Origin of the sequence: Nannocystis pusilla (genome assembly GCF_020073745.1) — a bacterium.
Taxonomy (GTDB): Bacteria; Myxococcota_A; Polyangia; order Nannocystales; family Nannocystaceae; genus Nannocystis; species Nannocystis radixulma.
This window is the reverse complement of sequence record NZ_JAIRAU010000002.1, coordinates 230687-344578: the sequence shown is the minus strand read 5'-3', so window position 1 is coordinate 344578 and position 113892 is coordinate 230687. Positions and strand designations below refer to the sequence as shown.

Below are 113892 nucleotides of genomic sequence, written 5' to 3'. Positions count from 1 at the left end.
TGAGCAGCAGCTTGGCCAGGGCCACGCGGGCCCGCTCGCCGCCGGACAGCACGCGGATCGGCTTCTCGACGTCGTCGCCGCTGAACAGGAACGCCCCGAGGATCGTGCGCACGCGGGTCTGCCCGGCGCCGGGGTCGACCGCCGCGACCTCCTCGAACACCGTGCGCTCGCTGCGGAGCGCGTCGGCGTGGTGCTGGGCGTAGTAGCCGACCTTGATCTTGTTGCCGAACGTGATGGTGCCGCCGTCGGGCTGGAGCTCGCCGGCGATGGTGCGCAGCAGCGTCGTCTTGCCGGCGCCGTTGACCCCGATGATGCCGATCTTCTCGCCGCGGCGGACGCTGAGGTCGACGCCGTCGAGCACCACCCGCGGGCCGTAGGCCTTGCGCAGGCCGTCGACGCGCAGGCTCTCGTTGCCGGTGCGCTCGCACGGCGGGAAGCCGAAGCTCATCACCTGGCGGCGCTCGAACAGCCGCACCTCCTCCATCTTCTCGAGCATCTTGATCCGGCTCTGCACCGCCGCCGCCTTGTTGGCCTGGGCCCGGAAGCGCTCGATGAACTGCTCGGTCTTCTCGCGCTCGCGCGCGAGGTTCTTCGCCTTGTTCTCGAGCACCACCTCCTCCTCGGCGCGCTGGCGCTTGTAGCCCTCGTAGTCGCCGCTGAACTGGCGCACGCCCTCGGGCTCGAAGCTGACCACGCGATCGATCTGCTCGTTGAGGAACTCGCGGTCGTGCGACACCAGCACGAACGCCCGCCGGTAGCGCTTGAGGTAGGCCGCGAACCACGCCACCGACGGCAAGTCGAGGTGGTTGGTCGGCTCGTCGAGCAGCAGCAGGTCGGGCTGCTGGAACAGCAGCGACGCCAGCACCGCGCGCATCTTCCACCCGCCGCTGAACTCGTCGAGGTCGCGGGTCGCGTCCTCCGGCTGGAACCCGAGGCCGGCGAGGATCCGCAGCGCCTCGTGCTCGGTGTACTGCGTGTCGAAGTCGGCCGCCCGCGTGTGCGCGTCGGCCAGCCGCTCCGCCGCCGTCATCATGGCCTCCTCGTCGCCGCCCTGCTCCGCCGCCGCCATCTCGCGCTCGGCCTCGGCGAGCTGGCGCTCGAGCTCCGTCCGGCCCGGCACGCTGCCGACGACGAAGCTCGTCAGCGTCTGCCCGCCGCCGAGCTTCAGGTCCTGCGACAGGTAGCCGATCCGCACCCCGCGCGCGTAGCGGATCTGGCCGCGGTCGGTGCCCTGCTCGTTCGCCAGCATGCGCAGCAGCGTCGACTTGCCGGAGCCGTTGGGGCCGATCAGGCCGATCCGGTCCTCGCGCCCGATCCGCAGGTTCAGAGCCTCGACGATGGTCTTCTTGCCGAAGCCCAGCGACACGTTCTCGAACACGACGATGCTCACGGCCGCGGGTTATCGCCGAACTCGGCGGGCGTGCACGCGGCCGTGGCGCGCGTACACTCACGACCCGTGACGACCCTCGACCCGGACACGTTGGAGCGGCTGAGGCGCCAGGTCCCGCTGCGGCTCGACCGGCGCGGCCAGTTCTTCTTCGAAGACGACCCCGTCACCCACCCCGGCGTGCGCGCGCTGTTCCTCCGCGGCCTCGACCTCACCCCCGCCGGCGAGCCCAGCCTGCGGGTCGGCGAGCAGTGGTGTTACCTCCAGGTCGAGGACTGCCTCCTGCGCGTCCTCGGCGTCCGCGCCGACGCGAGCGGCGCCCCGCTCCTGCGCCTCGACGACGGCCGCGAGCTCGCGCTCGACCCCGCGACCCTGTGGGAGGAGCCCGACCACGGCCTGCGCTGCAGCGTCCCGTCCCAGCCCAGCGGCCGGCCCCTCAGCGTCCGCTTCACCAACCCCGGCCTCGCCGACCTCGCGCCCTGGCTCGGCGACGACGACCCCGTGACCCTGCGGCTCGGCGATCGCCGCCTGCCGATCCCGAGCCGGCCGCCGGACGCCTGAGCGCCCCACCTGGCCCATCGAGCATGCCCTGGGGGACATGCCCCTTCAGTCACCGTCGAAAGGACATGCCCTCGAGGTCATGTCCGAACCGGACCGCCGCGGCTCCCGGCAACCTGCTCAATCGGACATGTTCGCGCCGCCAGGCGACTCCTCGGCGTCTTCGCCCTGCTGGATCTTCTTGGTCGCCTCCTCGTAGGCCTCGGCCTCCTCCTTGGCCTTCTTCTGCGACGCCAGGATGAAGTCGGGCTCGCCGAGGATCTTCTGCTTGGCCTTGAACTGGTAGGCGTAGAACATCTCGACGTTGTCGTAGATGGCGCCGCACATCTGGTCGCGGGGCTCGCCCGCGAGCGGCTCCTTGGTCGTGGGGTCGACCAGCCGGGTCGCCAGCCAGGCGTCGACCGCCTTGCAGTAGTCGGCGTCGCCGCCGGCGCAGACGCCCGCGCTCAGGCGCTCGCACGGGTCGGCGCAGCCGCCGAGGCCGACCGCGAGCAGGACCGACATGGCCCCCAGGACAGGGCGCGACAACGAACGAACAAGGTAAGAAGCGCGAGTCAAAGGCATGGCGCGTGCCGGAGACGCTAGATCACCGACCTGGGGCGGTCAAGCGCAAGACTTTGCGGCGCTGCGGCGCTCTCTCGCGACGTCAGTAGCGCGGCACCCCGGAGTCGACCTCGCGCGACCAGGCGTCGATCCCGCCGCGCAGGTTGTAGACCTCGCGGAAGCCCTGGCTCACGAAGAACTCGGCCGCCGCCTGCGAGCGCACGCCGTGGTGGCAGTGGAACGCCAGCGGCGTCCCGCGATCGAGCTCCAGGATCTCCGCGCGCACCGCCTCGTCGAGCAGGCGCGCGCCGGCGATCGCCGCGATGGCCTGCTCCTGGGGCGTCCGCACGTCGAACAGGCGCACCGCCCCCTGCGCCAGCTTGCCCTGCAGCTCGCCGGCGGTGATGGGTTTGACCTGCGGCGGCGCGTTGGGGTTGTCGATGGCGAAGCCGGCCTCGCCGTCGCGGTCGATGAAGTCGATGCGCAGGCCCTCGGCCCGGGCCGCGCTCATGCGATCGAACACCATCGTCACGCCCTCGGCGATCACCTCGAGGTCGCCCTGCTCGCGGCCCTCGACCGCCAGGTCGTGCTCGAAGCGCGGGCTGATGCGCACGCGGATCACCTCGCCGGGGCCCGCCTCGGCCGTCACCTCGCGGAACACCGCCGCCGCGCGCGGGCTGACCTGGACCTGCGGCGCCTTCACCTCCGGCGCGCCGAGCAGCGTCGCCAGCTCGCCCGACGCGTGCATCTCGCGGACGATGTCGGCCCCGCCGACGAACTCGCCGCGCACGTACAGCTGCGGGATGGTCGGCCAGGCCGAGAACTCCTTGATGCCCTCGCGGACCTCCGGGTCGGCGAGCACGTCGACGCCGGTCCAGCGCGGCACCAGCGAGTCGAGCACCTCGACCACGCCGGCCGAGAAGCCGCACGCCGGGCGGAAGCGGGTGCCTTTCATGAAGAGCACCACCGCGTCGGCGGCGATGAGTCCGCGGATCCTGTCTCGCAGCGCGTCGTTGAGCGACATCCGGCCAGTGTACTACCGCTCCTGCGGGCGCTCGCGCGGGCGCGCGTGCGGCTTCTCAGGCGCCCCACCCCCGGCGCGGGCTTGCACCTGCTATCGTGGCGCGGCATGTCGCCTCGCGCGTCGCTCCTCGCCCTGGTCGTCGCATCCACGTCCGGCTTCGCCTGCAACAGCGACGACCTGCTCGGCGGCCTCGACGTCCCCGCCACCACCGGCACGAGCACGACCACCAGCACCTCGACGACGGAGCCGCCGACCACCGGCGACATCACCACCACGACCACCAGCACCGGCGCCGACCCCACCACCGGCGGCAGCAGCACCACGCTGGCGCCCGAGCCGCCGCCGACCTGCGACGAGCTGCTCGACTGCGTGCTCCCGTGCGCGCTCCAGTTCGACCTCGAGTGCGCCCAGATGTGCGCCGACGGCCTGTCCGCGGAGGAGGCCGGCAAGGCGTTTCAGCTCGGCCTCTGCGTCGGTCAGCAGTGCTTCGAGACCGAGGCGTGCAGCACCGACAACTTGATGGACCCCGTGTGTCTGGCCTGCATCGGCTTCCTCCTCATGGACGACAGCCCCGCCGGCTGCGAGGCCGAGGCCGAGGCCTGCGCCGGCGGCTCGCGCGAATGAAATTTCGTCCACGGTCGATCCGGCGCGCTCGCATCGACCATCCGGCCTGCCGGCCACTTGTCGGCGGGCATGGCCGCGGCGTATAGATCGCCCCCGTGTCGACCTCCGAGGCGATCACCAACGGCGTGCGCGTGCGCGTCGCGTCGCAATACCTCCCCGAACACTCGCACGCCAACCAGAGCGAGCGGCAGTGGTTCTTCGCTTACACCGTGAAGATCTCCAACGAGGGCATCGACACGGTGCAGCTCGTCAGTCGCCACTGGGTCATCACCGACGCCAACGGCCGGACCGAGGAGGTTCGCGGCGCCGGGGTCGTCGGCGCCCAGCCGGTGCTCGCCCCCGGCGAGTCGTTCGAGTACACCTCGGGATGCCCGCTGAAGACCGCCTACGGCACCATGCGCGGCACCTATCAGATGGTCACGGACGACGGCCAGCAGTTCGACGCCGAGATCGCGCCGTTCGCCCTCAACGTCCCTTACGCGGTGAACTGACATGATGCTCCGCTCGCGCGCCCTGGTCCTCGCCTCGCTCACCCTGTTCGCCTGCAGCGCCGGCGACGACCCGGCCGACACCGGCAGCAACAGCGGCATCACCAGCGCCAGCGCGGCCACCGACGCGTCGAGCACCGGCGCGTCGACCGGCAGCGCCGCGACCACCGACGTCCCGACCACCGGCGGCGACACTACCACGACCACCACCGGCGACGACCCGACGACGACCACGAGCGGCACCACCGACGACACCACCGGCACCACCGGCCCGATCTGCGACCCCGGCCAGGTCGGCTGCGTCTGCGACGGTGACACCTGCGCCGACGGCCTCGCCTGCGAGGACGGCGTCTGCGTGCCCGAGCTCGCCTGCGACGGCGACCTCGGCGAGCCCGACGACACCGAGCCGAACGCCCAGGACCTCGGCGAGATCGACGACGACGACGACAACGTCGTCACCGCCGACGGCGTCCTCGGCGGCGCGGGCGACGTCGACTGGTACACCTATCACGGCCTCGACACCTTCGGCCACGTCGCCGAGCCCACCGTCAAGGTCACCTCGTCGGCGGCCGTGCGCGTGTGTCAGTTCATCGAGTGCGACGAGGGCGGCGCCGTGGGCACCGAGATCACCTGCCCCGACGGCACCCAGACGGCCCTGTCCGGCGGCTTGCGGCCCGGCTGCTGCGGCGGCGCGACCTTCACGGTGTCCGACTTCAACTGCTCCGGCAGCTCCGACGACATCCGCGTCTACGTCCGCATCGACAAGCCGAGCCAGGACGAGTGCGTCGAGTACGGCCTCGTCGCCCACAACTGACGCGCTCGCCTACTGCGGCGCGTCGGCCGGCACCTGCGCCGACACGGTCAGCGGCCGCCCGCGCAGCACCGCGACGAACGCGACCAGCAGCGCGACTGTCCCATAGGACAGCCCGAGCACGACCCCGGCATCGACGATCCCGCGCCACGGCTGCGCCAGCCCGCGGACCAGCGTGACCAGGGCCGTCACGCCGATCACCAGGCCCCACGACAGGATCAGCCGCTTCCGCGTGGCGAAGAACAGCCCCATGGTGAACAGCGGCGCGAGCACCACGTGCAGCGGCCGCGGGTAGCGGGCCACGTAGAACGACCGCGCCACCGCCCGCGGCACGAACGCCTTCTGGAAGCCCTTGTAGCCCTCGGCGTAGAGGTTGAAGAGCGACCAGCCGATGTACAGCGCCCACTGCAGCGGCGTCATCCCCGTCGTCAGCGGCTCGATCGCCAGCGGCGACAGGCGGACGATCGCGCTGACGATCAGCGCCACCACCCCGGCGATGCCCCACACCGCGATCATCACGGCGGCGGGCGTGCGGGGCGGGAACAGGCGGACCATCTCGCTCGGCATGGGCGCGGGAATGTACCCCGCCGCGGCCGCCCTGACGACCCTGCGACCGCAGGGCGCGGGCCGTCCGACGCGTCTCGGCCGGAGTGCGAGATCGCTCGCCGCCCGCCGGGCGGAGATTGAACGCACATCCCGTGGTCACCTGTCTCTCAGGACATACGAACATGTCCTCAAGATCAGCCTCGCTCCCCCGCCCCCTGCGACATGTCCCCGAAGACAGCTGGGCCGCCGCGGACCACGGCCTCGCTCGCCGGCTACAACCGCTTGCGCATCGGCACGCACCGCTGCGCCGGCCGCTTGCCGCCGCGGGCGCTGTCGCGGCGCCAGCCGAGGCGCTCGTAGAAGCCGACGGCGTTGAGCGTGGCCGCCAGGCGGAGCTCGGCGATGCCGACGGCGCGCGCCACCCGTTCCACGCGCCGCATCAGCCGCAGGCCGAGCCCGCCGCCGGTCACGCCGGGGCTCACGTACATGGCCCGGACCTCGCGGGTCGCCAGGCGAACGGCCGCGAACGCGACCACCCGCCCGGCACGTTCGGCCACGTACACCGTCGACGAGCGCAGCATGCGGTCGTAGAGCCCCGGGCTGGGGGCGAGCCACTGCTCGATCGTCTGCGGCGAGTAGTGGCCGGCACACAACGCTCGCACCGACGCGGCGTGGACCATGGCGATCGCGGCGAGGTCAGCAGACCGCGCCAGTCGGATCGACGGCGCTCGCACCGCTCCAGTGTACACTGGTGACAGGAGTAATTCGCATGCACGACCCCCGCACCCCGGCGCTCGCCGTCGCCGGTCTGCTCATCCTCGCGTGCGGCCCCGAGGCCGCCACCAAGGGCCCGCCGGCGCCTTCTCCGACCACGCCGGCCGCGCCGGCTGCACCGGCCGAGGCCAAGCCCGCGCCGCCCCCCGCGGCCTCCGGCCCCGGGCAGCTCGACGCCGACCTCGTGCGCACCGCCGGCACGGCCCAGGGCGTCGAGAAGATCAAGCTCGAGGTCGAGGCCGACGGCTCGCTGCGCTACTTCTCCGTCTACCACCAGGACGCCGCGTCCCTGCCGGAGCCGGTGCGCAAGCAGGTCGAGGCCGTCTATCCCGGCGCCAGGGCGCTCCGCTACGAGACCGAGTTCGTGGCCCCGCACGGCCGCCTGTTCGAGGTCGAGGTCGAGACCGCCGACAAGCAGAGCTGCGAGCTGAGCGCCAAGGCCGACGGCGGCGTCCTCTACACCGAGTGTCACATCGACGCCAAGGCCCTGCCCGAGCCGGTGCGCGCCGCCTTCGACAAGGCTCACCCCGGCGCGGCGATCAAGGAGGTCGAGAAGAAGACCCTCACCGGCGCCGGCGACGAGTACGAGATCGAGTTCGAGGCCGGCGGGCGCCTGCACGAGCTCTACTTCAAGCCCGACGGCGCGGTCATCCGCCACGAGCTGGTGATCCCCGCGGTGATCGAGGTCCCGGCCTGACGCTCCCGACCGGTCGCTCGGGACAGGTCGGCCGCCCGCCGCGGCGGCGCGCCTCCCCCGCACCTCTGCGCCTGCCTGTCCTTTCAGCCAGCTTCGACGCCGAACTTCACGCCGGCTGAGCGCCTGCATCCGCACCGCTGGCGTGAAGAGCCTGTCTCTTCGGACATGCCCTTCGCGCCATTCGCCGCGCGGCTCGCAGGCTGTCTCTTCGGACAGCTCCACACGCATCGCACCGACCAAACAGGAGCGCCGCCGCGGGCCGGGGCCCGTGGCGGCGCACTGCTCAGGGTTCGACGCAGGATTCAGTCGCCGTAGTCGTCGTCGTCGCGCCGCCGGCCGCCACGACCGCCACGGCCGCCGCGACCACCGCCGCCGCCGCCGCCGCCGCGACCACCGCCGCCGCCGCCGCCGCCCCAGCCGCCGCCGCCGCCGCCACCGCCGCGACCACCGCCGCCGCCGCCCCAGTCACGACCGCCGCCGCCGCCGCCGCCACCGCGGGGACCGCCGCCACCGCCCTGGAAGCCGCCCGAGGGCGCACGCTCGACGAAGGGCCGCGAGGGCCGATCGCTGCGGGCGCGCTCGACCGCGGCGTCGCAGCGGATGGTCCGCCCGTCGAGCACCGCGCCGTTCATCGCCTCGAGCGCGGCACGACCGGCCGCCTCATCGGCGAACGTCACGAACCCGAAGCCACGGCTGCGCATGGTCTCCTTGTCCTTGACGACGATCGCCTCGTCGACCTTACCGAAGGGTTCAAAGGCCGCGCGCAGGCTCTCGTCGCCCGTCGCCCACGCCAGTCCACCGACGAAAATTTTCACTTCTGTCTCTCTCCTATTCTCTCTTCACTGCACGCCACGTCGGCCGTGGCTCGCGGCGCCCTGAGCGGGACCGCGTCGTTGCGTCGACACTCCACAAGCGACACGCCGGACGCACACGCGCGACGCGACCGGAGCGAGGCCGGCTGCGACCCGACGGGCTCCGTGAGTGCCGATTGAGGTCATGACCCGGAGCAGGATCCGCCCTCGCCCCGGGACCTGTCAACCTCCACCCGCCCCTCCGGCGGCGATTTCACCTCACGCGCCGGGGCGCCTGAAATTCACCTCACCCCCTGGAATCCGCCGGCCCGGGGGTGGCGGCCGCGGCGGCCTCGGCCCGGAGGATCGCATCCTTGCTCGGGGAGGCGGGCGCCGGCCGGGTGGGCGTGTCCTCCCCCACAATTGCCGCGCGGCGGACCCGGGCGAGGGTACAGTCCCGGGCCGTGCCCATCGCAAGCCTGCGCCAGGTCGAGAAGAGCTTCGGCGTGCGCCGCGTCCTCGACGGCGTCAACCTCACGCTGATGACCGGCGAACGCGTCGGGCTGGTCGGCAACAACGGCTCGGGAAAAACCACCCTGGCGCGGATTCTGGCCGGCCTGGACGCCCTTGACGCCGGCGAGGTCGTCCTCCGCCGCGACGCCGCGATCGCCTATCTCGAACAGGAGCCGCGGCTCCCACCCGGCCTCACCGCCCTCGAAGCGGTCCTCGCCGGCCTCGGCCAGTGGTCTGCCGCCCGCGCCCGCTACGACGCCGCCACGGCGGGTCTCGAGCAGGCCGCGGGATCGGCCGCGGTCGACGCTCTCGTGGCCGAGCAGGCGGCGGCCGCGGCGGAGATCGAGCGCTGCGGCGGGTGGGGGCGCGCGGCCGAGGCCGAGGCCTACCTCGCGCGCCTCGGCGTCCGCGATCCTTCTGCAGCGACCGAGCGGCTCAGCGGCGGCGAGCGCCGGCGCGTCGCCCTCGCCGCCCTGCTCGCGCGCCGCCCCGACCTCGCCGTCCTCGACGAGCCGACCAACCATCTCGACGTCGCCGCCATCGAGTGGCTCGAGCGTCACCTCGCCGAGGACTACAGCGGCGCCGTCCTCCTCATCACCCACGATCGCTACATCCTCGATCGCGTGTGCACGCGGACCTTCGAGGTCGACCGCGGCACCGTCTACGCCTACGACGGGGGCTTCGGCGCCTACCTCGAGGCCAAGGCCGAGCGCATGGCCCACGCCCAGCGCACCGAGGCCAACCGGCAGAACTTCCTCCGCCGCGAGCTCGAGTGGTTGCGGCGTCAACCCAAGGCGCGCACCACCAAGCAGACCGCGCGGGTCAACCGGGCCGAGGCCGAGCTGGCCAAGTCCGGGCCGCCGCGCGAGCGTCGGGTCGAGCTGTCTCTCGAGGCAGCTCGCAGCGGCAAGACGATCCTCGAGCTGCGCGGCGTCACCCTCGAGCTCGGCCGCGTGCTCGTCCGCGAATTCACCCTCGCGCTCAACCAGGGCGAGCGGATCGGCGTCGTCGGGCCCAACGGCAGCGGCAAGACCACGCTCCTGCGCTCGATCGCCGGCGAGCTCGCGCCCACCGCCGGCGAGGTCGTCCGGGGCAAGCACACCGCCATCGCCTACCTCGACCAGAACCGCTCCGGCCTCGACGACGGCCGCAGCGTCTACGACAACATCGCCGAGCGGCGCCGCGGCCTCGACCTCGGCGGCGGCCACCCGCTCGACATCGCGCGCTACCTCGAGCGCTTCCTGTTCGATCCGTCCGCCTACGCGCAGAAGGTCGGCTCGCTGTCCGGCGGCGAGCGGGCGCGGGTCGCCCTCGCCGTCCTGCTGTCCGGCGCCTCCAACCTCGTTCTCCTCGACGAGCCGACCAACGACCTCGACGTCGCCACGCTCGGCGCCGTCGAGGAGATGCTGCTCGAGTTCACCGGCGCGGCGATCATCGTCACCCACGATCGCTGGTTCCTCGATCGTGTCGCCACCTCGATCCTCGCCTTCGAGGGCGACGGCAAGGTCGTGCGGCACCACGGCAATTACAGCGATTACCTCGAGCGCCTGGCCGAGACCGAAGCGGCCGCCGAACCCCAGCCGAGCGCACGGCCGGCGCCGGCGCCGGCGAAGAGCGGCGCGCCGGTCGCCCGCAAGGGTCTCAGTTACGCCGAGCGGCGCGAGCTCGACGGGATCCTCGGCAAGATCGAGGCTGCCGAGGCCGAGGTCCAGGAGCTCGAGGCGCGGCTGGGCGATCCGGCCGTCTACAGCGGCGGCGGCGACAAGGTCACCGAGCTGGTGCGCAAGCTCGACGAGGCCCGTCGGCGCGCCGCCGCCCTCGTCGCGCGCTGGGAGGATCTCGAGCAGCGCAGCGCGGAAGCCGGGGCGTGACGTCGCGGCCCGGGGCCGGCGCCTCGGGCCTCGCGGGCGTTTATCCGCTTGGGGGTCCGCGCAACTGCTTCTATCCTGCGCTCGTGCCTCGCCTCGCCCTGGTCGCACCGTTCGCCCTCGTCCTCGGCCTCGACCTCCTCCTCCTCGACACGGCGCACGCCGGTCCGGTCCAGTTCGTCGAGCAGCGCAAGAACTTCATGGTGTTCGACGACGACGGCACCGTCGAGCACGCCAACTGGTTCTCGCGCACCGGCTTCTACGGCGGCTACTACCCGCTCGAGGACGGCTTCCTCGAGGTTCACCCCGACGACGGCCAGTTCATCGTCGTCTACTCCACCTTCGATCTCGTCGACGGCGTCGGCGCCTTCTATCAGTCGCTCGCCAACGACGTCGCCGGCATCGGCTATTCCCACGCCGCCGACTTCGATCCGGTGATCCCGGCCGAGTTCTTCGACGACACGCCGAACAGCCAGTTCATCGGCATGTTGCACATGAACAACTGGCGCAAGTTCATCCTCACCGGCACCACCGAGATCGACGACTGGTGGATCTCGCTCGTGTTCGGTCAGGAGCTCGGGCACGCCTGGCTGGCCTTCCCGCACGTCGCCGGCGGCGGCAACACCGAGCTGTTGCTCGGGCGCTCGCAGGCCCACTGGAGCTTCTACATGCACAGCGGCGGCTCGCCGGTCGAGGGTCACCGCTGGACCGACAACGGTGACGGCACCTTCACCGCCGCCAAGCTCGAGCAGTTCGAGTTCAGCGACCTCGACCTCTACCTCATGGGGCTCATGGATCCGTCCGAGGTGAAGCCGTGGTTCGTCATCGAGGATCCGCACGACTGCGTCGACTCCGCGCTGCCGAACCAGGAGTGTCCCCCGGCCAGTTCCTTCCTCTTCAAGGCCGACAGCTTCACCGTCGGCGGCACCCGCCGCGACGTCACCATCGACGACGTGATCATGGCCGAGGGCGAGCGCGTGCCCGCCTACCCCGACGCCCCCAACGAGTTCGGCATCTCCTTCCTCCTCGTCAAGCGCCCCGGCGAGGTCCTGTGCGAGGAGGAGTACGCCCTCATCGACGAGATCATCGATCGCTCGATCGCCATGTGGGTCGGCCAGACCCGCGGCCGGGCCAGCATCATCAACCGCACCTTCAGCGCCGGCCCGATCGCCCCCGGCGTCTTCTGCGAGGCCGGCACCAGCACCGGCGGCGACGACACCACCGGTGACCCGCCCGACAGCGCCTCCGACAGCGGCCCCGTCGACCCGCCCACCACCGGCACCGCCCCCACCACCGACGCCACCACCTCCTCCTCCGGCCCCACCACCGGCGACGGCGACGGCAGCAGCGGCGGCGTCGACACCGACGCCGGCTGCGGCTGCCGCTCCCCCGGCCCACCAGCCCCCCCGCTCGCGCTGCTCCTCACGCTCGCCGCCCTCTCCCGCCGCCGCCGCGCCCGCGCATGACTCGAAGCCCAGGTCCTCTCGGACCTGTCCCAAAGACCGTCTTCGGCGCGAGTAGCCTACTTCCGGGTACCCAGCAGAGACATGTCCCGGCGCACAGGCCGACATCTTCGGCGCGGGAGACGACCCGCCGGTATCGACGAGAGAAAGCGCCTGTTCGGCGCCCGCCTCCGCCTCCGCAGAGCCGGCGCGCAACCATGACTCGTCGCGGGAGATGACCCGCCGGTATTGACGAGAGAAAGCGCCTGTTCGGCGGCCGACCAGGCCGTCGAACAGGCAGCAAAGGACATGTCTCGGAGGACAGCCCCCCGTCGAAGCCGACGACGGCAGGTCGGCTTTTCACGGGTGAGCCGTGCTCGGGTCCGGGGATGCCTCGCCCGCGACTCGCCGCGGCAAGATGACCACGACGAAGTCGGGTCATGCGTCCGCTGAACTCGCTACACCGCAGAGCCCGCGCGGCCGCGACTCGTCGCGGGAGATGACCCGCCGGTATTGACGAGAGAAAGCGCCTGTTCGGCGGCCGACCAGGCCGTCGAACAGGCAGCAAAGGACATGTCCCGGAGGACAGCCAACATCGAAGCCGACGACGGCGGGTCGGCTTTTCACGAGTGAGCCGTGCTCGGGTCCGGGGATGCCTCGCCCGCGACTCGCCGCGGCAAGATGACCACGACGAAGTCGGGTCATGGGTCCGCTGAACTCGCTACACCGCAGAGCCCGCGCGGCCGCGACTCGTCGCGGGAGATGACCCGCCGGTATTGACGAGAGAAAGCGCCTGTTCGGCGGCCGACCAGGCCGTCGAACAGGCAGCAAAGGACATGTCCCAGAGGACAGCCGCCATCGAAGCCGACGACGGCGGGTCGGCTTTTCACGGGTGAGCCGTGCTCGGGGTCCGGGGATGCCTCGGACGCGAATACGAGGGCAAGATGACCACGACGAAGTCGGGGTCATCGGCCCGCTGAACTCGCGGCCGAGGCATCCCCGGACCCCATGCGAGGCGCATCCGGCAATCAGCGAAGCCCCTCCAGCCTATCTCCGCACCGCGAGCCCCCGAGTCCATCTCCGCGACGACAAGCGCCCCGAGCCAATCGACTCGAAGCGCCCCATGTTCGCCACGCGCTGCGAAGCGCACCCTGTCCCAAGAATCAGATCGCCATCAGCACCGGCACCGGGTGCATGTGGAACGCCCCCGGAACCGGACAAGCCCCGAGGCGAGCCGCGCGGCGCGCCGTGAAGTGCGTGATCGTGCTGCGCAGCTCGTCCTCGGACGGCCGGAACATCGTCGCCACGTACTGGTAGCCGATGTCCTCGAAATCGTCCTCCGGCTCCGCGTGGCACAGGTACCCGCGGCGATCGAGCCACAGCGTGCGATGGCCGTGGTACTGCGCGAGTTCATCGACGAGGCGGGCGACCTGCAGTTCGAGCGACACCATGGGCGCAGCCTTGTCACACCTCGATCCGCCGCGCAAAAAATCGACGCACTTCGTTTCACAAGCTGGCGATCGCGCGCGCCATGATGCGTGCTGCCTCGAGCATGTGCGGTCCAGGGCGTCCGGAGTAGCGTTCGTCGAGGCGGAGCACCCGACCGGCGCGGGCCGCTCGCAGCGACTCGAGGCCTGCGCGTGTGATCAAGTTCTCGGGGTCGAGCTTCTCGACCGCGACTCCGCACCACGACACGAAGCAGATATCCGGGTCGGCCGCGACCAACTCCTCCGCCGTGATCTCCACGCTCGCCCCTGGGCGGTCGGCGAACACGTTGACTCCCCCGGCCAGCTCGATGAGGTTGTTGCTGAAGCACGCCGCGCCCGGGGTGAACATCGGCCGCGGCCACCACTCGAGGTAGACCTTCGCCGGGCGCGGCGGCCGGCTCGCGCGCAGCGCCGCCGCCTCCGCCTCCAGCTGCGCCACCACTTCTTCTGCGCGTCCCGGCACCTCGAGGTCGGCCCCGGCCAGTCGGACCTCGGCCTGCACGTCGGCGATCGATCGCGGCGCCAGCACGCGCTGCGGCACCCCGCGTGCGCGCAGTCCCGTCACGATCCGCTCCATCCCCGGCACCGACAGCGAGCTGAACACAAGGTCAGGTCGCAGCTCGGCCACGCGATCCAGATCCGGCCCGAGGTCCGGCCCGAGGCGTTCGCGGTCGGCCGTCTCCGGCGGCCAGTCCGACGAGTCCTCGCACGCGATCACGCGGTCGAAGCAGCCCAGGCTGGCCACCAGCTCGGCATTCGACGGCGCCAGTGTGATGACCTTTCGGACAGGTTGCCCGGCGCTCGACCCGAGGTCCGACAACGTGAATTGTTCCGAGCAGATCGGCGCCACTTCCTCATCGACGGCACGAAGCTTGCGAGAGCCTCGCGCGGCGAGCCAGGCGCGGGCCGCATGGAGCAGGTCGGGGTCCTCGGCCACCGCCTCTCGGGGCAGCATCTGCCGACCCAGCGAGAACACCGCAGACAGTGCGTCACCTCCGCCGCGGCGTCGGAGCTCGAACGCCTGCACCGCCTCCTCGGCCGCGTGTGGCCGCGGCACCTCGGTCGCGCGGACGGCCACGAAACGGCGCGTCTCCCATTGATGCTCGGGTTTTCGCACCGGTGGAGACTGGCTGCTGGATCCAGAAACGGCAAGGGGCGCTGCCGCAACCGGCAAAGTTTCTGCCGATTTTGCGGCGCATGATCCGACTTCGGTTAGAGTGCGCGGCACACAGGAGGACCTCTATGGAGATCTCGATCAAGGACGCCGCCGACCTGCTCGGCAAGAGCGAGCGCACCGTGCGGCACATGGCCCAGACCGGCCGCCTGCCGGCCCGCCGCGTCGGCTCGCGCTGGCTCATCGACCGCGACGACCTCATGTCCGGCAAGTACAGCGGCCAGGGCGACGACGAGGTGCCGGCCGAGGGTCACGAGGCCGGGGCGTCGACGAGCGACAGCCAGGACATCCACGACGACGGCTTCGAGCACGACGACGCCGCGCTGTCGGCCGAGCGTCCGCGCCTCCGCTTCGACCGCGCCCTGCCCCCGGGCACCCCCTCGGTGCGCGCGCTCGACAGCTTCCACATCGCCGCCGATCTCCTGGCCGAGCTCGGCGAGCTCCGCCGCGACCTCCGCGACGCGACCCACCTCCGCGACGCCGAGCAGAACCTGCGCGGCTTCATCCAGGCGCTGGCCGACGGGATCCACGCCGATCTCGGTGATCAGCCCGAGCGCTTCCGGGCCGCCCGCACCCAGGTATGCGCCGCGCTGACCGACCTCATCCACTTCAACGTCGCCCACGACAAGCCCGACCTGACCCCGCTCGTCGACCGCATCGAGCACGAGCTGCTCGGCTCGTTGCAGGTCCTGATCGGCACCGCCGACGAGCGCTCGAGCTGGCGCTACCGCGTCCGCGGTCTGGCCGAGCGGACGGCCGCGCGCGTGTTCTCGCGCCTGCGCGGGATCGCCGGCGAGGGCCGCGTCGGCGCCCGCCTGGCCGCCATCGAGGAGCGCCTGTTCGGCGGCGCCGCCCCCGTCGCCGTCAACTGAACCTGCGTCCTCGTGGCGGCGCCGTCCCCGCCCCCGCCCGCTCGGACGCCGGCCGGGCTCATGTGCGATCCGACAGGTCCTCCGGGGCAGGTCCGATCGCACATGTTCTTTCGGGCTGGCGCGGGCGGTGCGCGCGCGATACGGCCTTTTGACTTGTTCCTCGGGCTGACCCGGACCAGAACTCCGGCGGAGGGACAACGATGCGAACCCCGCCTCCGCGCCTCATCTGTCTGATCTTCGCCGTCACCTGGCTGGCGGCCTGCACGCCGGGCCCCGGGCCCACCGATCCGGACGGTCCCATCATTCGCACGCCCGAGCCGGTCGCGGCCACGCAATTGCCGCCGCGCCGGCTCGCCGCGCTCGGCGACACGGCCGTGCTCCCTGCCCCGCAGTGTCACGCCTGCGGCGACGTCACCTGCGCTCGCAGCGAGCCCACCGACGTCTGCCTCGTCCAGTGCAGCAGCTCCGGCGTCCGCCGCTGGGACCTCGGCCTGCTCGACGACCACGAGTGCGACCCGGCCGCGCAGAACTTCTGCGAGGCCAACGGTCTCGGCCAGGTCACCGACTACTGCTGGGGCGGCTACACCTGATTCGCCCCGCGCGGCGGCGCGCCGAGCTCGCAGACCGCCGGGCGGTCTGCCGGGTTCGGCCGTCGCCGCGCCTTTCTTCCTCTCAGCTGATCTTCTCGCCCGGCAGGCTGCGCGGGTCGAGCTCGAGCACCGTGATCGCGTCGTCCTTCGCGCCGGCGGCCAGGACCATGCCCTCGCTGGTGCCGAACCGCATCTTCCGCGGCTTGAGGTTGGCGAACACCACCACGTGCTTGCCGACCAATTGCTCCGGCGCGTACGACGGACCGATCCCGCTGAAGATGTTGCGCTGGCCGAGCGGCCCGAGGTCGATCGTCAGCTGCAGCAGCTTGTCGGAGCCCTTCACGCGGGCGGCCGCGAGCACCTTGCCGACGCGCAGGTCCACCGGTGAAAACGCCTCGATGCCGGCCTCGGCCGCCAGCGGCTCGACCGTGTAGCTCGGCGCCTCCGGGGTCGGCGGCGCGCCCATCGTGTCCTTGCTCGCCTCGATGATCGCCTCGAGCACCTTCGGGTCGATGCGCTCGGCGAGGTTGACGTACGCGCCGATCGTCTGGCCCTCGGGCAGCGGCGCGGTCGCGTTGACGAAGTCGAGCGGCGCCTCGAGGCGCAGGCCCTCCTCCACCGTCGCCGCCCACTTCGGCAGCACCGGCTTGAAGATCGCCGCGATCACCTTGCTCGCCCACAGCCCCGCGGTGCAGACCGCCCGCGCGCGCTCGGGGTCCTTGGCGATCACCTTCCACGGCTCCTGCGCCGTGATGTAGGCGTCGAATTCGCCGCAGATCTCGAGCGCCAGGCGCAGCGCCTTGCCCGACTCGAAGTTGGCGTACAGCGCCGGCACCTGGGCCAGGGCCTCGCGGGCCTTCGCCATCAGCGGCTCGGCGTCGGCCGGCGCGGCCCCGAGCTTGCCCTCGAGGCGGCCGACGATGAACTTGTGGCAGCGGCTGGCGAGGTTGGCCGCCTTGCTGGCGAGGTCGGAATTGACGCGCGCCACGAAGTCGGCCATGTCGAGGTCGATGTCGTCCTGCTCCGGCCCGAGCTTGGCCGCGAAGTAGTAGCGGAGGTAATCGGCCGGCAGGTGGTCGAGGTACGTGCGGGCGAGGATGAACGTCCCGCGGGTCTTCGACATCTTCTCGCCGTTGACCGTCAGCCAGCCGTGCACGTGCACGCGCGACGGCGTGGTGTAGCCGGCGGACCGCAGCATCGCCGGCCAGAACAGCGTGTGGAAGTAGACGATGTCCTTGCCGATGACATGGACGATCTCGGTGTCCTGGCTCTGATCGGCGCGCCAGTACGACGCGAACGAGGCCCTGTCCGGGTGCTCGTCGCACCACTTCTGCGTCGCGCCGATGTAGCCGACCGGCGCGTCGAACCACACGTAGAAGAACTTCTTGCCCTCGTAGCCCGGGATCGAGAAGCCGAAGTAAGGCGCGTCGCGCGAGATGTCCCAGTCGCGCAGCCCGTCGTCGACCCACCGCATCACATAGTTGCGGACCGCGGGCTGCAGCCTGGCCGAGCCGAGCCACTCGCGCAGGAAGCCCTCGAAGCGGCCGAGCGACACGAACAGGTGCTCCGAGTCGCGCAGCTCCGGCGGCGTCCCGCAGATCGCACAGCGCGGCTCCTTCAGCTCGGTCGGGTTGTACGTGTGGCCGCACTTCTCGCAGACGTCGCCGTACTGGTCGGTCGCGCCGCAGAACGGGCACGTCCCCTTGACGAACCGGTCCGGCAGGAACATCTGGTCCTTGGGACAGTAGAGCTGCCGCGTCGTCCGCGTCTCGATCTGCCCCGCCTCGCGCATCTTCTCGTAGATGAACTCGGCGTGGCGGCGGGTCTCGTCGGAGTGCGTGGTGTAGAAGATGTCGGAGCCGACGCCGAAGTCGCGGTAGACCTCGGCGTGCTCGGCGTGCATGCGCGCGACCAGGTCGGCCGGGGCCACGCCCTCACGCCGGGCCCGCAGCTCGATCGGCGTGCCGTGGGTGTCGACCGCCCACATGAAGATCACGTCCTCGCCGGCGAGCTTGCGGGCGCGCACGTGGACATCGGTCTGGATGTACTCGAGCAGGTGCCCGAGGTGCGGCGAACCGTTGGCGTACGGGAGAGCGGCGGTGACGAGGACGCGGCGCGGCATCGCGGCGCCTATAGCACGCTTCGCCCCGCCGCGGGACGATCACCGCGCCAAACGGGCGTTCCGGCCGTCAGGGCGTGGTCTCACCGGACTTGAGCGACTCGCGGGCGGCCGAGATCTGCGCCTCGAGGCCCTCGAGCTGCTCGAGCAGCCCCTTCGCGGTGTTGCAGCGGCGCTCCATCTGCGCCACGAGGTCGCCCACCTGGTTCGACAGCACCTGGACCAGCTCGGGGAACAGGTCGACGGCGGCGTGCCGCAGCACTCGCGGCGCCTGCAGCAGCGGCGTCACGTTGCCCGGCGTCTCCGAGGCCAGCGCGACCTTCGACTCGAGGATCTTCACCGTCTTGATGACGAGGTGGTACTCGCCCTGGATCCGCAGGTAGCCGAGGAAGCACAGCTCGATGACCCGCTTGCCGTCGCGGCCGACCGACATCGTCTCCTGCAGCGGTCGCGGGTGGATGTAGTCCATGCCGATCATCAGGCGTCCGAGCGCCTTGTCGATCGCCGAGATCAGCGCGTTGAGCTGGTCGGATCCCTCGTTGAGCCGCTGCGCGGCCTGCCCGAGCTGGTTCAGCCTCTCGTTCATCACATCCCCTCGTGTCTGCCCGTCAGGGCGAAAGGTCCGGCTCCCGCCGGGGCGGCGTCTGCCACCACGGCGACGGTAACGCCGCGGCGGTCGCGTCCACAAGCCGCGGCCTGCCGGTGGCCCTCGGCTCGGCCTTGCGCGCGCTCGGCCGGTTCCGCGCTCGCGGGCCTGCGCCGCCGCCGCTGCGCGCTCGCCGGGCGCCGAGCGCGTCCGCCGGCACTGGCGGACCTCGGGAGCTCCGCCCGGCGGCAGAGCCCGGCGCACCGTCGGCGATCGTGCCACCTCGACGCACCTGACAATGACTCGGGAGACATGTCCCCTCGAACATGCCCCTTCGCCCAGGCACAATGCACCATGCCCCTGCGGGCATGTCCTCCAGGCCAGGCGAACAGACGACCGCTCAGAAGTCGATGTTGTCCTCGACGCGGAGGTCGACCGTGTTCGACCAGCGGGGCAGCGACCCGTCGTACATCAGCGAGTAGGCGGCCTGGACCTCGAGCACGCGGCGGGTGTAGTTGGCGGTCTCGCGGAACGGGATCTCGGCGATGAACACGTCGAGCTCGAGCGGGACTGCGCCCTGGCCCTTGGCGGCCAGCCAGCGGGCGACGTTGAACGGGCCGCCGTTGTAGCTGGCGTAGGCCAGCGCGGCCTGGCCGTGGAACTTGTGCAGCAGCTCGGCGAAGTAGTAGGCCGACAGGCGGACGTTGTGCTCCTCGTCGAACAGCGCGTCGACGTCGAACGATTCGCCGAGGCGGGCCGCCAACTGCTGCCCGGTCCACGGCATGATCTGGATGGCGCCGCGGGCCCCCGACGACGACACCACGTGCCGGCGGAAGCGCGACTCGGTGTACATCAGCGCCCAGAGGTGGGTCGGGTCGAAGGCGCGGACCTCGGCCTCGCGCTCGACGGTCGAGCGGAACGCCCGCGGGTGCCAGCGCGCCTTGTACGGCCCGGCCGAGCTCGGCATCAGGCGGCTGCGGCGGTACGGCTCGTCGAGCGCCCACGTCAATGCGAACAGGCCCTCGCGCAGGGTCTCGCCGGCCCCGCGCTCGCGCACCAGCTTGCGCGCGTCCTTCGGCAGGCCGAGGCGCGGCTGCTTCCACGTCGACTTCCAGCTGAGGCCCACCACCAGGTCTTCGTGGCGCGGCACCCAGCCGCCGCGGTCGAGGCCCCACAGCGTCTCGTAGGCGTCGACGCCGACCCGCAGCTCGCGCCGCGCCTCGTCGAGCAGGCCGGCGGCGTGCAGCGCCGCGCCGCGGGCCAGCGCCGGGAAGGCCCAGCCGTACTCGCTCGCCAGCGCGTCGAAGGTCGCCTGCGAGTCCGCGAAGTCGGGCGGCGGGTTCGACTCCGCCGCCACCGGCGCGAGCGTCGGCGCCGGGCCTGGATCGACGCCGATGTCGAGCAGTCGCTGGCGCGCCTGCAAGCCGTAGTAGCCGAGCGGCTCCTCGGCGACGACCTGCCGCAGCAGGCGCTCGGCCTCCTGGCGATCGCCCGCGACCGCCTCGCCGCCGTCGTCGCCGACCGCCGCGCTCTTGCCGGCCAGCAGCGCCCGCGCGCGGAAGTACCGGGCCGCCCGCGCCTGATCGCCGGGCAGCTTGCGCTCGGCGGCGGCGAACGCCGCGGCCGCCGCGTCGAATTCGCCGAGGCGGAAGTCGAGCCAGGCGTCGAGCCACAGCCCCTCGCCGCGCTGGCGCTCCTTCGCCGACGTGCGCCCGAGCAGCTCGCGCGCCCGCTCGTAGCGGCCGCCGCGGACCGCCTGACGGATCGCCTCCCACAGCGCCGCCCGGCCCGCCCCGCCCTTGCGCGCGGCCTGTTCGGTCCAGATCTCCAGCGCCTCGTCGTAGCGGCCGGCCTTGTCGAGGCAGCGCAGCAGGTCGCTGCGCAGGTCGGCCGAGGCTGACTTTTTGTACAGGACCGAAAGGTCATCCGCGCACGTGCCGTAGTCGTGGGCGCGCGAGGCCGTGTACGCGCGCGAGCGCAGCGCCGCCTCGCGGAGCTGCGCCGAGCTCTTGGAATCTTCGACCAGGTCGGTGAGGACCTGGCGCGACAGCGCCATGTCGCGCGAGCGTCGGGCCGCCGCGGCGCGATCCAGCTGTTCGGCCGCCGTGTAGCGGATCGGGCGCCCGAGCTCGGCCAGCGCCGCCTCGGCGCTGGTGGCCGCCGCCGTGCCGGCGCGCTCGATGGCCACCGCGCGCAGCGCCCGGACGCCGTCGGCCGTCTTGCCCTCGCGGACGATCGCCTGCGCCCGCAGCAGCTCGAGCCCGGCCGCGTCGGGGTGCTCGGGGTAGTCGCGCAGCACCTCGGTCAGCGCCTTCACGGCGCGTCGCGCCGCCTGTTGCCTGGCGCCGGTCGAGCCGTCGACGCCCAGCGCCGCCATCGCCCGCGCCCGCGCGACCCGCATCGGCGCCGCGTTGCGCACCGGCTCGTGGTCGATCGCCCGGTCCCAGGCCGCCACCGCCTGCTTGCGCAGCTCGTCGGCCTCGGCGCCCGCGGCCGTCGCCGCCGCCTCGATCAGCGCCTGGGCGTACTCGTGCAGCACCACCTCGTGCGGCCACGACTTCGCCGGTCGGCGCTCCGCTGCCAGCTCGGCCAGCGCCTCGACGGCGACCCGCGGACGTCCCAGCTGGCGCGCCGCGCGGGCCGTCGTCAGGCGCTGCACCGCGGCTTGCAGCGAACCGGCGGTGGCCGGCTCGGCAGCCACGCGGGCGAGCGCCGCCTCCGGCTCGCCGCGGGCCAGCAGCGCGCCCGCCGAGACCTCTGCGGGCGCGGTCGTCGACGCGACCTCGGCCCGAGCGGTCTCGGTGGGGGTGACCGGCGGACGAGCGCTGAGCGGGATCTGATTGATCCCCGGATGCACCTGTTCGGCCTCGGGGGTGAGCGCCGCGGGCCGACAGGCGAGCAGCGCCGCGGTCGCCGTGCACAGCGACAGGGCAGACATCCGCTTCCGGTGGCTCACCAGCGCCATGGTCTCCTCTCCTCCGAAACTAGCACAGCCGCGCGAGTGCGCCGAGAAACCAGACCCCTTCCGTCGATCGCATGGGGCCTGTCCCCAGAGACCGGTGGGCGCAGGACCGATCCCGGCGAACCTCCGCAACATCCGCAGTCCGTCGCGCCGGCGTGCCCGGTCCGCGCGGGCCACCCACGGCCTCCTTTGTCGGCGCTGGCGTGGACCGCCCGGCCGTCGACCTCTCCCTCGCCGCGGACCTCACCTGCTCGCGCGTGCATCCGGTTCACGAACGCGGCGGCCTCCCGTCCGCGCCGCGAAGCCTCGCTCGCAGGTCCGCTCGTGCGCCCGGCCGGCCCGCGCGGGGGGCGATCTCTCGGCTGCCCGTCGCCGGCGCCCGGGGTCGATCGAGCCCCGCCGGCATCCGCGGCGCCCTCCGCGTTCGCACGCGCGACGGCCGGCGCGGACGGCTGGCGCGTTTGCGGCCCGGCCTGCGCCGATCATGACCGCGCTGCCGGCAAAACAACTGACAGTGGCGCGCGCGCGACATGACCTGAGGGACATGTCCCGAGTCATCCGGCGGAGTCTGAGCAGACCCGGAGGGCGGCGGCGATTCGCTGTAGTTCGCCGCATTTCGCCGCATCCCTCTCGCTCCGCAGCAGGCGCCGCGAGGCCGCGCGCTTCTGTGTGTGCGCAAGTGTTGGCCGCATGAAAGTCCGCCCCGCGGCGAAACTGCACCGGGCGATAATGTTGCCACCGCTGTGCTCGCTTTTTCGGTTTGACAAGCACCGGCGACACGGACAAGAATGGAAGCGTCGGTCGGTCCTCCTCTCTGCACCACGGTGCGTTCCGCTGCCGGCCGCGGATTCAAGCCCGAGTATCTCGGTCTTGATGGGTCGACGGCGGCGAGCCGTGGTGAGAGGAGGTCCGGTCGATTCGAGGTGTGTGTTGTTGAGGCGTGAGCGGGCACGGATGAGGACCGTGCCCGCTTTTTTTGTCCTCGTCGTGTTTGTGCCTACACCGTGATCTCGCGATCCTGGCCGGGCTCGCTCGCGTGTCCTGTCCCTGGGGACAGGCCCGGACGGCCGGCGCACGAGCTCCGGCCGCCGCGGGCGGGCGCGCTCACGGGGCCGCGAGCTTCAGCTCGTAGCCGCCCTTGCCCTTGGCCGACACGACCTCCCAGGTGTAGTGGCCGGCGCCGCCCTCGTAGCTGATCGACTCCTTGTTGGTCGGGCCCTCGGACTTGGCGACCTTGACCCACTTCGAGCCGTTCCACTTGTAGAGGTAGAGGTCGAAGTCGACGCCGTCCGGCCCGGTGAGACAGCCGGTGTGCGTGCCGCTCGATTTGCTGGAGTAGTAGGTGCCGTTCGGCTCCTGCTTCGAGTCGCCGGTGGCGCTCAGGCTGCCGCTGAAGGGCGTGCCCGAGCAGCTCCCGCCGTCGCCGCCGCCGCCGTCGCCACCACCGTCTCCGCCACCGCCGGCGGGGGCACCGGGCACGCCGACGGCCGTCCACGCGGCGTGCACCGCGGTCGCCGCCTCGGCGCCGTACAGGTCGGTCGCCGCCTGAGCCGTCGCGTTGCGGGCGTCCTGGAACTTCGCGTTCGAATCGAGGTAGTTCGTCAGCGCGCGGTAGAAGATCTGCGCAGCCTTCTCCATGCCGAGCGCCGGCACCTCGATGTTCGTCTTGTTGCGCGGATGCTTGCCGCCCTGCACCAGCAGGTAGAACGCGAGGTTGGCGATGCCCGAATTGATGTGCACGCCGCCGTTGTCCTGCTGACCGGTGTAACGCTCGGGGTAGTAATCGCGCGACGACCCGTCCTTGGTCGGGTTGGACATGTAGCGCATCGCGTCATTGGCGACCCCCGGCGTCCAGCAGGTCTCGGCGAGCAGCCAGGTCTTGTTCGACACGCCGTTCTTGTAGGCGTCGACGGCCGCGGCCATGATGTCCGACATCGCCTCGTTGAGCGCCCCCGACTGGTTCTGATAGACGAGGCTGGCCTCGTGCTGCGTGACCGCGTGGGTCAGCTCGTGGGCCACCACGTCGAGGTCCTTGGCGAAGGGGCTGGCGTATTTGCCGTCGCCGTCGCCGTACACCATCTGCTGGCCGTTCCAGAACGCGTTGACGTAGTTCTTGTCGAAGTGGACCGTCGAGTGGATGGTCGCGCCGCTGCCGTTGAAGCTGTCGCGCCCGAAGGTGGCCGAGTAGAAGTCGTAGGTCACGCCCGACAGCTCGTAGGCGGCCTTGGCGACCGAATCGTTGGTGTCGCCGCCCTCGCTGATCTCCAGCTTGCCCGGCAGCTTCTTGCCGTTGTTGGCGTCGTAGACCTTGCGGTTGCGGGCGTGGTGGATCTGCGGGTGACGGGCCACCAGCTCGCCGCCGAGGGCGTCGACGAACACGATGTCGCGCTGCGGGCCCTCGGCGTCGGCGTACTCGACCACCGCCTGCCACGCCAGCCGCGGCCCGGCGTCGGTCACCACGTAGACGAGCTCCGGCGCCTCCTCGCTGCTCCACTCGCGGGCCAGGCCGTCGGCCGCCGCCGCGATCGCCGGCTCGGGCTCGATCGTCGGCGCCAGCGGCAGCGCCTCGGCGGGCACGAAGCGCCCGCTGACCGCGTGGACCTGACCGCTGGCCGCGTCGGCGTGGACGGTGAGCCCGCCGCCGACCACCGGCAGGTCGTGCAGGTACTGCTGGAAGCGGACGTGGACCACCCCGAGCGTGTCGGTGGTGTCGCGGACCGGCTCGAAGTCGGCCTCGTCGGTGAGGCGATACACGGGCGCCAGCTCGGCCAGGTAGCCGCGGGCGGCCTCACGCACGTCGCCGCCGCCGGTCAGCGACCCGAGGTCCCCGGCGATGAAGCGCGGCACGCCGGCCTCGTCGGGCTCGACCATGTCGACGCGCGGCAGGCGGCTGATGGCCTGGCTCTGCGACCACACGAAGGTCGCCAGCTTCCCCGACGCGCGGGCCTTCGCCACCATGTCGGCGTCGAGCTCGAACGCGAATTCAGCGGTCGCGCCGGCAGTCTGCACGCCCCAGCGGTCGCCGTGACGGACCAGCAGGTCCTGCACGAGCGCCGGCCGCTCGTCGCCGCTGCGCACGGACACGCGGCTGAAGTCGATCGGGCCGTCGACCAGGTCGAAGCGCACCGCCCCGGCAGAGAGGTCGAGCTCGAGCACCTCACCTGGGCCGAGCGCCGCGACATCCTCGGCGGTGACGGTGCGGGACTCGGGATCGGCGGCGATCCCGCCCTCGTGACAGGCAGACAGCAGACAGGCGGAGACGGCAGAGACGATGACACGGCGCGCGGACATGAGACCCCCTGGGGTCATCGGACAGGATCTAAAGACCCTGGCCGAACGACCATGGTGAAAAGGACATTGCCGGAGAGGCAGCCTCAGGTCAGCTCACCTGAGACCGGACCACCATAGTCGTCGCCGCCTGCGCAGCGCAACCAAACACGCAGGGGTGGATCACGCCTTTCTGCGGTGAGACTGCGAGCACAGAGGACCCGCACGACCGGACTTCCGACGCGCGCAGACGAAAGCCGAATTACAAATTTTTCGCGCTCGAGACACGTTCTGAGCAGACTGGCCGCGATTGCTGAATCGGCGGTCATGGCGCCCGCCAGAAAATTGTAGATCAAATTACATATTCTTCCTCTATTGATAGCACCACCAGACACAGCAATGCCTGATCATCACACCAGGCTCACAGGTTTTTTCAGGGAAGAGATCTCCCTCTACTACGGACCGGCGGCAGTTCCGCCGGCATCTGCAGCATTCGGCGCGCGCCGCGACCACAGCCAGAATACCGGCACCCCCGACAGCACCAATGCGCAGTCGGCGAGGAACACCCGCGGCTGCGACGCCGCATAATTGGCGAGCAGGAACACCGAGGCGGCCAGGAACAGCAGCGGCACCACCGGGTAGCCGAAGGTCTTGTAGGGCCGCGGCAGATCGGGGCGCTTGCGCCGCAGCACGAACACGGCCGCCACGCTGAGCGCGTAGAACGGCCAGATCCCGATCACGAAGTGCTCGGCGAGCTCGGCGAAGCTGCGCACCGAGACGAACACGATGCCGAGCGCGGCGCTGAGGACGATCGCGGCCGAGGGCGTGCCGTGGCGCGGGTGGACGCGGCCCACGCGCTCGAAGAACAGCCGGTCCTCGGCCATCGCGTAGAACACCCGCGGTCCGGTCATCATCGAGCCGTTGAGCGTGCCGAACGTGCTGACCATGACCGCCGCCGCGACGAACGTAGTCCCGAGCGGACCGATCAGCGCCGAGGCCACCTCGGCGGCCACCAGCGGCGCCCCCGCCATGCGGTCCAGCGGGATCACGCGCAGGTACACGAGGTTGGCGGCGAGGTAAAGCGCGACGACCGCCGCGGTGCCGAGGATGAAGACTCGCGGCAACGCCCGCTGAGGATCACGCACCTCACCACTCACGAAACCGACGTCGCACCAGCCGTCGTAGGCCCAGAGGATCGCCACCATTGCCAGCACGACAGCGCCCCCGGTCTCCGGCGTCGCGGCCGCCGGCTCGGCGACCGGGGTGCCCGGCGACAGCAGCAGCCCGAGCGCGACCAGCCCGAGCAGCGCCGCGACCTTCAGCGCCGTGCTGACGTTCTGAACGATCGCCCCGAACTCGATGCCCCGGCGGTTGACCGCCGCGACGACCGCGATCATGGCGACCGCCACCAGCTGCGCCCGCGACAGCGGCCCCAGCGCCGGGGCCCCGCCCGCGACCCCGAAGGTGCGCAGCAGGTACTCGGCCGAGGTCACCGCGATCGCCCCGTAGGCGGCCGGCCGCAGGATCAGCAGCTCGGCCCAGCCGAACAGGAACGCCGGCAGCTTGCCGAACGCCTCCCGCACGTAGACGTAGATGCCGCCGCTGCGGGGATAGAGGATGGCCAGCTCGGCGACGGTCAGCGCGCCCGCGAGCGCGACCACGCCGCCGGCGATCCACGCCGCCATGAACAGCGCCAGGTCGTCGATGTGGCCGGCGATGACCGCCGGGGTGCGGAAGATGCCGCTGCCGATCGTCGAGCCGACCAGCACCGCGACGGTGCTGGCGAGCCCGAGCTTGCGGGGGAGCCGCTCGCCCCAGGGGTCGGGGGCCTGCATGGGCGACAGATAGCGCAGTTCGGCGGGCGGCAGAAGTTCCTCGCGCGAACGCCCGGGTCCGGGCGTGCGCGGCTGTCTCATGGGTCATCCGCGACGCTCGCCGGCCCCCGACCTCGCCGCCGTGGCCCCGACACCTTCTATAAAATGTTTAAACGCCGAGGCCCGGCGGGTGCCGGGCCTCCTGTCTTTCGAGACATGCTGTCTTTCGAGACAGCCAGTGACGCGTCAGCCCGGCTCGAGGACGAACGGGTAGGAGACGATGACCGAGCCGCCGCCTTCGGGCTTGGGGAAGGTCCAGCGCTTGACCGCCTGGGCGATGCAGGAGCCGACGGCCGGGTCCTTCATCGTGCTCTCCTGGACGACCGCGGTGGGCACCTTGCCGGTGCCGCCGATGGTGAACTGGACGGCGACGCGGCCCTTGGCGTTGGGGTCACGCGCGAGGGCCTGGTTGTAGCAGTAGCGGACCTCGTTGATGTGGGCGCGGACGATGCGGCGGATGATGTCCTTGTCGAGCGCGCCCTGGACCTCGGCCTTGGCCTGACGGACCGTGGGGACGCGGGTGCCGCGGCCGCCGAAGCCGGCGCCGGCGCCGCGGCCGTAGCCGGAGCCCGTGCCGCCGCCGCCGCCCTTGCCGATCAGACCCGTGTTGCCGAGGCCGATCGTGCCCTCGCCGGTGCCACCGCCGCCGCGGCCGGTGCCGACCAGGCCGAGGCCGCCGACGCCGTACGCCTCACCGATCTCCGTGCCGGTGAGGCCGCCCCACACGTCCGCGTCGTCGTTGCCGACCGCGAACGCGCCGCCGTACGGCGAGGCGAGGAAGTGACCGCTCTCGGCGCTCATGACCCCGAGGATGCCGGCCTGGCGCGCGGCCATGTCGGGGTCGAAGTTGCGGGCCATCTGCGGGATGGCGTCCTTGGGGCCCTTCATCGCGTAGAGGCCGGACTTGTTCTTCGAGGTGGGCTTGCCCATCTTGCCCTCCTCGCCCTTGTGACGCTGACCGGTGCCGCCGGCCTCGTCGTCGGAGTTCTCCATGTCCTCCGGCGGCGGCTCCTCCTCCTCCGGCGGCTTGTCGGGCTGGTTCAGGTAACCGACGAAGCGGTTCTCCTCCATCATCTCGTCGAGGCTGAGGTTGCCGGCCTCGTTGGGGATGAGGTGCGTCAGCACGAGCAGGCTGCCGATGACGACGAACGAGGCACCGTTGTACAGCCAGAACGGCTTGTCGGTCTCGCTGCCGCCCTTGATCACCGCGCCCGGCGCGACCGAGTTCACGTAGAAGGTGACGTCCTGGTACTTGACCCGCGCGGTCGCTCCGGGCGGCAGCGGGAAGCTGTACGACGAGCCCTGCGAGCCCGCGCGACCGGTCGCGACCAGCTGCTGCAGCGCGATCGTCTGGCCGTCGAAGGTGACCTCGCCGCTCATGTTCTGCGTGAAGTTGAGCGCGAACTCGTGGTCGCTGCCGCGGACCAGCGGGAAGCCGGTGGGCTCCGGCAGACCGGCCGGCGGCACGTGGAACGACGCCCCGTGGCCCTCGCCGATCGTGAAGTTCTTGTTGACGTAGTCGCCGGTGCGGATGAGGCCCATGCTGAACGGCACGAGGCCCGCGATCGCCAGCAGCATGCCGATCGCCGCCAGGCCGTTTCCGGGCGGGGTCGGCCGCGGCGTGCCCTGCTCGATCGACTCCTGGACCTTCTTGCCGTAGGCGGCCCAGTCCTGGTTCACGTCGCTGAAGAACACCGCCGCGCCGGCGACCAGCATCACCCCGCCGATGGCGAGGAACAGCGGCGCCTGCGACTTGCGGTTCTTCAGCTGGCCGACGTGCTGCACGTCGAGCACCGTCGTGCCGTACATCGCCACGACCTCGGCCACCCGCGAGCCGTTCTGATTCTCGACCTCGCTGAGGTCGATCTGGATCGGGGCGCGCGTCGCCATCGGCGCGGCCACCGGCGCCGCCGCCACGGCCGCCGCCACCCCCACCGGCGCCGCCACCTGCGCCGGCGCCGGCGCGGCCGCGACCTGCTGCTTCAAGAAGCCGACCTCGAGCCGGTACGGCCCGAAGTTCAGGGCGTCGCCGTCGTGCAGCACCGCGTTCTTGTCGATCCGCTGGCCGTTCAGCACGGTCCCCGCGGCGCTCCCGAGATCGATCACCCGCACCTCTTCGCCGGACACCTCGATCACGGCGTGCATGCGGGCCACGGCCTCGTCATCCAAACAGACGTGGCTACTCTTGAGTTTTCCGATCTTGATCACGTCTTGCGTCAGCGTCTGCGTGTCGACGAGCTGATCGCCGTAAAACACTTTGATGGCGAGCGTCTTCGTGGTTGTCATCGTCCTTGCCCCGGTCGTGTGGCGCCTCGGACACGCCGCTTTGGGGCTTGTTCCCGAGGCCCGCGAGCTTTTTTCGCGCTCGCCGGGCCGTCTGCGCCGGCGCACCTCCGCGCGCGGACTCGACCCTCGCCGCCGTCGCCGCTGCGGCCACGCGTCCGCGGCCTGCGGCCGCCTGCGCCGGCTTCGTGATACCGTGGCTGCAGGCGTCGATCGTGCCCCGATCCGGGCGCGTACGCCTGCGGCCCCTCTCCCGCTCCGGCCCCGGCATGACCTCCGAACCCGCGCCCCCCTCCCCCTCCGGTCCGAGCCCGATCCTCACCCTCCGGATCAGCGTCCGCGGGCTCTACGACAGCTGGACCCACTGTCAGCGGCTGGCCGATTACATCGCGCGCTTCGTCGCCTCCGATCGCTTCGACCCCGAGCAGCTGACCACGCGGCTCTCCACCTATCTCAACGAGGTGCTCGAGTACGTCTTCCGCGCTCGCCCGGGCGACGGCGAGATCGTGGTCGAGGTCGGGCGCACCGACGAGCACGTCATCGCCGAGCTGACGATGCCGGCCGACGAGGCGCTGGCCGCCCGGCTGCGCGACGACCTCGGGCGGGTCTCGCAGCCGGACGCGCGCGCGCGCTACGAGGCCGAGTTCCAGGCGATGCTCACGCGCGCGCCGGCCGAGGCGGGCCTGCTCGAGCTGGTCGCGCTGCACGGCGTCAAGCTCGGGCTCCGCGAGGCCGGCGGCGCCGGCGTCATCGTCCTTACTGTCCCGCATGAGTGAGCCGAGCTGGGTATGGAGAACGAGCAACCGTTTTCGATCCGCTTCCACGAGAACGACCAGGAGGTCGCGCTCGCGGGGTCGCTGCGCCCGGCCGGGCCCGAGGACTTCGCGCCGGTGCGCGCCCACCTCGACCACGCCGCCGACGCCGTGCGCGGCGTCCTCTACCTCAACTTCAAGCGCCTGCGTTACCTCAACCACACCGGCTTCGTCGAGCTCGCGCGCTTCATCGCCGCCTGCGCCCAGCGCCACCCCGCGCTCAAGCTCAAGCTCGTCGTCTCGAGCGTGGTCCCGTGGGCCCCGCTGCGCTTCGGCTTCCTCGGCGCGCAGTTCGGCAACACCATCGTCGAGCAGTACGACAGGGCGTTTTACCCCGGCCAGGGCGTGATCGAGAACGATCAGCTGGTGCCGGTGCTGCGGACCCAGACTAACATCGTGTGGTCGCACGAGCGCGAGCTGCTGCGCCGCCACGGCCTCGGCAAGCGCATGCGGATCGCCGACATCTGCTGCGGGATCGGCGACTTCGCGGTGCTCGTCTACAAGGAGTTCGAGCCCGAGTACATCGTCGGCGTCGATCACTCGCGGCCGTTCCTCCAATACGCGCAGCAGATCGCCCGCGAGTTCGGCATCACCGACATCGAGTATCAGTTCGGCGACGCGACCCACCTGTTCTTGCCGTCGAACAGCTTCGACTTCGTCACCTCGCGCCTGGCGCTGCAGATCTTCAACGATCCGGCCAGCATCTTGCGCGAGCTGGTGCGGATCTGTAAACCCGGCGGGCGGGTCTACCTGACCAACGAGATGACCGCGCACAACTACGGCTACCCGCGCCACGAGTCGGTCACGTGGACGTACCAGCAGGCCGTGAAGATCGCCCAGAGCCTCGGCATGGACATGAACTTCGGGCCGAAGATGTTCTCGCAGCTCACCGACATGGGCCTCGAGGACGTGCGCATGGAGCAGCTCCCGATCACCAACAACAACACCGCGATCGACGACTTCGCGCGGGTGATCGAGAGCTGGGAGGAGTACGTCACCGGCGAGCTCTCGGCGGCCACGCAGCAGCCGCCCGAGGTCGTCGAGCGCCTGCGCATGGGCTTCCGCGATCACGTGTACGCGATCCGCAGCCGCCGCGGCTTCGCCACCTGGCCGATCTACGTCGCCTCCGGCCGCAAACCCGAGCGTTGACGCCGCGCATGGCCATCACGGGCTCCAGGTTCCGCACCAAGTTCGTCCTCGTCGCCGGGGTCGGGCTGGTGATCGGCCTGACGCTCGCCGCGCTGGCCTCGCTGCAGGGCATCCGCTCGCTCGGCGGCGACGCCTCCGACGAGATCCGCAACGGCCTCGAGCGCGCCAGTCGCGAGTACCTCACCAATCACATCGAGGACACCGCGCGGCGGGTCGAGTTCTACCACGGCCGCGCGCGCGCCGAGCTCGGCGTGCTCGCGGCCGTCGCCCAGACCTTGATCGACCAGCAGGACGCGCTCGCGCCGCTGACCGCCGCCGCAGCCACGACCTCGCCGCTGCGCGACGCCCTGGTCTACGACCCGGCCGGCGACTGGTCGCAGACCGCTGAAGGCGAGCCCTCGGCGGTCGCCGTGTGGGGCTACCTGCACGCCCCGGCCGACCCGAACAAACCTGGCCTTCGGGACATCAAGCCCGAGGTCCGGGCCGCCGTCGAGCGCACCGCCCTGCTCGACCTGCTGCTGCCGCCGCTCCTCCAGCACGGGGCCGAGAAGCAGGCCATGTACTTCATCGGCCCCGCGGGCGCCGAGTACCTGCGGATCGCGCCGTGGGCCGACGCGGCCGGCCACGCCGACAAGCAGTACCCCGGGCACAACGCCAGCCCGTTCTGGAGCTTCTACTTCCCCGGCATCGTCGAGGGCTGGCAGCGCTGGATCGGCGACCCCGCGCGCATGCGCGACCCCGCCGCGCAGGTCACCGGCACCTCGCCGTACACCGACGCGGGCGGCAGCGGGGCCATCATGACCCTGTTCCAGCCGCTGTGGGACGTCTCGCGCACGCGGTTCGCCGGGGCCGTCGGCGTCGACGTCACGCTCAGTCAATTGATCCGCCACGTCCAGGACCTGCAGCTCGCCAGCTCGGGCTTCGCCTTCCTCGCCCAGGAGAACGGCAACGTGTTCGCCGTCAACGACGACGGCAAGGACATCCTCGGCCTGCAGCAGATCAGCGGCTCGTCGGGCGCCGGCGTCGACATCTTCCAGCAGTTCCTCCATCAATCGCGCGACCCGGCGATCCGCGCCCTCGCGCTGCCGAGCGGCGACGCCGTCGATTACCGCGACCCGGTAGCGATCGGCGGCCAGGACTACGTCGTCGTGCTCAAGCGGCTCGAGCCGTTCAACGCCTGGTCGGGCTCGGCCGACATCAAGCCCGAGCGGTGGACGCTGGGCTTCGTCGTCCCGGCCGCCGAGATCTACAGCTCGCTGATCAACGCCCAGGCCACCATCGCCGCCAGCAGCCGCGGGATCCTCACCAGCCAGATCGTCATCACGCTGGTGGCGCTCGCGGTGGTGATGCTCGGGATCTTCCTGGTCTCGCGGCGCATGACCAGCGCGCTGTCCGACCTCGCCGCCGGCGCCGGCAAGATCGCGCAGAAGGACTACGACGTGCGCGTCGACGTGCGCAGCAGCGACGAGTTCGGCGCGCTCGGCCGCGCCTTCAACCAGATGGCCGCGGAGATCCGCGCGTATACGCACAACCTCGAGAGCCTGGTCGAACAGCGGACCGCCGAGCTGCAGCGGGCCAGCCGCGAGATCATGGCGCTGAACGAGCGGCTCAAGCAGGAGAACCTGCGGCTCGGCGCCGAGCTCGACGTCGCCCGGCGCTTGCAGCTGATGGTCCTGCCGCCCGACCGCGAGCTGGCCGAGCTCGACGGCCTCGAGGTCGCCGGCTACATGCGCCCGGCCGACGAGGTCGGCGGCGACTACTACGACGTCCTGCGCCACGCCGGCGGCGTCAAGATCGGCATCGGCGACGTCACCGGGCACGGCCTCGAGAGCGGCGTCTTGATGCTGATGATCCAGACGGCGGTGCGCACCCTGCAGGCCGCGGAGGAGCGCGACGCGGAGCGCTTCCTCAACATCGTCAACAAGGTCCTCTACCAGAACATCCAGCGCGTCGGTCTCGACCGCACCGCCACCCTGGTCCTGCTCGACTACTCGCAGGGGGTGCTCCGCCTCACGGGGCAGCACGAGGAGGCCGTGGTCGTGCGGCGGGGCGGCTCGATCGAGCGCATCGACACCGTCGACCTCGGCATGCCGGTCGGGCTCGAGGTCGACATCGCCACGTTCATCGCCCACACCGAGCTGCGGCTGTCGCCGGGCGACGTCGTCGTCCTGTACACTGACGGCATTACCGAGGCGGAGGACATCCACGGCGAGCAGTACGGGATCGAGCGCCTGTGCGAGGCGGTGCGCCGCGTGCACGAGCGGACGGCGGCCGAGATCAAGCAGGCGATCATCGACGACGTCATGCGCTTCATCGGCGCGCAGAAGGTCTTCGACGACATCACGACGGTGGTGATCAAGCGGCGCTGAGGCGCCCGAGGCGGACGGAGAGTATGGACGGCATCATCGGCGAGTACAGGGAGCCCACGGACGCTGGACCGCGCGTCACGCTCGTGTTCTACCCCGGGGCGTTCCCGGTGAAGTGGAACCAGTGCAGCGTGGCGGCCGACTTCTTCGCCGAGTACTTCGCCGACGTCGGCGCCAGCGGGCTCGTCGAGGAGGCCGAGCGGCGCGACTTCGTCGGCAGCGTCGGCTACGTGCTCAACGAGCTGATCGAGAACGCGGTCAAGTTCTGCGCCGGCGGCACCGTCGTGATCGACGCCGGGGTCGAGGCCGGCGAGTTCGTGGTGGTCGTCAGCAACCAGATCGTCGGCGCCGCGGTCGACGGGCTGCGCGTCAAGTTCGCCGAGCTGCTCGACGGCGATCCCGCGGAGCTCCTGATGCAGCGCGTCGAGGAGAACGCCGCCAACCCCGAACTGACGACCTCGGGCCTGGGATTTCTCACCATGCTGTCGGACTACAAGGCCCGGCTCGGCTGGCGCTTCGACCCCGCGCCTGGCAATCCTGACAACGCGCTCCTCAAGACCACCGCCCGGCTACAGGTGAAATCCCCATGACGGATACAACTTCGCGACCCTCCGGGTCTGACACCGACATCAAAGGCCCCGGCTATCGCGTGTGGTTCGACGCGCCCTCGCGCACGATCCACTTCGAGGGCGTCCTCCGCCTCAGCACCAGCGAGTACAAGCCGATCGAGGACATGCTCGACCGCGTCCTCCTCGAGAGCCCCGCGCTCGGCCTGCGCATGACCGAGCTGGCGTTCCTCAACAGCTCGGGCATCAACATGCTCTACAAGTTCGCCATCGCCGCGCGCAAGAAGGGCGACACCGAGATCAAGGTCCACGGCTCGTCGACCATCCCGTGGCAGGGCAAGTCGCTGCCCAACCTCAAGAAGTTCCTGCCGCCCATCGTCATCGCGCTCGATTGACGGCGCCGCCCGCATGCTCCCGGAAGACCCGCGCTGGCGGCAGCTGCTCGCCGACCCCGAGGCCGCGGCCACGCTCCTGGCCGACGCGGCCGCGCGCGCCGAGTTCGTGGCCGCCGCCGCCGCGCTGCAGGCCGAGCACGACGACCTCGTGATGCTGCACGACTCCACGCTCGAGCACGCCAACGAGATCGAGGAGCAGCTCGCCGTCAAGATCGAGCAGGTCGAGGCGCTGGTGGTCGAGCTCGAGCTGCGCAACGCCTTCATCCGCCAGGTGTTCGGCCGCCACGTCACCGACGAGGTCGTCAACACCCTGCTGGCCTCGCCCGAGGGCCGCCAGCTCGGCGGCGAGCGGCGCACGCTGACGATCCTGATCTCCGACCTGCGCGGCTTCTCGACCCTGTGCGAGGGGCTGGGCCCCGAGCAGGTGGTGGCGATCCTCAACATCTACCTCGGCGCCATGGCCGACGTCATCGGCGAGTACCGCGGCTCGATCAACGAGTTCATCGGCGACGCCATCCTCGCCGTGTTCGGCGCCCCGGTGCCGCAGGAGGACCACCCCGAGCGCGCGGTCGCCTGCGCGATCGCCATGCAGCGGGCCATGGGTCGCGTCAACGCCGAGCTGGCCGAGCACGGCCTGCCCGCGCTCGAGATGGGCATCGGCGTCCACACCGGCGAGGTCGTGGTCGGCAACATCGGCTCCAACCGGCGCGCCAAGTACGGCGTGGTCGGCCGCCACGTCAACCTCACCTCGCGGATCGAGAGCTACACCGTCGGCGGCCAGGTCCTGATCTCCGGGTCGGCCGCCGAGGCCCTCGGCGACCGCCTGCGCACCCGCGGCAGCTTCGAGGTCCGGCCCAAGGGCGTGCGCGAGCCGATCACGATCCACGACGTCACCGGCGTCGACGGCCCGTTCGCCATTCACATGGCCGAAGAGACATCCCAGTGGCGCGCCCTGGCCGAGCCGCAGCGGCTCAGCTTCACCGCGCTCGAGGGCAAGGACACCGGCGGCCAGGAGAACCCCGCCGTGCTGGTCGCGTACGACGACCTGCACAACGCCGAGCTGCACGTCACGACCGTCGTGCCCCTGCGCTCCGATCTCAAGCTCGTGCTGGCCGCCCTGCCCGGCGTCGACGCCTACGCCAAGGTCGTCGCCTCGACCGCCGGCCGCGTGGTCGTCCGCTTCACCGCCCTGCCCCGCGCGCTCACGGAGCTGCTCGAGGGCCTGCCGCTGCGGGCGTGAGCGGCGGCTCGATCCCATGACCTCCGGGACATGCCCTTCCGGGCATGTCCCATGGGCCATGACCGGCGCTCACTCGCGGCGCGCCAGCAGCGTCACGTGCGTGTCGCTGGCCGCGTGTTGCTCGTCGAGCGGCTCGTCGATGTCGATGATCACGCTCTCGCCGCCCGACGACGTCGGCGCCGCGCTCGGCGGGGCGCTGCGCGGCGGGGGCGGCGCGGACGGGCGATCGGCCAGCAGCGGCATCCTGGCGCTGCGGCTCTCGATGCCGGCGAAGCGGGCCGCGAGCGTGCGCACGAACGCCCCCATCCACGGCTTCATCGACGTCAGCTCCTCCTCGATCAGGTCGCTGGTGATCTTCGTCAGCGTCGCCTCCTCGACCACCAGCACGCTGGCGGTCCGGCGCGACGCGGCGAAGATCGAAGTCTCGCCGAACACGTCGCCGGGCCCGAGCCAGCGCAGCGACACGTGGTGCCCGCCCTCGAGCTTGTAGACCTCGAGCCGGCCGCCCAGCACGATGTAGGCCGCGTCGCCGATCTCGCCCTCGCGGATGACGTGGTCGCCGGCGGCGAAGCGGACCGTCTGGAAGCTGCCGCTGCCGCGCAGCAGGCGGACGATGTCCTGCTGGAGCGCCGCCACGCTGGCGTAGCGGTCGTCGGGGTCGCGGCGCAGCGCCTTCATGACGATGCGGACCAGCTCGCGCGGGAACGGCACCGCCACGTGCGAGTCGGGCGGCGCGATGTTGCCCTGCTGCGCCAGTAGCAGCGCGTCCATCGCCGTCTTGGCCTGGTAGGGCGGCTTGCCGGTCATCACCTCGTACAGCAGCGCGCCCATCGAGAACACGTCGGAGCGCTCGTCGAGCGAATGGCTCATCGCCTGCTCCGGCGACATGTACGACGGCGTGCCGAACACCAGCCCGTCGGTCTCCGACGGCGGCAGCGGCGGCAGGGCGTCGCGGACCCACTGGCTCTCGTCGGCACCTGGCCGAAGGGGCAGCAGCTGCGCCCCGCCCCAGTCCATCAGGTAGACCTGGCCGTACGCGCCGACCATCACGTTCGCCGACTTGAGGTCGCAGTGGATCACCCCGCGGCTGTGGGCGAACGACAGCGCGTCGCACACCTTGACGAAGATCTCGAGCCGGTGGACCAGGCGCTCGTGGTCGGTCGCCGCCTCGCCGGCGATCATGGCCTTCAGGCTCTGGCCCTCGACCAGCTTCATCGTGAAGTAGACCTGGCCCTGCTCGTCGCGGCCGAGCTCGTGGATCGGCACGATGTTGGGGTGGTCGAGCTGGCCGGTGACCTGGGCCTCGCGCAGGAACCCGTGCACGAGGATCAGGTGCTCGTAGGTCCGCGCGTGCATGGTCTTGGCGGCCATCCGCCGCTGCAGCACCTCGTCGAACGCGAGCCTCACCGAGCCCATGCCGCCGCGGGCCAGCTCGGCGCCGAACGACAGCCGCGGCACCTGGTCGGGCAGCGCCGCCGAGATCAGGGCCTCGAGCCGCTCCTCGTACGAGAGCGGCGAATCGCGGTCGAACAGCCGATCGAGCGCGACGCTGGGGGACGAGCCTCCGGGGCGGCGACTGGGCATGCGCCGTCACGATACAATGGCGCCTCGGCGGTGGTACACCGGGGAGTCCATGGACCTGCGCGCCGCCCTCGTCACGCTTCGCCTGCGCCACCCGTTCGGTCTGTCGCGCGGGACCGTGAGCGAACTGCCGAGCCTGCTGGTGCGCCTCGAACCCCCGGGATCGCCGGACGGTCGCGAGCGCCGCGGCCTCGGCGAGGCCGCCCCGGTGCGCTACCTCGGGCAGTCGGCGCCGGCGGCGGCCCCGCTGGCCGTCGCCATCGCCGCCGAGCTCGATCCGGCGATCCTCGGCGACCCGCGCGCGATCACGGCCGCTGGCGCGCGCATGCGCGAGCTCGCCCCGGCCCACTCCGCGGCCCGCTGCGCCGTCGACACCGCGCTGTGGGACGCCGCCGCGCGGGCCCGGGATCTGCCGCTCGCCGACTGGCTGGCCGACCCCGACGTGCTCGATCGGGCAGGTGTCGACGGTCATGTCCTTTTGGCCACATCGGGGGCGGCCGTGACCTCGTACACGATCGCGCTCGACGAGCTGCCGGCGATGGCCGCCCGGGCGGCCGCGGCCGCGCACTTGCCGGTGCTCAAGATCAAGCTCGGGCGCGCCCGTGAGTTCGACCGCGCGGCGGTGCGTGCGGTCGCGGCCGCGGCCCCGCGGGCCCGCCTGCGGGTCGACGCCAACGGCGGCTGGACCCCGGAGGACGCCCGCGCGCTCATCCCCCTGCTGGTCGACCTCGGGGTCGAGCAGCTCGAGCAGCCGCTGCCTGCGGGGCGGCCCGACCTGCTCGCGGCGCTCGCGCGCGACTCACCCATCCCGATCTACGCCGACGAGGACGTGCAGGGGCCGGACGACGTGATCGCCCTCGCGGGCGCCGTCGCCGGCGTCAACATCAAGTTGATGAAGTGCGGCGGGATCTCGCCCGCGCTGGCGATGATCGCCGCGGCCCGGCGGGAGGGCCTGCGCGTGCTCCTCGGCTGCATGATCGAGACCCGCGTCGGGCTCGCCGCCGCCAGCGCCCTGTCCCGTCTCGCCGACGAGGCCGACCTCGACGCCCACATGCTCACGCTGGACGACCCCATGCCGCCGGGCAGCCAGGACCGGCTCGCGCCCGAACTGCCGCGGCCCCGCGGCCCCGGCCTCGGCGTCCCGCCGGGGGCGCTGCCCGCCGAAGCGACCGCGGGCCGGCCCGCGTGGCATAATCCGCTCGCTCCCTTGAACTCCGACGAGCCCCAGGCCCGCGCTTCGCTGCCGGCGACGCTACCTGTCCCTGAGGACATCCTTCCGCGTCCCCTCGGCCGCTACGAGCTGGTGCGTCGGGTCGGCTCGGGCAGCATGGGCGTCGTCTACGCCGCCGTCGACCGCGACAGCGGCCGCACCCTCGCGCTCAAGACCCTGCACAAGCTCGACCCCGGCGCGCTGTTCCGCCTCAAGAACGAGTTCCGCAGCGCCGCCGGCCTGTCGCACCCCAACCTCGTCAGCCTCTACCAGCTGGTCTCGCACGCCGACGAGTGGTTCATCACCATGGAGTTCGTCGACGGCGTCAGCTTCGTCGATTATGTCCGTCAGGACATGTCCGAAGAGCCAGACGCGCGCGACGCCGGCCGGCTGCACGAGCGGCTGCGGCCGGCCCTGCTGCAGCTGGCGGCCGGCGTCAGCGCCCTGCACGCCGCCGGCAAGCTGCACCGCGACCTCAAGTCGTCGAACGTGCTCGTCACGCCCGAGGGCCGCGTCGCGATCCTCGACTTCGGCCTCGCCGCCGACGACGTCGCCGAGGGCGGCGAGGACGGCCTGCTCGGCACCCCGGCGACGATGGCGCCGGAGCAGGCCGCCGGCAACCCCGCCACGCCCGCGAGCGACTGGTACGCCGTCGGCGTCATGCTCTACGAGGCGCTCACCGGCCGCCTGCCCTTCACCGGCCCGCCGCTGCTGATCCTCCACGCCAAGCAGCACGACGATCCGGCCCCGCCGGAGCAGCTCGCGCCCGCCGTCGATCCGGCGCTGTCGACCCTTTGCATGGGCCTGTTGCGGCGCGACCCGGCGACGCGGCTCGGCGGGGCCGACATCCGTGAGGCGCTCGGCGAGGCCCCGCTCGGCCCGGCCGAGAGCGGCGCCCGCTTCGTCGGCCGCGACGATCTCCTGTCGGCCATGCGCGACGCGTTCCAGCTCGCGCTCGCCGGCTCGCCGGTGTGCGTGTACGTCCGCGGCCGCTCCGGCATCGGCAAGACCGCCCTCATCGATCGCTTCATCGCCGAGCTGCGCCGCACCGACCGCGCCTTCGTCCTCCAGGGCCGCTGCTTCGAGCGCGAGAGCGTGCCGTACAAGGCCTTCGACAGCGTCCTCGACGCGCTCGCGCAGCACCTGCGGCACCTGCCCGCCGAGGAGGCCGCGGCCCTGCTGCCGCGCGAGATCCACGAGCTCACCCGGCTGTTCCCCGTGCTCGCGCGCGCCGCCGTGGTCGCCGATCTGCCGCAGCGCAACTTCGCCGCCCCCGACCCGCAGGAGGCCCGGCGGCGGGCCTTCCGCGGGCTCAAGGAGCTGCTGGCGCGGATCGCCGATCGCCGCCCCCTGGTCCTGCGGATCGCCGACTTGCAGTGGGGCGACGAGGACAGCGCGCGCCTGTTGGCCGAGCTGTTGTCGCCGCCCGATCCGCCGGCGCTGTTGTTCATCGGCTCGTACCGGATCGACGAGGACGACGCGCCGATGCTGCGCGAGCTCCGGCGCCTCGGCGCGCGGCCCGAGCTCAAGGCGCTGGTCCGCGATCTGCTGGTCGAGCCGCTGTCGGCCGAGCAGGCCGAGGAGCTCGCGCTGGCCCGCCTCGGCCGCGACACCGACGGCACCCGCGCCGACGCGCGCCGGATCGCCGCCGAGTCGGGCGGCAACCCGCTGTTCGTCGAGGAGCTCGCGCGTCACGTCGCCGGTCACCGCGGCGCCGCCCCGCCCGAGGTCTCGCTCGACGCCGTCGTGCGCACGCGCCTCGCCGGCCTGCGCGCCGCGGGTCGTCGCCTGCTCGAGATCGTCGCCGTCGCCGGGCGGCCGATCCCCGCCAACCTCGCCTTCTCCGCCTCGGGCGTCACCGATCGCTCCATCCTCGGCGAGCTGCAGGCGCAGCACCTGCTGCGCACGCTGGCCACCCGCGGCGGCGACACGGTCGAGTGCTATCACGACCGGATCCGCGACACCGTGCTGGCCCAGCTCGGCGCCGATCACCTGGCTCGGCTGCACCGCACCCTCGCCGACGCGCTCGCCCAGTCCGCCGACGACCCCGAGCTGCTCGCGCATCACCTGCACGCCGCCGGCGCCCTCCAGGAGGCCTTCGCCGCCGCCGTCGCCGCCGCCGAGCGGGCCGCGGCCGCGCTCGCGTTCCACCGCGCCGCCCAGCTCTACGAGCGCGCCCTCGCGTGGGCCTCCGATCTGCCCGACGACGAGCGCCGGGCCCTGCTGCGCCGCCGCGCCGACGCGCTCGCCCAGGCCGGGCGCAGCGCCGCCGCCGCCCCCGTCTACGCCAGCGCGGCCGAGGGCGCCGCCCCGGCCGAGTCGCTCGAGCTGCGCCGCCGCGCCGGCGAGCAGTTCCTCGTCAGCGGCAACATCGACCAGGGCATCCGGCTGCTGCGGCCCGCGCTGGTCGAGGTCGACCTCGGCTACCCCGCCACACCTGGCCGGGCGAACATGTCCATCATTACACGTTCGACCCAGCTCAGCCTGCGCGGGCTCAACTTCGTCAGCGTGCGCGAGGACCAGGTCCCGCCGGCCGACCTGCTGCGCCTCGACGTGTGCCTGTCGGCCGCCGTCGGCCTCGCCTTCGTCGATCCGATCCGCGGCTACAGCTTCTTCCAGCGCGGGCTGCTCCTGGCCCTTCAGACAGGTGAACCGCAGCGGATCGCCCGCGCCCTCGCCGGCGTCGGCGCGATGGTCGTCAGCCGCGGCACCGCCAACGCCGTCGGCCGCGGCACCACCCTGTTGAAGGAGGCGCGCCGGCTGGCCGAGCAGCTGTCGGACCCGCGCCTGCTCGGCCTGTGCGAGATCATCGACGGCCTCTCCGACGTCTCGCTCGGCCGCTGGCGGCGCGCGCTCGAGCGCAACGAGCAAGGCGCCCAGATCCTCCTCGACCGCTGCGTCGGCGTCGGCTGGGAGCTCGACGTCTCGCGCATGAGCTCGATGCGCGCGCTGTACATGCTCGGCGAGCTCGCCGAGCTCGGCGGCCGCGCCCACGCCTGGCTGCGCGAGGCCGAGGAGACCGGCGACCTGTGCGGCGAGGTCTGGTCGTCGCTCTACAGCGCCTACGGGCTGCTCAGCGCCGACGACATCCACAGCGCCCGCGACCGCGTCCGCAACACCATGCGCCGCTGGACCCGCGACGGCTTCCACTTCCAGCACATGCTCGCGCTCGTGCTCGAGACCTTCTGCGACCTGTACCAGGGGCAAGGCGGCGCCGCGTGGCAGCGACTGGCCGAGAACTGGGTCGCCGTCGAGAACTCGTACATCCTCGGCTGGCAGGGCCAGCGGATCGTCTTCCTCCACGCGCGGGCCCTCGCCGCCATCGCGGCCGCGCGCGAGCAGCCGCACAACGCCGGCGTCCTGCTCGCCGCCGCCGAACGCGACGCCGCCCAGCTCGAGGAGGACCGCGCGCTGCGCTACGACTCGGTCGCCATGGCCGCGCTGATCCGCGCCGGCATCGCCGCGCAGAACAACGACATCCCGCAGGCGCTCGTCCGCCTCGAGGCGGCCGCCGCCAGCTTCGACACCGCCGACATGCGGATCCACGCCGCCTGCGCCCGCCGTCGCCGCGGCGAGTTGATGGGCCCCGGCGGCGCCCAGCTGATCGCCCAGGCCGATCAGTTCCTCGCCTCGCAGGCCATCCGCCGCCCCGCGCAGTGGAGCGCCATGTACAACGGCAGCGCCCGACACGAACCCGTCGGGACCTGAACGCACCCCGCCTTCGGGCCACGCCGCCGAGCGACGGGCCCTCACCATCGACCGTGCTCGGCGCGAACCACCGCGCGCCGACCGGCGTGAACACCGCACTCCGACCGGCGTGAGCCCCGCGCCCGCGCCCACCCGCGTCTACGCGGCCCGGCCGACGAGTGTGACCTCGCGCCCGCGGCGCCCGCCTTGCCGCGCGCGACAGTGCGCCACTATCCTGCGCGCGCTCGCCATGGATCTCACGCTCGGCACTCCACTGTCCCCCTCGTCCACGCGGCTGCTCCTGCTCGGATCCGGCGAACTCGGCCGCGAGGTCGCTATCGAGGCCATACGCCTCGGCGTCGAGGTCGTCGCCTGCGATCGCTACGCCAACGCCCCGGCGATGCAGGTCGCCCACCGCAGCCACGTGTTCGACATGCAGGACCGCGACGCCGTGCGAGCCGTCGTCGCCCGCGAGCAGCCGCACTACATCGTCCCCGAGATCGAGGCCATCGCCACCGACGCGCTGGTCGAGCTCGAGAGCGAGGGCTGGACCGTCATTCCCACCGCCCGCGCCACCCGACTCACCATGGATCGCGAGGGCATCCGCCGCCTCGCCGCCGAGCAGCTCGGACTGCCGACCAGCCCCTACGCCTTCGCCGACACCCTCGAGGAGGTCGAGGCCGCCGTGCAGCGCCTCGGCCTGCCGTGCGTGCTCAAGCCCGTCATGTCGAGCTCCGGCAAGGGACAGAGCACCGTCCGCACCGCCGCCGAGGTCGCGACCGCGTGGGAGTACGCGCTGTCGGGCGCCCGCGGCCGCTCGGCCCGCGTCATCGTCGAGGGCTTCGTCCCGTTCGACTACGAGATCACGCTGCTGACGATCCGCACCCGCCGCGAGGGCACCCTGTTCTGCCCGCCGATCGGCCACCGGCAGGAGCGCGGCGATTACATGGAGTCGTGGCAGCCGCACCCGATGGCGCCGAAGGCCCTCGCGCGCGCCCAGGAGATCGCCGCCGCCGTGACCGAGGCGCTCGGCGGCGCCGGTCTGTTCGGCGTCGAGCTGTTCATCGTCGGCGACGACGTCATCTTCAGCGAGGTCAGCCCGCGCCCGCACGACACCGGCATGGTCACCATGATCACGCAGGATCAGAGCGAGTTCGAGCTGCACGTCCGCGCGATCCTGGGCTTGCCGATCGGACAGGTCATCCTCCGCGCGCCCGGGGCCTCCGCCGTGATCCTGGCCGATCGGCCAGGCACCAACCCGCGCTTCACCGGCGTCGTCAAGGCGCTGTCCCACCCGCGCAACAAGGTCCGTCTGTTCAGCAAGCCCGACACGCGCAAGTACCGGCGCATGGGCGTGGTGCTGGCCTACGGCGACGACATCGCCGAGTGCCGCGCGCGCGCCGAAGCGGCCGCGGCGGAGATCCGCGTGGTCGTCGACGCCGGCTGATCCGTCGCTACCGCGCAGTAGTTCCCGCGACCGGTTCGCCCGACCCGGCCCGCTCGCTCGGTTATCCTGGGCGTCGTGCCGGACTCGTCCTCGGCCTGTCATCACCACCGCGATCGCTCCCCCGTCGCTCGCTGCAGCCTGTGCAGCGCCGCGATGTGCGACGAGTGCTGGCGCTTCCGCGTCGGCCGTCGCGGCGCCGCCCTGGACGCCTGCGATCGGCCCGCGTGCGCCCCGTGTGCCTACGTCGCCACCTCGCACCGCGGTCGTCGCCTCGCCCTCGCCTTCGCCTTCCTCGCCCTCGCGGCAGGCAGCGCGCCCCTGGTCGCGCTGCGCTGGCAGCTGTGGCCGGACTACAAGCTCTCGCTCGGCCTGTTCGCGCTCGTCATCCTGCTCGTGTTCGCCTACCTGCTCTACAGCGCGTTCGAACCATCGCTGCCGGTGCAGCCGCGGGGTGAACACGACGCCGCCGACGACGACCACGTGATGGACGGCGCCGAGCACCCGCTGCGCGGCCGCGGTCGTCGCGTCGTCTCCGCCCTCTCGCCCAAGTTGTCGGGCACCACCGCCGCCGTGGTCGCCGGCCTGGCCTTCGCGCTGACGGCCGTGTTGCTGCCGCACGCGCTCGCCCTGCCCCGCTGGCTCGAGATCGAGGCCGTCCTGGCCGCCTGGTGGGCCCTGTCCACCCTCGCCTTCGCCGCGTTGCTGCACCGCGGCTTCCACCTCGTCGACGACTGGCTCTACTTCGCCCCGTGGAACCGCCCGCGCGAGGGCAAGGGCCGCGGCTGCGGCGACGGCTGCTCGGGCGCCGACTTCCCGGGCGGCGACGGCGAGGGCTGCCTGATCATGATCGTCGTCGCCGCGCTCGTCCTGCTGTTCTTCGGCGCCGCCTGGCTGCTGGTCGAGGTCGCCGGTCCGCTGCTGTTCCTGCTGATCTACCTGCTCGTCACCCGCGCCCTCGCCCGCGTCGCCCGCGATCGCCACGACTGCAAGGGCGAGCTCGCCCGCTCGCTGGCCTGGGGCGCCGCCTGGGCCACGATCTACCTGTTGCCGCTGGCGATCCTCGCCTACGCGATCCACACCGCGCTGCAGCCTGGCTGACCTCACGGGCATGTCGCTTAGGACATGCCCGGTAGAACATGTCGCCGACGACATGTCCATTCAATCACATGTCGAACAGCTCGAGCAGCGTGCGCAGCCCCGGCGACCCGGCGGCCTGGGCCTGTTCGGCCACCGCCCGGCGGATCTCCGCGTGCGCGGCCGGCAGGATCGCCTCCAGCCCTTTCAGCGCCGTCGCGTCGCCGCCGCGGGCCGCGGCCACCCGCTCGCGGACCAGTTCCCGTCCGGCGGCCGCGAACCGCGCCCCCACGTCCCACGCCGTCACCACCGCGCCTGCCCCCAGGGACATGTCCCCGAGTTCATCGTGGCGCAGCGTCGCCGGCCGCTCGGCCCACAGCACGTCGAGCCGGCGCAGCGTCACCCGCTGGCCCGGCTGCAGCGGCTTCGCCTGGCCGGCGCGCAGCAGGTGGACGCCGGGCGTCGCCACCGCCAGATCGAGCGTCGCCTGCGTCGCCCACGTGCCCGCGTCGCTGTTCGGGTAGTGGCTCCGCGCGGCCGCGAGCAGCCCCGGCGGCACCCGCAGCCCCGAGTAGCCGGCCGGCGGGGCCGCCTTGCTGCGCCACGCCGTGAACTCGATCGGCCCCGTCTCGAACTGCGCCCGGCGCAGCGCCTCGCAGGCCCGCAGGTGGCGCTCGAGCCGACCCAGCAGCTCCGCCCGCTCCGTCGCGCTCGCCGGCAGCGGCGCTGCCCGGCGCCACAGGTACCCGGCCAGCCCCGCGTGGTAGAGCGGCAGCGCCTCCATGGCCGCGAGCAGCGCCAGCGCGTCGGCGATCGTCTCCTTGCCGCCCGTCCGGCGCGCCTCGACGTGGGCCTGCCAGCGCGCCCGGAACACCTGCGCCTCGGTCAGCGCGTCGAGCGATGCCGTGACCTGCGACCACCCCGGGTCCTGCGCCGGCGCCCCCTCGGGCACCAGCAGCAGCGCCAGCGCGAGCTGCTTGGCCCGGGCCGGGAGGGACGCGTCGTCGGTGACCAGGCGCGCCCAGCGGTTCAGCGCCGCCTCGTCGGCCAGCGGGAACACGTCGGGCCCGAGCGCCGGGGCCGGCGGCGAACCTGTCCCCATGGCACTGTCCTCGTCACCCTGTTCTGAAGGACCTGTCGCATCCGACAGGTCCTTCTCGCCATGTTGCGAAAGACCTGTCGTCTCCGCCATCTCCTGTCCTTCGTCCTGCCCGGCCGGCCGCGGCGCCGCCCCCTGCCCGGCCGGCTCCTCGCGCCCGCGCAGCCGGTCGGCGCAGCCCTGCACGAACACGACCAGCAGCGCCAGCAGGCGGATCGCCGGCGCCGCCGTGCTCGACAGCAGCGCCACCTGGCCGCCGCGCCAGCGCAGGAGCACCGCCGCCGCCAGCGCCAGCGCGGCCGCGAACGCCCACAGGTCGACCCACCAGCGCTTCACACGGCCTCCTTGCGACAGGCGCCGAACGCCTGCTCGCGGCACGGGTTGCCGTTGCGGGCCTGCAGCCAGCACTCGCGCCCGTCGGAGCACTCGCGCGGCCCCGCGGTGCGGAAGCGCGTGAACCCGCGGGTCCAGATGTCGCGCAGCGGTCGCTCGCGCAGGTTGCCCTCCGACTCGCGCAGGTCGGTGGTCGTGCACGGCAGCACCTCCCCGGTCGCCCCGATCACGCACGAGATCCGGCCCGCCCCGCACAGGAACGGCTGGTCGCGGTAGAAGCGATCGTCGGCGCCCGCGCTGCCCCACTCGTTGCACAGCTCGACGTGGAACAGCTCGCGCTTGCGACGGGCGAACGCGGCCACGCGCTGCAGCTGCTCGGGCGTCGGGCACAGCGCCGTGTGCTCCGCCCCGCGGCCCTCCGGCGCGAACAGGTGCAGCCCCCACGAGTCGGCCCCCGACGCCGCCACGATCGGGAACAGGTCGGCCAGGCGGTCGGCGTTGTCGCGCGTCACCGTCGTCCCCGCCACCACCTCCGGGCAGCCGCACTCCTTCAGCGTGCGGATCGCCGCCAGCGCGGCCGCGTGGCTGCCGCGGCGCCCGCGGAACAGGTCGTGCTGCCGCTGCTCGCCGTCGAGGCTGATCGCCGCCAGCGTCGGCGGGTGGCGCTCGAACATCGCCCTGAACTTCGGGACATGTCCGCCGTGCGTGTGCATGGCCCACTCGAGCCCCTGCGCCCGCGCGTACGCGACGATCTCGGCGATGTCCTGGCGCAGCAGCAGCTCGCCGCCGGCGATCACGAAGGTCGGCTTGCCGAGCGCCACCATCTCGTCGACCACCAGGCGCAGCACCTCCTGCGTCGTCAGCTCGCCGACCGCCCGCTTGCCCGCGCCGGAGTAACAGTGCGGGCAGCGGAGGTCGCACATGTTGGTGGCGATCCACTGCACCGCGACCGGCCGGCGGACCAGGCGGAGCGCGTGCAGCAGGCGCGTCTCGGTCTCCCAGACCTCGGGCGCGGCGCGGGCATAGAGGCGGTGGAGCAGGCCCATGCCCGCGAGCATAACAACGGCGGGCCGCCGGGCCCCGGCGCCGAGGCCCCCGCCGCGCCTCACACGGCCGCGCGGGCGCGCGCGTGGGCGAGCGCGCGGAAGCTCGGATCGTCGCGGCGGAACGCCAGCGTCGCCAGGAGCGCCAGCGCCCACAGCACCGCGATGTGCAGGAACATCGTCTCGCCGCCGTGGTGTTTGAACAGGTAGCCCGACACCAGCGGACCCGCGAGCGTGCCGAGCCCGTACGACCCGTTGAGCAGCGCGTTGCTGCGGCTGTAGTCGCGGGGATCGACGATGAGGCTCTGCAGCGCCAGGCTCATCGGCCAGATCGGCGCCAGTGAGGCGCCCGCGAACAGCACCGCCACCGCCACCATCGCGTACGTCGGCAGGTAGACCAGCGACGCCGTCAGCACCACCCCGAGCGCCACCAGCGTGCGCACCGTCTTCAGGTGGCCGAAGCGATCGCCGAGCCGCCCGACGAACACAACGCTGGCCGCCATCCCGATCGAGAAGCTCGCCACCAGCAGGCTCGTGTCCTCCTTCGGCACCGCGCGCGACTCGATGAGGAACAGCGGCAGGAACAGCACCAGGGACGCCTGGAAGTAGCCGTAGCAGAACGTCGGGATGCAGGCCGTCTTGATCTTCCAGTACAGCGACAGGATCGGCGGCCGCCCGGCCTCGACCGCGTTCGTCGGCTTCGGGCTCGCGTCCTCGTGGACGTGGTCGCTGCCGGCGATCGGGTGGATCTCGCGGTCGAGGAACACGTAGGCGATGAGCGCCGCCAACGAGGCGAACAGGCCCGCGGCCACGAACACCATCTGCATCGGATACAGCAGCATCACCGCCCAGCCGAACACCGCGCCGATGCCGTAGCCGGTCGCCATCGAGATCGTGTAGAGGCTGGTGATGAGCCCGCGGTGCGCCGTCGACGTCCGCATCAGCAGCACCGTCTCGAGGCTGACCCACACGCCGACCGAGAACGCCCCGTCGATGCCGCGCGCCGCCGCCAGGCCGCCGAAGCTGAGCAAGAACGGGAAGATCGCCGTCGCCGCCGCGTACACGAGCAGCGCCACCGACAGCATCGTCCGCGGCGACAGCTTCTTGATCAGCATGCCCATCGGCACGCTGAACGCCGCGATGCCGAACGAGAAGAAGATCGCCAGCTCGCCGATGGTCAGCTCGTCGATGCCGCGGACCTTGTTCAGGTAGACCGCGACGACCGCCGTCACCATCCCGTACGCCGTCCCGGTCATCCCGCACACCACGTACGCCGTGCGGATGTTGGAGTCGCGCAGCTCGGTGTGCCACAGCTGCTGCAGCTCGTTGCGGACCTTGGACCACTGCCCGGCGGGCGTGGGGGGCGAGACCGTCGTTGTCATCGTTCGCGGGCCGCGATGATCGGGCGCGGGCCAGCGAAAAACCAGCCCCCTCCTGCGTGATCTAGCGTGATTCTGCGCGGCTTCGCGCTCAATCCATGTCGCGGATGGTGTCGCCGCTGCAGTTCTTCGTCACGTCGAGCGGCAGCACGGCGGGATCTTCGAGGCGGACGGCCGCGAACGTCGAGCCCTTCAGGTTGGCGACGAGCGGGCTCGAGACATCGCCCTCGATGTCGCCGCAGTAGAAGTTCTCGTCGATGATCGAGCCGATCAGCTTGAGGGTCGCCACGATCTCGCCGCCGGTGACCGGATTGGCCGCGCCGGTGACGTTCACCTCCCCGGCGTCGACGTCGAACTTGCCGTCGGCGATCGGGACCGCCTCGTAGCACAGCGGATCGCCGATCGGCTCGCGCGGCACGTTGACCTTGCCCTGCGTGAGGCTGAGCGGCTGCAGGCAGGTGTCGAGCAGCGTGTCGCCGTTCTCGTCGACCGTCATCGTATTGGTGGCGATGAACTGCATCGGCAGGTCCGGGGCGATGACCGTCGACACTGCCAGCAAGAAGTCGCCGCTGATGTCGGCCTGCGCCGGCATCACGTCCGGAGGCGGCGGCGGCATGAAGTCGCGGTCGTCCTTGGTGTTGTCGAGGAATTCGTTGAACTTCGCCTCCGAGTCGGGGCATCCCCCGAGGGCGAGGGGCGACACGAGAAGCGACGAGAGGCCGAGCACCGAGAGAAATCGGGACATCGTGCGCCTCACTCTGCCGTGCATTTTGTCCGCCGTAAAGCAGTGGCCTCGGTGTAAAGTGGCGGCGGTTTGTCGTCGCCGTCCGAGGTCTTCTTCATGTCGCTCGCCCGCCATGCGTCTCGCTCGCGCACCCTCCTCGCCTGTGGCCTGATGACCGCCGCTCTGCTCGGCGCACGCGAGGCCCGGGCCTCCGGCCTCAGCACCGCGCGATTCGGCGGCGAGCACGGTCACGTGACCACGGACAACCCCACCGCGATCTACTACAACCCCGCGGGTATCGCGCTGAAGCCCGGCACACGCATCTTCGTCGACGGCAGCTTCGCCGCCCGCTGGGTCAGCTACGACCGGCCGGAGTCGGCCATCAGCAGCATGACCGGCACGCCGGAGGGGGCCACCGACGCCAACGCCGGCACCGCCAAGCTGTCCAACTTCATCGCCGGCCCGTTCGCCGGCGCCAGCTCGGACTTCGGCACCAAGTTCTTCTCGGCCGGCGCCGCGGTCTACTTCCCGTTCGGCGGCCAGTCGACGTGGAAGCCCAACGACAAGTACCGCGGCAGCCAGGACTACCCGGGCGCGGTCGACGGCGTGCAGCGCTGGCACACCATCGACGGCAAGCTGCGCTCGATGTACATCACCGGCGCCGTCGCCTTCAACATCGCCAAGATCGGCCTCTCGATCGGCCTGTCGGGCAGCGCCATCCGCAGCGAGATCGACACCATCCGCGCCCGCAACTCCGACGGCACCGACGACCTCGTGCTGTCCGACGGCACCCTCAAGGAGGGCCGCAGCTGGCTCAAGGCGTCCGGCTGGCAGGGCAGCTTCGGCATCGGCGCGATCTGGAACTGGCGCGACAAGCTGTGGATCGGCGCCTCGTACACCAGCCGGCCCAACATCACCGGCAACATGACGCTCAAGGGCGAGCTCACCAACGCCTTCGGCGTCGCGCCCGTCTCCGACGCGACCCCGATCGAGCTCACGCAGCGCCTCCCCGACATCGTCCGCCTCGGCTTCCGCGTCCGCCCGGTGCCCAAGCTCGAGCTGCGCCTGTTCGGCGACTTCACCAACTGGAAGGTCATGGACAAGCAGTGCGTCCTCGACGCCAGCATCGAGGGTCGCAAGTGCGACTTCGCCGGCGCCGACACGGCCCTCACCAAGCCCGAGGAGTTCGGCGCCGAGGGTGACGGCACCAAGGGCGTCACCCAGCACATCCCGCGCTTCTGGAAGCCGGCCGGCGGCGTGCGCTTCGGCGCCAGCTACTGGGTCGTCGACCCGGTCGAGCTGTACGCCGGCGTCGGCTTCGACAGCAGCGCCGTCCCCGTGCAGACCATCGAGCCCGCCCTGCTCGACTCCCACAAGATGACCTTCTCGCTCGGCGGCCGGTTCCGCCTGCACCAGCGGCTCCACCTCGGCGTGACCTTCACCGACATCGCCTACTTCAAGGTCGACACCAAGGGCCGCAACGTCCTCAACAAGTTCCAGGCGCCCACCAAGCAGGCCAGCGCCGACGGCGTCTACAAGCAGAACATCTTCCTCACCAACATCTACCTCGACGTGAACTTCTGACGGGGCCTGAACCGTGGGACATGCCCCCCGGAGCATGTCCCTTCGCGCCGGACCGATCGGACATGTCCTTCCGGATTCAGCCGGCCGTCGCGCCTGCCCCGCGGAACAGCTTGCGGTAGCTCGTCGGCGAGGTGCCCATCACCTGCGCGAACCGGTTGCGCAGCGTCGACGCGGCCGCGAAGCCGGCGTGCGCGGCGATCTCCTCGAGCGACAGCGACGTCGACTCGAGCAGTTGCTGCGCGCGGGCGATCCGGGCGGTGAGGATCCACTTGAGCGGCGTCGTCCCGGTCTGCTCGCGGAAGCGCCGGCTCAGCGTCCGCGTGCTCATCCGCGCCTTGCGGGCCAGCGTCGGCAGCTCGAGGTCCTCGCGCAGGTGCGCCGTCATCCACTCGAGCAGCGGCGCCAGGCTGCTCGTCGCCGTCGGCGGCTCGTGGACGATGAACTGCGCCTGCCCCCCGCTGCGCTCGAGCGGCGCCACCGCGAGCCGCGCCGCGTGGGCCGCCACCGCCGCCCCGTGGTCGTTGCGCAGCATGTGCAGGCACAGGTCGAGCCCCGCCGCCGCCCCGGCCGACGTCAGGATCTGGCCGTCGTCGACGTAGAGCACGTTCGGATCGACGGTCACCGCCGGGAACTGCTCGGCCAGCAACTTCGCCGCGACCCAGTGCGTCGTCGCCCGCAGCCCGTCGAGCAGCCCCGCCTGCGCCAGCACGAACGCCCCGGTGCAGATCGACGCGATCCGGACCCGCCGCCGCGCCGCCGCTCGCAACGCCGCCAGCACCGCCGGCGCGATCGGCTGCATCGGCGCGCGAAGCCCCGGCACGATCACCGTCTGCGCCTTTGCCAGCGCCGACAGGTCCCAGCGCAGCGAGACGTCGAACGCCCCCGCGTCGACGCGCCGGCCCTCGCCGCACACCCGCACCTCGTACGGCTGCCGGCACCCCGGCACCTCGGCGTGCCCGAACAGCTCGCACGGGGTGGCCAGATCGCTCGCCACCACCCGCGGCAACGCCAGCACCGCGACCACGTGCGGACGCATCGTCAACCTCCTGCTCGCGCCGCCCTCGCCTCCTGGGGCGGCCGCCCCAGCCCGGCGAGCAGCGCCTGCGCCTGCGCCGTCAACTCGGGCCCCGCCTGCTCCGGCGTGCCGGCGCAGAACGGCGGCGTCGGGCCGTACTCCAGCAACAGCTGCGTCAGCTTCGCCACCTGCTCGCCCCGCAGCCGCGCCAGCAGCGTCAGGCCGAAGTCGATGCCCGCCGTGACCCCGCCGCCGGACACGCGGTTGCGATCGACGACCACCCGCTCGTGCGCCCCCTCGACGCCGAGCGCCGCCAGCACGTCGTACGTCGACCAGTGAGTCGCCGCGCGGTACCCCGCGAGCAGCCCGGCGGCGGCGAGGATCAGCGAGCCCGTACAGACCGACGTCACGTGGCCCGCCCGCGCCCCGCGATCGGCCAGGAACGCCAGCAGCTCGGCGTCCTGCATCGCCGCGAACGTGCCCATGCCGCCCGGCACGAACAACACGTCGACGTCGCGCGGGCAGTCCTCCAGCGCGCAGGTCGGCACCAGCTGCACCCCCGAGTCGCTGGTAACCGGCGCCGGCGTCTTCGCCACCAGGTGCACCTTCGCCGACCCGATCAGCACCTGGTGCGGCCCGATCAGGTCGAGCAATGTGAAGCCCGGGAACAGCAGCATCGCCACGGTGAACGGTTCGGTCGGCGCGGGGAACGTCAGCTCGCTCGTCATGCCCGCACGCTCGCACCTGCCCCCCGCGCCGACAAGTGGCGCGAATGCCAAAGACTGCCCGATTCTCGCCAACGGCCGAATTCTGAGCGGCGCTCCCGGCCGCGACCGCGCGTCGCACCGAAGCGCGCCCCCGAATCTCGCCGCCGGCGACATGCACGCCTCGCCGCGGCATGACCCAAAGGACATGTCTCCAATTGCCTCCCCCTCACCCCCGCCCGCTGCCGGTCGCCGGCCGCGATCCTCCCTCGTGGCGCCGCGCGCCTTCCGGTTCGCGACCCGCATCTCCTGAACTCGCGCGCGAGTCCCCGCTGCTGTGCCCGACGAGACGAAGATCACCCCTCGCAGCGGCGCGTGCGAGCCTCGGTCCTCGACGCGAACTCGCCGGTCCACCGGCCCGAGCTGTGCCATGCGGCGATCGCCGCGACCCGTGCGCCCTCGAAATTCGCCGCGCCCGGGACTAGCCTTGGCCCATGTCCCCACTCGACGAACTCGCGGCGTTGCTCCGCCCGGCCGGCGGCGGGCTCTTCCTCGTGTCGACCGGGCGGGCCGACCAGCTGGCGATGCAGCGCCGGCTCTACGGCGTCACCGACGAGGCGGGCGTCGACGCGGCGTTCCGGCGCAACCTCGCGGCCATCGCCGACGCGCGCGTCGTCGTCCTCGGCTGTCCGTCCGACGTCGGCGCCGGCTTCCTGCGCGGCGCCAACGTCGGCCCGCAGGCGATCCGCACCGCGCTCCTGGCCAGCGACGGCGACTGGCCGGCGCGGGCCGCCGCCGCCGGCGTGGTCGACATCGGCGACGTCTTCGTCATCCCGCAGCTGCTCCACGACGACATGCTGAGCGTCGCCCAGCTGGCGGCCAGCCGGCGCGCGCTCTACGGCCACCTGCCCGAAGAGACAGCCGCGAACCTGCCCGTCTCGCCGCTGTCGATCGCCGAGCGCGCGCTCGACCTCGTCTATCGGCTCAACCCGCGCGTGGTCCCGGTCGTCCTCGGCGGCGATCACTCCAACGCCTGGCCGGTCGCCGCCAACCTCGCCCGTCACCGGCGCGATCGCTGGGCCATCGTCCAGCCCGACGCCCACACCGACCTGCTGCCCGAGCGGCTCGGCATCAAGATCTGCTTCGCCACCTGGTCGTACCACGCCAACGAGCTGCTCGGCCGCGACGGTCGCCTGGTCCAGGTCGGCGTGCGCGCCTCGCGGTACGACCGCGGCCACTGGGAGCAGGGCCTCGGCGTGCGTCAGTTCTGGGCCGACGAGGTCAAGGCCGATCCGGCCGGCACGATCCGGGCGATCGTCGCCCACCTCAAGGCGCTCGACGTCGGCTCGGTCTACTTCTCCAACGACATCGACGGCACCGACTCGATCTGGGCCGACGCCGCCGGCACCCCCGAGCCCGACGGCCTCGAGCCCGATTTCGTCGTCGACCTGATCCGCGCGCTCGGCCGCGAGATCGGCCTGTGCGCCGCCGACGTCGTCGAGGTCGCCCCGCCGCTCGCCCGCGACGGCGGCAAGCAGACCGTCGAGCTCGCCGTCCGCTACCTGCGCGAGAGCCTGGCCGCCATCGCCGGCCCCGAGCTCGCCCCCGGCGCCTAGCTGTCTCTGCGGACATCTCACATGTCCGCAAAGACAGTCGCCTCTCACCTGTCCTTCGGGACAGCCTTCGCGCGCCGCCCGGCTGCCCCTCGGGGCAGCCGTCATCCTTCACGCACGAACCGCGGCCTCAGCCGGCGCGGCCCTGCTGCAGCTCGGCGATCCGCTTCTTGGCGACGTTGTTGCTGAACTCCGAGCAGCAGTCCATGCGGATGTACGTCGACCACTCGTCGATCGCCTTCTGCGTCTCGCCCTTGGCCTCGTAGACCTGGGCGGCGCCGGCGTGGGCGGTCTTGTCGCCCTGGTACTTGATCATCGCCTTGGCGTAGGTCGTGAGCGCCTCGTCGAGCTTGCCCTGCTCGCGGAGCACGTCGCCGAGCTCGCTGTACACGAACTTGACCGCCTCGTCGTTCTTGATGACCTCGCGGAACACCCCCTCGGCCTGCTCGAGCTGCTTGGCGCGGCGCAGCGCCTGGCCCTGGTGGAGCCCGTAGTTGCCGTTGTCGGGGTCGAGCTGCGAGGCCTTGCCCCACGCGGCGGCCGCGTCGGCGTCCTTGCCGCTCTTCTCGAGCGCGGACGCCCGCGTCGCGTGGTAGTCGGGGACGTCGGCCTTGGCCGCGATCGCCTGGTCGACGAGCTCGAGCGCCTTGGCCGCGTCCTTGTCGGCGAACAGGCTCACCTTGGCCTGCAGCGCGAGCGCCTCGGTGTTGGCGGGCTCGGCCTCGAGCACGCGCTTCAGCATCGCCCTGGCCTCCTCCCACTTCTCGTCGTTGACGCGGGCGGCCGCGTTGGCGAGGTCTTTCTTGATCTGGGCCGCCTGCTCGGCGGGGTCGACCGCCGGCGTGTTGTTGCACGCGGGCGCGAGAACCGAAACAGCGGTCAGGACGACGGTCAGGGCGCAAGCGGCGAGACGGACCACAGAGACCTCCGTCGTCGGAGGTATCACGCGGCGGCCCGCCGGCACAAGGGCGAGCCGAGGGCCGCGCCCGTGACGGGGGTTGGGGACGGCGATCGGCCGTCCGCGCCGGCGCCGGCCGGTGGCCGACTCTGCGCGCGGATGATACGATGCCGGCCTTCCTCGGCCGATGTCCGGACGCGACCCCCACTCCGAAGACTCCCGCGGACCGCGGCCGCTCCACCCGCACGTCGAGCCCGCGCGCGAGCCCGGCCCGACCGCCGCCGAGCTGGCCGGCGCCGCGACGCCCGGCCTGTCGGGCCTGCTGCGCCGCGGGGTCAAGGCCGCGATCGCGCGCTGGGCCGTCCTGCGCCGGCCGGCGAGCGAGTGGCCGCGCCCGCAGGACGAGGCGCGTCACGCCTGGGACGGCCGGCCGCACTTCGCCGAGGAGTTCGTGTTCACCGCCGTCCAGCCCGAGCTCGGCGTGCTCGCGCGGATCGAGTGGCTGCCGGGCCGCGACGCCCACCGCGTCTGGCTCACCCTCTTCACGCCCACCGCGATCTACAGCCTCCCCGGCGGCCAGGCCCTGCTGCGCGGCGACGGCGAGCGCGGCTGGTCGGTCGGCGGCCTCACCTTCGACTGCGTCGAGCCGCTGCGCACCTGGACCCTGCGCTACCGCGGCGCCCTCCACGTCCACGACCCCCGCGGGCGGCCGCTGCGCCCCGCCGGCGACGCGCCCGCCGAGTCGATCGAGGCCCGCCTCGACCTCACCTTCCTCGCCGGCCTGCTGCCGTTCGTCCCCGGCACCGACGACGACCCCGACCTCGTCGCCCGCCAGCTCGGCGCCGCCGAATGGGACACGCGCCTGCTGCGGGCCGTGCGGCGCCACCCGCTCCGCGGCTACGTCCAGGCCGGCGATCTCCACGGCACCATCACGCTCGGCCGCGACCTGCGGGCCTTCGGCGGCGCCGCCCTGCGCGTCCACAACTGGGGCGTGCGCGACTGGGGCGCCAGCGACGCCGCCATGCAGTGCTTCTTGACCCTCGGCCCGCTGCGGACCTACGTGCACACCGCCCGCTTCCCGTGGGTCAACCTGTCCGGCGGCTTCGTCCAGCGCCCCGGCGGCGTCGTCCCGCTCCGCGACCTCGGCGTCACCCAGGAGCGCCGCCCCGGCCGCGCCCCCGCCCGCACCGGCCTGGCGATCGAGGCCCCCGGCGGCCCGCTCGCGCTCGAGGCCGAGACCGTCGCCGAGCTCCCGCTCGACATGGACGGCCGCGGCCACCTCGACATCGCCCTCGTGCGCGTCCACGCCGCGGGCGGCAGCGAACGCCCGACCCGCACGAGCGACGGTCCGCGGCTCGTCGGCGCCCGCCCGCCCGACGAGCCGCAGGGCTGGGGCCTCTGCTTCACCCAGCACCGCCTCCTCCCGCGCCCGACCCCGCGCTCCACCTGACCGTTCGGGCATGTCTCCAAGGTCCTGTCCGCGGGAGCATGTTCATGCCGGCATGCCCTCATGCGCATGCCCCCTGGAACATGTCCCGCGGGACTGACCAGCGCCCCGACCGGCGCCCCGCCTCGCCACCTGTCCCGGAGGTCGCGTGCGGGCGCATCACCGCCGAGGGCCCCGAGATCCGACACCCCGCCCCCGCGCACGTGGGCGAGACGCTCGCGGCACTAACTCGTCGCCCGCCCGTCGTCCCGCTCGCCGGGCGCCTCCCCGGGCACCCCGAAGTCGGGCGCGTCGGTGCGGACGAAGTCCCACGCCCCCAGCCCGCCGTAGCGGATCTCGCCGGACAGCGCCGAGTTCTCGCGGTTGATCAGCACCCAGCCCTCGCCCCGCCCGCCGCGGCCGTCCTGCCAGGTGAACCGCACCAGGTTGCCGGGCTCCATTGCCCCCCCCGCGGCCGGCGTCGCCCGGTCCTGGCGCAGGTTGACGACGAAGCGGGTCAGCCCGTCCTCGCTGGTGAAGCGGCCGTAGTAGCGATCGCTCGCCAGCCGCTGGATGCTCAGCGTCCCGAAGATGCCCGCGCTCTCGCCGACCCACTCGCCGGTGAAGTCGCTCGCGCCCTCGGGGTAGACCTCGGGCCGCGGCGCCGTGATGTCGACCGCCTCGCCAGAGCTGCCGCTGCGCTCGCAACCACCAGCGAGCGCGAGCAGGAGCGCGGCGACGAGGCGAGCCATGCGGGGATCCTGGCCAGCACAACACCGGATCCGACGCGATTCGACCGGCCCCTGGCGGTGGCAAAAGTCACACGTTCGTCGCGCACGCGAGCGCCGGAAACGCACGAGCGTCGCGCGAGCGACCTGACTACAATCCCGCCCGGCGATGGGCGCACGACTCACTACCCTGCCAGCGCGAGCGTTCGGCCTCGTCGCCGTCGTCGCCGTCGCCGGCGCACCGCTGCCCGTGCGCGCCCAGAGCCCGCAGCCCGGGCCTGCCCCTGCCCCGGCCCCCGCCAACCAAGATCCCCCGCCCGCCAAGCCCGCGGACGACAACGATCCCGGCCCCGCCGACCAGCCGCCGACCGCCCCGCCGGAGGCCCCGCAGGCCGAGCTCGTGGCCCCGCCGAACAACGTGTCCCAGAGCGCAGGTCTCGGCTCGACCGTCGCCACCACCGATCCCGAGGCCAAGCGGGCCAAGGCCGAGCTCGAGGGCACCGCCCTGCGCGACAAGCCGGTCGAGGGCGTCCCGGAGCGCCTGCCGCCGCTGCAGCGCGGCGGCTGGTGGGCCGTGTTCGCCGGCTTCGCCCTCGCCTCCACCGGCGGCGTGTTCGCCGGCCTGGCCGAGACCGAGGAGGACAAGGCCCTCCGCCTCGTCTCCCAGCTCGACCCCGAGACCGGCAGCTCGCTGCAGTTCGCCGACGTCAAGGGCGAATACGACGCCATCCTCGCCCGCGGCCGCCGCGACGCCATCCTCGCCCAGAGCTTCCTCGCCGCCGGCGGCGTCGCCCTCGCCGTCGGCATCGGCCTGTTCATCGCCGACCGCGTCAAGCGCCGACCCGCCCGCGTGACGGCCGGCGCCGGCGGCCTGCAGGTGCGCTTCTAGATGTCCCGAGGAACAGGACCCATGCGCCATGTCGCAAACACCCTGTCGCGCGCCCTGCTGCTCGGGCCGGCCGTGATGTTCGCCGGCGCCTGCTTCAACCCCCCGGCCGATCCGGTGCAATTCGCCTGCGACCCCGACGACGCGCCCGAGTGCCCTGACGGCTACGAGTGCCGGATCGACGGCTGCTGCCACCGCGACGACACCCCCGACGACGACGCGCTCGGCGAGTGCAAGCTCGGCGGCACCCAGCTCACCAGCCCGCCGACCCCGCCCGACCCGACCACCGAGGACGCGACGACGAGCGGCGGCAGCAGCGGCGGCGGCACCGACACCACCGGCGACACGGGCGCAACCTCCTCGGCCGGGACAACCTCCACCGACACCGACAGCGACAACTCCGCGGCCGACGCATCCACGTGAGTCGGCCCGCTTGAATTTACCTTCACGCCCGTACGGGCCACTTGCGCGCGGCCGCTTCCGGCCGGATCTGATGGAGCCCCTCCCGGGGCTCTTGCCATGCGGCCCGACCGGGCCATCACCAGCGGGCCCGCGGGCCCCACAGCGACACGGGGACGATCGTGGGATTCAAGGACCTCTTCAGCAGCGCGGGCCGCAGCAAGAGCAAGCTCGACAAGCACATCAAGACCGTCCAGAACCAGTACGCGCAGTCGGCCGACCGCTACTACGCGATGGAACAGCTGCTCGAGCTGGCGGAGATCCCGGCGATCGTCGGCCTGATGAAGCGGTTCACGATGAACGCCAGCAAGTCGATCGAGGACGAGGAGGAGAAGGGCTGGCTCTACAAGCGCCTGCTCGGCCTCCCGGTCGACACCGTGCTGCCCGCCGCCAAGGAGTTCTGCCTGCAGAGCGACAACATCGCGTGGGTCTTGCGCGTGGTCGAGGAGCTGGCGAGCAAGCAGCAGGAGTGGGACATCCTCGACGCCCTGCTGGCCCACCACCCGCCGGGCTACGAGCGCGACCCGAGCGCCAAGCTGCAGCTGCTCACGCACCTGCAGGAGATCGACGACGAGCGGGTCCCCGACATCCTCGCCGGCTACCTCGAGGACCCCGACGAGGGCGTGCGCTTCTTCGCCGTCGAGGCGCTGCTCGACATCGCCGAGCCGCGCTCGCTCGGCCCGCTGATCGCCCGCCTCGGCAACCCCGCGGAGGACTCGCTGCGCCTCCGCACCCGGATCCTCACCGGCCTCGCGCGTCTCGGCTGGGACGTCAGCGCCCACCGCGACGTCGTCAGCAAGGCCATCGGCAACGACCACACCTTCGACGGCACCCACATCAAGGAGCGCTGAAGTCATGCCGCGCCGCAACGACCTGCGTCGGATCGTCGTCCTCGGCTCGGGCCCGATCGTCATCGGTCAGGCCTGCGAGTTCGACTACTCGGGCACCCAGGCGACCTTGGCCCTGCGCGAGGAGGGCTACGAGGTCGTCCTCATCAATTCCAACCCGGCGACGATCATGACCGACCCCGATCTCGCCGACCGGACCTACGTCGAGCCGCTGACGCCCGAGTTCCTCGAGCGCGTGCTCAAGGCCGAGCGGCCGCAGGCGGTGCTGCCGACGGTCGGCGGCCAGACCGCGCTGAACCTCGCCATCGAGGCCGGCAAGCGCGGGATCCTGGCCAAGTACGGCGTCGAGCTGATCGGCGCCGACCTCGACGCGATCGAGCGCGCCGAGGACCGCGACAAGTTCAAGGCGTCGATGAAGAAGATCGGCCTCGACGTCCCGCGCAGCTTCTACTGCCACTCGCTCGCCGAGGCCTGGGCCGCGCTCGAGCAGATCGGCTTCCCGACGATCATCCGCGCCAGCTTCACCCTCGGCGGCAGCGGGGCCGCCATCTCCTACAACCGCGAGGAGTTCGAGGCCCACGTGCAGCACGCGCTGGCCGAGAGCATGCGCGGCGAGATCCTGATCGAGGAGTCGGTGCTCGGCTGGAAGGAGTACGAGCTCGAGGTCATGCGCGACGCGAAGGACAACTTCGTCGTCATCTGTTCGATCGAGAACCTCGACCCGATGGGCGTGCACACCGGCGACAGCATCACCATCGCCCCGGCGCAGACGCTGACCGACAAGGAGTACCAGCGCATGCGCGACGCGGCGCGCGCGGTCGTCACCGAGATCGGCGTGTCGACCGGCGGCTGCAACATCCAGTTCGCCGTCGACCCCAGGACCGGGCGTCAGATCGTCATCGAGATGAACCCCCGCGTGTCGCGCTCGTCGGCGCTGGCCTCGAAGGCCACCGGCTTCCCGATCGCCAAGTTCGCCGCCAAGCTGGCCGTCGGCTACACGCTCGACGAGCTGCAGAACGACATCACCCGCGCCACCCCGGCCAGCTTCGAGCCGAGCATCGACTACGTCGTCACCAAGATCCCGCGCTTCGCCTTCGAGAAGTTCGCCGGCACCGACGAGACCCTCACGATCCAGATGAAGTCGGTCGGCGAGGTCATGGCGATCGGCCGCACCTTCCGCGAGTCGCTCGGCAAGGCCATGTGCGGCCTCGAGACCGGCACCCACGGCTTCGACCTCCCGCTCGAGGGCGACGGCCCCGGCGCCGCCGAGGCCCCGCTCGGGCGCCCGCACCCGCAGCGGCTGTGGCACGTCGGCAACGCCCTGCGCGCCGGCGTCTCGCCCGAGCGCGTGCACGAGCTGACCCGCATCGACCCGTGGTTCCTCGCCCAGATCGAGGCCATCCTCGCCGTCGAGGCCGAGGTCCGCGGCGCCGCCCCCGGCCCGCTCGGCGCCCCGCTGCTGGCCCGGGCCAAGCGCTCCGGCCTGTCCGACCGCCGCCTCGCCCAGCTGCGCGGCGTGCCCGAGCGCGACATCCGGGCCGAGCGGCAGGCCTCGGGCCTGCGCCCGGTCTACAAGCGCATCGACACCTGCGCCGCCGAGTTCGCGGCCCGCACGCCCTACATGTACTCGAGCTACGAGGAGGAGGACGAGGCCGACGTCAGCGCGCGCAAGAAGGTCGTCATCCTCGGCGGCGGCCCCAACCGGATCGGCCAGGGCATCGAGTTCGACTACTGCTGCGTCCACGCCAGCTTCGCCCTGCGCGAGGCCGGCTACGAGACCATCATGGTCAACTGCAACCCCGAGACGGTCTCGACCGACTACGACACCAGCGACCGCCTGTACTTCGAGCCATTGACCGCAGAACATGTCCTCGAGGTCCTGGCCCATGAGTCAGCCCGAGGCGAGGTCGTCGGCGTGCTGGTGCAGTTCGGCGGGCAGACCCCGCTGCGCCTGGCCGCCGAGATCGAGCGGGCCGGCTACAAGCTGCTCGGCACCTCGGCCGAGGCGATCGACCTCGCCGAGGACCGCGGCCGCTTCGGCGAGCTGCTGCAGCGGCTCGGCGTCCGCTGCCCGCGCTGGGGCGTCGCCCGCTCGCCCGACGAGGCGCGCGGGATCGCCGAGCGGATCGGCTTCCCGGTGCTGGTGCGCCCGAGCTACGTCCTCGGCGGCCGGGCCATGCGCGTCGTCTACGACCGCGCCGAGCTCGACGAGTACATGCGCACCGCCGTGCTCGCCTCGCCCGACCACCCGGTGCTGGTCGACGAGTTCCTGCACAACGCGGCCGAGTTCGACGTCGACGCCGTCGCCGACGGCAAGGACGTCGTCATCGCCGGGGTGATGGAGCACATCGAGGAGGCAGGCGTGCACTCGGGCGACTCCGGCTGCTCGCTGCCGCCGGTGCTGGCGCCGCCGGCCGTCCTGGCGGAGATCCGGCGCACCACCGTCGCGCTGGCGCGCGAGCTCGGCGTGGTCGGCCTGATGAACGTCCAGTTCGCCCGCAAGGGCGACGATGTCTACGTGCTCGAGGTCAACCCGCGGGCCAGCCGCACGGTCCCGTTCGTCGCCAAGGCCACCGGCGTCCCGTTCGCCAAGATCGCCGCGCGCGTGGCCGCCGGCGAGCCGCTGGCGTCGATGGGCCTGCGCGAGCGCATGCCGGCCCAGGTCAGCGTCAAGGTCTCGGTGTTCCCCTTCCACAAGTTCCCCGGCGTCGACACCATCCTCGGCCCGGAGATGCGCAGCACCGGCGAGGTCATGGGCGTCGCCGCCGACTTCGGCGCCGCCTTCTACAAGGGCCTCCTCGCCGCGGGCGTGGTCCTGCCGCAGTCCGGCCGGGTGTTCGTCAGCGTGCGCGACGACGACAAGGACCTCGTCATGCCGGTCGTCCGCCACCTCGTCGACCTCGGCTTCGGCATCGTCGCCACCCGCGGCACCGCCGTCGCCATCCGCGCGGCCGGCCTCGACTGCGAGCTCATCAACAAGGTCAAGGAGGGCCGCCCGCACATCGTCGACGCGCTGGTCAACGGCACCATCGCCATGGTCATCAACACCACCGTCGGCGCCCAGTCCATCCGCGACAGCTTCAGCATCCGCCGCACCTCGCTGATGCAGAAGATCCCACACTTTACGACGATATCGGCGGCGATGGCCGCGGCTCGCGCGATCCAGGCGGTCCGCAGCGGCGAAAAAACCCTCGTCGCCCGCACCCTGCAGGACTATCATCGCGAGACCGCGCCACAGTCCGCACCTCAGGACACGCCATGACCGAGCAGAAGATCCCGATGACCCCCGCGGGGTACGCCAAGCTGCGCGCCGAGCTCAAGCAGATCAAGGAAGTCGACCGCCCCGAGAACGTCCGCGACATCGAGACCGCGCTCGGCCACGGCGACCTGCGTGAGAACGCCGAGTACCACGCCGCCAAGGAGCGCCAGGCCCAGCTCGACGCCCGCATGCGCTACCTCGAGTCGCGCATCGGCATGGCCCAGGTCATCGACCCCGAGACCGTCAAGGAAGACAAGGTCACCTTCGGCGCCACCGTGACGATGCTCGACGTCGAGAACGACCAGAAGGTCGTCTACCGGATCGTCGGCGAGGACGAGTCCGACGCCGACAAGGGCAAGATCTCGCTCGGCGCCCCGATCGCCCGCGCCATGCTGGGCAAGCGGGTCGGCGACGAGGTCCTGGTCAAGCTGCCCAAGGGCGACCGGGAATACGAGGTCGTCCACGTCGAGTACAAGGCCATCTCATGAGGTCGCCTCGCCCGCGCCGCAGGCCGCACGACGTCGCCACCGGCGTCGCGCTGGCCGCCCTGTTCGCGCTCGCGGCCTGCCGCACCAAGGCCGGCGATCCGTGCCGCTGCGCCAGCGACTGCGGAGCCGGCTTCGAGTGCTACGCCGAGGGCGAGAAGGTCCTCGCCGGCGACGCCTGCTTCAAGCCCGGCGTCATCGGTCAGTGCGTCGTCGCCGAGAGCATCGACACCGACTCCGCCGGCGAGCCGCTCGACGAGATGCCCGTGCGCGACGACCTGCCGTCGAAGCGCGACCTCGCCGGCCCCGGCAGCAACAGCCTCAGCGAGAGCGACAGCGGCCCGACCGACGGCACCACCGCCTCGTCGATGACCGGCACGACCGACACGACGACCACGTCGACCTCGACGACGACCGACGACACCACCTCGACCACCGACACGAGCACGACCACCACCGGCTCGACCTCGTCCGGCTCGACGACGACGACCACCACCGGTTCGACCGGCGACACCGACTCGACCAGCTCGGGGAGCTCGGGATGACCGAGGCCGAGGCCCACTGGCTGTGGCGCCTCGACGCGGACGCGTGGCTGCGCTCCGCCCTCAGCGAGCTCGAGGCCGGGGCCGACCACGTGGCCGTCCGCCGCACCGCCCTCACCCACGCCCGCCGGGCTGCCGGCATGGCCCTCAACGCCGTCCTGGTCGCCTGGGCGCGCGCACAGGGCAGCCCCGACGCCCTCGCCGCCGCCGAGACCCGCTGGGGTCGCAGCTACGTCGACCACCTGCGGCTGCTCGGCGACAGCACCCCCGAGAACCTGGTCCCCCTCGCCACCCGCGCCGCCGAGGCCGCCCGCGCCCTCATGGCCATCCCGGTGGTGCTCACGGCCGGCTCCTCCGGCGCCGAGGTCCTGGTCCAGCTCCACCGCGGCCCCAACCACGCCGCCCAGCAGGGCCTCGACCACGCGCGCGCCATCGTCCACGCCTGCGCGACCGCGATCGACGACCTGCGGACCGCCGCGCTGTAGCGTTCGCCCGCCGCGCTCCCGCCGGGGACATCGTCCGTTCGATCCGGCACGGACGCACTCGTCCGCGATCGCCGCGTCCGCCAAACCAGGTCGTCCGCGATCGTCGCGTCCACCGAAACCAGTTCGCCCGCGATCGTCGCGTCCGCCAAACCAGTTCGTCCGCGATCGTCGCGTCCACCGAAACCAGTTCGTCCGCGATCTCGCGTCCACCGAAACCAGTTCGTCCGCGATCTCTCGCCGACGATGACCTCGACGTCGGGCATCGCCATCCTCCCCGCCGTCCACCTGTCCGCTCAAGCGTCCGCCTGTCCGATCGCTCGACCTCCCTGCGCACAGGAGCGAGCACGCCACCCGTCCGCGATCGGACGTGCTCGGCTCGCGCCTGCCGGCGTCGGGCCGGGCACGCGCTCACCTGCTACTGTGAGCCCATGTTCGCCGCGCACCTCCGCCCCGGCGTCGCCGCCGCTCGCCTCGCACCTGTCCTTGTGTTCATGCTCGCCGGGGCATGTCAGCGCGTCCCCTTCGACGACGGCGACAGCGCCGGCAACGACGAGGTCGGCAGCAGCGGCGGCGAGACCGAGTCCGACACCGAGCCGACGGGCGGCCCGCAACAGCCGCCCGACTTCACCCCGGTCTTCGACTGTGAACCGTCCGGAACGCCCGCATGTCCGATGGGACAGAAGTGCACCGCCGTCAGCGACGGCGGCCTGCAGAACCACTTCAAGTGCGTCCCCGACGACAGCGCGCTGCTGCCGCTCGATCCCTGCACGCCTGCGCCCGAGAGCGGCCAGGACCAGTGCGGCGCCGGCACGGTGTGCCTCTCGTCGACCCAGGACGACCCGCTCGCGGGCCGCTGCTTCCCGCTCTGTCGCAACGACGTCGACTGCGAGCCCGGCCTGTGCAGCACCAGCCCGTTCACCGGCACGACCTTCTGCGCGGACAGCTGTGATCCCTTCGTGGGCACCTGTCCGCCCGGCCTCGGCTGTCGGCAGGGCAAGGACCGCTTCATCTGCGACATGATGCTCGACGTCGACATCGGCACCGAGGGCACCAACTGCTCGGAGTTCAACGGCCGCGGGTGCGCCCCGACATACGTATGCATGCCCGGCGCTCTCGTACCCAATTGCGGCTCGAGCAGCTGCTGCACCTCCACGTGCGAGATCAGCGAGGGCGACGGCCAGTGCGCGTCGCCCTCGCTGTGTGAGAGTCTGTTCCCCGCTCCGGCCCCGGGTTACGAGAACGCTGGGGCCTGCTTCGTACCCGCGTGAGGCCGGCTCAGGGCTTCATACAGGCGATCATCGAGGCGATGAACTCGTCGACGAAGCTCTGCTCGTCCTTGCGGGGGAACGCCGGATGGCCCTCGTTGATGCGCCCCGACAGCAGCATCGTGCACAGCCCGTGCAGCGACATCCAGATGCGGAACGACGCCAGCGAGAGGTCGACGTCGCCGCGCCAACAGCCGCGCGCCGCGCCCTCCTCCAGCCACCCCTGGAACGTCTTGAGCGGACGCAGGAGCAGCTCCACCTCCTCGGTGTTGTGCTGCGACCAGTCGATCTGCTCGTTACCCATCATCACCGAGTACAGCCACTTGTGCGATCTTGCGAACTGCACATAGTTGCGGCCGGCGTTGATGAGGCGCTCTGCCGGGTCGTCGGTCGCCGCTGCGGGCTCCAATACTTCGCTCTGCAGCAGTTCGGCCCCGTAGATCCGGATCTCGCGGAGGATCTTCGATTTACTCTCGAAGTGCTGATAAAGCGCCGTGGCGCTGACCCCGAGGCGTGCTGCGATGCCGCGCATCGTCAGCCCTTCTTCACCGCGTTCGCTCCCGATCTCGAGACTGGTTTGGATGATTCCCTGTCGTAGGCCTGCTCGCTGAACACGTGACATTCCTCATGACTAGCAGGTTTTTTTGTCCGAAGGAACCTTGGATTTTCCGGGGGCGCAACTTGGAACAAGGTTCGTAACCCCCAAAAATGCCGTTCAGCGAGAAAAATGCCAGCCTCAGGCATGGGCTGATTTTCATTGTTTTGTCGCTAGGTTACAGATGAACAGCCCACCCGCCAGGCATCCCCTGATAATCAGGTTCTCGCCGGGTCATCAGTGAGATCTCTCCAGCCAGTTCAGAGAGCGCCCGAGGGCGCCGGAAAGGGTTTCCGCGTGGCCACTTTCGACCATGAGCTCCGACTCGTCCTCTCTCTCGCTCGCGAAGCCGGCGCCACTGCCCTGGCCTATCAGACAGGTGGTGCCGACGTCATGCAGGCCCGGGACAAGCCCGACGACGCCGGGCCGGTGACGCGCGCGGACACCGAGATCAACGCGCGCCTGGTCGCGGCGCTCAAGGCGGCGTTCCCCGCCGACGCCGTGGTCGCCGAGGAGTCCTCCGACGACGCCGCAGCAGCCGCCGGCGTGCCGCGCTGCTGGTACGTCGACCCGATCGACGGCACCGCCGAGTACGCGCGCGGCGAGACCTGCTGGGCGATCCAGATCGGCCTCTGCGTCGCCGGCGAACCGGTGCTCGGGGTCGTCCACGAGGCGGGCGCCGGACGACTGTCCTGGGGCATCTGTACGCCTGACCGGCGCGAGGCCTTCACCCTCGACGACGGCGGCGCGGCCAGCCCGCTGCGGACCAGCGCGCGCTCGCTCGCCGAGCTGCGCCTCGTCAGCAGCCTGAGTCACGCCTCCCCCAAGACCCTCGAGGTCATGCAGGCGCTGGGCATCCCGCCCGAGCGCAACCTCCGACTCGGCTCCGTCGGCGTGAAGGTGGGCACCATCGCCCGCGGCGAGGCCGACCTCTACGTGCACCCGCGCAGCGGCACCAAGCTGTGGGACACCTGCGCGCCCTGGGCCCTGCTGCGGGCCGTCGGCGGCGTCGCCACCGATCTATGGGGCAACCCGCTGGTCTACGACCCGCGCCGGCTCGGCCACGACAACGGCCTCGTCGCCTCGCACGGCCCGCACCACGCCGAGATCCTGGCCGCCATCCGCCCGCTCGTCGACACCTGGCACCGCTCCCCGCACGGATGACCTCACGGACAGGTGTCCGGGGCCATGCTCCTGAGGACATGTCCCCAGGAGCCGACGGCTACGGGGCGCGATCGAGGACTGCGGCCGCGTCAGCGCGACTTGACCAGCACCACGATCGCCGCGATCGCCGCCGCCGCCAGCAGCACCGTCAGGACGATCTTGGCCACGCTCCACGGCCGCTCGCCGGCGACCTCGCCCGTGCGGGCGTTGATGATGAAGCGGTAGACCTTCTCCTTGTAGCGGAAGCTCGAGATCCACAGCGGCAGCAGGACGTGCTTGCACTTCACCTCCGCGTGGCGCACCGACATCGACAGGATCTGCTGCACGTCGCCGCCGATGTCGCTGCGGATGGCGGAGCGGATGCGCGGCTGCATGCGCTCGTCGGCGATCTGGAACCCGTCCTCGAGCCCGATCCGGTAGCGCTCGGCGATGAAGCCGCTGAGGTAGGCGGCATCGAAGCCGCGCAGGTTGTCGAGGTCCCACGGCTCGAGCTTCTCGATCAACGGCCGCGGCAGCGTCGGCGACGCGCACACCAGCACGTCGTCGAACTCGACCTCGACCGTCCCGCCGGCGGGGCTCCAGCGCGTCTTCTGCACCTGCCGCGTCTGCCGGTTGCCCTGCGCGTCGGTGTACGACTCGGTCACGTAGTAGTGGTCGCCGCGCAGCCCCTTGTAGCGGGTGGTCGTCTGCGAGTCGTAGGTCCAGTACGGCAGGTAGACGCCGTCGATCCCGTGGACCTGCGCCAGCCGCTTGAGGTCGCCCGGCGCGAACCACAGCTTGCCGACCCACGTCTGGAACGCCTCGCGCGCCTTCTTGCCGTCGATGCCGAACGGCAGCAGCGACTCCGGCGGCACGATCTCGCCGAGCTCCTTCACGTCCATCACCACCGGCCCGCCGCAGAACGCGCAGCGGCCCGCCTGGCCGGCCATCATCGCCTGCGCGCCGCAGCCCTCGCACTGGACCGTGTGCTCGCCGAGCGACGTCGCCGGCGCCCGCGCGATCCGCTGCAACATGTCCTGAAAGTCATGTTCCAGCACCGCCTTCTCGCCCTGGATCGCCTGCGAGTGGCCGCAGTGGTTGCAGCCCAGGTGGTCCGAGCCGGGCGAGTATTCGAGCGCCGAGCCGCACTGCTCGCACGGGAAGGTCAGCTTGCCCTCGCCGAGGGCCACGGGGGATTCAGGGTCGCGCTCGGCCATCGCGGCGCAGTGTACCGCTCGCCCCGGCCCGCCGCGACGGCCCGGGTCCGCGCCCCTCGCCGACGCGCTATCGTGCCCCATGCCCCGCCTCCGGTTCACCCTCGCCCTGTCGACGGCGCTCGTCCTGCCGGCCGCGGCGCGCGCCGCCGACACCGTCCAGGAGCTCAAGGGACAGGTCCCGATGGACAGCCTTGAGCACTTCTTCGTCGCCTTCGACGTCCCGCCCGGCACGCGTGAGATCGAGATCGCCCACGACGACCTCTCGGACGACAACATCCTCGACTGGGGCCTCGTCGACCCGCGCGGCGTCTTCCGCGGCTGGGGCGGCGGCAACGGCGAGAACGCCGTCGTCGGCGAGGCCGCCGCCACTCGCTCGTACCTCCCCGGAGCCATCGCTCCGGGCACCTGGAGCGTCGTCGTCGGCAAGGCCAAGATCGCCGCGCCGCCCGGCGAATACGAGATCACCGTGACCCTGCGCGACGCCCCGACCCTCGCGCCCCAGCCCGAGCGCGCGCCCTATCAGCCCGCCGCCCTCGGCGGCGAGCCGCGCTGGTACGCCGGCGACTTCCACGTCCACTCGCGCGACAGCGGCGACGCCTCGCCGAGCCTCGACGTCATCGCCGGGTTCGCGCGCGGCCGCGGCCTCGACTTCGTGGTCGTCACCGACCACAACACCACCTCGCACCTCGACTTCTTCGCCGACGCCCAGGCCCGCCACCCCGACCTCCTGTTCGTCCCCGGCTGCGAGTTCACCACCTACGCCGGCCACATGAACGCCATCGGCGCCACCGCGTGGGTCGACCACAAGCTCGGTCAGCCCGGCGTCACCATCACCGCCGCCGCCGACGCCTACGACCTCCAGGGCGCGGTGCTGAGCGCCAATCACCCCGCGCTCGCGCTCGGCGACCTGTGCATCGGCTGCGCCTGGGAGCTGGATCTCGACCCCGCTCGCCTCGGCGCCGTCGAGATCGCCACCGGCGGCCTCGACAAGGCCGGCATGTTCTTCACCGACGACGCCATGCGCTTCTGGGACGACCTGTGCGACGCCGGCCACCACCCCGCCCCGCTCGGCGGCAGCGACGATCACAAGGGCGGCGTCGACCTCGGCGGCTTCGACAGCCCGATCGGCGACCCGACCACCCTCGTGTACGCCGACACCCTCGGCGTCGACGCCATCCTCGCCGGCCTCCGCGCCGGCCGCACCGTCGTCAAGCTGCAGGGCCCGGGCGACCCGATGCTCGAGCTGTCCTCCGGGACACATGTCCCCGGGGACACGTTCGACGCCGACCTCGCCACCTTGAAGGTGCGGGTCACCGGCGCCCCGGCGGGCGCCGGCGTCCGCCTCGTCCGCGACCGCTGGCCGCTCGACGCCGTACCCGTCGCCGGCGACCCGTTCGAGCACGAGTTCACCGTCGAACCGCCCGAGGCCGGCCGCTCGCGCTGGCGCGCCGAGGTCCTCGTCGACGGCGCCCCGCGCACGGTCACCAACCACCTGTGGATCGGTCGTCCCTCGACCGAGTCGCCGACCACCGGCGACGCGACCACCGACGCGCCCATGACCGGCCCCGACAGCACCGCCAGCTCCGACACCGATCCGGCGAGCACCAGCGCCGGCGCGACCCCCTCCGAGACCGGCTGCGGCTGCCGCTCCGTCGCCCCGCCCTCCCCCGTCCTGCTGGCCCTCCTGCTCCTGCGCCGCCGTCGCTCGCCCGCGCCGCGTGAATCACATGTCCAAAAGGGCAGATTCACCTCGTCCCCGGCGCTCGCCACGACCTGTCCTTCCGGACACTCCACCGCCCGGCCCTGACATGTCCTCCAGGACATCCGGCTCGACCGCACGGCGGCGGCGACCACCTGTCCTTTTACGCAGGCCCCCCCCCCACGCTCCTCCGACCCGCCTCACACCGCGCGCAGCACGTAGAACACGTAGCCGTACGCGTCGCTGAACGCGCGGAAAAGCGCCACCTCCGCCTCCGTCTCGCGAATCGCCGCCTGCATCGCCGCGCTCGCCGACCCCCGGACCTCCTCCACCCGGCGCAGCAGCGGCCCGTAGTAGCTGTCCCACCACGCCTGCGCCGCCAGCCGCCGCAGCGCCAGCACCTCGAACCCGGCCTCGCGGGCCCGCCTCGTGTTCGTCGCCTCCGTCCCCATCGCCGGGTACGCCGCCGCCCAGAACCTCCGCACCTCCGCCGTCGGCGTCTCGGTGAACCACGTCGCCTCCGAGATCACCGCGAGCCCGCCCTCGCGCAGCAACGGCCGCCAGCGCTGCAGCGCGCCCGCGAACGTCAGGTGGTACGCCGCTCCCTCCGACCACAGCAGATCGAACGACGCAGCCGGCCAGTCGAGCGCGCCGAAGTCGGCCTCGACCGCACGCACCAGCTCCGCCAGCCCGCGCTCGCGCGCCCGCGACTCGAGCTGGTCGAGGAACGTCCGCGTCAGGTCGACCGCCACCACCGGCGCCGCCAACGTCTCCGCCAGCAGCAGCGCCCCCGCTCCGGCCCCGCACCCCAGGTCGGCGATCCGCGGCCGCTCCGGCAGCCCCGACAACCCCGCCAGGATCTCGCGGCTCACCTGCGGATCGCCCGGCCCCATGCGCTCGAGCCCGCGGTGAAGCTCGATGAGCGCGGCGAACAGTTCTTCGGCGGAGATCTCGGCGGACGGCGACATCCCGCTCATCTTACCGCAACCAACGCCGGATCTCGACCCGTCGTCTCCGCCGCCCGGCGCAGCATGTCCCTTTCGCCATGTCCTTTCAGTCATCCCCCAGTCGGCCGCCCGCCTCGCCCCCGCGACGCTCCGGTGTAGACTCGCGCCCATGTCCACCGACCGCCGGATCTCGACCCAGACGCTCGGCCACGTGCGCATGATCGGCCTCGACCGCGCCGCCAAGCGCAACGCCTTCGACCTCGCCATGCTGCGCCAGCTGGCCGAGGCCGTCACAGACTACGAGGACGACCCGAACCTGCGCTGCGCCGTCCTGTTCGCCCACGGCGAGCACTTCACCGCCGGCCTCGATCTCGCCGAGGTCGGCCCCGCCGTCGCCCGCGGCGAGCGCCTGTTCCCCGACGGCGCCGTCGATCCGCTCGGCCTCTACGGGCGCGTGCGCCAGAAGCCGCTCCTGCTCGCCGTGCAGGGCTACTGCCTGACCCTCGGCATCGAGCTGTTGCTCGCCGCCGACGTCCGGATCGCCGCCGGCGACGCCCGCTTCGGCCAGATCGAGATCAAGCGCGGGATCTTCCCGTTCGGCGGCGCGACCCTGCGGCTGCCGCAGGTCGCCGGGTGGGGCAACGCGATGCGCTGGCTCCTCACCGGCGACATGTTCGACGCCGGCGAGGCGCTGCGGATCGGCCTCGTGCAGGAGGTCGTCGAGCCCGGCAAGCAGGTCGAGCGCGCCGCCGAGATCGCGGCCACGATCGCCGCCCAGGCCCCGCTCGGGGTGCGCGCCACCCTCGCGACCGCCCGCACAACCCTCGAGCGCGGGCCCGAGGCCGCCCTCGCCACCATGATGGACGAGGTGCGCGCGATCATGGGCTCGGACGACGCGCGTGAGGGCATGCAGTCGTTCATCGAGCGCCGCGCCGCTCGCTTCTCCGGTTCCTGACCTTTGAGTCAGGTCGCCGACCCGCGCCGGGCCCCGCGCGCTCCCTTGGTTTGATGGCGACCCGGGCCGACGGGGTTATACTCGCGCGGCACGGCGCGGCGACCGCGCCACGAAGGAGACAGCGATGAAGATCGATCTGGAGAAGTTCCTCGCGGCCACCATGTTGCTCGCCACCGCGACCACCCCGGCCTGCGGCAGCAAGGACGCCAAGAAAGTCGAGACCAAGGCCGACACCAAGACCGCGACCCCGCCGCCCGCCGCGCCGCAGCCCACGCCCGCGCCCGCGGCCGCTCCGCCTGCCGCGCCCGAGGCCGCTCCGCCCGCGACCGCGCCTGCGGAGGCCGACAAGCCCGCCGCCGCCAAGCCCGACCCGGGCCCCGAGGAAGAGAAGCCGTCCTGGTGACGCGCCGAGGGGCATGTCCCCTGCGACATGCCCCCGCGGACCTGCTCGAATCGACATGTCCTGCAGAACATTTTTGAAAGGACATGTCCGCCGGCGCGCGCGCGACGGCGCGTCATTCCCGGCGTAGACACGGTCGCGCTCAGGCCATGTCCCTCCGGACATGTCTCGAAGCTCACCTCGCCAGGCCGGACGGCCCGCCCGCGGCGGCTCGATCCGTCGCCTCCGCGGCGCGCCTGTCCCGCGGGACAGCGCCTCAGAGGTGCGTCTCGGCGCCGGCCAGCCGGCGCTTGCCCAGCATCCCCGCCGCGTCGAACCACGCGTAGATGTCGCGCACGCTGTCGGCGAACGGCCGCGCCGTGTAGCCGAGCGCGCGCGCGGCCTTGCCGTGGTCGAAGCGGGCGCGAGTGGACAGCACCGCCAGCGACTCGTGGGTGTACAGCGGCTCCTGCCGCATCACCGCACCCGCCGCGCCGAACAGCGGCACCCCGAGGCGCGCCACCCAGATCGGCGTCACCAGCCGCGGCGGCTTCACGCCGGTGATCGCCATCGCCGTGGCCCCGATGTCGCGCACGTGCACCGTGTGCCCGGTCAGCAGGTAGTTCTCGCCGGCCTCGCCGCGGGTCTGCGCGGCCAGCATGCCGGCGACCACGTCGCGCACGTCGACGAAGTCGAACGCCCCGTCGACCAGGCTCGGCAGCGACCGCTTGTACAGCTGCAGGAACAGCCGGCCCATCCGCGACGGTCCGAAGTCGTAGGGCCCGATCACGCCCGACGGGTGCACGATCACCGCGTCGAGGCCGCGCCCCATCACCTCGCGGAGCGCCCGCTCGCCGGCCGCCTTCGAGCGGTCGTAGGCGAAGTGGCTCGGCTCGTCGGGCACCCGCGGCCAGCGCTCGTCGACCTCCACGTCGGCCGTGCCCTCGCGGTACAGGTCGAACGCGTGCACCGAGCTGCAGTGGATCAGGCGGCGCACGCCGGCCACCAGCGCCGCCTCGGCGATCGAGCGCACGCCCTCGACGTTGACCGCGCGCACCAGCCCGCGCGGATCGCCGGAGATCGAGATCTGGGCCGCGAGGTGATAGACGACCTCGACGCCCGCGGTCGCGCGGCGCGCCGCCTCCGGATCGCGCACGTCGCCGCTGATGCGCTCGACGTCCAGGCCCGCGAGCGCGCGCTGGGAGTTGCGGACGAGCACGCGTACGCGCTCGCCTCGTGACAGCAACGTGCGAACGAGATTCGCACCGATATGACCCGCGGCGCCGGTGACGAGGACGGTCATGCGATCCGCCGGATGATACAGGCGCGCGGCATTGCGCCTCAAGCCCGACACGACAGCGCAGCGAGGGCGAGTTAACCTGCCCCACACATGTCGCGCCCCGGCGGCGATCCCACCCCGCGGTCCTCCGGGCCGGACCCCGATCCGACCCTCGTCGGCGACCGCCCCCCGCGCCCCGACTTCGCCACCGACGAGACGCTGGCCGGAGATCTGTCACCGCAGGCCGGGGCCGTGCCGCTCCACCTCGAGCAGACCGCCCGGCCGGAGCTCGACCGCTCCTCGCTGTCGCAGCGCGAGCGCGCGCTCCAGCTGACCCGCTACGTCCTCGTCCGCCGCCTCGGCGCCGGCGGCATGGGCGTCGTCTACCTCGCCTACGATCCCAGCCTCGACCGCAAGGTCGCGATCAAGCTGCTGCGCGTGGCCCCCGGCGACGGCCCGGCCCAGGCCGCCCACGCCCGCCTCCTGCGCGAGGCCCAGGCGCTGGCCCGCCTGTCGCACGGCAACGTCGTCGCCGTCCACGACGTCGGCTCGTACGACGCCGAGGCGCTGACCACCCTGCGCATGGGTCCGGGTCGCGCCCAACCTGTCCCTCAGGACAGAGAGCGCCAGGCCGCCGGCGTGTTCCTGGTGATGGAGTACGTCCCCGGGATCACCCTCGCCCAGTGGCTCGACGAGCGCGTCCGCGGCGTGCGCGAGGTCGTCGAGGTGTTCGTCGCCGCCGGCCGCGGCCTGGTCGCCGCCCACGCCGTCGGCGTCATCCACCGCGACTTCAAGCCCGGCAACGTCCTGGTCGGAGAGACAGGTCGGATTTGCGTGTTCGACTTCGGCCTGGCGCGCGCCGCCGGCGAGGCCGAGGCGACCGCCGGCCCGGCCAACGCCCCGGACAGCCCGCTCGACCCGCTCTCGTCCTCGCTGGTGTCCGGCCCGCTCACCCGCGTCGGCACCGTTGTCGGCACGCCCGCGTACATGGCCCCGGAGCAGCGCGGCGGCGCCGCGATCGACGAGCGCGCCGACCAGTTCAGCTTCTGCGTCGCCCTCTACGAGGGCCTCTACGGCAACCGCCCCTTCAGCGGCGACAACCTGTTCGCGCTCGAGGCGGCCAAGGCGACCGGGCGCGTCGATCCGCCGCGCCGCGCCGTCAAGGTCCCGCCCGCGATCCACCGCGCGATCCTCCGCGGCCTCTCGCCTGAACCGGGGGACAGGTGGCCGTCGATGCGGGCGCTGCTCGACGCGCTCGAGCGGCCGCTGCGACGCGACCGTCGCCGCTGGATCCTCGCCGGCGGCGCGCTGGTCGGCGCCATCGTCGGCGGCATCGCCCTCGCCGGCACCTTCGGCGGACCCGCGCTGTGCACCGGCGCCGCCGAGGCGCTCGCGCCCACCTGGAGCCCCGAGCGGCGAGCCGCCCTCGACGCCGCCTTCGCCGCCACCGGCCTCCCCTACGCCACCGACGCCGCCACCCGCACCGGCGCCGGCATCGACGACTGGGCCGACGCCTGGAGCGCCGGCCACACCGACGCCTGCGCCGCCGCCAACATCCGCGGCGAGCAATCACATGACCTCTTGGACATGCGCATGCTCTGCCTCGAGGAGCGCCGCCACGAGCTCGAGGCCCTGCTCGGCGTGCTCGCCGGCGCCGACGCCGACGCCGTCGAGCACGCCCACGACGCCGTCGAGGCCTTGCCGTCGCCGGCCCGCTGCGCCGACCTCGCGGCCCTGCGCGCCGACGTCGCCCCGCCGCCGCGCGAGCTCGCCGAGGCCGTGAAGAGCCTGCGCGACGAGCTGTCGCGCGCCGCCGCCGAGGCCGCGGCCGGTCACGACGCCGCCGGCCTGACGCTCATGCGGGCCGCCGAGCAGCGCTCGCGCGACCTCGGCTACCGCCCGCTGCGCGCCGAGATCCTGGCCGATCTGGGCGAGCAGCTGTTCGTCACCAGCAACTACGACGAGGCCGCGCCCGTGCTCGCCGAGGCCTACTTCGAGGCGCTCGCCGCCGGCCACGACCGCCTGGCCTTCGAGACAGCCAACAACCTCGCCGGGCGCATCGCCCACACCCTCCTCCGCCCCGACGACGGCCAGCCGTGGCTGCGCCACGCCGAGGCCCTGTACGAGCGCCTCGCCCGGCCGCCGGGGTTCGCCGGCAACCTCGAGCGGCGGCGCGGACAGCTCGCCGAGGTCAACCGCGACTACGACGCCGCCCTCGACCATCTCCGCCGCGCTCTCGGCGACATGCCCGAGCGCTCGGCCAGGGCCATCGCCACCCGCCAGAGCATCGGCCACCTCCACCTCGCCCTCGGCCAGCTCGACGCCGCCCACGAGATCTTCGAGCAGCTCCTCTCGCTGCGCCGCGAGGTCTACGGCGCCGACCACCCCAACAACGCCCACTCGCTGACCGATCTCGGCAACGTCGCCACCCTGCGCGGCGACTTCGACACCGCCGAGCGGCACCACCGCGCCGCCCTGGCGATCCTCCGCGCCGCCCTGCCCCCGCGTCACGATCGGCTGGCCTTCCCGCTGTCGTCGCTCGCCGACATCGCCGCCCAGCGCGGAGAGCTCAACGCCGCCCTCGACTTCTTCGAGGAGGCGCGCGCGATCTGGGAGCACAACCTCGGCCCGCAGAGCACCCGCGTCGCCGCCATGCTCGAGCGGCTCGCCTCGGTCCAGTTCGTGCGCGGCGAGCTCGGACTCGCCGAGCAACACGCCACCCGGGCGCTGGCGATCTGGGGCGCCGGCCAGAGCCCCGACCCCCAGGGCACCGTGCTCGCCCGCCTCACCCTCGCGCAGATCGAGCACGAGCGAGGCAACCACGCCGCCACCCGCGACCACGCCGACGCCGCTCTGCCGCTGGCCGTCTCGGTGCTCGGCGAGGACAACCTCTATACGGCGGTGAGCCGCGCCGTGCGGGCGATGGGTCTCGTCGGCCTCGGCGACCTCTCGGCCGCGGAGCGCGAGGCCGACGCCGCCGTCGCCTCGATCGAGCGCCGCTACGGCGCCGACTCGGTGTGGCTGGCCGAGGCCCTGATGCCCCGCGCCGAGGTGCGGCAGGCCCAGGGCCGCGTCGACGAGGCCCGCCGGGACCTCGAGCGTTGCCTCCAGCTTCTGAACCCGAACGACGCCCCGTTCCAGCGGGCCAACGCCGAGTTCCAGCTGGCACAGGTCCTTTGGGGCATCCGCGGAGAACGCGCACGGGCCCGCGAGCTGGCCGAGTCGGCCCGCGCCCTGCTGCAAAAGGCCGGCGCCAGGCATCACCGGGCCAAGGTCGAGCTCTGGCTGGCGCAACATCCGGCCTGATCGTCGGATGTCCTTTCCGCCATGTCACGGTCGACATCCGGCGGGCACCGAGGATCGGCTGCGCTCGCGACGTTGATCGCCGCTGCGGGCTTGCATGTGCACCGGTCTCGCTCCCACCTTGTGCGCCGGATCGCAGGTCGCCTGCCCGCCGGGTCTCCGCCCACGTCACAGAAAATTCGCAGGTCTTCACTGGCGGATCGACCATCGTCGTGGCTTAAATCAGCGCATGTTGTCGTGCTCTGGCCTGGTCTCGCGCGCGTGCCTCTCGGTCGTGTCGCTCATCCTCGCCGGCTGCTACACCGGCCTGTCGGGCGCCAATGATGAATCCGGACCTCCCCCGCCGCCGCCGCCTCCACCCGGCAGCAACGGCCCGCTCGGGGTCCCCGAGGTCACCCCGCTCGAGCTCGACGCGCTGTCGCCCGACCCTGCGCCCGGCGGCGTCGCCTTCGACCTCCACCTCACCGGGGCCGGCTTCACCCGCAGCAGCGTCGTCGTCGTCGCCGGCCAGGAGCTGCCCACCACCTTCGTCTCCGGCGGCGAGTTGCACGCGCACAGCGGCCCGCGCAAGCGCGGCGACTACCCCGTGTTCGTGCGCCGCGACGGCGAGGAGTCGCTCCCGCTGACCCTCGCCGTCGATCGTTCGGCCCCGCGGATCCTCGTCCCCGCCCAGGTCGAGGTCGACGAGGACACCGAGGTCGGCCTCGCCATCGACGTCGTCGACGTCGCCGATCCGGCCGCGCTGCGGGTGCACCTCCTCGGTCTGCCGCCCGGCGCCACCTGGGACGAGCCGACCCGCAGGTTCAGCTTCACCCCCGACTTCACCCAGGGCGGCGACACCTGGACGGTCACCGTGCTCGCCCACGACGGCGAGTCGCGCGTCGAGACCACCTTCGACGTCGTCGTCCACGACACCATCCGTCCGCCCGCGCCGGAGATCGTCGACACCGAGTTCCTCGACGGCAGCGGGTATGTCCGTTACACCCTGTCCCAATGGACAGATGATTACCTCGACAGCCCGGGCTACGCCGGCCGCGCCTTCACGGCCAAGGTCATGGTCCCGCTCGAGGTCCCGCCCGAGGGCGTGCCGGTGCGCGTCGGCCTGCACGGGTTCGCCACCGCCAACCCCGGCGGCACCGGCTCGGCGAGCGAGATCCGGATCTCGCCGCACGACCCCGACAACACCTACTGGTGGGGCTACGCCACCTCGCTGCCAGAGGATCCTCCGGCGGCCGGCGGCGCCGCGCCCGACTACACCGTGCGCCGGATCCTCCACCTCGTCGAGTACGTCCTGCGCAACTACCCCGAGGCCGACCCGGCGCGCGTGCACATCTACGGCAGCTCGATGGGCGGCGCCGGGGCCATGGTGATCGGCCTCCTGCGCGCGCGTCACTTCGCCTACGTCGACGCTCGCCTCGGCCAGGCGATCGCGCGCAACCACCGGCCCGGCCGGATCACCCAGCTGTCCGGGTGGTGGGGCGAGCCCGAGCTCGATCTCGACGGCGGCGGCGGCCTGCCGGCGTGGGACCACATGGACCTCACGCGCGCCCTCGTCGAGTCGAGCGAGGCCCGCGACCAGTTCCTGTTCCTCAAGCACGGCAAGGACGATCCGACCATCCACTTCGGCGCCGCCGTGCTGCCGAGCGCGCGCACCGGGGAGAGCTTCTACGCCGCGCTGCAGCACCAGCGCGTCGGCCACTTCGCCGTGTGGGACGAGGGCGGCCACGGCATCGCCGATCCTGTTCTCGGAGACGGCTGGTGGACCGGCTCGTGGTCGCCGATCCACGGCGACGAGGCGACCCTGCGCCGCGACCGGGCCTTCCCCGCGTTCACCGCGTCCTCGCTCGACGACGATCCCGGCGTCGGCGCCGGCAACGGCAAGCAGGACTGGAGCGACAACGCGGGCTTCGCCGGCGACGTCGACGTCGCCGGCGACACCGGCTGGGAGGGCGCCGTGGCCGGCGCGATCGGCCGGTTCCTCCGCTGGGACGGCGCCAGCGTGGTCGACACCGTCGATCGCCTGCAATTCGCCCTGCGCGTCCACGCGGGCGACGGCGCCAACCCGCCCGCCGCCGGCTACCCCAGCAAGGGCGACCTCGTGCTCGCCGATCTGCCCGCCTACGTCGACGTCACCCCGCGCCGCGCCCAGGCGTTCCGCTGCCGCCCCGGCGAGCGCATCACCTGGGCGTTCGGCAAGGCCCGCGGCGAGGTGGTCGCCGGCCCCGACGGCAGCGTGACGATCCCCGCCCTCCCGCTGACCGACACCTGGACGACCCTGGTCCTGCGCCGCTCGCTCGCGGTGATCACCGCCTCGCACTGACGCGAAAGACATGTCTTCATGGGCATGTCTCGTCGGCTGCACAGCGACGCGCGGCGCCTGCTGGCCCTCCAGCACACCTTCGGCTACGACCCCGACTCGGCCCAGCTCACCTGCCTGCCGGTGCGTCCGCCCGCGCCGGCGGAGACGACCGGTCCCTGAGGACATGTCCCCTTCGCCATCCCGAAGCTCCGGTCCGGGCCCTCGAGTCCGCAAGCACCTCCTGCGCCTGCTCGGGCTGCTGTGCGCCTGGGGCCTCGTGCACCTCGCGGTCGTCTGCATCGACGGCTGCAGCGACGAGGACCGGGCCGCCGACGTCGCCGTCGTCCTCGGCAACCACGTCAGCGACGCCGGCGAGCCGTCGCGTCGCCTCCGGCTGCGCCTCGATCGCGCCCACGCGCTGTGGCTCGCCGGCCTGGTCCCGCGGATCATCGTCAGCGGCGGCCAGGACCTGGGCAGCCCGCACGAGGCCGAGGTCATGAAGCAGTACCTGGTCGCCCGCGGCGTCCCGGCCGACCGGATCGTCGAGGACCGCGGCGGCATCAACACCCACGCCACCGCCCGCTTCGTCGCCGGCTGGCTGCGCGCCCGCGGCGAGCGCTCGGCCGTCGCCGTCAGCCAGTACTACCACCTCACCCGCACCAAGCTGGCGCTGCGCCGCTTCGGCGTCGACGCCACCGGCGCCCACGCCGACCTCGAGCTCGAGCTGCGCGAGCCGTGGTCGCTGCTCCGCGAGGTCGTCGGCTTTTACGCCTACCTGTTCAAGGACTACGACCGCGGCGGATCGGAGCGCGCGCCATGACCAGGGTCATCTTCCTCGACATCGACGGCGTCATGAACACCCTCTCGACCCCGGTCGACGCCGCGCGCGGCCTGACCTCGCTGCTGCTCCCGCGCTGCGTCGCCGCGCTCAATCAGGTCGTCCGGGCCACCGGAGCGGCCGTCGTCGTCACCTCGACCTGGCGCCTGACGATGCCGCTGGCCGAGCTGCGGGCCCACTTCGCCGCGGCAGGGTGCGTCGCCGAGATCCTCGACATCACCCCCGATCTCGACGCCCCCCGGCGCGAGCGCGAGATCGCCGCCTGGCTCGCCGCCCAGCCGGAGCCTCCGCGGGCCTGGTGCATCCTCGACGACGACCGCGACATGGGCGCGCTGGCGGATCGCCTGGTGTCCACCGACTCCCACCGCGGCCTCGGCGACCACGAGCTCCCGAGAGTGCTCGCCCTCCTCACCGGCTGACCCGACGAGCATGTCGCCAAAGACATGCCCGAACGAACATGTCCCTTCAAACATGCCCTTCAGGGCACGCGCGGCTCAGAACTCGTCGAGCCCTTGCCCGAGCTCGACCCCGAGCGCCTCGAGGGCGACGGCCGGGCACGGCGAGGCGAAGCGCGACTCGTAGCGCTGCTGGAACTCCGCGTTGGCCACGACGGCCTGGTCGTCGGCCTGCAGCTCGGGCAGGAGCCCGCGGACCGCGTACACCTCGACCTCGCCGACGCTGCGGGTGACGGTCGTCTGCAGGAATTCGAGCGCGAAGAACGGCTCGATGAGCTGCTTGACCGTCCCCGACACGCACACCGAGTCGGCCTGGCCGACGCGCTCGACGTGGCTGGCGATGCTGACGGTGTCGCCCCACAGGTCGTAGACCGGCTTCTTGGCCCCGAGCACGCCGGAGATGCACGGACCGGCGTGCAGGCCGATGCGGAAGCTCCAGTCCCAATCGTCGACCATCGGCACCAGCCCCGACGCGACCACCTGGGCGCAGCGAAGCGCCGCGAACGTCGCGTCGACCGCGTGCGACAGGCGGCGGTGGGGGATCCCCGCCACCGCCACGTAGGTGTCGCCGGCCGTGCGCAGCTTCTCGACCGCGAACGCCGAGGTGATCTGGTCGAAGGCCGAGAAGAAGAAGTCGAGCTGCTTGAGGCAGGTGACCGGGTCGACGCGGGCCGCCAGGCGCGAGAACTGGACGGCGTCGATGAACATCACCGTCGACTCGCGGTACGCCTTGGGCTGGAGCCGCTCGCCGAGCGGCGCCGCCGACTCGCGCGGCAGCACCGCCAGCGCCAGGCTCTTGTCGAGCAGGGTCGCGTGCGCCAGCTGCGACGCCAGCGCGCGCGGCGGCCGGATCGCCACCCCGACCGCCAGCACCGCGTCGGATGGCTCGAGGGACAGGTCCCAGGCGGCAGGTCCTTCCGGCCAGGGATGCTCCGGCACCGCCTTGCCGCTGCTCTCGGCCAGGCTGCGCAGGAACGCCGGCGAGGCGGCGCCGAACAGCGCGCCGAGGCTGGGCGCGCCGGGGCGGGCGGCCAGCCAGCGGGCCGCCGCGGGCGACGCCGGCGTCACGCGCCCGTCGGCGTCGACGCGCAGCGCGATCGGCTCGACCAGCTCGAGGAGGGCCACCATGTCAGAGCTCTCGCACGTCCTCGAAGGTCGTCCGGGCGGCGATCGACTCCTCGTCGAGGTTGAGCAGGATGGGCAGCGTCTCCTGCTGCCAGTCGTCCTCTTGCAGGCGACGCACCAGCACCGGGCCGGGCAGCAGCAGGTAGACCAGCTCGACGATGTCCATGATCACGTAGAAGCCGTTCGAGTTGCAGAACTCGAGCTCGGTGAAGTCGAGCACGCTGCGGCTGATCTCGCGCTTGGGCAGGATGTCGCGCAGGTCCTGCAGCAACAGCGACAGGTAGCGGTAGGGGTTGTCGATCCGGACCACGCCGGAGAACGTGAGGGAGAAGTTCCCCTCGTCCTCGCGCGCGACGCAGTGGAACACACTGACGCCGCCGTCCATGATCTCGCCGTACGTGAGGACGTTCATTGCGCACCTCGCAAAGGAAACACCGCCTGCATGGTCAGTTGTTCGCCCGCGTAGGTCGCGGACAAGCGGAAGCGGTTCTCGGAGACCAGCCGGATGAGGCCGAGCCCGCCGCGCAGCCGCTGCAGGCGGCGCGCGCGCAGCGTGTCGGCGAACAGGCGCTTGGGGTCGGTCGCGGTGGTCAGCTGGTCGACCCGGTCCTTGACCACCTGGTACTGCTCGACAGTGGCCTTGTTCGTGACCTGCACCTGTAGCGCGTCGCCGTCGATGCGCAAGTCGACGCGCATCTGGCTGGCGGGATCGCTGACGTTGTCGATCACGTTCTGGACCAGCTCCGTGATGACGACGTTGGCTTTCTTGCACAGCGCCTGCGGGTAGAACACCGTCAGCATCGCCAGCAGCGACTCGCCGACGATCGTGGCGAGGTTGCCGCGGAGGTCGCCCATCGGTGCCACGGTCAGCGTCAGCCCGACGCTGGTCGTGATCGGCTCGTCATCCAGCTCGTGGTCGTTCACGCCGCCCGCCTCCGGAGCACGATGAGGGTGATGTCGTCGGCATCGACGCGGCGGAACTGGCCGTAGTCGTCGAGGCAGCGCTGCAGGATCTCGTTGGCCGGCAGGTGCGAGTTCGTGCGCACCAGCTCGTGCAGCCGGCGCGTGCTGTAGTCGGCGCCGCTGTTGTCCTGGGCCTCGACCAGGCCGTCGGTGTACAGCGCCAGCACGTCACCTGTCTCGAAGGGCAGCTCGTACTCGCTGTAGGCGCGGCGGCGCAGGCCGATGAACGGGTCGCCCTTGTTGAACGTGTGGACCTCGCCGCCGCGGATCAGTACCCCGTAGCCGCCGCCGCACACGTAGCGGAACGAGTGCTCGCCGAACGAGACGAAGTTGACGGTGGCGTAGCGGCGGACCTCGCGGAGGAACCCGACGGTCGCGGTGTTGAGGTACTCGACGATCTCCCGCGGGCGCGACACCTGCTCCATCGTCTGCACCAGCTGGGCCTTGAGGTAGGCCATGATCAGCGCCGCCGACACGCCGTGGCCGGAGATGTCGAACACGCCGATCGCGTGGCAGCCGTCGCGCAGGCGGTAGAAGTCGTAGTAGTCGCCGCCGACCTCGGTCATCTGCTTGTGGTAGACCGAGAACTCGAACCGCGCGAGCATCTCGGGGTGGTCCTTGGGCAGCAGCGCGTGCTGCACCTGCTGCGCGATCTCGAGGTCCTGGCGGATGGTCTGGTAGGCGCGCGCCAGCTCGCGCTCCTGCTCGTCGAGGCGCTCGTAGGCGGTGCGCAGGTTGTCGTTGGTCGCCTGCCAGTACGCGGTGTCGCGCTCGACCCGCTTGAGCAGGCCCTTGTACATCCAGAACAGCTTGCGCAGGTCGGCCGGCGCCAGCTCGGACATGCGATCGGGGTCTTTTCCCTGGAGGATCTCGTCGAGGGTCATCTCAGTGGAACTCCACCACGAGCCGGTTGAGGTCGCCGTCGTTCGTCACGTCGACGTAGTGCAGGTCGCCCGGCGCCATCACCCCGCCGATGAGCACGCCGCACTCGATCGTCTTGTCGAACGGCGTCGACGAGCGGATGACCGCGTGGCCGCGCTCGGCGTCGAACTCGGCCAGGTCGAACGAGCCGACCACGTCGCGCGGCCCGCGGATCACGCTGGCGATCCCGTTGCTACCTGTCTGAAAGTGCAGGAAGTCGGCGCCGCGGTGGATCAGCATCTTGCCGGGCCCGTGGTGGTACCACAGCGTCATCATCTCGATGCCGAGCTTGAGCCGGATCGGCTCGACGTTGGCGTACGACTCGCCGACCATGCGCTCGAGCTCCATCCACTTGGCGAGCGGGAACCACCGCCCCATGTCGATGTCGGCCAGCAGCGCGTTGGCCCGCCGCCCGGCGACGATGTTGAGGTTGACGCAGGCCTGGGCGAAGCCCGCCATCAGCGCCCCGTGGACCACCGGCTCGCTCGCCTCGGTCTCTTCGCTCATGCCCCCTCCCCCGCGAACGCGAACACAGCGATGATCGGCACGCCGCGGTACGAAAGCCGCACCAGACCCGAGCTGACCGTCGAGCGGCAGTACTCCGGCAGATCGACGTCGACGTCGATCGACGGGTAGGCGACAAAGCCCGACTTCTTGAGCCGCAGCAGCCACGACTCGAGCGTCTCGTGGCGCTCGCAGCGGAAGGCGTCGCTGGTCCCGAGGATGTCGCGGACCTCGCGGCCGAAGAACCCCTCCTTGATGGCGAACTTCTCGTCGGGCGACGCGTCGCTGCGGTCGACCAGGTCGAACACGGTGGCGAAGTGTTGCCAGCAGTGGTGCATGCGCCGGGTCAGGTGCTCGGTGTCGTGGTCCGAGCTCGGCTCCACCAGCGTGAACACCCGCGGCTTCAGGGCCCGCAGCCGCCGCAGCAGCCTGGTCCGAGACTCGCTGTCGGGGCCCGTGGTGTGGTGCAGCGTGTAGGCCGCGTTGATCGACAAGCTCCCCTCGGCGAGCGCCTCGAAGTGCGCGTAGTCGGCATCCTCGCAGACCTCGATCAGCTTGACCAGCGGATAGATCTCGATGTCGAACGGCAGCTCGGCGCGAACCTCGTCGATCGCGGCCACGCCCTCATTCAGGACCGAGCGGTTGGGATCGAGCGCGATCACCTTGATCCGCTCGATCTTGCCGGGATCGCGCGCGAGCGCCCGCAGCAGGGCGACGATCTGCAGGCCCTTGCCGATCCCGATCTCGAGCAGCGTCGGCGCCGGCGACTGGCGCATCGCGTGGACCAGGTACTGGTTGGCCAGCGCGTAGCCCTGCGGCACGGCCGGGATCGCGCGCTGCAGCAGCGTGAACAGATCGATCTGCGGCCGCTTCTCGGCTTGCAGGTACAAGTTCCGCCCCGACAGCAGGTTGCGGTCGATCCGCCGCAACAGCGACTCGGCGACGATGTGGGACAGGAGCGCGTCGCTCGGGACATCGACGTCCAGCGCCTCGAGGAGCTGGCTCGCAATCACCGTCTTGGCGACCTGCTCGCGATGGCGGCGGATATCCTGGCACGCGGCCAAAATCAGCTTGTAGCGGTCCTCGTAGAGCATGCGCCGCAGACTGAAGGTCACACAGGGGATCCGCCTTGGCAAGCTGATGCGCACCCGATCGTGGCCGAGAAGATTAACTCAGTCTTTGCGCGGAAACGCGCTTCGCGGCAATTCACAGGGCGCCATTGCCTCTGTCTCAAAGACCACCCAGCAGCGTCACCGGACCGCGGGCCACTGCGCAGGTCGCGTGCGCCGAGCGGTCGGAGCACACGCGACAGACTGCATCTTGAGACATGGTCGAACAACCATGACGCGGCCCGGCGATCGGGCCGCGTCGACGCGCTCGGCGGCTCACGCGGCAGCGGCGCCAGCGGTCGCCCGCGCCTCTACGGCGGCGCTGGCGGCCGATCGCAGCTCGAGCCCGACCTCGAAGCTCAGGGCCGTCGCACCGACGCGGCCGTGGTGACTCTCGCGGTGAACCTCGACGGCCAGCGTCACGTGCGTCGCATTCGGTACTCTGCCGCTGCGGAAGCGCACCGTCGCGATCGCAGTCAGCGGCTCCCCCACGACCATCTCTCCGAAGCGACGTACGCGGCTGATGCTGCGCAGCGTCAGCGCGACGTCGCGGAGCGGATCGCTGTGGGCCAGGGCCGACAGCACCCGGCCGAGTACGACCGGCAGCGGACACAGGCGACCCCAGGGCTCCGGCGCGCCGCCGGACACGCTCCCCGTGGTCAGCATCTCCTCCCCGCAGCCCACCACCTGTCCCAAGAAGCTGGACTCCACATGCGCGGTCAGATCGGCCGGCTTCACCGTGAACGTGGAAGTCGTCAAGAGACTTCCGACGCTGAGAGATCCGAGATCGTGTGCGAGCATGATGCGACCTCCTTGTGATTAGCGTGCCGCCCACTCCCGTGATTTGCACGCCAGATCATGCGCAGAGGCGATGTGTGCGTCTTCCTCCGCCGTGGATGGCGAGCATCGCGGCAGAGTCGACGAATTCTCGGCAAAAGGCGCGATCGGCCGCGCGCCGGGCCGCTTGCATCGCACGGCGAAATGATCTTCACAGCCCCGTTACTCGCCGAATTCGGCAAGATCTCCAGCGCGATCTCTTGCGCGTGCAACAACGACGGTCGTTCGCACGACCTCTCCGTGTGCTCCTCGACTTCCTGCTCCCGCCGGTCTGTCTCGCCTGTCGTCACCTGCTGCGCGCTCCCGTTGCCGGGGGCGTGCCGCCCCTGTGCAGCCGCTGCGCCCCCGAGCTCGCGCCGCTCGACCCGGCCGCGCGTCGCCTCGGCGACATCGAGGCCTGCTTCCTATATGAGGGCCCGCTGGCTCGCGCCGTCACCCGCCTCAAATTCGCGGGCGAGCTCGAACTGGCCGGGCCGCTGGGCCGGCTCCTCGCCCACGCGCCGGTGTGGCGCGAGGGCTGGGATCTCGTCGCGCCGGTCCCCTTGCACTGGCGCCGCGCCCTCGCCCGCGGCTACAACCAGGCCGCCCTCCTGAGCCGCTGGGCCGCGCGCGAGGCCCCGAACGGCGCCCGCGTCCGGCCGCGCCTCCTGCACCGCGTGCGCGCGACCTCGCCGCAGACCGAGCTCGACCGCCCGGCCCGGCGCGACAACCTCGCGGGGGCGATCGCCGTGAGATCCGGGCGCTCGCTCGCCGGCCTGCGCGTCCTCGTGGTCGACGACGTGACCACCACCGGCAGCACCCTGACCGCCTGCCTCGACGTCGTGCGCGCCGCCGGGGCCGCCCGCGCCGCCGGGCTTGCCCTCCTGCGCGCCGCTTTGTAGCTTTCCACCCCCGCCGTGAAGAAGACCGACAAGACCGCGACGAAGGACGGCCACCTCTTCGTCCAGAACCGCCGCGCCACCTTCGAGTACGAGGTCCTCGAGCGCTACGAGGCCGGCCTCGCGCTCATGGGCAGCGAGGTCAAGTCGATCCGCGACGGCCGCGTCAGCCTCGGCGAGGCCTACTGCCAGTTCCAGGGCGACCAGCTGTTCCTGTACCAGGCCCACATCGGCGAGTACACGCAGGCCCACGACCGCAACCACCTGCCGCTGCGCGCGCGCAAGCTGCTGCTGCACCGCAAGGAGCTCGAGCACCTGGCCGAGTCGGTCGACACCGCCGGCCTCACCTTGATCCCGCTGGCGCTGGTCGCCCGAAACGGCCGGATCAAGCTCGAGCTGGCCCTCTGCCGCGGCAAGAAGACCTACGACAAGCGGGCCTCGATCAAGGAGCGCGAGCAGAAGCGCGAGATCGATCGGGCCATGCGGGAGCGGACGTGAGCGGTCGGCGCTCCGACGGACCTGTCCCTTCGGACACCCTCGCAGCCCTCGGCCGCGCCAGCGAAGACCCCGGGCGACACTTGTGGCTGGTCCCCGCGCCGGTAGCGAGCGACGTCCTGCACGAGGACGACGCGCTGCACGAGCTCGACGCGCTGCTCGCCGGCCCGGGCCTCGACGACCGCGCCGTCGCTCGCGCCGTCGCCCTCGTCGCGCGCGTGCCCGGGCGCCTGCGGGCCGTCGTCGCCGCGCTCGCCGCCGCCGGCACCCCGGTCGCGGTCGCCGCGCTGCTCGGGTCGCCGCAGGTCCCCGGCGCGCTCGAGGCCGTCGCGCGCGCGCTGGCCCGCGGCCTGACCCGCGCCCTCCCCGGCGCCGACGCGGCCCCCGTGTTCTTCGCCCTCGACTTCCGCGGCTCGCGGGCGCGGCCGTTCCCCGACCTGCTGCGCCGCGCCCAGCTCCTCGCTGGCGAGCCGAGCGGCGCGCTCCGGCTCGACGTGCTCCGCGTCGACGACCGGCCCGCCTATCGCCTGTCCTTTTGGCCAGACACCCTCGCGCCGCGCCCGCGCGCCACCCTCGCCCGCGCCTGCGCCGCCGACCTCGCGCTCCTGCACGGCCGCCTCGCCCGCCTCCGCGGCACCCGCCTGTGGCTCAACGGCTTCTGCTTCGACCCCGACGGCCCAGTCTCAGTCGCCGCCCAGAGCCACCTGCTCCGGGCCTGGTTGGCATGGTCTGAAGGACATGCTCCGTGAGACATGACCCGAGCGACACCCCGTTCGCCCGCACCGCCGCCCGCCTGCGCGAGGTGCTCCAGGCCGGCGCGCGCGGCCTGGCCCTGCGCGCCGTCGACGAGGCCCGCGCGCTGCGGCTGTGCGAGGACGTCGGCGAGCGGCTCGACTGGCCGGTCCACACCTGGAGCGCCGCCGCCGGGCGCGACGGCCTCGGCGCCCCCGAGCCGCTGAACGAGCTACTGCGGAGTTTGCTGCGCGACCCCGACCCCGGGCTATGGCTCCTCCTCGATCCGCCGCCGCTCGATCCGGTGGCCCTCCGGGCCCTCCGCGAGCTCTCGCAGCGCAGCGTCGGCCCGGCGGTGCTCGTCGTCGGCGAGCCCTCGCCGGCGATCCTCGCCATCCCCGAGCTCGAGCTGCTCGAGCTCGAGCTGCCCGACGCGCATGAGCTCGCCGGCCTCGCCGCCGACCTCGCCGACGAGCTGCGGATCGCCGGACGACCCGGGCCCGCGGCCGCGCTGGTCCGGCGCGCCCCGCAGCTGGCCGACGCCGCGCTCGGCCTGTCGGAGCACCAGGCGCGAAGACTGCTGCGCCGCGCCGCGCTGGCCGCCGACGACGCCGCCGCGTCCGCCGAACTGGCCGCGGGCAAGGCCGAGGTGCTGCGCCGCGGCGGTCTGCTCGAGCGCGTCGAACCTGTCTCATCAGACATGCTCGGCGGCCTCGCGCAGCTCAAGCGCTGGCTGGCGCGCCGGGCCCTCGCCCTGCGTCCCGAGGCCCGGGCTGCGGCCATCCCCGATCCGCGCGGCGTCCTGCTGGTCGGCGTCCAGGGCTGCGGCAAGAGCCTGGCCGCCCGCGTGTGCGCCCACGAGCTGAACCTCGGCCTCCTGCGCCTCGAGCCGGGTCGGCTCTACGGCGGCACGCTCGGCGAGAGCGAGGCCAACCTGCGCCGCGTCACCGCGACCGTCGAGCGCATCGCCCCGGTCGCGCTGTGGATCGACGAGCTCGACAAGGGCATCGCCGGCAGCGAGGGTCCCGCGAGCGACGCCGGCACTGCGGCGCGCGTGCTCGGCGGTCTCCTCACCTGGCTGCAGGAGCGGCGGCGTCCGGTGTTCGTGGTCGCGACCGCCAACCAGGTCACGCGCCTTCCGCCGGAGCTGACGCGCCGCGGACGTCTCGACGAGATCTTCTTCGTCGATTTGCCGGACGCCGACGAACGCGCCGCCATCGCGCAGATCCACCTCGAGCACGCGCCGCGCTCGCACCTCGGCATCGCCCCGGTCCTCGCTGATCCGTTGCCCGACCTCGTCGAGCTCGTGCGCGCGAGCGACGGACTCTCGGGCGCCGAGATCGAGGGCGCGATCGTCGAGGCGCGCATCGACGCCTTCGCCGAGTCGCGCCCACTCGCGCGCGCCGACCTCGCTCGCGCGCTCTCCGCGACCATCCCGCTGAGCCGCAGCCGTGCCGGCGAAATCGCGGCTCTGCGCGCGTGGGCGAGCGCTGCGGCCCGTCGCGCTTGAGCGACCTGTCTCTTGGTTTCAACGCTCGCGTGGCCTGCGGTCGCGCAACGCCTGCACAACAGCAAATCACCCGAGCAATGCCGGCGAACGACGCTTCGCAGCGTTGTGTTGTTGAATCTCAGTCAAACTGATGCTCACGCGAACGCGTGTGCAGCGTGCAGCGACCGGTGATGCGAGGCTTGTGGGAATTTTCGTGCTGCGCTCCCACCTCACGCGGGCTCCAGGTGCGTGACACTGCGATCACGGCTATGGGATACTGTACGAGCGCTCATTATGACCGTGCAGCCGCCGATCACTCCTCTGTCTCAAGGAACAGGACTCGCGGACCAGCCGTCGTCGCCGGCGCGGGTCCTCCTCGTCGACGATCACCCGATCTTCCGCCTCGGCCTGTCGCAGCTCCTCGGAGCCGAGACCGACCTGGAGGTCGTCGGTGAGGCCGAGGACGCCGAGGCCGCGCTCGCCATCCTGCGCGAGAAGCCCGTCGACCTCGCGGTCGTCGACCTCTCGCTCAAGACCGGCAGCGGCATCGATCTGATCAAGCAGATCCGCGCCGCCTGGCCCGAGCTCAAGCTCCTGGTGCTGTCGATGCACGACGAGCAGCTGTTCGGCGAGCGGGTCCTGCGGGCCGGCGCGCACGGCTACCTGATGAAGCACGTGCCGGCCGAGCGGATCGTCGGCGCCATCCGCAAGTCGCTCAAGGGCGAGCTCGCGGTCAGCGAGCAGCTGGCCGAGACCATGCTGAACGCCATGGTCTCGCGCCCGCGCGCCGGCACCGGCATCGAGAACCTCAGCGACCGCGAGCTCGAGGTGTTCGAGCTGCTGGGCCGCGGGCACGACACCCGCAACATCGCCGAGTCGCTCAAGATCTCGATCAAGACCGTCGAGACCCACCAGTCCAACCTCAAGCTCAAGCTCGGGGCCCACAGCGCGCACCAGCTGCGTCGCCTCGCCGTCCTGTGGGCGACCGAGGGTCTCGCTGGCCAGCCCGCCGCCGGCCGCACCTGAGCCCGCCTGCGCGCTCCTGCGGCGCACTGTCCGAGGGGCCGCCCCGCGGCCCCGGCGCTCGACATTGCCCCGCCGTTCGCGCCCGAGAATTTGCCAGGCTGCCGCGCCCGGGTCAGCCTCACGCCGTGTCTCGCGCCCGCAGCCCGGCCCACCAGCAGCTCGAGCTGCCGGCGCTGGACGATCCCCGCGACGCGGGCGCCCTGCCCGAACCCGCGGCGGCGGTCGCCTGCATTCGCTGCGGGTGGTACGTCCTCATGACTGAAGAGACATGTCCTGTGTGCCATGTACCGAGGGACACCCCGCGATGAGCCGCTACGTCCGCCTCGACCTCGGCGCCCGCGAGCTCGCGCGGGCCGACCTGCTGGCCGCGCTCGACGAGCTCGGGCTCCAGGCCGAGGTGGCCGAGATCCCCGGGGGCCTCATGCTCGAGGGCAACTTCGAGTGCGCCGGCGAGCCGGTCGACCTGCGCCTGCCCGCGGGCGCGCTCGCGGCCGTCGCCGACTTCGGCCTGCGCGCCGAGGGCGGCACCTTCGTCCTCGTGTGCGGCGAGCACGATCGCGCCCTCCTGAACGAGCGCCTCGTCGCCCCGCTCGGCCGGGCCCTCGCCGCCGCCCGCGTGCGCGCCGCGGCGACCGCCGCCGGCCTCGACGTCGACACCACCCAGGCCGCCGACGGTACCCTGCGATTGCGCGTCCGGCCGCCGGCGTAACAGCCGCCGCGGCCCCGCGTTGTCGGACCCGGAAGCCGAGACTCGTCATGCCTGAGCCCCGACCGATCCCCCCTGCCGTCCACGCCGCCATGAACCGGCGCGAATTCCTCGCCAGGGCCGCCTCCGGCACCGTCGTCGCCGCCATGGGCGGCGGCCTGCTCTGGGTCCTCAACGACCGCCTCACCCGCGAGGCCAGGGCCATGACCCTCGCCGACGGTCGCCCGCGGCTGCCGCCCGGTCAGCGCGTGCTCGAGGCGCTGCGGCCGATGGGCGGCGTGCCCGGCTCCCCGAGCCCCGCCGACGTCAAGATCAAGATCTACGGCGAGGTCGAGAAGCCGTTCGAGCTCGACTGGAACGGCCTGCTCGCCGAGCCGCAGACCGAGCTCGAGCTCGACGTCCACTGCGTCACCGGCTGGTCGCTGCTCGGCGCGGCGTGGAAGGGCGTGCGCGTCAGCCACCTGGCCGAAAAGGCAGGTCTCAAGAAGTCCGCGCGGCACGTCGTGTTCGAGGGCGCCCACGGCTACACCGCCAACGTCTTGCTGGCCGAGGCGCTCGCGCCCGACGTGCTCGTCGCGCATCGTCACGCCGGCAAGCCGCTGGCGCGGCCGCACGGCAGCCCGGTGCGCGCCGTCGTGCCCGGCCTCTACTTCTGGAAGAGCGCCAAGTGGCTGACCGGCATCAAGTTCGTCGCCCGCGACGAGCCCGGCTACTGGGAGACCCGCGGCTACCACAACCACGCCGACCCGTGGAAGGAAGAGCGCTATGCCTGAGCCCGAGCGGCGGCGTGCGGCCCGCTGGCGGCCGTGGCTGCGGGCCCTTCACCGCGACATCGGCTACGTCGCCGTCGGCCTCACCTTCGTCTACGCGCTGTCGGGCCTGGCCGTCAACCACATCGCCGACTGGGACCCCAACTTCGTCAACTACGAGGCGCGCCATCAGGTCGCCGTGCCCCTCCCCGAGGACGACCGCGCCGCCGCCGACCAGGTCCTCGCCGCCCTGGCGATCGACGCCCCGCCGACCGAGGTCTACCGCAGCGACGTCCGCGAGCTCTCGATCCTCCTCGACGGCAGCACCCTGCACGTCGACCTCGACAGCGGCGCCGTCCTCGCCGACGGCCAGCGCCCGCGCCTGCTCCTGCGGATCGCCAACTGGCTCCACCTGAACCGCGGCAAGAAGGCCTGGACCTACATCGCCGACGGCTACGCCGTGTTCCTGCTGTTCCTCGCCGCCTCCGGCCTGTTCATGCTGCCCGGCCGCAAGGGCCTGATGGGCCGCGGCGGCCTGCTCGTGCTGCTCGGGCTCGCCGTCCCCGTGCTGTACGTAAGCCTGTCCGGCGGGCCATGACCTGAGGGACATAGCCGATCGAGCATGCACGAAGGAGCATGCCCTCCCGGACATGCCCCTTCAGTCTACCGCTCACCCTACTGCAGCCGCTCGCGCAGGAACGACAGCGTCCGCTGCAGCGCCTGCTCGGTCGGGTGGCCCGTCTCGCGCACCAGGTCGACCGTCAGCACGCTGTGGGCCGACTGCTTGATCCCGTGGGCGTTGCCCGGGCCGGAGTCGATCTCGATCGCCTCGAAGCCGTCCTTGAGCTCGCGCTTGAGCGTCTCGAAGCGCTCGCGCGGGACCTTGCCGTCGTGGGTGAAGCACAGGCCGAGCACCTTGAGGCCCTCGTCCTTGATCCGGCGCTTGACGGTGGCGAGCTCGTCGGGCGCGAGCGCCAGCTGGCCGCGGCGGGCCTTGCCGACCGGCAGCGGCAGCGCCGGCTGCGACATCACCGGCGCCATCAGCGACGGCTCGACGGCCATCGACAGCGCGAAGTTGCCGGTGAGGCACATGCCGATCGCGCCGACGCCCTTGCCGCCGAGCTCCTTGTGCAGCGCGCGCGCCAGGCCGCGCAGCCACTCGGTGATCGGGCTCGACTCGTGGCCGGCGAGCAGCTTGAACTCCTTGCTCACGCACAGCTTGAGCATCGTGTTGGCGAGGTAGCCGCCGGACACCGGCTTCATCGGCACGCCGAACAGATCGGGCAGGACCACGGTGAAGCCCGCGTCGGCGACCAGGTTGGCGAACGTGACCACAGCGTCGTGGATGCCGGGGACCTCGGTGATGACGATGACCCCCGGACCGCGGCCGCGCCGATAGACCGTCTTGGTGACGCCTTCGTGGGTAAACTCCGATGCGCTGTAGCCCTGGATCGACATCGGCGCCGAGTGTATCAGCCTTCCGGCCGGCGCGAGCTTGTCAAATCGCGCAGCGGCGTGCGAGGCTCGGCGCCGCCGTGTCCTACGAGCTCTTCCTGATCCTCCACATCGTCGGCATCGTCCTCCTCTTTATGGGCCTCGGAGGCCTCGCGTTCCACGGCATCGCCGGCGGCACGCGTGAGACCAACCCGGCGCGCGGCCTCGTCGCGGGCACGCACGGAATCGGAACGCTGCTCATCGTCATCGCCGGATTCGGCATGCTCGGCGTGAAGTACGGCGGCGCCATGCCGGGCTGGGTCCACCCCAAGTTGCTCGTGTGGATCTGCCTCGCCGCCGCCCCGGCCCTGGTCGCTCGCAAGCCCGGCGCCGGCCGCGTCCTGTGGTTCGTCGCGCCGCTGCTCGCCCTCGTCGCCGCCTACTTCGGCCTCAACCACAAGTAGCGTCGTGCTGCTCCGCGGCACTAGAACCAGCGCGCCGCGTAAGCCTGCAGCGCGTCGATCCGACGCAGCGGCGCGCGCACTGCCACGTGACCATCGGGCCTGAGCAGCACGAGTTCAGGCGCTCGCACTCTCCACCCGCGGACCACTGCGCCCGAAGGATCGCCGAGCGTGTCCGCGTCGCCTGTACCCAGGACCAGGTCGCGAACCACCAGCGATCGTCCCCAGCGCTCCGCCAGCTCCCGACCCGCGATCGACAGCGCCTGCGAGCGCGACGATCCGTGCATCAGCAAGAGCGTCATCTTCGGCGAGCTCGCCACCAGCGCGTGCAACGACACCGTGGCGTCCCCCGCGCGAAGCATCGCCGCGGGCGCACGATCGCCGGCCCGCGGCGGCGCATGCGGCCAGCCGCGCGCGTCGACCACCGGCCCCGTCTCGCGATACGACACGCCCTGCTGCGACATGCGCCGGATCAGCCGCGCCTGCAGCGGCCTGAACCGCAGCACCGTCGCGACCGCCAGCTTGCGCAGCGACATCGTCCGGCGACTCGTCGCGCCGCGGAACAGCCTGTCCGTCAGCTCGAGCGTCCGCTTCGCCACCGCGTGGCGCTCCGCGTCATAGGTCGCCAGCAGCTCCGGACGGGCCGCGCCGCCGGCCACCATCGCCAGCTTCCACGCCAGGTTGAAGGCGTCCTGGATCCCCGTGTTCATCCCCTGGCCGCCCGCCGGGCTGTGGATGTGCGCCGCGTCGCCGGCGAGGAACACCGAGCCCACGGCCATCCGCGGCACCATGCGGTGATGCAGGCGGAACCGCAGGATCCACTCCGGGTCGTGCAGCACTGCCCCCGGCACCAGCTCGTCGGCGAGCCGCTGAAACATCTCCAGCGTCGGCTCGGGCGCGTGGCCCTCGCCGCCCATGACGATGATGCGGTAGCGGTCGCGCGGCAGCGGGGCGAACACACACAGCCCCGCGGGCCGCAGGAACGCGCAGCCGAGGCCCGGCGGCCGGTCCCAGCGAATCTTCAGATCTGCCTGGTCGAACATGTCCTCATAGGCCGAGCCTTCGAACGGTAAGCCGAGCCCGTGCCGCACCGCGCTGTGGGCTCCGTCGCAACCCACCAGCCAGCGCGCCGTCACCGTCTCCTCGCCTCCGTCGTCGCCGCCGATCGTCGCCACCACCTGCGCGCCCTCGTCGCGGAACGACAGCAGCTTGCGCCCGCGCTCGACCGCCCCGCCGAGCCGCAGCAGGTGGTCCTGCAGCAGCCGCTCCGTCGTGCTCTGGTCGAGGAACAGCGGCCGCGGCACCGCCGGACCGAGCCGCTCGAGGTCGAGTTGCCCGAGCAACTCCTTCTCGAAGTACACCTGCACCGCCGCCAGCGCCTGGCCCTCGGCCTCGACCGCCGCGCGCAGGCCCATCGCCTCGAACACCTCGCGCGTGCGCGCGTGCACCACCAGCGCCTTCGAGTGCTCGGTCGTGCGCGGCGCGGGATCGATCACCCGCACGCGCAACCCGAACCGCCGCAGCTCGCACGCCATCGTCAAGCCCGTGGGCCCTGCTCCAGCCACCAGCACATCGATCGACTCCATCGCTCCGCTCCTGAAGTGAGTGCTCACTCACCGTGACACGCCACCCCTCGCCTTGCAAGTGAGTGCTCACTCAGGCCATGATCTGCGGGCCATGGCCACGCGCGAGGACGAACCAGCCCCGGTGCGCGGCGTCGAGCGCATCGTCCGCGCCGCGATCGAGGTGATCGCCGAGCGCGGCTTTCGAGGCGCCGCGACCAGCGAGATCGCCCGTCGAGCCGGCGTCGCCGAGGGCACGATCTTCCGTCACTTCAAGACCAAGCAGTTGCTGCTCGACCACATCCTCGAGCCGTTCGTCGAGCGGGTGCTGGCGCCGATCGCCTTCCGCGACGTGCACCGGCTGATCGACAGCGACGAGCCCGAGTTCGCCGACTTCCTGCGGGTGTTCGCGCGCAACCGCCTCGAGGTCGCGCGCGAGAACCTGCCGGCCCTGCGGATCTTCCTGCAGGAGGTCCCGCTCAGCCCCGAGCTGCGGGCGATGGTGTTCCGCCACATCGGCCGCCACATCGTCCCGGAGCTGCTCGCGGTCATCCGCAAGTACCAGGCGCGCGGACAAATCCGCGACGATCCGCCCGAGACCGTCCTGCGGATCCTCATGAGCGTCGTCGGCGGCTACATCGTCACGCGCCTGGCGATCCTGCCCGAATACCCGTGGAACGACGACCTCGAGCTCGAGCGCACGATCCGCGTCGTCACTCGCGGCCTGGCCCCCGACTGACCTGTCCTTTCGACCAGCCTCCGGACCGGTGCTACCTTTCAGCCCGTGTTCGGCTCGCTCCCGCCGCCGCCGCGGCGCTACTTGCCCGCCAGCGTGCGCCTCGATCGGCTCGCCGACCTCGAGGCCTGCTACGGCGAGCTCGGGGCGCGGCCGCTCCCGGTCGACGATCCGTGGATCCTCGAGCAGTGGCTGCGCGACTGGTCCGAGCTCGAGAGTCACCTGTCCGAGGCGCAGGCCCGGCGTCAGATCGCCAGCAGCTGCAGCACTGACGATCTCGAGGCCGCGCGGGCCTGGCTGGTCCACGTGGACGTCCTCGGGCCCGCCTGCAAGCCGCTGCGTCACGCGCTCGCGCGGCGCCTGGTCGAGCACCCCGCGGCCGCGCGCCTGCCTCCCGGCCACGCCTGCGCCCTCGCCGTCCTGCGCAACCGCGTCGATCTGTGGCGCCCCGCCCTCGCCTCGCTCGAGGTCGCCGAGCAGCACCTGTGCGCCGAGTACGGTCGGCTGCGCGCCGGCATGCGGGCCGCGTGGGACGGCGCCGACGCGCCGCTGACCCACGTCGAGCGCAGCGAGGACGACCCCGATCGCGCCCGCCGCGAGGCCGCCTGGCGCACCGTCGCCGCCAGCTTCCGCGCCGCCAAGCCCGAGCTCGATCACCTGTTCGACCGCCTGCTCGCCAACCGTCGCGCCCAGGCCGCCGCCGCCGAGCTGCCCGACTATCGCGCCTATCGCTTCCGCCGCCTCGACCGCCTCGCCTACGGCCCGCGCGAGTGCCTCGCGCTGCACGACGCCATCGCCGCCGAGTTCGTCCCGCTCGCCGGCCGCGTCCTCCGCCGCCGCGCCGCCGCGCTCGGCCTGCCCGCCCTGCGCCCGTGGGACCTCGCCGTCATGCCCGGCGGTCCGCTCGCCCCCTTCACCCGCGAGGAGCAGCTCATCGCCGGCTGCACCCGCGCCTTCGAGGCCGTCGATCCCGAGCTCGCGCGGCAGTTCTCCGTCCTCGCCGAACATGGCCTTTTGGACCTGATGTCAAGGCCAGGCAAGGCCCCCGGCGCCTTCCAGGTCCACCTCGACGCCAGCGGCCTCCCGTTCGTGTTCGCCGGCGCCCTCGGCCGCCACGAGGACCTGCTCACCGTCTTGCACGAGGCCGGCCACGCCTTCCACGCCCTCGCCTGCGCCGCCGACCCGCTGATCTGGAACCGCGGCCCGCCGATCGAGTTCTGCGAGGTCGCCAGCATGGGCATGGAGCTGCTCGGCGGGCGCCACCTCGGCGCCTTCTACGACGCCGACGCCTGCACCTGCGCCGCGCGCCACCAGCTCGAGCAGCTCGTGCTGTTCCTGCCGCACGCCGCCGCGATCGACGCCTTCCAGCACTGGGTCTACACCCGGCCCGAGCAGGCCCGCGATCCGCAGGCGCGCGACGCCGCCTGGCTCGCGCAGCACCGCCGCCTGTGCCCCGGCGTCGACTGGAGCGGCCTCGACGACGATCGGGCCGCGCTGTGGCAGCGCCGCCTGCACGTGTTCGAGCTCCCCTTCTATTACATCGAGTACGCCATCGCCGGCCTCGGCGCCGTCCAGCTGCACCGCCGCGCCCTCGCCGAGCCTGCGCCCGCCGTCGCCGACCTCCGCCGCGCCCTCGCGCTCGGCGCCCGCGCCCGCCTGCCCGACCTGTTCGCCGCGGCCGGCCTGCAATTCGGGACCGATCGCGCCAGCGTCCGCCGGGCCGCCGACGCCTGCCGCCAGCTCCTCGACCTCTGACCTCTCATCACATGTCGTTTTGGACATGCCCATGAGAGCATGTCCAAAACGACATGACCTTTGAACCCAGCGAGCCTCGCCCGCGCTCCGACCCATCCTCGGCTGACCCTCGCCGGGCCGGCGAACTTGTCCGCACCCACCGCTCGCACGGACAACTCGGCCCGTCCCCGCGAGGAGTCACGATCCCCACCTCGCCCCCTCGCCTGCCAGCCCCCGCTGTCGCTTCCCGCCTTCGCGCCCCCGCTCGCCCGCGCCCGATCCGCGTCCGGCGGCCGCGCCTCGTCCTCGCAGGTGCTCCGGGTCATGTCTCCGGGGACAGCCGGAGATCGCCGCCGTCGACCCGCTCGGCCTCCACGGGCGCGTACGCCGGAAGCCGCTCCTGACTCTCGGCGTCGGGGCGCGAATCGTCGGATCTCGGCGCCCTGATCACGGAGGTGGTCGCGCCCGGTCGGCCCCTCTTGCGCCGCTCGCCCGCGCTCGCGCATCCTCTTTGCCCATGTCGCCTCGCGTCTCGTGGCTCCTCCTCGCCCTCGCGCTCGCCTGTCGGCCCGATCCTGCCTCGCGGTCGCCCGAGTCCGCCCCCGCGTCCGAGGCCGCGGCCCGGACCGCCTGGCGCGACCCCCCGCCCGTCGAGCTCGAGCGGCTGCGCGGCCACCTCGCCTTCCTCGCCGACGACGCCCAGGAGGGCCGCCCGCCCGGCACTCCGGCCGACATCCGCGTCGAGGAGCACATCGAGCAGGCGTTCCGCGCGCTCGGCCTGCAACCTGGCTTCGGGGACAGCTACCGCCAGCCCTTCGAGTTCACCGACGGCGTCGCCCTGCGCTCCGGCGAGCAGAGCGCCCTCGACGTCGGCGGCAAGCCGATCGCCCACAGCCTCGTCCCGTTCGCCGCCGCCACCGCGGCTCCGGTGACCGCCCCGCTCGTCTACGTCGGCCACGGGATCCCCGGCGACAGCCCCGACAGCGGCGACTACGCCAAGATCCTCGCCAAGGTGAAGGGAGCGATCGTCGTCGCTCGCAGCGGCTCGCCCGCCGATCCGCACCTCGATCCGGCCAAGACGCGCGTCCCCTCGAAGGTCATCGCCGCCCGCGATCGCGGCGCCGTCGGCTTCATCCTGTGGGAGCCCGACGCCGTCGTCCCCTACCCCAACCACGGCGAGGCCAACGACCTCCAGCTGCCTGCCGTCACCGTCTCGGCCGCCGGCACGCCCGACCTCCTCAAGGCCTTCGGCAAGAAGGGCCCCGTCACGCCCACCGACCTCCACGGCGGCCTCGTGCCCGGCGCCACCAGCAAGGCCAAGGCCGCGCTGCACAGCCCGATCCAGCGCGTCACCGCCACCACCGCCAACGTCGCCGGCCTGCTCAAAGGGACAGGTTCGAGGCGCATCGTCCTCGGCGCGCACATGGACCACCTCGGGCGCGGCAACAGCTCATCGCTCGCGCCCGGCGTCGACGCCATCCACAACGGCGCCGACGACAACGCCTCCGGCGTCGCCGCCCTGCTCGGCGTCGCCGCCGCCCTCGCCCAGCTCCCGGCGGAGGCGCGCCCCTTCGACCTCCAGTTCGTCGCCTTCGCCGCCGAGGAGATGGGCCTGCTCGGCAGCAAGCGCGCAGTCGAGTCGCTCTCGCCCGAGGCGAAGCGAGACATCGTCGCCATGCTCAACTTCGACATGGTCGGGCGCGTGCGCGACAACACCGTCGTCGTCGTCGGCACCGGCACCAGCACCGCCTGGCCCGGTTTGCTCGAGCAGGTCAAGGCCGACCCGCGGGACCCCGCGCGCAGCCTCGCCATCAAGCCGAGCGAGGACGGCTTCGGCGCCTCCGACCAGGCCAGCTACTACGCCGCCGACATCCCCGTCCTCCACTTCTTCAGCGGCGCGCACGACGACTACCACCGGCCGACCGACGACTTCGACAAGATCAACCTCGACGGAGCCGTCGCGATCGCCGACCTCAGCGTCCGCCTGGTCGGTGTGCTCCTGCGCGAGCAGCCGGCCCTCGACTTCAAGAAGGTCGCGGCCGCCGCACCGCGCGGCGGTGGCTTTCGCGTCTCGCTCGGCACCGTCCCCGACTACGCCGCCAACGCCGACGGCATGAAGCTCGCGGGCGTCCGCCCGCAGAGCCCCGCCGAGGCCGCCGGGCTGCGCGCCGGCGACATCATCGTCAAGATCGGCGCCCGCGAGATCCACAACATCGACGACTACATGGCCAGCTTCGGCGAGCTGCAGCCGGGCGTCGCCGTCCCGATCGTCGTCGAGCGCGAGGGGGCGAAGGTCGAGCTGACGATCACCCCGGCGGCCCCGACGCGGCGCTGACGTTTGCGGGCGATTGCCGTGGCGCGTTTTCGCGCATTCCTGCCGGACGTGCGACCGGCGGCGAAATCAGCGTTCATGTGCCGCTTCGCCGCCGTTGCTCCCATGCCCACGCGGCTGGTATATGCAGCGCGGACCTCCTAGGGGGAAAGATCTCGCACATGTCACGTCGCAACAAGATCACGATCGTGGGCGCCGGCAACGTCGGAGCGACGGCCGCGCACTGGGCCGCCCAGAAGCACCTCGGCGACATCGTCCTCGTGGACATCGCTCAGGGCGTACCGCAGGGCAAGGCGCTCGACCTCGCCGAGGCCGCGCCGGTCATGGGCTTCGACCTCAAGCTCGTCGGCACCAACGGCTACGACGAGACGGCCGACAGCGATGTCGTCGTGATCACCGCCGGGGTCCCGCGCAAGAAGGACCCGGTCACCGGCAAGTTCACCAGCCGCGACGAGTTGGTCGAGATCAACCGCAAGATCGTCGGCGGCGTCACCCGTGAGATCGCCAGCCGTTCGCCGAACGCGGTGCTGATCTGCGTCAGCAACCCGCTCGACGCCATGTGCCACGTCATGTACGCCGAGTCGGGCTTCCCCAAGGAGCGCGTGATCGGCATGGCCGGCGTGCTCGACACGGCGCGCTACAAGTACTTCATCTCCGAGGCGCTGAACGTCAGCGTCGACGACATCCACGGCATGGTGCTCGGCGGCCACGGCGACACCATGGTCCCGCTGCCGAGCCACACCTCGGTGGCCGGCATCCCGCTGACCGAGCTGCTGCCGCAGGACAAGATCGACGCGATCATCCAGCGCACGCGCGGCGGCGGCGGCGAGATCGTCGGCCTGCTCGGCTACTCCGGCTACTACGCGCCGGCGGCCGCCTCGGTGGCGATGGTCGAGGCGATCGTCCGCGACCGCAAGCGCGTGCTCCCGTGCGCCGCCCTGCTGTCGGGCGAGTACGGCTACAAGGACCTCTTCATCGGCGTCCCGTGCGTCCTCGGCAAGGGCGGCGTCGAGAAGGTCATCGAGATGAAGCTCGGCGACAAGGAGAAGGGCATGCTCGAGGTCTCGGCCAACGCCGTGCGCGAGCTGGTGGCCCTCCTGCCCTACGGGAAAGGCCAGGCGACCTGATGAAGATCCACGAGTACCAGGGTAAGGAGCTGCTGCGCGGCCTGGGCGTGCCCGTGCCGCTCGGCGGCGTCGCGTTCACGCCCGGCGAGGTCAAGCTCGTCGCCGCCGACCTGATCAAGCGCACCGGCAACTCCGTCGTCGTCGTCAAGTCGCAGATCCACGCCGGCGGGCGCGGCAAGGGCCGCTTCGTCGAGCAGCCCGAGGTCGGCGGCGTCAAGGTCGTCAAGTCGGCCGAGGACGCGGCGCAGATCGCCGAGAAGATGCTGGGCAACACCCTCGTGACCATTCAGACAGGTCCCGAAGGCAAGAAGGTCCAGCGGGTCCTGGTCGAGCAGGGCATGAACATCGCCCGCGAGCTCTACCTCGCCATCACCCTCGACCGGGCCACCGGGCGCAACACCGTCATGGCCTCGACCGAGGGCGGCATGGACATCGAGGAGGTCGCCGCGCACACGCCGGAGAAGATCCTCAAGGAGTCCATCGACCCGGCAGTCGGCCTGCAGGCGTTCCAGGCGCGCAAGCTGGCCTACGCGCTCGGCCTCGTCGACCCGGTCGCGCCGCGCTTCGTCAAGTTCCTGCTCGCGCTCGCGGCCGCCTACGACCGCCTCGACTGCGCCCTGCTCGAGATCAACCCGCTCGTCGTCACCGGCGACGACCAGGTGCTCGCGCTCGACAGCAAGATCTCGTTCGACGACAACGCCACCTTCCGCCACCGCGAGCTCGAGGAGCTGCGCGACCCCAACGAAGAGGACCCGAGCGAGCTCGAGGCCAAGAACTGGGACCTCAGCTACGTCAAGCTCGACGGCAACATCGGCTGCATGGTCAACGGCGCCGGCCTGGCGATGGCGACGATGGACATCATCCAGTACGTCGGCGCCAAGCCGGCCAACTTCCTCGACGTGGGCGGCGGCGCCACGGCCGAGCGGGTCACGGCGGCCTTCAAGATCATCACCCGCGACCCGAACGTGCGGGGCATCCTCGTCAACATCTTCGGCGGCATCATGAAGTGCGACACGATCGCCACCGGCGTGATCGCGGCGGTCAAGGAGGTCGGCCTCCAGGTCCCGCTGGTCGTCCGCCTCGAGGGCACCAACGTCGAGATCGGCAAGAAGATGCTCGACGAGAGCGGCCTTGCGATCACCACCGCCAGCAGCCTGCGCGACGCAGCCACCAAGATCGTGGAGATGGTCAAGCCATGAGCGTCCTCGTCGACAAGAACACCCGCCTCATCGTCCAGGGCATCACCGGCAAGGTCGGCCTCTTCCACGCCGAGCAGTCGCTCGCCTACGGCACCCAGGTCGTCGGCGGCGTCACGCCCGGCAAGGGCGGCGAGACCGTCCTCGGCGGGCGCGTCCCGGTGTTCCACACCGTGCGCGACGCCGTCGAGAAGACCGGGGCGAACGCCAGCGTCATCTTCGTGCCGCCGCCGTTCGCCGCCGACGCGATCATGGAGGCCGCCGACGCCGGCGTGCCGCTGATCGTCTGCATCACCGAGGGCATCCCGGTGGCCGACATGGTCAAGGCCAGGCGGTTCCTGCAGGACAAGCCCGGCTCGCGCCTGCTCGGGCCCAACTGCCCCGGCGTCATCACGCCCAAGCAGTGCCGGATCGGCATCATGCCCGGCTACATCCACACGCCCGGGCGCGTCGGCGTCGTCTCGCGCTCCGGCACCCTCACCTACGAGGCCGTGCATCAGCTGACCACGCTCGGCCTCGGTCAGAGCACCGCGATCGGCATCGGCGGCGACCCCGTCAACGGCACCAACTTCGTCGACTGCCTGAAGATGTTCCAGGACGATCCCGAGACCGAGGGCATCATCATGATCGGCGAGATCGGCGGCTCGGCGGAGGAGGACGGCGCCGCCTTCATCCGCCAGCACGTCACCAAGCCGGTGGTCGGCTTCATCGCCGGCGTCACCGCCCCGCCGGGCAAGCGCATGGGCCACGCCGGCGCCATCATCTCCGGCGGCAAGGGCACCGCCGACGCCAAGCTGGCCGCGCTGCGCGAGGCCGGCGTGACGATCGCCGACACGCCCTCCGACCTCGGCTCGACCATGGCGCGCGTGCTCAAGGCCAAGACCAGCGCCTGATCGCTCACCGCTTGCGATTGCGGGCCCGTGATGTCCTGAGGGACATCCGGGCCCGTCTCGTTTTCACGGCCCTTGCTGTCTCGTCGCGCGCGGACTTGCACTCGGAGCGACGTTCCGAGGCGACGTGCGAGCGACGCTCGCGCAACGCGCTTGCAATCGCGCACCAGGCGGCCTACCGTTCGTATATGCGCAGATTGGGATGGATGCTGGCGCTCGCGGCCTGCACGCCGACGGACAACATGATGACCACCGCCTCGCCGATGTCGACCACCGGCTCGACGACCGACGACGGCGGCACCGGGATCCAGACCGTCACCGGCCATCCCACCAGCAACACCGACAGCAACATCACCGCCGATCCCACCGACACCGGCGTCACCTCGCAGGGTCCCACGAGCGAGCCCACCACCTCCACGACCGAGCCGGTCGGCGAGTGCGGCAACGGCGTGCAAGAGGGCGCCGAGGAGTGCGACGACGGCAACGACGACGACCTCGACAGCTGCACCTCGCTGTGTCGTCCGCCCCAGTGCGGCGACGGCATCATCCACGAGGGCGAGGACTGCGACGACGGCAACGACATCAGCACCGACAGCTGCACCGAGCAGTGCCTGCTCCCGGTGTGCGGCGACGGCTGGGCCCAGCCCGGCGAGGAGTGCGACGACGGCAACGACAGCCAGGTCGACGGCTGCCTCAGCGGCTGCGTCGCGGCCGTCTGCGGCGACGGCCAGATCTGGGACGGCGTCGAGGTCTGCGACGACGGCTTCAACGACAACGACTACAACGGCTGCGCCCCCGGCTGCAGGGACATCGGCCCGCACTGCGGCGACGGCGAGGTGTACAAGGTCGACATCAACAAGCCCAAGGGCTTCGAGTACTGCGACGGCGAGGCGCCGTACACGGGCGTCGGCTGCACCGACAAGTGCGTCTACGACTTCTCGCAGGTCCCGCAGATGTACTGCGCCGGTACCTGCTCGTGGGGCGGCGCCTCCGGCTGCGACAAGGCCGACGCCGACGTGTACTGCAAGCTGAAGACCGGCAACCCGCTCTCGACGGCGACCTCGTTCACCCTCGCCGCGCCGACCGACGCCGGCGGCTTCCCGTGCTCCAACCTCGCCGTGCCGATCGAGCTCCAGGGCGTCGACCCGCGGATCGACCTCGGCCCGCTCAACGATTTCGGCGTCAGCAAGACGGTTTACTACCAGGTCACCAAGATCAAGACCTCGCACATGGGTGGCAACGCGAGCTCGACCATCGTCGGCGCCACGCTGAAGTGCTCGCCGTAGTCTCCCCCCGGCGCGCGGTCCGGACCTCCGGGGTCTGGGGCGCGCAGAACCTCGCTCGCCGCGGCTTCTCGGGTGCGACTTGCTTCAGGACCCGAGCCGTCTGAGACTTCTTCGAGCCGGATGGGACCGTTCCGCCTCGAGATTCTCACCAGCCGCGACGTCCGGGACCGCCTCGAACGTCTCGAGCTCCCGTTCAATCAATACGGCATGGATCCGTTCGGGATCTCCAAGAAGCACCTCGGCGTCTTCTATTCGATGCTCGAGGCCTTCTACAAGACCTACTTCCGCGTGCGCTGCTTCGGCATCGAGAACGTGCCCGAGCGCGGCAGCGCGATGCTCGTCGGCAACCACTCCGGCGGCCTCCCGGTCGACGGCGGCATGGTGCTCGCATCCCTGTTCTTCGCCCGCGACCTCCCGCGCCACGCTACCGGCATGGTCGAGAAGTTCGCCGGTAACTGGCCCTTCGTCTCGGAGTGGTTCTCGCGCGTCGGTCAGCTGCCCGGCCTGCCCGAGCACGCCGTGCGCCTGTTGCAGGACGGCCGCCTGCTGATGGTCTTCCCCGAGGGCGCGCGCGGCACCGGCAAGCTGTTCAAGGATCGCTACCGCCTGGTCCAGTTCGGCACCGGCTTCATGCGGATCGCCCTGCAGACCGGCGCGCCGATCGTCCCCTTCGCCTTCATCGGCGGCGAAGAGGCGCTGCCCACCGTCTACCACGCCAGGACCCTGGCCAAGATCGTCGGCGCCCCTTACTGGCCGGTCCCGCCGTACCTCGTCCCGTTCCCGCTGCCGCTCGGCTGCGAGATCCACTACGGCAAGCCGATGCACTTCCCCGGCACCGGCCGCGAGCCCGACGAGGTCATCGAGGGCTACGTCGAGCAGGTCAAGAGCGTCGTCGAGCTGCTGGTCATCCGCGGCTGCGCGCTCCACCGCCAGCGCGCCGGCGCGACCTCCGAACAGGAACCAACGGACAGCCAGTCCCCCACCTCCGGCTCCGACGACGGCACCGCACCATGAAGATCCTCATCACCGGCATCAACGGCGCCCACGCGCGCATGGTCGCCCTGCGCCTGCGCGCCCGCGGCGACGAGATCCTCGGCATCGATCGCCGGCCGTGGCCCGACGCGCCCGAGGGCGTGCACGTGTTCCAGACCGACGTGCGCAAGCGGCCGGCGGCCGACGTGTTCCGCCAGCACCGCCCGGACGTCGTCATTCACATGGCGACCATCACCCACTTCACGGCCAGCGCCGAGGAGCGGCTGCGCATCAACCTCCACGGCACGCGCCTCGTGTTCGAGTACTGCCACGAGTTCGGCGTCAAGCAGGCCGTGTTCGTCGGTCGCCACACCATCTACGGCGCCGCCCCCGACGCCCCGCTGTACCGCACCGAGGAGGAGCCGCCGCTGGCCGTCTCCACCTTCCCCGAGCTGGCCGACCTCGTCGCCGCCGACCTGTTCGCCGCCGCCGCGCTGTGGCGCTGGCCCAACCTCAAGACCGCCGTGCTGCGCATGGTCTACATGCTCGGTCCGACCCACCGCGGCACGCTCGCCAGCTTCCTCGCCGGCCCGCGCGTGCCGACGATCCTCGGCTTCGACCCGCTCTACCACTTCATGCACGACGAGGACGGCGTCGAGGCGATCGTCCGCGCCGTCGATCATCAGCTCAGCGGGATCTACAACGTCGCCGGCCCCCCGCCCGTCCCGCTGTCGACGCTCGCGCGCGGCACCGGCCGCCAGCCGATCCCGATCCCCGAGCCGCTCTTCAAGTACAGCGCCGGTCGCTTCGGCCTGCCCTACCTGCCGCCCGGCGCCGTCGCCCACATCAAGCACCCGATCGTCGTCGACGCCACCGCCTTCCGCCGCGCCACCAACTTCGAGCACAAGCACGACGCCCACGCCGTCATGGTCAGCTTCCGCGAGTCGTGACGCTCACGCCCCGCGGTACGGCCCGGGGCGGTAGCGCAGCAGCGCGACCTCGAACGCCTCGAAGTGCTCGGCCAGCAGCTCGACCCGCCGCACCAGCGCCGCCAGGGCCACGGGCGCCAGCCGCGGGTCGCGGGCCGGCCGCGGTTCTACTCCTGCCTGTGGGGACATGTCTGTAGAGACAGCATCGAGCGCCTCGCCGAGCAGCACCGCCTCGACGTCGCGGGTCGAGATCCCGACCTGCGCGACCAGCTCGCGCTCGGCCGGCCCGAGCTCGCGGACGCTGCGGATCCAGCTCCACACCCAGCCGTCGATCGCCGCGTCGGTCGGGTCGGCGGCCTCGACCGCGAGCCGGAGCGCACGTGTCTCTCGGGCCAGCTCCGCGACGCGCGGCGGCAGGTGGTCGAGGGCCAGCGCCACGTCCGCCCCGGCCAGCGCTTGCCGCTCCATCAACCAACCCGGGCGAGCGAGTACACCGGAGAACACGCCGAACACGATCGTCCCCAGCAAGCTCGCGAAAAACACCAGTTCGAGCGGGTCAAACACACCACGGATGAGCGCGGTGACGATCACCGCGATCGTCGACACCGCCGCCCAGATCGCCATGATCTTCGCTCGCCGTCGGCGCTCGAGCCGGCGCGACTCGATCGCCGCAGAGGCCCGTTGGTGGCGAGCGGTGCGCGTCTGCGCCCGAATTGTGATCGCCGCCTCGTCGCCTCGCTCCGCCGCCATCGCCGACCCGCAGCGTAGATCACACTCGCGTCGTCCGCAGGGGTTTGGGTGCCATCACCCCCGGAGCATCTCCGTGCAACCCCGAACTTCCGCCCCTGCTGCAAAGCACGTTAGAATCGCCGCACGCGCCCCGGTCTACGGAGCGTGCCCCATCCCTCGCTCGCAGGAGTCCCCATGACCCAGGCCACCTCCTCGGACCGTCACCTGCCTGTCCAATCCGGCCGTCGCCGACGCAAGCTCGGCCTCGCCGCTGCGGCGCTCGGGGCCGCATTGCTCGGCAGCACGGTCGCGCCCACTGACGCTGAAGCAGCGGTCCCCCGCGTGCTGCGACCGGGCACCCGGCCCATGCAGTTCCTGTTCGGCCTCGGCCCCTCGTGGGGCATCGGCGGCTCGTCGTACTACTACGATGCCGGCTACTACGGCTGCGGCGCACCAGGTATTCCCTGCCGCTACGGCGGCTTCGGCTACTGGGGCTCGTTCAAGCTGACCCAGGAGTTCAACGGTCACTTCAGCGGCAACGCCTCGGGCCCCGCGCTCGGCGTCCTGCTCAACGAAGAGTTCGGCTACCGCCGCTTCGGCTTCGTCATCGCGCCGAAGTTCACCTACGACATCCAGCCGAAGAAGGACCTCGGCCTGTACATCTCGCCGAACGTCTCGCTCGGCTACCACCTGCTGTCGGACCGCTGGAACTACTACAACGGCGCCTACTACCACTACACCAACCACGCCGCGAACCTGCAGTTCGGCATCGGCCTCAAGCTCATGCTCGACGACCGCTGGATCGTCTGGCTGCAGTTCCCGCAGTTCGACATGAGCTTCGGCCCGCGCTACGGCTACGGCTGCGCCAACGCCCCCGGCGTCTACTGCCCGGCGTTCTTCGTCGCCCGCCTCAACCTGCTGCTCGGCGGCGGCGTCTCGTTCTGAGCGCCCCGCTCGTGCTCGCAGGCGTGCGCCCGGTCGCGGTCGTCGGCGCCGGCTTCCTCGGCGCCCCGGTCGCGGCCGCGCTCGCCGCGACCGCCGGCCCCGCCGATCCGCCTGTCCTTGCGACCACGCGCTCCGGGACATGGCCGAATGGGCATGTCCCGGAGGGCATCCAGGTGCGCCCCCTCGACGTCGTCGCCGCGAGCGCCGGCGAGCTCGCGGCCGCCCTCGCCGGCGCCCGCGCGCTCGTCGTCTGCTACGCCCCCGGCAAGCAGCAGGACCGCCGCGACCTCTACATCGAGGGCACCCGCCGCCTGCTCGCCGCCGCGGCCGCGCTCCCGCTGGCCCGCCTCGTCTACACCTCTTCCACGTCGGCGCTGCCGGACCGCGACGAGTGGCTCGACGACGACTGTCCCGACTGGCCCGTCGAGCCGCGCGGCCGCGTGCAGCGCGAGGCCGAGGAGCTCGTGCGCGAGGCCGGCGTCCGCCACGACCTCCCGTGGACGATCCTCCGCCTCGGCGGCCTCTACGGCCCCGGCCGCGAGCTGTTCCGCCTCTACCGCGGCGCCCCCGACGACGGCGTCCTGCCCGGCGACGGCATGCAGCCGACCAACCTCATCCATCGGGACGACGCCGTCCAGGCCGTCCTTGCCGCCCTCGCCCTGCCTCCGGGTCGGCGCGCGGTCGTCAACGTCGTCGACGACGACCACACCCCGCGGCGCGAGATCTTCGCCCGCCTCGCCGAACTCGCCGGCCGGCCGCCGCCGCGGTGGGAGCGACCGGCCACAGCGGCCGCGAGCGGCAAGCGGGTCGGCAACGCGCGCCTCAAGGAGCTTCTGCGCGTGAAGCTCCTGCATCCCTCTCACACCCCGGAGAGCCCCCGATCTTGCACGCCTCCGCCGGGTGGTTAAACCCCTGAGCACGCCATGAACGTCGCCGCGGCCGTCACCCACCTCCTTCCACTTCCGGCCGGCGGCGCCGTCGCCGCCCCTCTCGATGTCGGTGAGCTCCAGTCCGAGCTCGACATCCTCGCCGACGAGGCCCTGCGCGCGCGCCGCCAGGGCCTCTCGCTGCTGGCCGCGGTTCGTGACCCGCGTTTCCCCGCCCTCCAGAATTTCCACCAGGGCCTACGCGACGCCCTCTTTCTCGAGATTCCGGAGGAGCTCGAGCCCTGGGCCCGTCTCGCCGCCAACGGCGCCGGTAATCCGCCGCTGCAGCACACGCTCGTCGACTTCGCCCGCGGCGGCGAGGACGCGGACGACCGCCTCGGCGCCCTCCAGGCCGCGCTCGCCGAGTTGCTCGTGTTCGAGGCCATCCGTTTGCGGCTGTTCGTCACCGCCTTCCGCGGCGAGGAGTTCGAGGTCGTCGGCGGCGAGGAGTCCGACGTCGACGCGATCGCCTACCGCGAGGTCGCCACGCTCCTCCATCGCCCCGAGCTCGCCGATCCCGAGGTCCGCCCCCTCACTGTCCTGCTCGCGGCCGCCTCCGTCTCGCTCGCCCGCGACGCCCAGTCGCGCGCCGAGGAGCTGCGCGACACCGGCGAGGACACCCGCGAGGAGCTGCGCATGCGTGCCCGCCTCCGCGCCGCGCTCCGCGAGCTCCGCCTGCCCGAGGCCGTCCTGCTGGAGAACGCCCTCGCCGCCCTCCTCGGCGAGGAGCGGCGCGAGCTCGCCGATCTGCAGGCCGAGCGTCCCGTCGCGCTCGACGGCATGACCCGTCAGGCCATGGATCAGCGCGTGTCTCGCGGTCGGCGGGCCCTCGCCCATCCGCGGGCTGCCTGGCCGCGTCGTCGTCGGCCCGCTCTCTTCGATCTGCTCCAGCGCGCCTGAGCCGCGGCTCCCGTCACGGATCCTTTCGCGGCCGCCGACGGGTTCACCGCCCGCGCGACCCTGGTATGCTCCGCGCCCGCCATGGCCGCCCCACCCGAACCCACACGCGGACCGCGGATCGCCCTCGCAGCGGCGATCGCCGGTCTCAGCCTCGGCCTCGACCTTTGGAGCAAGGCCTGGGTCTGGAACAACCTCCGCGATCAGGCGGCCTGGAAGGTCAGCGACAAGCTGCTCCACTTCGACTTCGCCTGCAATCCCGGCTCGGCCTTCGGTTTCCTCAACGACGTCGACTGGGCCCGCTACTTCTTCATCGTCATCACCCTGGCGGCCGTCGGCTACCTCGTCCACCTCGCGCGGACCCTGCCGACCACGAGCCGCGCCGCCTTCGTCGCCATCGGTCTGATCGCCGGAGGTGCGCTCGGCAACCTCCACGACCGCCTCGTCCGCGTCTACGCCGGCGACTACTGCGTGGTCGACTTCATCGTCGTCTACATCTGGCCCGGCAAGACCTGGCCCGCCTTCAACATCGCCGATGCCGTCCTCGTCGCCGGCGTCCTGCTGTTCCTCCTCGTGCTTCCGCGCACCGAAGCCCCGACCAGCAACGGTTCCCCGACCTGAGCGGGCCGGCGAGGACATCACGCCCGATCTCGCCTCGCGGGAGGCCTGGTGAGGTTGCGGATCGCCTCGTCCGCGACGACCGGTGGCTCCCCGATCGATCTCCTCCTCGGCCGGGCGCCGCCGCTCGAGGGCAGCGCACGTCCGCGTCGCACGTCGCCCGGCGCGCCGCGGACCCTCCTGAACGCCCTCTGCGGGCTTTTCGCCGGGCTTCCGCCAGCGGCAGCCGCGCTTGCTCCCCCGAGCACCTCGGGTACACTGCCGGGGTTTCCGGCCGTTCATGAGCGACACGCCAGCTTCGAAGTCCGCCCGGCTCCGGCCGATCCTCGTCACCGCGTCTGCAGCCGCGGTGTTTCTGATCCTCGACCTCGTGACCAAGAGTTGGGCCTGGGAGAACCTCCGGCCGCCGCACAAGTCGATCGCCGCGATCGGCAACTGGTTCCACTGGTCCTACAGCTTCAACACCGGCTCGGCCTTCGGCTTCCTGCGCGGCCAGGACTTCTCCCGCCCGATCTTCATCGTCGTCACCCTGATCACGGTGGTCTACATGGCCGCCCTGGTCCGCAAGCTGCCGACCGACCGCCTCTACGGCTTCTTCGCCATCGGCTGCATCATCGGCGGCGCCCTCGGCAACATGCACGACCGCCTGCTCCGCCAGGACACCGACGCGCTGGGTCAGCTCCACCACGGCGTCGTCGACTTCATCCGCGTCTGCGCCCCGTGGAACCGCGGCCTGTGCTGGCCCAACTTCAACGTCGCCGACATCGCCCTCGTCGTCGGCGTCCTACTGCTCATTCCCTACTTGATGTTTCACGCTCAACCGCCTGAAACCAAAGAAGATTCACAGGAAGCCAAGGCCGCCGTCTAGGCCGCCCGCGCCGGCCCTCGGCCGGCTCACGTGCGGTCGAACGCGCGCACCTTCGCCCAGCACTCGCGGCGTTCGGCCTCGGGATCGCTGTCGATCACGATCCCACCCCCGCTCTGCAGCCACAGCCCCGCGGCATCGGCCACGCCCGTGCGGATCGGGATGCTGCAGCGCAGCCCATCGGGCATCAGCGCCACGATCGCCCCGCAGTAGATCCCACGGGCCCGCTGCTCGAGTCGCTCGATGTGCTCCACGGTCCGTCGCTTCGGCGCCCCCGTCACGCTGCCGCCCGGGAACACCGCGGCCACCACCTCGGCCAGCGTCCAGTCCGGGCGCAGCGTGCAGCGGACCTCGGACACCAGGTGGTGCACCGTCGGCAGCGACACCAGCTCCGGGCGAGCCGGCGCCCACACCGATCCGGGGCGCGCGAGTCGGCCGAGATCGTTGCGAACAAGATCAACGATCATCACATGTTCGGCCAGATCTTTCGTGCTCTGCTTCAACTCTTCCTGGGCCGCGAGATCGCGCTCCGGATCACCGCCTCGCGGCCGGGTCCCCTTGATCGGCCAGGACCGTGCGAGGTCGCCCCCGTCTTCTCCTGCGCCGAGCTCGATCGCGATCAGCGTCTCCGGCGAGTTGGAGATCACCCAGCGACCACACGGCCGACCGGCGTCGACCGCCAGCAACGCGCCCATGCTCGCCGGCGTCGCCGCCTGCAGGGCCGCGTACACGGCCGCGGCTCTGGCCGCCAGCGGCCGACCTTGCCATGCCGGTTGCCAGCCGGCCACGAACGGCTGCGTCAGGTTGATCTGGTACGTCTCGCCGGCCGCGATGTAGCCCTGCGCCCGGCGCACGCGCTCGCGGTAATCCTCGGCGTCCACCAGAGCCTCGACCCGGCCGAGCGGCCACGACTGTCCCCAGGGCCAGGTGCTCTTCGCCAGGCGAGCCCGCAGCTCCGCGCCCGCGCGCGGGTCTCCGTGGATTCGCTCCGTCGCCCCGAGCTCGAGCGCGGCCCGGTAGCGCCGCATCACCAGCCCCGGCAACGCCGCCCGCGGCGCCGGGCGGCCGAGCAGCGCCGCGGTGCCGGCCTCGTACGTCAGCCAGCCGCACCACACGAACTCGGGCGCGGCGCGCCACGCCGCTTCGATCGCCGAGAGGGCCGCGAGATCGTCCGCCACCACCTCGAGGTCCGGCTCGAGCGCCACGAACCCGCGTCCATCGCCGCCGTCGAGCCACGCCAGCGCCCCGCCCGGCTCCGACGCGGCCAGCGCCGCGATCTGGCGGGCTCGTGTCACTCGGCGTTCTTCTGCGCCAGCGCCTCGCGGAAGCCGAACGTGTAGTCGACCGCGCTGATGATCGACACGAACACCGACAGCCCGAGCAGGACCAGCCCGACGCGGTTGAAGTCGAGCGCCTCCTCGATCCCGGGCAGGCGGTAGCGGTAGTGCATCAGGAGGAACGAGATGCCGGTCAGCTGGAACGCCGTCTTCGCTTTACCGCCCGCGCTGGCCGCGATGATGATGTTCTCCGAACTGGCCAGCGAGCGCAGCCCGTTGATGTAGAACTCGCGGGTCAGCAGCAGCACCACCAGCCAGGCCGGCGCGCGGTCGTCCATCACCAGATAGACCAGCACCGCCGCCACCATGATCTTGTCGGCCAGCGGATCGACGAACTTGCCGAACACGGTGACCAGCCCGGAGCGGCGGGCCAGCCAGCCGTCGATGAGGTCGAGCAGCGACGCCACCGTGAACAGCAGCGACGCCATCACGCAGCGCCACGGATCGGTCTTGTCGATCAGCATGAGCACCGGCGGGATGAGGAACACCCGGCCGATCGTGATCATGTTGGGGAGATTCAGGATCTCCCGGCGGAAGCCTTCGTATCTCTTCACAGAAGCCGCGGGAGCCTACCCCGAAGCCCGCGCCAGGTCCAAGACAACGACGCGCCGGCGAGCCGCCGAGCGTGAGTTGGGCGGCGCTTCAAGGTCCGGCGATCGCCCGCGCGGGGCTCGCCCCGCCGGTCCCGTCC

General features: G+C 71.9%; 102 protein-coding genes (2 of these 102 only partly in view). 62 read left to right on the top strand and 40 right to left on the bottom strand.

Annotation, left to right across the window (positions count from 1 at the left end; all coding sequences use genetic code 11):
- Positions 1–1390, bottom strand: partial view of an ABC-F family ATP-binding cassette domain-containing protein gene (locus K7C98_RS07450; RefSeq protein ID WP_224190870.1) — the 5' portion only. Its footprint begins 656 nt before the window's first position; only the first 1390 of its 2046 coding nucleotides appear in the window; the start codon lies at positions 1388–1390; its stop codon lies beyond the left edge, outside the window.
- A gap of 66 nt (positions 1391–1456) precedes the next feature.
- Here K7C98_RS07450 and K7C98_RS07445 point away from each other — a divergent pair, with 66 nt between their 5' ends.
- Positions 1457–1948: a hypothetical protein gene (locus tag K7C98_RS07445; RefSeq protein ID WP_224190869.1), complete on the top strand. Its 492-nt coding sequence runs from the start codon at positions 1457–1459 to the stop codon at positions 1946–1948.
- Positions 1949–2065: 117 nt separating this feature from the next.
- On the opposite strand, the gene K7C98_RS07440 is transcribed toward K7C98_RS07445, so the two are convergent.
- Together K7C98_RS07440 and grxD are read right to left on the bottom strand one after the other, a co-directional pair.
- Positions 2066–2449: a hypothetical protein gene (locus K7C98_RS07440; RefSeq protein ID WP_224190868.1), complete on the bottom strand. Its 384-nt coding sequence runs from the start codon at positions 2447–2449 to the stop codon at positions 2066–2068.
- A 142-nt stretch (positions 2450–2591) separates the two neighbouring features.
- Entirely contained in the window at positions 2592–3512 is a 921-nt protein-coding gene (gene grxD, locus K7C98_RS07435; RefSeq protein WP_224190867.1) for a Grx4 family monothiol glutaredoxin, read from the bottom strand.
- A 105-nt stretch (positions 3513–3617) separates the two neighbouring features.
- Between grxD and K7C98_RS07430 the strand changes: the two genes are divergently transcribed.
- The 3 genes from K7C98_RS07430 to K7C98_RS07420 all read left to right on the top strand — a co-directional run bounded on the left by K7C98_RS07430 (position 3618) and on the right by K7C98_RS07420 (position 5438).
- Entirely contained in the window at positions 3618–4136 is a 519-nt protein-coding gene (locus tag K7C98_RS07430) for a hypothetical protein (RefSeq protein WP_224190866.1), read from the top strand.
- A 95-nt stretch (positions 4137–4231) separates the two neighbouring features.
- Positions 4232–4627, top strand: a complete 396-nt coding sequence (gene apaG, locus K7C98_RS07425; protein WP_224190865.1) for a Co2+/Mg2+ efflux protein ApaG — start codon at positions 4232–4234, stop codon at positions 4625–4627.
- 1 nt (position 4628) lies between these two features.
- The gene (locus tag K7C98_RS07420; protein ID WP_224190864.1) at positions 4629–5438 is read left to right on the top strand and encodes a hypothetical protein; all 810 of its coding nucleotides are present in this window, start codon (positions 4629–4631) and stop codon (positions 5436–5438) included.
- Positions 5439–5447: 9 nt separating this feature from the next.
- Here K7C98_RS07420 and K7C98_RS07415 read toward each other — a convergent pair whose 3' ends face one another.
- Both K7C98_RS07415 and K7C98_RS07410 read right to left on the bottom strand, forming a co-directional pair.
- Positions 5448–6002 carry a hypothetical protein gene (locus K7C98_RS07415; protein WP_224190863.1) on the bottom strand — a complete coding sequence of 185 codons (555 nt, stop codon included), beginning with the start codon at positions 6000–6002 and terminating at the stop codon, positions 5448–5450.
- A gap of 251 nt (positions 6003–6253) precedes the next feature.
- On the bottom strand, positions 6254–6715 hold the full coding sequence (locus K7C98_RS07410) for a GNAT family N-acetyltransferase (protein WP_224190862.1): 462 nt from the start codon (positions 6713–6715) through the stop codon (positions 6254–6256).
- A gap of 35 nt (positions 6716–6750) precedes the next feature.
- Here K7C98_RS07410 and K7C98_RS07405 point away from each other — a divergent pair, with 35 nt between their 5' ends.
- Positions 6751–7452 carry a PepSY-like domain-containing protein gene (locus tag K7C98_RS07405; protein WP_224190861.1) on the top strand — a complete coding sequence of 234 codons (702 nt, stop codon included), beginning with the start codon at positions 6751–6753 and terminating at the stop codon, positions 7450–7452.
- A 302-nt stretch (positions 7453–7754) separates the two neighbouring features.
- Here K7C98_RS07405 and K7C98_RS07400 read toward each other — a convergent pair whose 3' ends face one another.
- Positions 7755–8267, bottom strand: coding sequence for an RNA recognition motif domain-containing protein (locus tag K7C98_RS07400; protein ID WP_224190860.1), 513 nt, complete (start codon positions 8265–8267; stop codon positions 7755–7757).
- 440 nt (positions 8268–8707) lie between these two features.
- On the opposite strand from K7C98_RS07400, the gene K7C98_RS07395 reads away from it, so the two are divergent.
- Both K7C98_RS07395 and K7C98_RS07390 read left to right on the top strand, forming a co-directional pair.
- Positions 8708–10627, top strand: coding sequence for an ABC-F family ATP-binding cassette domain-containing protein (locus K7C98_RS07395; protein ID WP_224190859.1), 1920 nt, complete (start codon positions 8708–8710; stop codon positions 10625–10627).
- An 83-nt stretch (positions 10628–10710) separates the two neighbouring features.
- Entirely contained in the window at positions 10711–12090 is a 1380-nt protein-coding gene (locus tag K7C98_RS07390; RefSeq protein ID WP_224190858.1) for an MYXO-CTERM sorting domain-containing protein, read from the top strand.
- Between the two features lie 1139 nt (positions 12091–13229).
- Here the strand turns inward: K7C98_RS07390 and K7C98_RS07385 are convergent.
- Both K7C98_RS07385 and K7C98_RS07380 read right to left on the bottom strand, forming a co-directional pair.
- The gene (locus tag K7C98_RS07385) at positions 13230–13517 is read right to left on the bottom strand and encodes a hypothetical protein (protein ID WP_224190857.1); all 288 of its coding nucleotides are present in this window, start codon (positions 13515–13517) and stop codon (positions 13230–13232) included.
- A gap of 55 nt (positions 13518–13572) precedes the next feature.
- Positions 13573–14781 carry a helical backbone metal receptor gene (locus K7C98_RS07380; protein ID WP_224190856.1) on the bottom strand — a complete coding sequence of 403 codons (1209 nt, stop codon included), beginning with the start codon at positions 14779–14781 and terminating at the stop codon, positions 13573–13575.
- Positions 14782–14795: 14 nt separating this feature from the next.
- On the opposite strand from K7C98_RS07380, the gene K7C98_RS07375 reads away from it, so the two are divergent.
- Positions 14796–15599, top strand: a complete 804-nt coding sequence (locus K7C98_RS07375) for a helix-turn-helix domain-containing protein (protein WP_224190855.1) — start codon at positions 14796–14798, stop codon at positions 15597–15599.
- A 200-nt stretch (positions 15600–15799) separates the two neighbouring features.
- Positions 15800–16189, top strand: a complete 390-nt coding sequence (locus K7C98_RS07370) for a hypothetical protein (RefSeq protein ID WP_224190854.1) — start codon at positions 15800–15802, stop codon at positions 16187–16189.
- Between the two features lie 82 nt (positions 16190–16271).
- Here the strand turns inward: K7C98_RS07370 and metG are convergent, their stop codons facing one another.
- The 6 genes from metG to K7C98_RS07340 form a co-directional block, all read right to left on the bottom strand.
- Positions 16272–18311, bottom strand: coding sequence for a methionine--tRNA ligase (metG, locus tag K7C98_RS07365; RefSeq protein ID WP_224190853.1), 2040 nt, complete (start codon positions 18309–18311; stop codon positions 16272–16274).
- A gap of 67 nt (positions 18312–18378) precedes the next feature.
- Positions 18379–18894 (bottom strand): hypothetical protein, encoded by a 516-nt coding sequence (locus tag K7C98_RS07360; protein WP_224190852.1) that lies wholly within the window; start codon positions 18892–18894, stop codon positions 18379–18381.
- A gap of 400 nt (positions 18895–19294) precedes the next feature.
- On the bottom strand, positions 19295–21859 hold the full coding sequence (locus K7C98_RS07355; RefSeq protein ID WP_224190851.1) for a lytic transglycosylase domain-containing protein: 2565 nt from the start codon (positions 21857–21859) through the stop codon (positions 19295–19297).
- Positions 21860–22960: 1101 nt separating this feature from the next.
- Positions 22961–25147 carry a M4 family metallopeptidase gene (locus K7C98_RS07350; RefSeq protein ID WP_224190850.1) on the bottom strand — a complete coding sequence of 729 codons (2187 nt, stop codon included), beginning with the start codon at positions 25145–25147 and terminating at the stop codon, positions 22961–22963.
- Positions 25148–25578: 431 nt separating this feature from the next.
- Positions 25579–26958, bottom strand: a complete 1380-nt coding sequence (locus K7C98_RS07345) for an APC family permease (protein ID WP_224190849.1) — start codon at positions 26956–26958, stop codon at positions 25579–25581.
- Positions 26959–27183: 225 nt separating this feature from the next.
- The gene (locus K7C98_RS07340) at positions 27184–29283 is read right to left on the bottom strand and encodes an AgmX/PglI C-terminal domain-containing protein (protein ID WP_224190848.1); all 2100 of its coding nucleotides are present in this window, start codon (positions 29281–29283) and stop codon (positions 27184–27186) included.
- Positions 29284–29549: 266 nt separating this feature from the next.
- On the opposite strand from K7C98_RS07340, the gene K7C98_RS07335 reads away from it, so the two are divergent.
- From K7C98_RS07335 to K7C98_RS07310, 6 genes are read left to right on the top strand one after another with little or no spacing between them, the layout of a single operon-like run.
- The gene (locus K7C98_RS07335) at positions 29550–30056 is read left to right on the top strand and encodes a hypothetical protein (RefSeq protein WP_224190847.1); all 507 of its coding nucleotides are present in this window, start codon (positions 29550–29552) and stop codon (positions 30054–30056) included.
- A gap of 12 nt (positions 30057–30068) precedes the next feature.
- The gene (locus K7C98_RS07330) at positions 30069–31241 is read left to right on the top strand and encodes a methyltransferase domain-containing protein (RefSeq protein WP_224190846.1); all 1173 of its coding nucleotides are present in this window, start codon (positions 30069–30071) and stop codon (positions 31239–31241) included.
- Between the two features lie 8 nt (positions 31242–31249).
- Positions 31250–33610: a SpoIIE family protein phosphatase gene (locus tag K7C98_RS07325; protein ID WP_224190845.1), complete on the top strand. Its 2361-nt coding sequence runs from the start codon at positions 31250–31252 to the stop codon at positions 33608–33610.
- A gap of 23 nt (positions 33611–33633) precedes the next feature.
- On the top strand, positions 33634–34197 hold the full coding sequence (locus tag K7C98_RS07320) for a slr1658 superfamily regulator (protein WP_224190844.1): 564 nt from the start codon (positions 33634–33636) through the stop codon (positions 34195–34197).
- Positions 34194–34568, top strand: coding sequence for a slr1659 superfamily regulator (locus K7C98_RS07315; protein ID WP_224190843.1), 375 nt, complete (start codon positions 34194–34196; stop codon positions 34566–34568). Before K7C98_RS07320 ends, K7C98_RS07315 begins: the two co-directional genes overlap by 4 nt.
- Before the next feature lie 13 nt (positions 34569–34581).
- Positions 34582–35808, top strand: a complete 1227-nt coding sequence (locus tag K7C98_RS07310) for an adenylate/guanylate cyclase domain-containing protein (RefSeq protein WP_224190842.1) — start codon at positions 34582–34584, stop codon at positions 35806–35808.
- Between the two features lie 69 nt (positions 35809–35877).
- Here the strand turns inward: K7C98_RS07310 and K7C98_RS07305 are convergent, their stop codons facing one another.
- Complete coding sequence (locus K7C98_RS07305) at positions 35878–37392, bottom strand: protein kinase domain-containing protein (RefSeq protein ID WP_224190841.1); 1515 nt, start codon at positions 37390–37392, stop codon at positions 35878–35880.
- A 49-nt stretch (positions 37393–37441) separates the two neighbouring features.
- Here K7C98_RS07305 and K7C98_RS07300 point away from each other — a divergent pair, with 49 nt between their 5' ends.
- The 3 genes from K7C98_RS07300 (at position 37442) to K7C98_RS07290 (ending at position 44831) form a co-directional block, all read left to right on the top strand.
- Positions 37442–42307: a protein kinase domain-containing protein gene (locus K7C98_RS07300; protein WP_224190840.1), complete on the top strand. Its 4866-nt coding sequence runs from the start codon at positions 37442–37444 to the stop codon at positions 42305–42307.
- 229 nt (positions 42308–42536) lie between these two features.
- On the top strand, positions 42537–43733 hold the full coding sequence (purT, locus tag K7C98_RS07295; protein WP_224190839.1) for a formate-dependent phosphoribosylglycinamide formyltransferase: 1197 nt from the start codon (positions 42537–42539) through the stop codon (positions 43731–43733).
- Positions 43734–43808: 75 nt separating this feature from the next.
- Entirely contained in the window at positions 43809–44831 is a 1023-nt protein-coding gene (locus K7C98_RS07290) for a hypothetical protein (RefSeq protein ID WP_224190838.1), read from the top strand.
- Positions 44832–44895: 64 nt separating this feature from the next.
- Here the strand turns inward: K7C98_RS07290 and K7C98_RS07285 are convergent, their stop codons facing one another.
- The 4 genes from K7C98_RS07285 to K7C98_RS07270 all read right to left on the bottom strand — a co-directional run bounded on the left by K7C98_RS07285 (position 44896) and on the right by K7C98_RS07270 (position 49406).
- Positions 44896–46242: a hypothetical protein gene (locus K7C98_RS07285; RefSeq protein ID WP_224190837.1), complete on the bottom strand. Its 1347-nt coding sequence runs from the start codon at positions 46240–46242 to the stop codon at positions 44896–44898.
- Positions 46239–47285 carry a radical SAM protein gene (locus tag K7C98_RS07280; protein ID WP_224190836.1) on the bottom strand — a complete coding sequence of 349 codons (1047 nt, stop codon included), beginning with the start codon at positions 47283–47285 and terminating at the stop codon, positions 46239–46241. The genes K7C98_RS07285 and K7C98_RS07280 overlap by 4 nt, the downstream gene beginning before the upstream one ends.
- Before the next feature lie 59 nt (positions 47286–47344).
- A complete protein-coding gene (locus K7C98_RS07275) occupies positions 47345–48664 on the bottom strand; it encodes an MFS transporter (RefSeq protein ID WP_224190835.1) in 1320 nt (439 codons plus the stop codon).
- 88 nt (positions 48665–48752) lie between these two features.
- Positions 48753–49406 carry a hypothetical protein gene (locus tag K7C98_RS07270; protein ID WP_224190834.1) on the bottom strand — a complete coding sequence of 218 codons (654 nt, stop codon included), beginning with the start codon at positions 49404–49406 and terminating at the stop codon, positions 48753–48755.
- Between the two features lie 150 nt (positions 49407–49556).
- On the opposite strand from K7C98_RS07270, the gene K7C98_RS07265 reads away from it, so the two are divergent.
- Positions 49557–50969 (top strand): OmpP1/FadL family transporter, encoded by a 1413-nt coding sequence (locus K7C98_RS07265; RefSeq protein ID WP_224190833.1) that lies wholly within the window; start codon positions 49557–49559, stop codon positions 50967–50969.
- 76 nt (positions 50970–51045) lie between these two features.
- On the opposite strand, the gene K7C98_RS07260 is transcribed toward K7C98_RS07265, so the two are convergent.
- Together K7C98_RS07260 and K7C98_RS07255 are read right to left on the bottom strand one after the other, a co-directional pair.
- Positions 51046–52005, bottom strand: coding sequence for a GlxA family transcriptional regulator (locus K7C98_RS07260; protein ID WP_224190832.1), 960 nt, complete (start codon positions 52003–52005; stop codon positions 51046–51048).
- 2 nt (positions 52006–52007) lie between these two features.
- Complete coding sequence (locus K7C98_RS07255) at positions 52008–52712, bottom strand: DJ-1/PfpI family protein (RefSeq protein WP_224190831.1); 705 nt, start codon at positions 52710–52712, stop codon at positions 52008–52010.
- 470 nt (positions 52713–53182) lie between these two features.
- Here K7C98_RS07255 and K7C98_RS07250 point away from each other — a divergent pair, with 470 nt between their 5' ends.
- The gene (locus K7C98_RS07250) at positions 53183–54304 is read left to right on the top strand and encodes an arginase family protein (protein WP_224190830.1); all 1122 of its coding nucleotides are present in this window, start codon (positions 53183–53185) and stop codon (positions 54302–54304) included.
- A 127-nt stretch (positions 54305–54431) separates the two neighbouring features.
- Here K7C98_RS07250 and K7C98_RS07245 read toward each other — a convergent pair whose 3' ends face one another.
- Positions 54432–55220, bottom strand: coding sequence for a tetratricopeptide repeat protein (locus K7C98_RS07245; protein WP_224190829.1), 789 nt, complete (start codon positions 55218–55220; stop codon positions 54432–54434).
- 166 nt (positions 55221–55386) lie between these two features.
- Here K7C98_RS07245 and K7C98_RS07240 point away from each other — a divergent pair, with 166 nt between their 5' ends.
- On the top strand, positions 55387–56649 hold the full coding sequence (locus tag K7C98_RS07240) for a hypothetical protein (RefSeq protein ID WP_224190828.1): 1263 nt from the start codon (positions 55387–55389) through the stop codon (positions 56647–56649).
- 221 nt (positions 56650–56870) lie between these two features.
- Here K7C98_RS07240 and K7C98_RS07235 read toward each other — a convergent pair whose 3' ends face one another.
- On the bottom strand, positions 56871–57377 hold the full coding sequence (locus K7C98_RS07235) for a hypothetical protein (protein WP_224190827.1): 507 nt from the start codon (positions 57375–57377) through the stop codon (positions 56871–56873).
- Between the two features lie 145 nt (positions 57378–57522).
- Here K7C98_RS07235 and K7C98_RS07230 point away from each other — a divergent pair, with 145 nt between their 5' ends.
- From K7C98_RS07230 to K7C98_RS07195, 8 genes are all read left to right on the top strand, one after another.
- Complete coding sequence (locus K7C98_RS07230) at positions 57523–58242, top strand: hypothetical protein (protein ID WP_224190826.1); 720 nt, start codon at positions 57523–57525, stop codon at positions 58240–58242.
- 21 nt (positions 58243–58263) lie between these two features.
- Positions 58264–58662, top strand: coding sequence for a hypothetical protein (locus tag K7C98_RS07225; RefSeq protein ID WP_224190825.1), 399 nt, complete (start codon positions 58264–58266; stop codon positions 58660–58662).
- A gap of 158 nt (positions 58663–58820) precedes the next feature.
- On the top strand, positions 58821–59549 hold the full coding sequence (locus K7C98_RS07220; RefSeq protein WP_224190824.1) for a HEAT repeat domain-containing protein: 729 nt from the start codon (positions 58821–58823) through the stop codon (positions 59547–59549).
- 4 nt (positions 59550–59553) lie between these two features.
- On the top strand, positions 59554–62808 hold the full coding sequence (carB, locus tag K7C98_RS07215) for a carbamoyl-phosphate synthase large subunit (protein ID WP_224190823.1): 3255 nt from the start codon (positions 59554–59556) through the stop codon (positions 62806–62808).
- Positions 62805–63293, top strand: a complete 489-nt coding sequence (greA, locus tag K7C98_RS07210; RefSeq protein ID WP_224190822.1) for a transcription elongation factor GreA — start codon at positions 62805–62807, stop codon at positions 63291–63293. The genes carB and greA overlap by 4 nt, the downstream gene beginning before the upstream one ends.
- Entirely contained in the window at positions 63290–63835 is a 546-nt protein-coding gene (locus tag K7C98_RS07205; RefSeq protein ID WP_224190821.1) for a hypothetical protein, read from the top strand. The genes greA and K7C98_RS07205 overlap by 4 nt, the downstream gene beginning before the upstream one ends.
- Positions 63832–64317 (top strand): hypothetical protein, encoded by a 486-nt coding sequence (locus tag K7C98_RS07200; protein ID WP_224190820.1) that lies wholly within the window; start codon positions 63832–63834, stop codon positions 64315–64317. The genes K7C98_RS07205 and K7C98_RS07200 overlap by 4 nt, the downstream gene beginning before the upstream one ends.
- Positions 64318–64745: 428 nt before the next feature.
- Complete coding sequence (locus K7C98_RS07195) at positions 64746–65585, top strand: hypothetical protein (protein WP_224190819.1); 840 nt, start codon at positions 64746–64748, stop codon at positions 65583–65585.
- Positions 65586–65592: 7 nt separating this feature from the next.
- On the opposite strand, the gene K7C98_RS07190 is transcribed toward K7C98_RS07195, so the two are convergent.
- Positions 65593–66204 (bottom strand): TetR/AcrR family transcriptional regulator, encoded by a 612-nt coding sequence (locus K7C98_RS07190; RefSeq protein ID WP_224190818.1) that lies wholly within the window; start codon positions 66202–66204, stop codon positions 65593–65595.
- A gap of 270 nt (positions 66205–66474) precedes the next feature.
- Between K7C98_RS07190 and K7C98_RS07185 the strand changes: the two genes are divergently transcribed.
- Positions 66475–67341: a 3'(2'),5'-bisphosphate nucleotidase CysQ family protein gene (locus K7C98_RS07185; protein ID WP_224190817.1), complete on the top strand. Its 867-nt coding sequence runs from the start codon at positions 66475–66477 to the stop codon at positions 67339–67341.
- 89 nt (positions 67342–67430) lie between these two features.
- Here the strand turns inward: K7C98_RS07185 and K7C98_RS07180 are convergent, their stop codons facing one another.
- Positions 67431–68537, bottom strand: coding sequence for a hypothetical protein (locus K7C98_RS07180; protein ID WP_224190816.1), 1107 nt, complete (start codon positions 68535–68537; stop codon positions 67431–67433).
- Between the two features lie 79 nt (positions 68538–68616).
- Here K7C98_RS07180 and K7C98_RS07175 point away from each other — a divergent pair, with 79 nt between their 5' ends.
- Positions 68617–70344, top strand: a complete 1728-nt coding sequence (locus K7C98_RS07175; protein WP_224190815.1) for a CehA/McbA family metallohydrolase — start codon at positions 68617–68619, stop codon at positions 70342–70344.
- A gap of 92 nt (positions 70345–70436) precedes the next feature.
- Here K7C98_RS07175 and K7C98_RS07170 read toward each other — a convergent pair whose 3' ends face one another.
- On the bottom strand, positions 70437–71204 hold the full coding sequence (locus K7C98_RS07170; RefSeq protein WP_224190814.1) for a class I SAM-dependent methyltransferase: 768 nt from the start codon (positions 71202–71204) through the stop codon (positions 70437–70439).
- A gap of 148 nt (positions 71205–71352) precedes the next feature.
- Between K7C98_RS07170 and K7C98_RS07165 the strand changes: the two genes are divergently transcribed.
- Both K7C98_RS07165 and K7C98_RS07160 read left to right on the top strand, forming a co-directional pair.
- On the top strand, positions 71353–72138 hold the full coding sequence (locus K7C98_RS07165) for a crotonase/enoyl-CoA hydratase family protein (RefSeq protein WP_224190813.1): 786 nt from the start codon (positions 71353–71355) through the stop codon (positions 72136–72138).
- Positions 72139–72262: 124 nt separating this feature from the next.
- Positions 72263–72541, top strand: a complete 279-nt coding sequence (locus K7C98_RS07160) for a hypothetical protein (protein ID WP_224190812.1) — start codon at positions 72263–72265, stop codon at positions 72539–72541.
- 253 nt (positions 72542–72794) lie between these two features.
- Here K7C98_RS07160 and K7C98_RS07155 read toward each other — a convergent pair whose 3' ends face one another.
- Positions 72795–73820: an NAD-dependent epimerase/dehydratase family protein gene (locus tag K7C98_RS07155; RefSeq protein ID WP_224190811.1), complete on the bottom strand. Its 1026-nt coding sequence runs from the start codon at positions 73818–73820 to the stop codon at positions 72795–72797.
- Between the two features lie 87 nt (positions 73821–73907).
- On the opposite strand from K7C98_RS07155, the gene K7C98_RS07150 reads away from it, so the two are divergent.
- The 5 genes from K7C98_RS07150 (at position 73908) to K7C98_RS07135 (ending at position 80655) form a co-directional block, all read left to right on the top strand.
- The gene (locus K7C98_RS07150) at positions 73908–77102 is read left to right on the top strand and encodes a tetratricopeptide repeat protein (RefSeq protein WP_224190810.1); all 3195 of its coding nucleotides are present in this window, start codon (positions 73908–73910) and stop codon (positions 77100–77102) included.
- 226 nt (positions 77103–77328) lie between these two features.
- Positions 77329–79419 (top strand): alpha/beta hydrolase family protein, encoded by a 2091-nt coding sequence (locus K7C98_RS07145; protein ID WP_224190809.1) that lies wholly within the window; start codon positions 77329–77331, stop codon positions 79417–79419.
- Positions 79420–79443: 24 nt separating this feature from the next.
- Positions 79444–79578 carry a hypothetical protein gene (locus K7C98_RS43405; RefSeq protein WP_263429293.1) on the top strand — a complete coding sequence of 45 codons (135 nt, stop codon included), beginning with the start codon at positions 79444–79446 and terminating at the stop codon, positions 79576–79578.
- A 4-nt stretch (positions 79579–79582) separates the two neighbouring features.
- A complete protein-coding gene (locus K7C98_RS07140; RefSeq protein ID WP_224190808.1) occupies positions 79583–80218 on the top strand; it encodes a YdcF family protein in 636 nt (211 codons plus the stop codon).
- Complete coding sequence (locus K7C98_RS07135) at positions 80215–80655, top strand: HAD domain-containing protein (protein ID WP_224190807.1); 441 nt, start codon at positions 80215–80217, stop codon at positions 80653–80655. Before K7C98_RS07140 ends, K7C98_RS07135 begins: the two co-directional genes overlap by 4 nt.
- Positions 80656–80730: 75 nt before the next feature.
- Here the strand turns inward: K7C98_RS07135 and K7C98_RS07130 are convergent, their stop codons facing one another.
- The 7 genes from K7C98_RS07130 to K7C98_RS07100 form a co-directional block, all read right to left on the bottom strand.
- Complete coding sequence (locus K7C98_RS07130) at positions 80731–81819, bottom strand: adenylate/guanylate cyclase domain-containing protein (RefSeq protein WP_224190806.1); 1089 nt, start codon at positions 81817–81819, stop codon at positions 80731–80733.
- Position 81820: 1 nt separating this feature from the next.
- On the bottom strand, positions 81821–82228 hold the full coding sequence (locus tag K7C98_RS07125; protein WP_224190805.1) for a hypothetical protein: 408 nt from the start codon (positions 82226–82228) through the stop codon (positions 81821–81823).
- Positions 82225–82740 (bottom strand): ATP-binding protein, encoded by a 516-nt coding sequence (locus K7C98_RS07120; protein WP_224190804.1) that lies wholly within the window; start codon positions 82738–82740, stop codon positions 82225–82227. Before K7C98_RS07120 ends, K7C98_RS07125 begins: the two co-directional genes overlap by 4 nt.
- Positions 82737–83663: a PP2C family protein-serine/threonine phosphatase gene (locus K7C98_RS07115; RefSeq protein WP_224190803.1), complete on the bottom strand. Its 927-nt coding sequence runs from the start codon at positions 83661–83663 to the stop codon at positions 82737–82739. Before K7C98_RS07115 ends, K7C98_RS07120 begins: the two co-directional genes overlap by 4 nt.
- A 1-nt stretch (position 83664) precedes the next feature.
- On the bottom strand, positions 83665–84207 hold the full coding sequence (locus tag K7C98_RS07110; protein WP_224190802.1) for a hypothetical protein: 543 nt from the start codon (positions 84205–84207) through the stop codon (positions 83665–83667).
- Positions 84204–85319: a GRAS family protein gene (locus K7C98_RS07105; protein ID WP_224190801.1), complete on the bottom strand. Its 1116-nt coding sequence runs from the start codon at positions 85317–85319 to the stop codon at positions 84204–84206. The genes K7C98_RS07110 and K7C98_RS07105 overlap by 4 nt, the downstream gene beginning before the upstream one ends.
- A 270-nt stretch (positions 85320–85589) precedes the next feature.
- Complete coding sequence (locus K7C98_RS07100; RefSeq protein ID WP_224190800.1) at positions 85590–86114, bottom strand: hypothetical protein; 525 nt, start codon at positions 86112–86114, stop codon at positions 85590–85592.
- A 278-nt stretch (positions 86115–86392) separates the two neighbouring features.
- On the opposite strand from K7C98_RS07100, the gene K7C98_RS07095 reads away from it, so the two are divergent.
- From K7C98_RS07095 to K7C98_RS07055, 9 genes are all read left to right on the top strand, one after another.
- Positions 86393–87031, top strand: a complete 639-nt coding sequence (locus K7C98_RS07095) for a ComF family protein (protein ID WP_224190799.1) — start codon at positions 86393–86395, stop codon at positions 87029–87031.
- Between the two features lie 15 nt (positions 87032–87046).
- Positions 87047–87526, top strand: coding sequence for an SsrA-binding protein SmpB (gene smpB, locus K7C98_RS07090; protein ID WP_224190798.1), 480 nt, complete (start codon positions 87047–87049; stop codon positions 87524–87526).
- Complete coding sequence (locus K7C98_RS07085; RefSeq protein WP_224190797.1) at positions 87523–88272, top strand: hypothetical protein; 750 nt, start codon at positions 87523–87525, stop codon at positions 88270–88272. The genes smpB and K7C98_RS07085 overlap by 4 nt, the downstream gene beginning before the upstream one ends.
- Entirely contained in the window at positions 88269–89765 is a 1497-nt protein-coding gene (locus tag K7C98_RS44645) for an AAA family ATPase (protein ID WP_224190796.1), read from the top strand. Before K7C98_RS07085 ends, K7C98_RS44645 begins: the two co-directional genes overlap by 4 nt.
- 273 nt (positions 89766–90038) lie before the next feature.
- Positions 90039–90770 (top strand): response regulator, encoded by a 732-nt coding sequence (locus K7C98_RS07075; protein ID WP_224190795.1) that lies wholly within the window; start codon positions 90039–90041, stop codon positions 90768–90770.
- A gap of 125 nt (positions 90771–90895) precedes the next feature.
- Positions 90896–91078, top strand: a complete 183-nt coding sequence (locus K7C98_RS07070) for a hypothetical protein (RefSeq protein WP_224190794.1) — start codon at positions 90896–90898, stop codon at positions 91076–91078.
- Complete coding sequence (locus K7C98_RS07065; protein WP_224190793.1) at positions 91075–91479, top strand: hypothetical protein; 405 nt, start codon at positions 91075–91077, stop codon at positions 91477–91479. The genes K7C98_RS07070 and K7C98_RS07065 overlap by 4 nt, the downstream gene beginning before the upstream one ends.
- 47 nt (positions 91480–91526) lie before the next feature.
- Complete coding sequence (locus tag K7C98_RS07060; RefSeq protein ID WP_224190792.1) at positions 91527–92249, top strand: molybdopterin-dependent oxidoreductase; 723 nt, start codon at positions 91527–91529, stop codon at positions 92247–92249.
- Positions 92242–92823: a hypothetical protein gene (locus tag K7C98_RS07055; RefSeq protein WP_224190791.1), complete on the top strand. Its 582-nt coding sequence runs from the start codon at positions 92242–92244 to the stop codon at positions 92821–92823. Before K7C98_RS07060 ends, K7C98_RS07055 begins: the two co-directional genes overlap by 8 nt.
- 77 nt (positions 92824–92900) lie before the next feature.
- Here K7C98_RS07055 and K7C98_RS07050 read toward each other — a convergent pair whose 3' ends face one another.
- Positions 92901–93683 carry a dienelactone hydrolase family protein gene (locus tag K7C98_RS07050; protein ID WP_224190790.1) on the bottom strand — a complete coding sequence of 261 codons (783 nt, stop codon included), beginning with the start codon at positions 93681–93683 and terminating at the stop codon, positions 92901–92903.
- Positions 93684–93760: 77 nt separating this feature from the next.
- Between K7C98_RS07050 and K7C98_RS07045 the strand changes: the two genes are divergently transcribed.
- Complete coding sequence (locus K7C98_RS07045) at positions 93761–94123, top strand: hypothetical protein (RefSeq protein ID WP_224190789.1); 363 nt, start codon at positions 93761–93763, stop codon at positions 94121–94123.
- Positions 94124–94143: 20 nt separating this feature from the next.
- Here K7C98_RS07045 and K7C98_RS07040 read toward each other — a convergent pair whose 3' ends face one another.
- Positions 94144–95706, bottom strand: a complete 1563-nt coding sequence (locus K7C98_RS07040) for an FAD-dependent monooxygenase (RefSeq protein ID WP_224190788.1) — start codon at positions 95704–95706, stop codon at positions 94144–94146.
- A 91-nt stretch (positions 95707–95797) separates the two neighbouring features.
- Between K7C98_RS07040 and K7C98_RS07035 the strand changes: the two genes are divergently transcribed.
- The 9 genes from K7C98_RS07035 (at position 95798) to K7C98_RS06995 (ending at position 106905) form a co-directional block, all read left to right on the top strand.
- Complete coding sequence (locus K7C98_RS07035) at positions 95798–96421, top strand: TetR/AcrR family transcriptional regulator (RefSeq protein WP_224190787.1); 624 nt, start codon at positions 95798–95800, stop codon at positions 96419–96421.
- Positions 96422–96466: 45 nt separating this feature from the next.
- Entirely contained in the window at positions 96467–98173 is a 1707-nt protein-coding gene (locus K7C98_RS07030; RefSeq protein WP_224190786.1) for a M3 family oligoendopeptidase, read from the top strand.
- A gap of 496 nt (positions 98174–98669) precedes the next feature.
- On the top strand, positions 98670–100487 hold the full coding sequence (locus K7C98_RS07025; protein ID WP_224190785.1) for a M20/M25/M40 family metallo-hydrolase: 1818 nt from the start codon (positions 98670–98672) through the stop codon (positions 100485–100487).
- Positions 100488–100645: 158 nt separating this feature from the next.
- Positions 100646–101611, top strand: coding sequence for a malate dehydrogenase (gene mdh / locus K7C98_RS07020; protein ID WP_224190784.1), 966 nt, complete (start codon positions 100646–100648; stop codon positions 101609–101611).
- The gene (sucC, locus tag K7C98_RS07015) at positions 101611–102810 is read left to right on the top strand and encodes an ADP-forming succinate--CoA ligase subunit beta (RefSeq protein WP_224190783.1); all 1200 of its coding nucleotides are present in this window, start codon (positions 101611–101613) and stop codon (positions 102808–102810) included. The genes mdh and sucC overlap by 1 nt, the downstream gene beginning before the upstream one ends.
- Positions 102807–103700 (top strand): succinate--CoA ligase subunit alpha, encoded by an 894-nt coding sequence (gene sucD / locus K7C98_RS07010; protein ID WP_224190782.1) that lies wholly within the window; start codon positions 102807–102809, stop codon positions 103698–103700. The genes sucC and sucD overlap by 4 nt, the downstream gene beginning before the upstream one ends.
- Before the next feature lie 185 nt (positions 103701–103885).
- Positions 103886–104983, top strand: a complete 1098-nt coding sequence (locus tag K7C98_RS07005; protein WP_224190781.1) for a DUF4215 domain-containing protein — start codon at positions 103886–103888, stop codon at positions 104981–104983.
- 120 nt (positions 104984–105103) lie between these two features.
- On the top strand, positions 105104–105997 hold the full coding sequence (locus tag K7C98_RS07000) for a lysophospholipid acyltransferase family protein (RefSeq protein WP_224190780.1): 894 nt from the start codon (positions 105104–105106) through the stop codon (positions 105995–105997).
- Positions 105994–106905, top strand: coding sequence for an NAD-dependent epimerase/dehydratase family protein (locus tag K7C98_RS06995; RefSeq protein WP_224190779.1), 912 nt, complete (start codon positions 105994–105996; stop codon positions 106903–106905). Before K7C98_RS07000 ends, K7C98_RS06995 begins: the two co-directional genes overlap by 4 nt.
- 3 nt (positions 106906–106908) lie before the next feature.
- On the opposite strand, the gene K7C98_RS06990 is transcribed toward K7C98_RS06995, so the two are convergent.
- Positions 106909–107634: a hypothetical protein gene (locus tag K7C98_RS06990; RefSeq protein WP_224190778.1), complete on the bottom strand. Its 726-nt coding sequence runs from the start codon at positions 107632–107634 to the stop codon at positions 106909–106911.
- 345 nt (positions 107635–107979) lie between these two features.
- Between K7C98_RS06990 and K7C98_RS06985 the strand changes: the two genes are divergently transcribed.
- The 5 genes from K7C98_RS06985 (at position 107980) to lspA (K7C98_RS06965) (ending at position 111867) form a co-directional block, all read left to right on the top strand.
- Positions 107980–108558, top strand: coding sequence for a hypothetical protein (locus tag K7C98_RS06985; RefSeq protein WP_224190777.1), 579 nt, complete (start codon positions 107980–107982; stop codon positions 108556–108558).
- A gap of 11 nt (positions 108559–108569) precedes the next feature.
- Positions 108570–109466: an NAD-dependent epimerase/dehydratase family protein gene (locus K7C98_RS06980; protein ID WP_224190776.1), complete on the top strand. Its 897-nt coding sequence runs from the start codon at positions 108570–108572 to the stop codon at positions 109464–109466.
- Positions 109467–109481: 15 nt separating this feature from the next.
- Positions 109482–110384, top strand: coding sequence for a hypothetical protein (locus K7C98_RS06975; RefSeq protein ID WP_224190775.1), 903 nt, complete (start codon positions 109482–109484; stop codon positions 110382–110384).
- 81 nt (positions 110385–110465) lie between these two features.
- Positions 110466–111002, top strand: coding sequence for a signal peptidase II (lspA, locus tag K7C98_RS06970; RefSeq protein ID WP_224190774.1), 537 nt, complete (start codon positions 110466–110468; stop codon positions 111000–111002).
- Positions 111003–111279: 277 nt separating this feature from the next.
- Positions 111280–111867, top strand: coding sequence for a signal peptidase II (lspA, locus tag K7C98_RS06965; RefSeq protein WP_224190773.1), 588 nt, complete (start codon positions 111280–111282; stop codon positions 111865–111867).
- Positions 111868–111893: 26 nt separating this feature from the next.
- Here lspA (K7C98_RS06965) and K7C98_RS06960 read toward each other — a convergent pair whose 3' ends face one another.
- The 3 genes from K7C98_RS06960 to K7C98_RS06950 form a co-directional block, all read right to left on the bottom strand.
- On the bottom strand, positions 111894–113159 hold the full coding sequence (locus K7C98_RS06960; protein WP_224190772.1) for a chorismate-binding protein: 1266 nt from the start codon (positions 113157–113159) through the stop codon (positions 111894–111896).
- The gene (pgsA, locus tag K7C98_RS06955) at positions 113156–113755 is read right to left on the bottom strand and encodes a CDP-diacylglycerol--glycerol-3-phosphate 3-phosphatidyltransferase (RefSeq protein WP_224190771.1); all 600 of its coding nucleotides are present in this window, start codon (positions 113753–113755) and stop codon (positions 113156–113158) included. Before pgsA ends, K7C98_RS06960 begins: the two co-directional genes overlap by 4 nt.
- A gap of 88 nt (positions 113756–113843) precedes the next feature.
- Positions 113844–113892 carry the end of a lytic transglycosylase domain-containing protein gene (locus K7C98_RS06950; RefSeq protein WP_224190770.1) on the bottom strand. It continues 689 nt past the right edge of the window, so 49 of the gene's 738 nt are visible here — the last part of the coding sequence; its start codon lies beyond the right edge, outside the window; it ends in the stop codon at positions 113844–113846.

What these genes read in the sequence shown, in the direction of transcription:
- K7C98_RS07440 (WP_224190868.1), bottom strand. Translation starts at nt 2,449, where the DNA reads ATGTCGGTCCTGCTCGCGGTCGGCCTCGGCGGCTGCGCCGACCCGTGC.
- grxD (WP_224190867.1), bottom strand. Translation starts at nt 3,512, where the DNA reads ATGTCGCTCAACGACGCGCTGCGAGACAGGATCCGCGGACTCATCGCC.
- K7C98_RS07430 (WP_224190866.1), top strand. Translation starts at nt 3,618, where the DNA reads ATGTCGCCTCGCGCGTCGCTCCTCGCCCTGGTCGTCGCATCCACGTCC.
- K7C98_RS07420 (WP_224190864.1), top strand. Translation starts at nt 4,629, where the DNA reads ATGATGCTCCGCTCGCGCGCCCTGGTCCTCGCCTCGCTCACCCTGTTC.
- K7C98_RS07415 (WP_224190863.1), bottom strand. Translation starts at nt 6,002, where the DNA reads ATGCCGAGCGAGATGGTCCGCCTGTTCCCGCCCCGCACGCCCGCCGCC.
- K7C98_RS07405 (WP_224190861.1), top strand. Translation starts at nt 6,751, where the DNA reads ATGCACGACCCCCGCACCCCGGCGCTCGCCGTCGCCGGTCTGCTCATC.
- K7C98_RS07385 (WP_224190857.1), bottom strand. Translation starts at nt 13,517, where the DNA reads ATGGTGTCGCTCGAACTGCAGGTCGCCCGCCTCGTCGATGAACTCGCG.
- K7C98_RS07375 (WP_224190855.1), top strand. Translation starts at nt 14,796, where the DNA reads ATGGAGATCTCGATCAAGGACGCCGCCGACCTGCTCGGCAAGAGCGAG.
- K7C98_RS07370 (WP_224190854.1), top strand. Translation starts at nt 15,800, where the DNA reads ATGCGAACCCCGCCTCCGCGCCTCATCTGTCTGATCTTCGCCGTCACC.
- metG (WP_224190853.1), bottom strand. Translation starts at nt 18,311, where the DNA reads ATGCCGCGCCGCGTCCTCGTCACCGCCGCTCTCCCGTACGCCAACGGT.
- K7C98_RS07360 (WP_224190852.1), bottom strand. Translation starts at nt 18,894, where the DNA reads ATGAACGAGAGGCTGAACCAGCTCGGGCAGGCCGCGCAGCGGCTCAAC.
- K7C98_RS07355 (WP_224190851.1), bottom strand. Translation starts at nt 21,859, where the DNA reads ATGGCGCTGGTGAGCCACCGGAAGCGGATGTCTGCCCTGTCGCTGTGC.
- K7C98_RS07350 (WP_224190850.1), bottom strand. Translation starts at nt 25,147, where the DNA reads ATGTCCGCGCGCCGTGTCATCGTCTCTGCCGTCTCCGCCTGTCTGCTG.
- K7C98_RS07345 (WP_224190849.1), bottom strand. Translation starts at nt 26,958, where the DNA reads ATGCAGGCCCCCGACCCCTGGGGCGAGCGGCTCCCCCGCAAGCTCGGG.
- K7C98_RS07340 (WP_224190848.1), bottom strand. Translation starts at nt 29,283, where the DNA reads ATGACAACCACGAAGACGCTCGCCATCAAAGTGTTTTACGGCGATCAG.
- K7C98_RS07335 (WP_224190847.1), top strand. Translation starts at nt 29,550, where the DNA reads ATGACCTCCGAACCCGCGCCCCCCTCCCCCTCCGGTCCGAGCCCGATC.
- K7C98_RS07330 (WP_224190846.1), top strand. Translation starts at nt 30,069, where the DNA reads ATGGAGAACGAGCAACCGTTTTCGATCCGCTTCCACGAGAACGACCAG.
- K7C98_RS07325 (WP_224190845.1), top strand. Translation starts at nt 31,250, where the DNA reads ATGGCCATCACGGGCTCCAGGTTCCGCACCAAGTTCGTCCTCGTCGCC.
- K7C98_RS07320 (WP_224190844.1), top strand. Translation starts at nt 33,634, where the DNA reads ATGGACGGCATCATCGGCGAGTACAGGGAGCCCACGGACGCTGGACCG.
- K7C98_RS07315 (WP_224190843.1), top strand. Translation starts at nt 34,194, where the DNA reads ATGACGGATACAACTTCGCGACCCTCCGGGTCTGACACCGACATCAAA.
- K7C98_RS07310 (WP_224190842.1), top strand. Translation starts at nt 34,582, where the DNA reads ATGCTCCCGGAAGACCCGCGCTGGCGGCAGCTGCTCGCCGACCCCGAG.
- K7C98_RS07305 (WP_224190841.1), bottom strand. Translation starts at nt 37,392, where the DNA reads ATGCCCAGTCGCCGCCCCGGAGGCTCGTCCCCCAGCGTCGCGCTCGAT.
- K7C98_RS07300 (WP_224190840.1), top strand. Translation starts at nt 37,442, where the DNA reads ATGGACCTGCGCGCCGCCCTCGTCACGCTTCGCCTGCGCCACCCGTTC.
- purT (WP_224190839.1), top strand. Translation starts at nt 42,537, where the DNA reads ATGGATCTCACGCTCGGCACTCCACTGTCCCCCTCGTCCACGCGGCTG.
- K7C98_RS07280 (WP_224190836.1), bottom strand. Translation starts at nt 47,285, where the DNA reads ATGGGCCTGCTCCACCGCCTCTATGCCCGCGCCGCGCCCGAGGTCTGG.
- K7C98_RS07275 (WP_224190835.1), bottom strand. Translation starts at nt 48,664, where the DNA reads ATGACAACGACGGTCTCGCCCCCCACGCCCGCCGGGCAGTGGTCCAAG.
- K7C98_RS07270 (WP_224190834.1), bottom strand. Translation starts at nt 49,406, where the DNA reads ATGTCCCGATTTCTCTCGGTGCTCGGCCTCTCGTCGCTTCTCGTGTCG.
- K7C98_RS07265 (WP_224190833.1), top strand. Translation starts at nt 49,557, where the DNA reads ATGACCGCCGCTCTGCTCGGCGCACGCGAGGCCCGGGCCTCCGGCCTC.
- K7C98_RS07260 (WP_224190832.1), bottom strand. Translation starts at nt 52,005, where the DNA reads ATGCGTCCGCACGTGGTCGCGGTGCTGGCGTTGCCGCGGGTGGTGGCG.
- K7C98_RS07255 (WP_224190831.1), bottom strand. Translation starts at nt 52,712, where the DNA reads ATGACGAGCGAGCTGACGTTCCCCGCGCCGACCGAACCGTTCACCGTG.
- K7C98_RS07250 (WP_224190830.1), top strand. Translation starts at nt 53,183, where the DNA reads ATGTCCCCACTCGACGAACTCGCGGCGTTGCTCCGCCCGGCCGGCGGC.
- K7C98_RS07240 (WP_224190828.1), top strand. Translation starts at nt 55,387, where the DNA reads ATGTCCGGACGCGACCCCCACTCCGAAGACTCCCGCGGACCGCGGCCG.
- K7C98_RS07235 (WP_224190827.1), bottom strand. Translation starts at nt 57,377, where the DNA reads ATGGCTCGCCTCGTCGCCGCGCTCCTGCTCGCGCTCGCTGGTGGTTGC.
- K7C98_RS07230 (WP_224190826.1), top strand. Translation starts at nt 57,523, where the DNA reads ATGGGCGCACGACTCACTACCCTGCCAGCGCGAGCGTTCGGCCTCGTC.
- K7C98_RS07225 (WP_224190825.1), top strand. Translation starts at nt 58,264, where the DNA reads ATGCGCCATGTCGCAAACACCCTGTCGCGCGCCCTGCTGCTCGGGCCG.
- carB (WP_224190823.1), top strand. Translation starts at nt 59,554, where the DNA reads ATGCCGCGCCGCAACGACCTGCGTCGGATCGTCGTCCTCGGCTCGGGC.
- greA (WP_224190822.1), top strand. Translation starts at nt 62,805, where the DNA reads ATGACCGAGCAGAAGATCCCGATGACCCCCGCGGGGTACGCCAAGCTG.
- K7C98_RS07205 (WP_224190821.1), top strand. Translation starts at nt 63,290, where the DNA reads ATGAGGTCGCCTCGCCCGCGCCGCAGGCCGCACGACGTCGCCACCGGC.
- K7C98_RS07200 (WP_224190820.1), top strand. Translation starts at nt 63,832, where the DNA reads ATGACCGAGGCCGAGGCCCACTGGCTGTGGCGCCTCGACGCGGACGCG.
- K7C98_RS07195 (WP_224190819.1), top strand. Translation starts at nt 64,746, where the DNA reads ATGTTCGCCGCGCACCTCCGCCCCGGCGTCGCCGCCGCTCGCCTCGCA.
- K7C98_RS07190 (WP_224190818.1), bottom strand. Translation starts at nt 66,204, where the DNA reads ATGTCACGTGTTCAGCGAGCAGGCCTACGACAGGGAATCATCCAAACC.
- K7C98_RS07180 (WP_224190816.1), bottom strand. Translation starts at nt 68,537, where the DNA reads ATGGCCGAGCGCGACCCTGAATCCCCCGTGGCCCTCGGCGAGGGCAAG.
- K7C98_RS07175 (WP_224190815.1), top strand. Translation starts at nt 68,617, where the DNA reads ATGCCCCGCCTCCGGTTCACCCTCGCCCTGTCGACGGCGCTCGTCCTG.
- K7C98_RS07170 (WP_224190814.1), bottom strand. Translation starts at nt 71,204, where the DNA reads ATGTCGCCGTCCGCCGAGATCTCCGCCGAAGAACTGTTCGCCGCGCTC.
- K7C98_RS07165 (WP_224190813.1), top strand. Translation starts at nt 71,353, where the DNA reads ATGTCCACCGACCGCCGGATCTCGACCCAGACGCTCGGCCACGTGCGC.
- K7C98_RS07160 (WP_224190812.1), top strand. Translation starts at nt 72,263, where the DNA reads ATGAAGATCGATCTGGAGAAGTTCCTCGCGGCCACCATGTTGCTCGCC.
- K7C98_RS07155 (WP_224190811.1), bottom strand. Translation starts at nt 73,820, where the DNA reads ATGACCGTCCTCGTCACCGGCGCCGCGGGTCATATCGGTGCGAATCTC.
- K7C98_RS07150 (WP_224190810.1), top strand. Translation starts at nt 73,908, where the DNA reads ATGTCGCGCCCCGGCGGCGATCCCACCCCGCGGTCCTCCGGGCCGGAC.
- K7C98_RS07145 (WP_224190809.1), top strand. Translation starts at nt 77,329, where the DNA reads ATGTTGTCGTGCTCTGGCCTGGTCTCGCGCGCGTGCCTCTCGGTCGTG.
- K7C98_RS43405 (WP_263429293.1), top strand. Translation starts at nt 79,444, where the DNA reads ATGTCTCGTCGGCTGCACAGCGACGCGCGGCGCCTGCTGGCCCTCCAG.
- K7C98_RS07140 (WP_224190808.1), top strand. Translation starts at nt 79,583, where the DNA reads ATGTCCCCTTCGCCATCCCGAAGCTCCGGTCCGGGCCCTCGAGTCCGC.
- K7C98_RS07135 (WP_224190807.1), top strand. Translation starts at nt 80,215, where the DNA reads ATGACCAGGGTCATCTTCCTCGACATCGACGGCGTCATGAACACCCTC.
- K7C98_RS07130 (WP_224190806.1), bottom strand. Translation starts at nt 81,819, where the DNA reads ATGGTGGCCCTCCTCGAGCTGGTCGAGCCGATCGCGCTGCGCGTCGAC.
- K7C98_RS07125 (WP_224190805.1), bottom strand. Translation starts at nt 82,228, where the DNA reads ATGAACGTCCTCACGTACGGCGAGATCATGGACGGCGGCGTCAGTGTG.
- K7C98_RS07115 (WP_224190803.1), bottom strand. Translation starts at nt 83,663, where the DNA reads ATGACCCTCGACGAGATCCTCCAGGGAAAAGACCCCGATCGCATGTCC.
- K7C98_RS07110 (WP_224190802.1), bottom strand. Translation starts at nt 84,207, where the DNA reads ATGAGCGAAGAGACCGAGGCGAGCGAGCCGGTGGTCCACGGGGCGCTG.
- K7C98_RS07100 (WP_224190800.1), bottom strand. Translation starts at nt 86,114, where the DNA reads ATGCTCGCACACGATCTCGGATCTCTCAGCGTCGGAAGTCTCTTGACG.
- K7C98_RS07075 (WP_224190795.1), top strand. Translation starts at nt 90,039, where the DNA reads ATGACCGTGCAGCCGCCGATCACTCCTCTGTCTCAAGGAACAGGACTC.
- K7C98_RS07065 (WP_224190793.1), top strand. Translation starts at nt 91,075, where the DNA reads ATGAGCCGCTACGTCCGCCTCGACCTCGGCGCCCGCGAGCTCGCGCGG.
- K7C98_RS07060 (WP_224190792.1), top strand. Translation starts at nt 91,527, where the DNA reads ATGCCTGAGCCCCGACCGATCCCCCCTGCCGTCCACGCCGCCATGAAC.
- K7C98_RS07055 (WP_224190791.1), top strand. Translation starts at nt 92,242, where the DNA reads ATGCCTGAGCCCGAGCGGCGGCGTGCGGCCCGCTGGCGGCCGTGGCTG.
- K7C98_RS07050 (WP_224190790.1), bottom strand. Translation starts at nt 93,683, where the DNA reads ATGTCGATCCAGGGCTACAGCGCATCGGAGTTTACCCACGAAGGCGTC.
- K7C98_RS07040 (WP_224190788.1), bottom strand. Translation starts at nt 95,706, where the DNA reads ATGGAGTCGATCGATGTGCTGGTGGCTGGAGCAGGGCCCACGGGCTTG.
- K7C98_RS07035 (WP_224190787.1), top strand. Translation starts at nt 95,798, where the DNA reads ATGGCCACGCGCGAGGACGAACCAGCCCCGGTGCGCGGCGTCGAGCGC.
- K7C98_RS07025 (WP_224190785.1), top strand. Translation starts at nt 98,670, where the DNA reads ATGTCGCCTCGCGTCTCGTGGCTCCTCCTCGCCCTCGCGCTCGCCTGT.
- mdh (WP_224190784.1), top strand. Translation starts at nt 100,646, where the DNA reads ATGTCACGTCGCAACAAGATCACGATCGTGGGCGCCGGCAACGTCGGA.
- sucC (WP_224190783.1), top strand. Translation starts at nt 101,611, where the DNA reads ATGAAGATCCACGAGTACCAGGGTAAGGAGCTGCTGCGCGGCCTGGGC.
- sucD (WP_224190782.1), top strand. Translation starts at nt 102,807, where the DNA reads ATGAGCGTCCTCGTCGACAAGAACACCCGCCTCATCGTCCAGGGCATC.
- K7C98_RS07005 (WP_224190781.1), top strand. Translation starts at nt 103,886, where the DNA reads ATGCGCAGATTGGGATGGATGCTGGCGCTCGCGGCCTGCACGCCGACG.
- K7C98_RS07000 (WP_224190780.1), top strand. Translation starts at nt 105,104, where the DNA reads ATGGGACCGTTCCGCCTCGAGATTCTCACCAGCCGCGACGTCCGGGAC.
- K7C98_RS06995 (WP_224190779.1), top strand. Translation starts at nt 105,994, where the DNA reads ATGAAGATCCTCATCACCGGCATCAACGGCGCCCACGCGCGCATGGTC.
- K7C98_RS06990 (WP_224190778.1), bottom strand. Translation starts at nt 107,634, where the DNA reads ATGGCGGCGGAGCGAGGCGACGAGGCGGCGATCACAATTCGGGCGCAG.
- K7C98_RS06985 (WP_224190777.1), top strand. Translation starts at nt 107,980, where the DNA reads ATGCAGTTCCTGTTCGGCCTCGGCCCCTCGTGGGGCATCGGCGGCTCG.
- K7C98_RS06975 (WP_224190775.1), top strand. Translation starts at nt 109,482, where the DNA reads ATGAACGTCGCCGCGGCCGTCACCCACCTCCTTCCACTTCCGGCCGGC.
- lspA (WP_224190774.1), top strand. Translation starts at nt 110,466, where the DNA reads ATGGCCGCCCCACCCGAACCCACACGCGGACCGCGGATCGCCCTCGCA.
- lspA (WP_224190773.1), top strand. Translation starts at nt 111,280, where the DNA reads ATGAGCGACACGCCAGCTTCGAAGTCCGCCCGGCTCCGGCCGATCCTC.